This window comes from Streptomyces sp. x-19 (assembly GCF_046549115.1).
Lineage (GTDB): Bacteria > Actinomycetota > Actinomycetes > Streptomycetales > Streptomycetaceae > Streptomyces > Streptomyces albulus_C.
In genome coordinates this window covers 115,344-227,409 of the sequence record NZ_JAJPWK010000011.1, presented here as the reverse complement: position 1 = coordinate 227,409, position 112,066 = coordinate 115,344, and the positions used below count along the sequence as shown (strand labels likewise).

Sequence of the window (112,066 nt, the reverse complement as noted above, 5' to 3'; positions counted from 1 at the left end):
GGCGAGGGGTATGTGCGGCCCGTGGGACACGAGCACGACGCCGATCCGCGACGGCACCTGCGCTGGACCGAGGTGCTGCCCGCCACCGGCCTGACGGAAAGTCAGATCTGGGACGTGGTGCGGCGGCACCGGGCCGAGGACGCCGCGGCGTCGGTGGCACGACTGTTCGGTCGGGGCTTCGCGGACGAACTGTGGATCCACTGCCTGTTGTTGGGGCGGCAGGCCGAGGACGCCGCGCGCCGGCACGCGGCACGCCGGGCGGCGGCGGGGCCCGTGGACAACGCCGCGGCCCGGGTCCGGGCGGCGGCGTTGTCCACGGTCGGGCCGGCCGGGCTGCCCCCCGAGCGGCGGCCGGAACTGACTCCGGAGCACACCGCGCTGATGGCGGCTTACGCGGAGAGCGCGGTGCGGTGCGGCGGTCGACTGCTCGGGCCGGTGGAGGGGCAGCCGGCGGACGTCCGGTAGGCCGGGTGCGCACCGCCTGGCGCGGCCGGGCTCCAGGGAGGGACTCCGCGCGGCTTCGGACTCCGGACGGCGACGGTGGCGGCGGCGTCCAGGCACCGCCGTCACCACCGTTCTCGTCCTCGCACCCCGAGGGGAGGCGACCGGTCGGCCTTCAGGCGGCCGGTGCGGATCTCCCGGAGCCGCTGCGGTCGGCACCGTCGCGGACGTCGTGGGTGATCCACACGCAGGGCTCCCAGTAGGCGCCGCGGTCGCGGGAGCGGTCGATGTGGAGGGGGGCCAGGCCGCCCGGGAAGACGTACCGGCCGTCGTCGGGGAAGGCCATCCCGGTCCACGCCTCCCATTCGGCGACGGTGCCGGTGATGCGGGAGGACTCCGCCACCGCCGCGGAGACGGTCCCGCCCTGGCGCACCTGGGTGCGGATCCACGGGTCGAACGGGGCGCCGTCGGCCCGGGTCCAGGCGGCGTAGCGGTCGATGGGGACGAGCGGGTAGCGGTCCTTCCAGGTGGGGCGCACCGGGACGATCACGTGGGAGAGACCGGCGGTGCGGGCCATCTCGGCCATGTGGCCCAGGAGCCGGGTGGAGTACCCCTTGCCCTGGTGGGCCGGGGCGATCTCGATGCCCAGGGCGCACAGGGCATCGGGCCCGGCCCCGGCGTCGTGGTCCTCGAACGCCGCCGCGATGGAGGCGTCGAGGCCGGTCCCGAGGCCCTCGGGTGTGCCGTCCCAGGTGCGGGGCAGGGTCCGGCCGGCGCCGAGCACGGTGTCCGTCGCGGCGTCGTGGAGGAGGAACTGGTGGTCGGGAAAATCGCTGAACAGGCGGTCCCAGAATCCGGCGTTGATGTCGCCGTGCAGGTTGTACTCCGGGACCACGCCGGCGAATTCCCCGGTGAGGCGGTCCCACAATTCCGGACGCTCGGTGTGGTGGACGAACTGGAGGGTCATGCGGTGCGCTCCTGCGAATTTCCCGGCTTCTCCGCGGACCAGACGATGACCAGCGGGATGTCCTGCCAGGCGGCCCGGGCCGCGTCCGCGAAGGATTCCTCGTAACCTCCGGGGGCCAGCCGGCCGTTGAAGGCCGGTTCGTGGCATTCCCTAACGGTCAGTCCGGCGGCGTGGAACGCGTCGAGATAGCGGCCGGGCAGATGGACGTGGTTGCGGACGAAGGCCAGTTGGTCCGTGTCGTGGACGAACACGCACTGGCCCTGGAGGGAGATGACGAACGGGTGCATGTCGGAGAGGACGACGCGGCCGCCGGGACGGAGTACCCGGGCCAATTCGGCGATTCCCGGCGTGAGGTCCGGAAGGTGCGTCATCGCCAGCGAGCAGACCACGAGGTCGACGCTCTCGTCGTCCACCGGGAGGCTTTCCATTCGGCCGTGCCGGAATTCGGCGCCGGGCACCTTGCGGCGGGCGTGCGCCAGCATTTCCGGTGACTGGTCGACGCCGATGGTGCGGTAGCCGCGGGCGGCCAGCGCGGCGGTCTGGCGGCCCGTGCCGCAGGCCGCGTCCAGTGCGGTGCCCACCGGGCCGCGGTCCAGGAGCCGGTGCACCACCGGCTCCTCGACCTCGATGTACGAGCTGGGCAGCGAGTCGTAGCGGGTCGACCAGGAGGCGTAGCCGGCCGCCGCGTCCAGTTCGTCGACCGCCGCGCCGCCGTCCGGGAGCAGGCCGCCCTCGTCGTTGGCCACTGCCTGGATCTCCGCCACCCGGGCTTTGAGGAAATCCTCGTCCGCGTCCATGGCGTGACGGAGGAGCGCCAACCCCTGGATGCCCAGCACGAGTTCGCGTACCCGGAATTCTCGGTTCATTTCCTGCTGCCTTTCTTGGCCGGAATTTCCGTTGTCGGTGCCTCGTTCGCGCTTCTAGCATGACGCGCGTGATCGAGGGATATATGGAACGTGAGAGCGTGCCAGTCGGACGACGTCTCGAATTTCATGTTTCGACGGACGCCGAGGAATTCCGGGTCCGTTTCTACCGCCTGGGGAAGGAGTTGACCTTCCTGGCGGAAAGCGGACCGCATCCAGGGGTGCTGGCCGCCCCGCCGCCGCATCCGGACGGCGTCCCGGGGCACGCCTCGCCCGCCGTGGACTGGAATTGGCCGGCGTACCACCACGACCTGCCCGACGACTGGCCGTCGGGCCTCTACCTCGCGCATTTCATCGAGGGCCCGGAAGACCGGGCCCGACGGGTTCCGCTGCTCGACGACTTGGGGATCGAGGGTTTCGAGCGGGAGTTCTTCGTCGTCCGCCCGGCCCGTCCCGCGGCGAGCGGCGCCCGCATCCTCTACAAGAAGTCGACGTACACCCGGCACGCCTACAACCGCGGCGACCGGGCCGACGCGCAGCGGGCCGGCAGTCTCTACGACAATCCCGTCCACCAGCAGGCCGGTCCGGACGGGCCGTGTGGCCACCGGCTCAGCCTGCACCGGCCCGGCGGAGTCATCGACCTCGCCTACTGGGACGCGCCGTTCCTGGCCTGGCTGGAGCGCAGCGGCTACCACGTCGACTACTGCACCGACCTCGACCTGCACGAGGACCCCGAACTCCTCGCTTCCTACCGGCTGTTGCTCAGTGTCGGCCACGACGAGTACTGGAGCGCGGCGATGCGCGACCACGTCGCGGAGTTCGTCCGCGGTGGCGGCAACGTGGCGTTCCTCAGTGCCAACACCTGCTGGTGGCGGGTCCACCCGGTCGACGGGAACACCGCGTTCGTCTCCGACACCGACCACCACGTCGGCACGGAGTACCCGCACCTCCCGGCGACCGACCAGTGGTGGCCGGCCCCGCCGGACGGCGTCGGCGCACCCGAGAACGCGCTGACCGGCGTCAGCTTCCGCAACGGCGGGATGTGGCCGGGCGACTGGCCCGGCGACCGGCCGCGCGACGGCTACCGCGTGCAGCACGCCGACCACTGGGTGTACGAGGGCACCGGCCTGCGGGACGGCTCCGACGGCGGTCCTGCCGATGCCCTGGGCGCCGGAACGCCACTGATCGGCTACGAGTGCGATGGCGCGGCCTTCGCCCGGGACGCCGACGGCGTGGCGCACGCCACCGGGGTGGACGGCACGCCCGAGTCCTTCCTCATCCTGGGGATCTACCTCCTCGATCCGGTGCACGACGACTTCCACCACCTGAAATGGGGGCACTGGAACTGCCCGGCGCGCGAGCCGGCGATCACCAGCCCGCGCGCCGCCACCATGGGGCTCTACACCGCCGGCGGCACGGTGTTCACGGCCGGCACCACCGACTGGCCGGTGGTCTGCGGCCGGGAACTCGACGCCGGCGTCGTCCGGGTGACCCGCAACGTGCTGGACCGGCTCGCCGCCCCGACCCCGGTCACACCAGGGCGCTGAGCGCGCTCAACGAGGCGATGCGGGCGGCCCCGTCCGGGAGCGGCGGGGCCACCCCCGCCACCGCCCGGTCGGGGCGCCACAGGTGCACCGCCCGCATGCCCTGCGCGAGCGGCCCCGCGACGTCCACCTCCCACACGTCACCGACGAACACGGCCTGTTCGGGCCGGAGCCCGCACCGCTGCAACACCGTCCGGTAGATGAGCGGATGCGGTTTGCGGGCCCCGGCGCGGGCCGAGGTGACCGCGACGTCGACCAGGCCGGTCAGCCCCACGGCATCGAGGGCGCGGTCCAGGTCCCAGTACCAGTTGGAGCAGACCGCCACCGTCAGGCCGCGGGCGCGCAGCCCGGCCAGCGCCGCCGGCACGTCGTCGAACGGCGCCAGGCGCATGTCCTTCATGGCCCGGTCGATCTCGACGGCCAGCGGACCGGCCTCCGCCACCGGCACGCCGCAGGCCAGCGCCCGATGCCTCAACCTCTCCAACTCCCAGGCGTGGTAGGCCCGTTCGCTGGTGGAGTGCGCGGTGTGCTCCGCGCCGTCCGGCGGTCCGGCGGACCACCGGTCGCCCCACGCGTCGGCGGGCCCGATCAGGCCCCGACGGAGGAAGAACGGCCGGTGACTGGGCGGCAGGGGTTCGACCAGCCGCACCAGCGTGCCGTAGAAGTCGAGGATCACGCCCCGGACGGCGGCCCGGCCGGGCGGTGACGGTTCCGGCACCGGACTCAGTACCGGCCGTGGCGGCGCGGGAAGTAGTCCTCCAACGTCCCGTCCCGTTCGATGTCGAAGGTGGCGCAGTGCAGACCGCCGCCGAACGGGCCGACCGCACGGAACGGCACCGGCACGATCTCGAAGCCGTAGCCGGAGAGCTGGTCGGCGAGCGCCACCTCCTTCTCCTCGATGCACAGGGTGTTCTGGTCGAGGTTGAGCATGTTCCCGGCCAGCCACGGGCTGCAGTACGACAGCTTGGGCGGGTGGTCCCAACTGGCCGGCTGCACGGCCTCGACGATCTCCCAGTCGTTGAGCCGGAAGAACTCCATCAGCTCGGCGTCCGCCAGCCGTTCGCCGCAGTGCAGCACCAGGCCGGGGCGCAGCGGCACCCAGGTGGCGTCGATGTGCAGCGGGTGGGTGTTGGTGGAGGTCACCGCGTGCACCCGGTGGTCGGGGAAGTGGCGTTTGAGCCATTGGTGGCCGCTGCGGTTGGTGACGAACGACAGTTGGACGAAGAGGTCCTTGCCGAAGCGCGCGATGTCCGCCGCGTCGAACAGCGGCTCCTCCTCGGTCAGCACCAGGTCGTAGTCCCGAACCCGGGCCAACTGCACTTCGGTGGGCAGGGAGTTGTAGGTGTCCCAGAACCCCGGCTTGTACGTGGCGTCGGTCAGCCGCGGCTTGGGGGCCGCCTCCCAGCGCATCCGCGGGTCGGACCTGAACAGCTCCTGGAGCAGCGGCCGGTAGCAGAGGTACTCGAACCAGCGGCTGCGGTACGACATGGTGGCTTCGAGGATCTCGTTGCCGACGGTCAGCAACAGATCGCGCGGCGGCATACAGCCGGACATGGTCTCCTGCGACCAGTCCGGGGTGCTGACCTGCTGGTTGAAGTCGACCGGGGTGGGGCGGTCGACGCGGATGCCGCGACGGCTCAACATCGCGGCGAAGTCGTCGAGTTGCTGGTTGGCCTCGGCGGTCATCTCGGCCGGCATCGGACCGTAGGTGCCGAGCGGGAACCCGTCGTCGGGGAAGTCCCGTCGGACCGCCGGTTCCGGAGCCTGCACCACCGCGTTGTCGGCGCGTCCGACGACGACGTGCCGCAGGGGATCCCAGCCGTTCCAGGCGTTCACCTGCACGGGGCGGTTGGCCGGATCTGCGGCCGTCGTGCCGTAGTCAGTCACGTGCAAACCCTTCGATAGGGGACGTGGGAGACACCCGAGCAAAACTGAGGCAGCGGAGGTGGCGCCGTCAAGAGCCGATCATTCGGGCAGCGTTCCTTTTGCGTCAAAGCCACGATGGCTTTGCCACGGCTAACGCAAGATCGGCATATGGCCCGGCCTGCCCTACGGTCGAACGCGGAATATTTCGACGCTCAGTTCCGACCGCCGATTTTTCTGGCCGGAAAGAATCCCCGAGGTGCGAGACCGGACGCCCGGGGTAGATACAGCCGGTTCCGACAACCCGACGGAGGAGATCATGGCCGTACGTATCTCCCGTTTGGCGGCGGGCCTGGCGGCAATGGCCGTGCTGGGCACGGTGGCCGGCTGTGGTGGCGGAAAGCCGGTCGCCGCCGCGGACCGGACCGGCGAGCTCACGGTCTGGCTGACCGTGGACGCCCAGGAGAGCTGGCCGGATCTGGTGGCCGCGGTGAACGCCCGCTTCCGGAAGACCTATCCCAAGATCAAGGTGACCGTGCAGTACCAGCAGTGGACCACCAAGAACCAGAAGATCGACGCCGCGCTCGCCGGGCGGAATGTCCCCGACGTGGTGGAAATGGGCAACAGCGAAACCACCAATTACATCGTCAACGGCGCCTTCACGACCGTCGATCCCGCAAAATTCGATCACTCCGCGGAATGGCTTCCGGCGCTCCGCGACGCCTGCCGCGACAACGGCAAGACCTACTGCGTCCCCTATTACGTCGGCGCCCGAGTGGGCATCTACCGCACCGATCTGCTCGCCCAGGTCGGGGTGGACCGGGCCCCCCGCACCTTTCCCGAACTCCGCGCCGACCTGGACAAACTCAAGGCGAAGTTCGGCGCCGCCGACAAGAATTTCTCCGCCTTCTACATGCCCGGCCGCTATTGGTACGCGGCGATGGCCTTCGTCAAGGACGCCGGCGGCGAGATCGCGGTGCGCGAGAACGGCCGCTGGCACGGGGCACTGTCCTCCGCCCGCTCCGTGGCCGGGCTCACCGCCTGGAAGGACCTCCTCGACGCCTATTACACGGGCGACCGCTCCAAGGACAACGGTGACGAACCGGCCGTCGTCGGCCAGGGCAAGGTCGGCATGTTCTACGGCAACACCTGGGAGGCCAAGGCCGCCACCGACAGTAGGTCGGGCGGTGACCCGGCGCTGCGCGGGAAGTTCGCCACGTTCGCCCTCCCCGGCCCCTCCGGCAAGCTGCTGCCGCCGTTCCTGGGCGGCTCCACGCTGGCCATCCCCGCGAAGTCCGCCAACCAGGACCTGGCCCAGGACTGGATCCGGCTGTTCACCGACCGCACCTCACAACGCCGCCTGATAGCCGCCGACACCCTGCCCAACAACACCGCCCAGCTCAAGGAGGTGGCCGCCGGCGGCGTCAACGGCCCCGCCGCACAGGCCGCCGAACGCGGCTGGGTGACCCCGCTCGCCCCCGGCTGGGGCGCCGTCGAGAAGTCCAACGTCCTCCAGGAGATGCTCCAGGACATCGCGACCGGCAAACGATCGGTGGCGGACGCCACACGGGTCGCGGACCGCCACATCGACGCCGTGATCAACGAGCACTGACGGCGGTGGGAACCGTGGACCTGCCGGGGCCGCCGCGCGCCGCCCCGCCGCCGCACCGGCCGCGGACGGCCCGGGCGACCCGCCCGCGGCGCACCCTCCGCCGGCGGCTGCTGCCGTACCTGCTGATCGCCCCGACCGTCCTCGCCCTCGCCGCGGTCCTCGGCTACCCGCTCGTCGACCTGGTGGTGCTGTCCTTCCAGGACATGACCCGGCGCGAACTGTTCTCCGGGGCCCCGCCGCCCTACGCCGGGCTCGCCAACTACCGGTCGATCCTCACCGACGGCTTCTTCTGGACCGTCGTCGGCCGCACCGCCCTGTTCACCGTCGCCTGCGTCGCGGCCACCATGGTGCTGTCGCTCCTGGTGGCGCTGTTGATGCGTCGGGTCGCGCCGTGGGTGCGGACGGTCATGACCGGTGTCCTGGTCGCCGTCTGGGCCATGCCGGTGATGGTCGCCGCGTCCATCTTCCGCTGGCTCTCGGACGCCGACTACGGCGTCGTCAACTGGCTCCTCGGCCTGTTGCCGGGCCTCGACTTCAGCAAGCACAACTGGTTCGAGGACCCCTGGCAGGGCTTCGCCGTCATCACCGGCGTCGTGGTCTGGGGCGCCGTCCCGTTCGCCGCGCTGACCCTCCAGGCCGCGCTCAGCCAGGTCCCCGCCGAGTTGGAGGAGGCGGCGCTGGTCGACGGCGCCCGCCCCGGCCAACTGTTCCGGCACGTCACCTGGCCGGTGATCAAACCGTCCGCCATCCTCGTCACCTCACTCAGCGCCATCTGGGACTTCGGGGTCTTCAACCAGATCTGGCTGATGCGCGGCGGCCAGCCGGAGAAGGAGTACTACCTGCTCGGCGTCTACTCGTTCATCGAGTCCTTCGCCGTCAACCGCTACAGCGTCGGCGCGGCCATCGCCGTCGTCACCGTCCTGATGCTGCTGGCCGGCGCGGTCGTCTACGTCCGGCAGCTCGTCCACCTGGGAGCGGCCGAGTGACCACAGCCCCCGACACCGGACCCGCACCCGGCCGCCGGCGCCGGCCCCGGCGACGCGCCACGGCGAACGCCCTCGGGCTGGTCTTCAGCGCGCTGATGGCCTTCCCGCTGTACTGGATGCTGCTCACCGCCTTCCGCCCCGCCACCGAGATCCACGCCGACCCACCGCACTTCTGGCCCGACCACCTGACGCTGGAACACTTCCGCCGCGCCGTGGACACCCCGACGTTCTGGGCCAACGTCCGCTCCAGCGTGCTGATCGGCGTCGGCACCGTGCTGGTCTCCCTGCTGATCGGCACCCTCGCGGCCTTCGCCCTCGCCCGCTTCTCGTTCGCCGGCCGCAAGGCCCTCGTCCTGGTCATCCTCGGCGTCCAGATGGTCCCGTTGGCCGGTCTGATCATCCCGATCTACCTGCTGCTCAGCGACGCCGGACTCACCGACAGCCTGACCGGCGTGATCCTCACCTACCTCGTCTTCATGCTGCCGTTCACGGTCTGGCTGCTGCGCGGCTTCATCGCCGGCGTCCCGGTGGAGCTGGAGGAGGCCGCGATGACCGACGGCTGCACCCGCCTCGGCGCGTTCCGCCGGGTCGTCCTGCCGCTGCTGGCCCCGGGCCTGGTGGCGACCTCCATCTACGCGCTGGTCCAGGCGTGGAACGAGTACGTGCTGGCCTACGTGCTGCTGTCCAGCAACGACAAGCAGACCCTCAGCATCTGGCTGCTGTCCTTCCAGACCAGTTTCGGCACCGACTACGGCGGACTGATGGCCGGCGCCACCCTCACCGCCCTGCCCGTCGCGGTCTTCTTCGCCCTCGTCCAGCGGCGGATCGGCGCCGGCCTGACCGCCGGCGCGGTCAAGGGGTGAGCCGTCGAAGACCGGCCGCCCGCCCCGCGACGGCCGCCCGCCGCTGAGCCGGGCGACCGCAGCGGTCACCCGCCCCGACCACCACCCCGCCGGGCCCGCCGCCCCAGCGCCCCGCGGCACGCGCCCGGCCGGTGGCCCGACGCTCCACCGGTGTACGCAACCTCCGACCTGCAGGAGAACACGTGACGTTCGACCGTCTCGACCTGGTGTCCAAGCTGTACCAGCCGTCCGGCTGGCCCCGGATCCTCGAAGCGGCCACCGGGACCCGCTCCAGCGGCCCCTTGGTCGTGGACCTGGATCCGACGACCTTCTGCGACCTGGCCTGCCCCGAATGCATCAGCGGCAAGCTGCTGAACCAGGGGCGCTTCACCCCGGAGCGCCTCGCCGAACTCGCCGGTGAACTGGTCGAGATGGAGGTCCGGGGGGTGGTCCTGATAGGCGGCGGCGAGCCACTCGCCCACCGGGGGACCCGCCAGGTCCTCCGCGTCCTCGGCGAGGCCGGCATCGCCATCGGCGTCGTCACCAACGGCACCCTGATCCGACAGAACCTCGCCGAACTCGCCGCCTACGCCTCCTGGGTGCGGGTCTCCGTGGACGCCGGCACCAGCGAGACCTACCGGCGCTTCCGCCCCGACCGCAAGGGCCGCAGCGTCTTCGACAAGGTCATCGGCAACATGCGGCTGCTGGCCGAGGCCAAGCGCGGTGCCCTGGGCTACTCGTTCCTGGTCATGACCCGGCAGGAGTCCGACGGCACCGTCGTCACCAACCACCACGAGGTGCTCCAGGCCGCCGAACTCGCCCACGACATCGGCTGCGACTACTTCGAGACCAAGGCCATGTTCGACGACGGACACCACGTCATCCAGGTGCCCGACGAGATCCTCACCTCCGTGGACGAGCAGCTCGACAAGGCCGCGGTCCTCGCCGGCGACGGCTTCGAGGTCGTCAACTCCTCGACGCTGACCTCCCTGCGCAACCGGCTCGGGCCGGTCCAGGAGAAGGACTACCACCGCTGCCGCGTCGCCGAACTGCGCACCCTGGTCACCCCGTCCGGGGTGTACGTCTGCTCCTACCACCGCGGGAACGCCGGCGCCCGGATCGGCGACGCGGTGACCGAGAGCCTCCCGGAGATCTGGCGCACCTCGGACCGCGGCATCGTCGACCCGACCCGGGACTGCCGCTTCCACTGCGCCCGCCACCGCTCCAACCTCGAACTCGAACAGATCGGGATCGGAACGACGGCGGGCACCCTGGCCGCACCGGAACCCGGCACGGACTACGACCCGTTCATCTAGGGACGGGGCCCGGCACCCCGCCTAGGGGGCCGGTGCCGCGGCGATCTCCGGCGCGAGGCCCGCCGCGGCCCGGGCCGGGATCACCCGGGCCCGCGGGTGCGCCGGGCCGAGCGCCCGCCGCAGCCGCGCCACCACCTCGGCCTGCTCGGCGGCCGGACAGACCCCGACCAGTGCGCCCCCGCCGCCGGCCCCGCTGAGCTTCAGCGGGAGCCCGGCGGAGCGCCGGGCCACCGCCCGCAGTTCCTCCAACAGCGGCGTGGACATGCCCTGGAGGTCCCGCATCGCACCGTGCGCCCGGTCCATCGCCGCACCCAGTGCGGACAGTTCGCGGGACCGGACGGCGTCCCACACCTCGGCCGAGGCGGCGTCGGTCCGCTCCCGGTACTCGGCGAGCCGGGCGTCCCCGGCGGCGAGCTGGGCGCGCACCGAGCGGATGTGGTCGCTGGTGTCCTTCCGGGTCGCCGAGTCCAGCACCACCACCGCCCACTCGTCGGGGAAGGCGCTGCGGTGCACGATCTCCGGGAGGCCGGTGGTCCGCCCGTCGAGCAGCAGCAGGCCGCCCGCGATGACCGCGAGGTGGTCCATGCCGCCGCCGTTGAAGACGGCGAACTCGAACTCGTACGCCCACTGGGCCAGCGTCCGCACCGGGACCGGCCGGCCGCCGCACCCGGGCGCCGCCGCGGCCTCGGTGAACGCCCGGAACAGCGCCACGATCAGCGCGGTCGACGACGACAGGCCGCTGGCCGCCGGCGCGTCGCTGTGCGCGGTCACGGCCGGCGGCCGGACGCCGAGGCCGGGCAGCCGCCGGCGCAGGAACGCCCACACCTCGTCCGCCCAGGCACCGGCACCGGCACCGGCGCCGTCGTCCGTCGCCGCACCGGTCGGCGGCCGGGCCGCGGGCGGCCGCACGGTGACGGACGTGGTCAGGTCCAGCGCGAGGCTGACCGACCTGCCGCCCAGCCAGTCCAGGTCCTCCCCGGAGAGGCACGCCCGGCACGGCACCACCGCGCGCCCCGCCGCCGGGACGGCGCCGGCCTCCGCCGTCCCCTCGTCCGCTCCGGACACCGCCGTCGGTCGGTTCATCGGGCCTGGAACCTTCCGGTCGAGCCGAACTCCCGGAACATCTCCAGGACCACGGCGGTGGGCGGGTGCAGCGGCCGCGGCGGATCCGACAGCGCCCGGAACTGCGCCCGGGTCACCTCGTCCGCGCCGGGGGAGAGCTCCCCGGACCACCGGCGGGCCACGAAGCACAGCGCGAAGCAGTGCGTGACGTCCCCGTTGGGGTAGGTCAGGGTGTGGACCGCGGGATCGGACAACGAGCCGAACGCCTCCAGGTCGCCCCGCTCGACGTGCAGCCCGGTCTCCTCCGCCAGCTCCCGGCGGGCCGTTTCGACGAAGTCGCCGCCCTCCTCGCAGGCCCCGGCCGGCAGCTCCCACACGCCGTTGTCCGCGCGCTGCTGGAACAGCCCCCGGCCGGCCGCGTCCAACAGCAGGACCTGGGCACCGGGCACAAGGAGCGGCCGACTGCCCACCTTCTGCCGCAACTCCCAGAGGTACGAGCCGACATAACTCACCTGGACGTCACCTTCCATGCCGTTCTGTCCCGTTACGTGCTGGCAGGTTGTCATGCGACGGGCTCTGCCGCCAGCCACCCCGGCACCGCGTGCGGGGTGGCGGACAGCCAGCGCACGTACCGCTCGACGCCCGCCCGGACGTCGATCCGCGGGGTCCAGCGCAGCAGTTCGCGGCACTGCTCGGTGGCCGCGTAACCACCCAGCGGATCGCCCTCCGGCAGGGGAGTGGTGACGAAGTGCGATTGCGGGAAGTGCGGGGCGATCAGTTCGGCGACCTCGCGCACCGACGTCGGTACGCCGGTGCCGACGTTGACGGTCGCCCCGGCCATCCCGTCCTCCACCAGGGCGAGCGCGGTGGCCGCGGCCACGTCCTCGACGTGCACGAGGTCCCGCACCTGGACCCCGCCCCCGTTCAGCCGCATCGGACGGCCCAACCGGGCCTGCATGGACAGCCAGGCCACCATCCACGAGTGGCTGCCGGGCTTGGGGACCTGCGGATCGCCGTAGACCGAGAAGTACCGCAGCACCGCGTACTCCGGGGTCTGGGGTCCGTTCAGCATCAGCCGGGTCTGGTGCTCGGCCCAGAGCTTGGAGTTGGCGTACACCGACACCGGGAGCAGCCGCTGGTCCTCCTGGAAGACCTGCGGCCCCCGTATGGCGGGGTCGCCGTTCCCGTACACCGCGGCCGAGGACACCAGCACCAGGCGGCGCACGTCGGAGGCCGCGACCTCCTCCAACACCACCTGGGTGCCCTCGACGTTCGCCCGGAAGGCGATGTCCGGCCGGCGCGTGCACGCGGCCACGTCGGCGTACGCCGCGGCGTGCACCACGTAGTCGGCGCCGGTCAGCACGCGGCGTACCGCTTCGCGGTCGCAGATGTCACCGACCACCACGTCGGCGCCGAGCCGGTCGACGCCGAACAGCGTGGAGTGCACCGCGTCCGGATAGGCGTCCAGCCGGTCCAGCACCGTCACTTCCGCGTCCACCCGCCGCAACAGCCGGGCCAGTCGACTGCCGACCAGGCCGGCGCCACCGGTCACCACCACCCGGGAATCCCGGAGTTTCTCCAGTCGGGTCTCCACCGATTCCTCGAAGACACCGTGTGCCGGACTCCCCGTTCCGGCACCGTCATTACCGTTCGCATTGCCGTGCGGTGCGACGTTCTGCTTTCCGTTCACCGTTCCGGGCATGGGTCCCTCTCTTCCCGCATAACGGAGCATGAGCCGGCCCGGCGTGGGCCAGCGGTCAGCATGTCCGGCGCCGATTCCGGTGGCCAGAGCGCCATTTCGGCAGTCTTGCGGCGCGCATCCGGACCGCCGTACTGTCCGGATTCACCTGTGTCGGGATCGACCGGCACGGCACAAAAGCCCGGCGGGCCGGAAAAGCGGAGAACCGGAGGAATTGATGACGCCTTATCGGCTGAGCGGAGCCGTGATGACCCACCCCAAACGCCGTGCCGCGGCGGAACGGCTGGCGCGGTCCGCGCCACCGGGAGCGCTGCACGTCGTCATGGATCCCGACCCGGCCGGCAAACCGTCCGTATTGCGGACCGCACTGTGCGCCTGGGAGGCAATCGAGGACGGCGCGACCCATCAACTCGTCGTCCAGGACGACATGATCCTTTCCGATACGTTCTTCGAACGTGCCCGGCTGGCGATTGCCGAGATGCCGCACGCCGCACTCGCGCTTTTCGCGCTCTGGGACTCCCGGAACGGCGCCGCGGTGCGATTCGGTGCGCTGGCCGGGGCCCGGTGGGTGGGCGCCGTCAACGAGTACTTTCCGTGCGTCGCCATCATTCTCCCCAGGGAAGTCGCCGCCGGATTTGCGGCTTTCGGCCGACGCCATCTTGACAGTTGGCCCGACGACATCCTGATGAACCGCTACTTACGCGCGAACGGAATCCCGGCATATGTTTCGGTCCCCAGCCTCGCCGAGCACGAGGACCACGGCAGCATCTCCGGCAATGCGTTCCGCGGCCCGCGCCGTTCGGTCTGCTTCGTGCCCCGGGACGTTCCCGGACGCGAAGGTGCGCGCCTGACCGACCTGCGGGTGCTGCCGTTCTTCAAGCAGGGCGTGGCGCAGTGCGCGGTGCGCCTCGACGAGCCTGCCGGCGGGGCGGCCCCGCGCACGGCTCGGGACGCCGGCCGCTGGCTGCACCTCGACTGCGAGCAATATCTGGAGGGGGTGGGTGTCCGTCTGGGAAGGCAGCAATCGGCCATCGTGCGAATGGCCGAAGTCACCACCCCCGAGGCGGCCGAGGGGGCCTGGCTGACCGCCTTCACGATGGGCTTCGTCCAGCGGCGGGACGGACTCCGCCGCGATCCGGTGGCCGCTGGTCCCGACGACCCGGTAGGCCCGGGCCCCCAGGGCGACGCGGTTCCGGACGCGGCGACGGACGACGTCGCCCCTGATCCGGCGGTGCTCGCCGAAGCCCTCGCGACCGTGGGCCCCGGCGGGATCAGTTACGCGCAGTCGGAGGACCGGATCGCCGCGCAGCGGGAGGAGTTGACCCGGATCACCCTGGCCGGCCTGGCCGCCGGCCACGAGGCGGGCGAACGCGCCCGACGGGCCCGCCGCAACACGCCGCCCGTACCGCACCGCGGTGACCGTCCCGCGGCCGAACCTCACCGGCCCGCACCGCGTTCGACCGCGCCCGAACGGCTCGCCCCGCACCGGCCCGCAGCCGACCGCACGGCTTCCGGCCGGGCCCGAGCCGAGCGGGGCGAGCCCCCGCGTGTCGACGTACTCGGCGCCGACACCCCGCTCGGCGAACACCTCGTCCGCGGGCTGGCCGACGCCGGTCACCCCGTCACCACCCTGGCCCATCGCCCGTCCGGCCATCCCGCCCACGCACTGCTGGACCTGACGGGCCTGCCCCTCCCGCACGCCGAGCCCCCGGCCCGCGGGGCCACCCCCGTCCTCACCCTCCAACTTCCTACCCGCGCCACTGCGTTGACCCTGCACATCGGCGACCTCTACGGCCCCGGCTGCCCCCATGACTCCCGCATCGGCCGCCTGGTCTGGGACGCCCTGCGCAGCCAGCCCCTGACCCTCGACGACCCCGCCGGGACGCTGCGCCCCTTGCACACCCGTGACCTGGTCGGGGCCCTGTCGGTGCTGCTGCGTACCGCACCTGCGGAGCCCGTGCTCGGTCTGGCGGGCACCGTGGTGACCACCTCCGAGCTGGCCGAGGTGGTGCGTACGGCTGTCCGTCCCGTCCCCCTCGTCCCCTCCGGGCCGGCCCCGCGTCCCGCTCCCGAGGGCTCCGCCTGGCCCCCGCCCCCGCCCGGCTGGAAGCCGCTCACGGAGCTTCCCTACGGGCTCCACACCCACGCCCAGTGGCTCGCCTACGAAGGCATCCACTTCGTCTTGGAGGTGTGAACTCCGTGCCGACCGCCGCCCGTTCCACTCCCCGGCGGGGTGGGGCGGGCGGCTGCCCCCGCCCGCGCCACCCGGACCGTCCCGACGCCACCGTGCGTCCGACCGGAGGGTGGTGGGGATCGCTCCCCACCACCGTCGTCAGACCGCCGCGCGGACCGGCTGCCGCACCGCCATCGCGTTCAGCCGGATCGCGCACTGCGCGACGTCGTCCATCGTCAGCGCACCGGCCGCGTCGGCGCCCAGCGCGATCGTCACGTTCACGCAGAAGGCGAGGGCGTACACGTGCCCTTCGGTCTCCTCGTCCTGGAGCGCGAACAGCAGGTTGTAGTAGTAGCTGGTGGCGTCGGGCGAGTCGCCGTAGAACGACAGGTGGGTCCCCTCCTGGCGGCCCAGGCCGATGAACACGTCGGTGAGCGCGGCCTCGGCGCGCTCCCAGAAGGCGGGGTTGCCGAACGGCTCGTTGAGCGCCTGACGGACGGCCTCCCTGAGCGACATCACCATGACGCCGACGGGCGCGGTCTCCTGGAGTCCCCAGCCCCGCACGATCTTCACGGTGGAAGCCTCGGGGAGGGCGCCCGCGGCCCGGCTGATCTCACCGAAGTCGAAGTCCACGGTCGCCGGCGCGATCGCGTACTGGAACGTGTCGGCGATGGCCTGCGCCTGCTCCAGGACGGCGGGGCTCACCTCGAAGACGGTCTTGAACGTCGTCTTCTCGGCGGTGGGTCGGTCGGACATGACTGCTCCTCACATGCGAAAGATCGCGTCGCGCCGAGCGGCAAGTATGCCGCTGTCCCGGTCCGCGCCCGTCACCGCCCTCACCGTTGGGCCGTCACACCGCCCGGGTCGCCCCGGCCTTCCGGCGCACCGGAACCATCGGAGCCGCCCGGAAGGGAGGCGGCCGCCGGGCCGTCCGGGCGGTCCGACCCACCCGATTCACCCGTGCCACCGGAAGCGTCAGCATCGGCCGCACCGCCGGTACCCCGCCACAACTTCGGTGTTGCCGCCCCCACCAGCACCACCGCCACCACGCATAACACCCCACCGCTCACCAGCGCCGTCACCCCGGACGTCGCATCCGCCACGACCCCGCCCCGCAGGTTGCCGAGGTCCGGACCGGCCTGCCCCACGATCTGTTCCGCGGCGCCGACCCGACCCAACAACTCGTGCGGGGTGTGCGTCTGGACGACGGTGCTCCGGGAGATCACCGAAACCGTGTCCGCCGCGCCCGCCAGCACCAAACAGGCCAGCCCCGGCCACCGGCCGGGCGCCAGGCCGAACAGGGCGAGCGCCAGCCCCCACGTCGCCGACCCGCCGAGCACCAGCAGTCCGGGGCGGGGTAGCCGGGTGAACGTCCCGGAGAAGAGCGAAGCGACGAGCCCGCCGACCGCGAGGGCGGACAGGAACAGCCCGAGCGTGCGCGGATCGTCCCCGAACCGTTCGGCGTTGATCAGCGGGAACAGGCTGATCGGCATCGACAGCACGGTGGTCGCCAGATCCGTCAACAACGCCCCGCGGACGAGGGGCGTGCGCACCAGGAAGTCCACTCCGTCCCGGACGCCCCGCAGCCCGGAACGGGCCGCCGCCGCACCCGGCACGGTGATCGACGGCAGCTGGCACGCCCCGTACAGCGTCCCGGCGAAGCTCACCGCGTCGATCGCGTAGCAGGCACCGACCCCCAGCCACCCCAGTACGAGCCCGGCCAGCGCCGGCCCGGCCAGCAGCGCGCCCTGGAAGGAGATCCGCCGCAGCGCCAGCCCGGCCGCCAGTTGGTCCGGTGGGAGCAGAGCCGGCATGAACGTCTTCGACGCCGGACCGCCACCCGCCACGAAGCAGGACTGCACCGCCACCAGGAGCACCACGCCCACCACGGGCACGCCGCCGACGAACGCCTGCACCGCGAGCACCGCCGAGGAGGCGGCCTGTCCGGCCGTCATCGCCACGTAGAACGTCCGCCGGTCCACCCGGTCGACGACCGCGCCCGCGAACAGCCCGAGGACGATGAGCGGCACGGCCTGGGCCAGCGCCACCGCACCGGTCCAGGTGGTGCTGTGCGTCGACTGCCAGACCTGGAACATCACGGCGACCACCGTCATCTGGCCGCCGAACCCGGACAGCGTCTGCCCGACCCACAACCGCCGGAACGCCCGCGACGAGCGCAGCGGCGCGAGGTCGACCAGCGCGCGCCTCATTCCCACGCGGGGTCCTCGGCGAGCTTCGCGACGATCCGGTCGTGGAAGCTCCTGCGGTCCAGCGCCCGCTCGATGTCGACGACGACCCGGCTGAGCGGATACGGCACCTCGGCCTCGATCTCCGCGAGCGCGGCCTCGGTGGCCCGCCACTCCGCCGCCAGCCGCCCGATGACCTTCCGGCTCTTCGCCGTCAGCGTCACCCGCCTGCTCCGCGCGTCCGCGCCCGGCACGGTCCGGACCCAACCGGCCGTCCGCATGGCGGCCACCTTCTGGCTCAGCGCCGAGGGGGTGAGACCGACCGACGTCGCCAACGCGCCGATCGTCATCGGCCCGCAGGCGTCGAGCCGCAGCAACTCCCGCACGAAGCTCGGCTTCAGGCCCTCGATCCGCCGCTCCGCGTAGACCCGCGCGATCTCCGCGTCCACGGCCTCCTGGAGCTCCCGCAACGGTCGCCACAGGCTCTCCCGACTGGGATCGTCCGCCCCGTCGCCGCGGGGGTCCGTCGTCTCCTCCGTCATCCGCCCACCGTAACAGCAGTTGCATAAGCACTTACATAAGTGCTTACGCAAAACCTTCGGCGCGCCCCGACCCGATCCGGATCCTCGAACAGCCCGTCCTCCAGGGCCGTTCAGGAGTGGCGCAGCGTTTCGGTGGCGATCTCCAGGAAGTCGAGGAGCAGCTTCTCGCGCCGGTCGGCGGCGACGGCCAGACAGGTCTCCTGGGTCGGGGCGTCCGTGACGGGGAGGTACACGAGGTCGGGGCGGGAGTAGGACCGCGCGACGCCCAACGGAATGAGGGCGATGTTGCGTCCGGCGGCGATGAGCTCGAACTTCTCCTCCAGCGTCAGGGTCCGGCGCTTCGGGGTGTCGAGCATCCGCTCGCCTTCGAGGTCCGCCAGGGTGAGTCCCTGACGGCACGCCAGCGGATGCGCCGCGGGGATGCAGGCGACCCGGGGCTCGTGGCCGATGGGGACGACGCGCAAGCCCGTCTCGTCGAACGGCCTCCGCAGATAGCCGACTTGGGCGCGACCGTCGCGCAGCGGCCGGTCCTGCTCCCACCAGCGTGCCGGAACGACGTCGATCTCGACGTCCGCGTGGCGCGAGGCGAACGCCCGGATCGCGTCCGACACGTGCAGTCCCGGCGAGAAGGCGACCGCGAGGCGCTGGACGCCCTGCTCGACGTCGTGGACGCGCCGGACCGCCGCGGCGATCGAGGGGAGGAGTTGCTGTGCCTCCTCGTAGAGCTGTTTGCCGGCGGTGGTCAGCTCCACGCTGCGGGTGGTCCGCAGGAGCAGCGTGCACCCCAACTCCTGCTCCAGGGACTTGATTTGACGGCTGAGCACCGGCTGGGCGATGTAGAGCTGTTCCGCCGCCCGGCCGAAGTGCCGGTGCTCGGCCACCGAGGCGAAGTAGCGGAGTTTGCGGAGATCGAGATCCATACCCCGAAGGTATCAATTGTCGGGAAGGGTATTGGACGCGACGGATCGCCACACCGAGACTCGAAGCATGATCGTCATCACCACTCCCACCGGCCAGATCGGTGGCCGGCTCGTGGAGATCCTCCTCGCCGAAACCCGCACGCGCGGCGAACAGTTGCGCGTCATCGTGCGCGACCCCGGGAAGCTCCCCGACGCGGTCCGCGCCCACGTCGACGTCGTCACCGGCTCGCACGACGAGCCCGAGGTCGTCGACCGGGCGTTCGCCGGCGCGGACGCCGTCTTCTGGCTGGCGCCGTCGCACGGCCGGGCACCGAGCCTGGACGCCCTGTACTCGGGGTTCACCCAGGTCGCCGCGAAGGCGTTCACCACCCACGGGGTCGGGCACGTCGTCGGCGTCTCGGCGCTCGGCCGCGGCACCCCCGTCGCCGACCGCGCCGGGCACGTCACGGCGTCGCTGGCCATGGACGACCTCATCGCCTCCACGGGCGTGGCCTACCGCGCCCTCGCCAACCCGACGTTCTTCGACAACCTGCTGTGGCAGGTGGCCTCGATCCGCGACCACGGCGTGTTCACCGAGACCGTCGCCGCCGACCGCTCCGCACCGCGGGCCGCCACCCGCGACATCGCCGCGGCCGCCGCCGCCCTGCTGCTCGACCGCTCCTGGACGGGGACGGGCGAGGTTCCGGTGCTGGGCCCCGAGGACCTCTCGCCGAGCGACCTGGCGGAGATCATGTCCGACGTGCTCGGCCGCCCGATCCGCTACGAACGGCAACCGCTCGACGCGTTCCGCACCGAACTCGCCGGCCGCGGCATGCCGGCCCCCCTTGTGGACGGCTACGTCGACATGATGCGGGCCAAGGAAGACGGCCTCGACGACGGGGTGCGGCGCACCGCGCCGACCGCGAGCCCGACGACCTTCCGCGAGTGGTGCGAGCAGGTCCTCAAGCCGGCGGTACAGGCATGAGCGCCGGGACCGCCCTCATCGTCGGCGCCTCCCGAACCCTCGGGCTCGGCCTGGCCGCCGAATACGCACGCCGCGGGTGGGACGTCATCGGGACGGTCCGGGGCGAGGGACGCACCGGCCTGCACGACCTGGCCGACGCCTCCGACGGGCGCGTCACCGTCGAATCGCTCGACATGACGGAGCCGGACCAGATCGCCGCGCTGCGCGAACGCCTCGCCGGACGCACCCTCGACCTGCTCTTCGTCAACGCCGGCATCACGCGCGGCGACCTACCCGTCGGCGAGGTCCCGACGGAGATGTTCGTCGACGTCATGGTCACCAACGCGCTCAGTCCGATGCGCGTGGTGGAGTCCCTGCGCTCGCTGGTGGCGCCGACCGGGACCATCGGCGTGATGTCCTCGCGCCAGGGCAGCCTCACCTTCAACACCAACGGTGGTCACGACGTCTACCGCGCCAGCAAGTCCGCCCTGAACCAACTGATGCGCAGCTACGCCGCCCGGTACGCCGACTCCGCGCACACGCTGCTGCTCATGTGCCCCGGCCACGTCCGCACCGAACTCGGCGGACCCACCGCACCGTTGACCATCGAGCAGTCCGTCCCGGGGGTGGCGGACACCATCGACCGGCACCGTGGCGAGCCGGGCCTGCAGTACCTCAACTACACGGGCGAGCCCGTGCCCTGGTAGCCGCCGCAGGCGCCTGCCGGCCAGGTGGCGCGCACCGCACGGGCCGATCACGGACCGGTGGTTTCCGCGAGCCTGCGGGCGGGCCCGAGCCGCGGGCAGGAGGTGGTATCCGCCCAGCTCGCCGGCGGCGGTGAGCTGGGCGGCAGGACGAGGCCCGCCTCGGGGCCGTCGCGTATGGCCGGAGCCGTTGCCGCTCGGCGATCAGGTCGCCGCCGCGTCCCCGCCCCTGTATCCGGCAGATCATGCAGGTAAAACTGTACAGCTAAGCCTGTGGACACTACGGTGGGGGCATGAGCGAGAACCCGAGCCCGTCGCCCTCGGCGATCGAGGCGTCGCGCGACGTCCGTGCCGTCATCAGCCGGCTGCGGCGCCGCATCCTGAACGCCTCCCAGGCCGAGGACATCACCTTGGGCCAGGCCTCGGTGCTGGCCCGCCTGTCCGACCAGGGAGGCGTCACGGCCAGCGAGCTCGCCTCCGTCGAAGGGGTGCGGCACCAATCGATGACGGCCACCGTCGCCGCGCTCGCCACGCTGGGACTGGTCCAGCGCAACCCCGACCCCGACGACGGACGACGCCTGCTGATCACCCTGACCGCGGAGGGCCAGCGTCGGGTGGAGGAGGGGCGACAGGCCCGGACGGAATGGCTCGCCGGCCAGTTGCAGGCCAAGTGCACGGAGGACGAACGCCGGGCGGTGATCGCCGCCATGACCGTACTGGAGCGACTGACCCATGACTGAGGCGACGACGGGGGCCATACGAGGGACCGACAAGCCGGGGTTCGACCGGCGGCTGCTGCCGCCCATGATGCTCGGCTCGGTCCTGAACCCGATCAACTCCACGATCATCTCCGTCGCGCTCGTCCCCATCGGCGTCGCCCTGGGCGCACCGGCCTCGCAGACCGCCTGGCTGGTCTCCGCCCTCTACCTGGCCACCTCGCTCGGACAGCCGGTCGTGGGACGACTCATCGACCTCTTCGGACCGCGCCGGCTCTTCCTCCTCAGCACCGCGCTCGTCGGCCTCGCCGGCGTGGTCGGCACCCTGGCACCGAACCTCGGGGTGCTGATCGTCGCCCGCGTCCTCCTCGGGTTCGGCACCTGCGCCGGCTACCCCGCCGCGATGGCACTGCTGCGCAGCGAAGCCGAGCGCACCGGACGGGACAGCCCCGGCGGGGTGCTCACCGCCCTGGCGGTCGCCAACCAGACCGTCGCCGTCGTCGGTCCGCTGCTCGGCGGGGTGTTGATCGCGGTGGGCGGCTGGCGCGCCACCTTCGCCCTGAACGTCCCGCTGGCCGTCGCCGCCGTGCTGCTGGGGCTGCTCCGACTGCCCCGACCGGCCGGAACGGACCGGCCGGCGCCGCGCGGCCGCCTGGCCGCCCAACTCGACCTGCCCGGCATGGCCCTGTTCGCCGCGCTGCTCGTCTCGCTGCTGCTGTTCCTGATGAACCTGCACCTGCGCAACTGGTACCTGCTGGTGATCGCCGTCGCCGCGGGCGGCGCGTTCGCGGCCCGGGAACTGCGGGCCGCCACGCCCTTCATCGACCTGCGGGTACTCGGCGGCAACCGGCCGCTCCTGGCCACCTACGGACGCGCGCTCGTCGCCTACGTCGTCGCCTACGCCTTCCTCTACGGCTTCAGCCAGTGGACCGAAGAGGGCTTCGGACTGACCCCGTTCCACGCCGGACTGGTCCAGATCCCCATGTTCCTGATGGCGATCGGCGTCTCGGTCGTCAGCGGACGGCGCCCGGGCGTGCGCGGGAAGCTGCTCGTCGGCGCGGTCGGACAGATCGTCGCCTGCCTGGTGATGCTGACGCTGTCCGGACGGAGTCCGCTGTGGACGCTGCTCCTCGTCGCGCTGGTCTTCGGCGTCCCGCAGGGGCTGAACAACCTGGCCCTGCAGAACTCCGTCTACTTCCAGGCCGACCCCGAACGCACCGCCTCCTCGGCCGGACTGCTGCGCACCTTCGCGTACGTCGGCTCGATGGTCGCCTCCTCCGCGACCGCCGCGTCCTTCGGCCGACGCGTCGACACCGGCGGCATGCACCACCTCGCCTGGGTCATGCTCGGCGCCGGCGTGCTCTACCTCCTCCTGACCGTCTTCGACCGCACGCTCGGCCGCGCGACGACGCCGACCGCCCAGTGACCCCCGAAGACTCCGACCAGGTCGCCACGCCCCTGCCTCGCTCGCACCCCGCACCGCGAGACGTCCACGCCCACGCCCACCCATCGCCGTCCCCACGCAGAAGGAACTCCACGACTCCCCTGTCCCGTACCGCCCTGCTGCTCATGGACCTCCAGGCCGGCCACGTCGAGGAGTGGGGACGGGCCCTCGGCGCCGTCGCCTGAGCTAGCGCGGACGGCCCTCGGCTGACGACCGGCCGACCGCGTGCTGCGCCGCGGCGGTCGACAGGACCGCGTCGGCCAGCTCCTCGGGCGAGCGGCCGTCGCCGGAGTCGAGGTGGTCGAGGCCCAGGCGGTGCACCTCGGCCAGCATGAGCGACTGGTAACGCCCGGTCCGGGCAAGGAACTTGTCCATCAGGTGGCGTTCCCCGGCCGTCGCCTCCGCGTAGTGGCCGGCGCCGTGGACCCGGCCGCGCACGACGGTTTCCTCGGCGGTGAGCCAGACGGCCGCGGTGTGCGGAACGGTCAGCCCGGCGACCCGGGTGGGCCACAGCGCCGAACCCTCCAGGACCAGCCCCGTCGCGGCCTCCGCGCCGGACGCGTGCGCGGTGATCAGGTCCTCCACGCGGGGCCAGAGCCGCGCGTAGTGGTCGAGGACGGAAGCGATCAGCTCGTCCAGGGGGAGCGCGGCGTAGTGCTCGGCGACGTGCGGCGGGACGTCCCGTTCCGGCGTCCGCCACGGTCGCCCGGGGTGCCGGGCCAGCCGGTCCGTCGACCGGTACGCGAACCGCAGCCGCTCCGCGACCACATGGGCCACCGTCGACTTGCCGACGTTCGAGGTCCCTCCGATGAGCACCACCCGCAAACCGCCCATGCCGACGACCCTAGCCGGGCCGCCCGCCGCCGGTACCGCGATCCGGCCGGCGGCCCGCTTCCGCACACGGTCAGGGGCGCGCGGCGTCGGGCCGGACGCGCGGGGGGCCTTCCGGGCCGCAGACGGGAATGCGGTGCATGGGGACTTTTGTACCGCAGGTCCGCGTTCCCGTCAGGCGGTTCGTGGCGCTGCGTAGGGTGGACGGTTCGGGATCGGTTCGTTCGACGCGAGAAGAACCATGGGTGAGGGATGAACGACTTTCTGCACTACGACGAGGTGACGGCGGCGGCCGGCAGGATCGCCGGGCAGGTGCGGCCGCTGGTCGTCGCGCCGCTCGACGCGCCGGCGCCGGGCGGCGGATCGGTGTGGTGGGGGCTGGAGCACCTCCAGCACACCGGGTCGTTCAAGGCCCGTGGCGCCCAGAACTTCCTGCTGGCCCACCGGGCGGCCGGCACGCTGCCGGCCGCCGGCGTCACCATCGCCTCCGGCGGCAACGCGGGACTGGCCTGCGCCTGGGCCGCACGTCAGCAGGGCGTGCCCGCCACCGTCTTCCTGCCGGAGACGGCACCCGAGGTGAAGGTCGCGAGACTGGGTGTGTACGGGGCCGAGGTGCGGTTGGTGGGCAGCGAGTACGCGGAGGCGCAGGCGGCCTGCCAGGAGTTCGTCGCCACGACCGGTGCGCTCGCCTCGCACGCCTACGACGACGTCCTGATCGCCGCCGGTGCCGGAACGGTGCTGGAGGAGTTCCGGGCCCGGGTGCCGGAGCTGGACACGATCGTTGTCGCGGTCGGCGGCGGCGGACTCTTCGCCGGCGTGGCGGCCGCCGCGCAGCAGCACGGCATCCGCGTCCTCGCCGCCGAACCGGAGGAGTGCTGTGCTTTGACCGCCGCCGTGCGGGCCGGCCGGCCGGTCGACGTCACGGTGGATTCGGTGGCTGCCGACTCGCTGGGTGCCCGGCGCGCCTCCGCACGTGCCCTGCACGCCGCGCAGCAGGACGGCGTGCACTGCGTGACCGTGCCCGACTCCGCGATCGTCCGGGCCCGCCGCACGCTGTGGGCGGAGCACCGCATCGCGGTCGAGCACGCGGCGGCCACCGCGTTGGCGGCCTGGGACGCCTGGCGGCACCGCCCCGACGACGACCGCCGGGAGCGTGGCGGCGGGGCGACCGGCATCGTGCTGTGCGGCGCCAACACCGACGTCCGGACGTTGGTCGACTGACGGGCCCACGGGCCCACGGGCTCGCCGGTCGTCCGCCGGCTCAGCGATCGACCGTGATCTCGACGTGGACCGGGGGCGCGCCGGCCGCCGTGACGGCGAAGCTCGCCGTGCCGGCCGCGTCACCGGCGACGAGCGGAGGGGTCTCGGCGTACCCCTGCGGGTCGGTGAGCACGGTGACGGTCTCCTGCGCGCCCTCGAAGAGCGCCTGTTGGCTCATGGTGTCCCAGGCGAACGTCACCGGCAGCTCCGTCACCGGCGTCCGGTCCTCGCTGTCCACCACCCGGGCCTTCAGCGGGTGGGCGAAGGTGCCGTGGTGAACGGCGTGCTGCCCGGTCCCACCGGCCGGCAGGATCATGTACGTCCGACGGTGCACCTCTTCCCCCTTCATACCGTCCGTCTCCTGACCTGACTGCGCACTCCGCGCGGTTTCGACGACGCTCCGGAACATCGGCCGAAGCCGTTCCGGAGCCTGCTGGGGCGCGCTCGTACGTGACGGGCGTGGCGGCCGCGCCCGTCGCTACCAGTAGTGCCGGCGCCCGCCGACCGCGTGTCCCAACGTGCCCAGGAGCCACAGCACCGCCCCGATGACGAGCAGGATGATGCCGATCGTCCACAGGATGGAAATGCCGGTCAGGAAGCCGATGATGAGCAGGATGATGCCGAGAACGACCACGACGTGCTCCGATCTCGTGGGAATGTTCCCTTTCACTGTGTGCCTCGGCCGGAGCAACGGCAACTTCTCCGGCGCGTGCCGGGAGCGCACGGAAAACAGCAGGTCACGGGCGCTGTCGGCGGGGCCGGCCGGGCCGGGTCGCGCGCGACTTCGGCCGCGCCCCGCGGTACCCTCCGCGGCCCGGCGGCGCGCCGCCCACGGACCCAGCCCGGCCGGGTGCCTTCGAGGGAATACCGGCCGGTCGCGTTCGACGCCCGTCGCCCGCGGTTACCGGTCACTCCGGGGCCCGTGGCAGGAGGGCTCCCGAGGAGGTCCGTGGGCGGGAGGAGGTGGCGGCTCGAAGTGCCGAACGGAGCCCGCCGAGCCCGCCCGAGCCGCCGTTCGCGGGATGCCGCGACCACGGCGCGACGGGCTGTCCCGCACCGGAGACGGCCGCCGACCGGGCGGCCGGCCGACGGGACCCTGGGCCCGCGACTGCGCGAGGCCGTCGTCGTGCCCAGGCCGCTGCGGGTGGCCGCCGCCTACGGGTGGCGGCTGCTCGTCGTGGGTGCCGCGGTCTACGTGGTGTTCATGGCGTTGGGACGGTTCCACCTGGTCACCCTGGCGGTGTTCCTGGGCCTGGTGCTGACCGCGCTCCTGGAACCCCTGACCGATCTGCTGGACCGCTGGCTGCCGCGCGCCGCGGCCGTCACCGCCGGACTGCTGCTCGGCATCGTGCTCGTACTGGGCGTGCTCAGCCTGATCGGCGCCAACGTGGCCGACGAGTGGCCCGGCCTGCGGCAGGTGTTCACCGGCGGCGTGGCGCGGATCGAGCGGTGGCTCGAAGGCCCGCCCTTCCACCTCCAGCACGGTTCCCTCGCCCACTTCCAGGAGTGGGTCTCGCACTTCGTGTCCACCAACCGTGCCAATCTGATCAACACCGCGGTCAGCGGCGTGAGCCGCCTGGCGGAGGTCCTGACGGTCGGCGTGCTGGCCCTGTTCTGCTCGATCTTCTTCCTGCACTCCGGCGGCCCGATGTGGGTGTGGTTCGGCGGCCAGCTGCCGGAGCGCGGACGCGGCACCGTGCGCACGGCCGGGACCGCGGCGTGGACGACCTTCACCGGCTACACCCGCGGCATCGTGCTGATCGCCGCGACCAACGCCGTCCTCGTCGGCTGCGCCCTCTTCCTGCTGGGTGTGCCCCTGGTCCTGCCCCTGGCGGTGTTGGAGTTCTTCGCCGCGTTCGTGCCGCTCATCGGCTCGCCGGTCGCCCTGGCCGTGGCGGCGGTGGTGGCCCTGGCCGCCAAGGGCCCGGTGGTGGCCCTCGCCGTCGTCCTGCTCATCGTCGTCATCGGGCAGCTCGAAGGACACGTCCTGCACCCCCTGGTGATGAGCCGCGCGGTCAGCCTGCACCCGGTCGTGGTGGCCCTGGCCGTGATCTGCGGCGGCGTCACGGCAGGCGTGCTCGGGGCGGTGGTCGCCGTCCCGCTGGTGTCGGTGGTGTGGTCGGTGTACGGGGCACTGCGCCGCTAGCCCGTGAGCTCCGCACCCGCGCCGGCCCCTTGGCCGTTCCGCCGCCCCCTACGCTGTCCACCATGGACCCCGACCCGGACCGACAAGCGTTGACGCACGCGGTGCGCGCCGTCCTGGAGCGTGACTGTTCCGGCTCACGGACGCTGCTGCTGGGCTCGCTGGCGGCGGGCACCGCGGACCACTTCAGCGACATCGACGTCGAATGGGTGGTGCCGGACGAGGCGTTCGCGGCGTGCCTGGCGCGGGTGGCGGACGTGCTGGGGCGGGTCCGGCCGGTCGCGGCGGTGCGGTGCGATCCCGACTACCGGCACTCCGACCGGCGCCGACTGCTGTTCGTCCGCTTCGCCGAGCTGCCGTTGTTCTGGCGGCTCGACCTGTCCGTACGGGCCGAGTCCGTCGCGGACGACCCGGACTACGACCGGTACAACCCGCGGGCGCGGGCCCGCGACGACGCCTGGTCGCGGCCGGCCAGCGCCCTGGCCAACGCGGTGGGCGCGGTCAAGGCACTGGCCAGGCACCGCCCGGAGGACGCCCGTGGCCTGCTCGACCGCGGTTTCGCCCGCATCGGCGAACCACCCCCCGCGGGGGAGGCCGGCGCCCGCGACGCGGCGGGGGAGCCGGCCGCGGGGTGGGCCGCGGAGATCGCACGCCTCGCGCGGGCCGCGGCACGCCAGGAGTCGGAGCTGGGACCGCTGGCCGCACAGGCCGTCGAGCTGGCGACCCGCTACGTTCCCACCCGCCGTGCCGGGGGGCCGGAGGGCGGCTGAGCCGGTCGGGCACCACGGCCGGTCGGTGAAGCCCGGTGCGGCGCAGCGCGGTGTGCGGGGCCGTCCGACGGGGCGACCGCGGTCAGCGCGGCCACTTCTCCGGCGTGCTGCTGGTCGTCACCTGACACACGGCGGGGCGGCCGGGGCCGGGGGACTTCCCGTCGGCGACGACGCGGATGCCGTCGAGCAGAATCCGGCACGTCGCGACCGCGTCCCCTTCCGGCTGCACCTCTATCCGGGCCGGCTCCCCGGTGTTGACCAGCACGTTTCGGCTCCATGGGAGCGGTGTGCGGCCGAGCCGTTTGATGAGGTGGGCCGGTTCGAAGCGGTCCGGGTTGAACCGGTAGCGGACGGCGGCGGCGTGGCCCTGCCCGCCCACGACACCTGCCTGGTAGGTCAGCGACCAGGCATTGCCGCCCCGCATCCGTTTGAACCACACGGTGTGGTCCTTGATCCACAGCCCGCCACCGATCACGAGACAGGCCATGACGAGCCCGCCCAGTGTGAGGGACACGGTGCCGAGGGAACGGCGACGAACGTGCGGGGACATGTACTCCCGGTTTTCTCTCGGGCGCGGTGCGGGCCGGCGGCTACGGGGGAGGGGCCGTGTACGGGGAGAGGGACTGGGGGATGGGGGTTGCCGAGGGTTGCGGTGCGTAAGACGCGCTCGATGACCATATGGTTCAGCCGCACGACGCGCCCGCCCGGGGCCACGGCCCGGGGCCCGGTGAATCCGTCGACGGGCGGGTACGCGATCGCGACGGGCCGGTGGTTCCGCCGCCTGTGTACCCGCCGGGAGATCCGCGACGACGTCCACCACGCGTTCGTCGCCCTCGGCTGCGCCGCCGTCTGCCGGCGACGACTGCGCACCGCGCTTTGTCGAGAGCAGGGGCAGGCGATGCGCCCCGGGGGACGGCCTGCTCGATGCGTCGGGGCGCGTGCGTAGCGGTCGGGCCCGCGCAGCCTCACATCCGGGATCTCAGCACGTCGACCTCACAGCCCGGCGCGAACGGGTCGAAGCCGTGCTCGATCAGCCAGCGAACTGCCAGCAGGCTTCGCAACGACCACCATGCGTGGATCACGTCGAGGTCGATGTCGGTGCCGTAGCCGGCGAGGACGTCGTCGAGGTGCTCCTCGTGTCCGAGCGTGAAGGTGGCGAGGTCGTACAGGGCATCACCCTGGCCCGCCTCGGACCAGTCGATGATGCCCGTGACCTCGTCGCCGTCGACGAAGACGTGCGCGATCTGCAGGTCGCCGTGCGTGAACGCCGCAGTCCACGGCCGGAGTGCGGCCTCGGCGACCTGGCGGTTGTGGGTGACCAGGTCAGCGGGCAGGAGGTCGTTCGTCACGAGCAACTCGCACTCGTCGTCGAGTTCCGCCGCCAGTGCGACGATGCTCCGGCCGGCCCGGCCGGGCTGGGGCGGCAGCGGCGCGCCGTGCAGCTTCCGGATGGCGGCACCCGCCGCGGCCCACGCCGCCGGCGACCCGGTCGACGGCCCGCCGAGGCGCCCAAGCGTCGTCCCCGGGAGTGCGGCGACGGCGAGCACGGGCGGCTTGCGCCACAGGATCTCCGGGGTCGGGACCGGCGCGAGGGACATCGCCTCGACCTCGACGTCGATGCGCGCCTGATCGGCGTCCACCTTCAGGAACACGTCGCCGACGCGCAGGGTCGCGCGCTCGGAATGGGCGACAACGACTGTGACCTCGTCCATGGGCGACCAGTATCCCGGGGATGATCGCCGATGTCGCCGGGTTTATCGTGTGCGCTCACGCGGCTGACCGTGTTCCGATGCCCGGCGGCCCCGTGCGTGACACCGACCTCTGACTAGGTCAAGTCCGCCACGTCTGTGCGGAGTTCTTGGCCTTCGACCGTTGGCCCCGCCGCCGGGCCGCGCGCCAGCAGCCACCGACCGGTCACGCCCGCCACCAGCAGCCCGCCGACCATGCTGAGCAGCGCCGGTCCACCGCCGGAACCCCAGTGCACCCGGGTGGCATGGACGGCCAGTTCGACGGCGACCGCGAGTGCGACGCCGGGCAGGGCCAGCAACGCCGGCCGGGTCCGGTCGAGGTCGTCTTCGGCCAGGGAGCCCAGCACGCCGATGCCGAGTGCAAGGGCCCAGACGCCGAGTGCCTGGGCGTCGGCCCGGCCGACCGTCCAGGGGACGAAGTCGGCCCAGAAGCCGGGCAGCGCGAGCAACCCCGCCCCGATGCCGAACCAGGCCGAACCCAGGACGGCCAGGACGGGCTTGGACCAGCCGGGCAGCGGCACGCCCCGCTCTCCCCTCGGCCGGGCCGGCTTGAGGTACTGCCGCAGCAGACAGAGCAGCGCGCCGAGGCCGAGCAGCCCCAACACGGCCACCCAGCCCAGGCTGAACAGGACGAGGAAGAGTGGGCCGCCGCGCACCGCCTGGAGCTCACCGCCGTTGCGCACGCTGACCGCGAAGAGCCCGACGAGGACGACGACGAGGGGGAGGAGCAGCGTCCTGACCTCCTCCCAGGCACGTGCTCGGCCGACGGCGAACAGGCCGGGCGTGACGCCCAGCATGGCCGCCCCGATCAGCCCGGGGCTGAGGGACTCGGGCGACCGCCAGGCACCGAAGGTGTGCCCGGTGAGGTTGACGACGGCGAGCAGGGCCCCGGTGAGGGCGCTGACCACGCCCACGGTCGACGCCAACATCGCGGTGCCGACCGTGAGTTCGCGTCCGCCGGTGGGGTGCTCCACCGGCGCGCCCGCCGCGGGTGGGCGGACGACCGGCTCCTCCGCGGCCGTCGAGGCGTCCGTTGGCTCCGTCATGCGTACTCCGTTTCCCTGCTGTCGTCGCCACACGGTTTCCCCGTTGCCGTCTCCGCACCGCCGGCCGTCCCCTGCGCGGGCGTCCCACGGGCGCGATGCCGAGCGGGCGGTTCGGTCGGCCGGTTCACGCCACCGGGGACGGATCCCGGTCCGCCTGAGGGGAGACGGCCGCTCGTTCCCGCTTGCACACCTCGCGGGCGAACATGACCCGCAGACTGACCACGGCGGTCGCCACGAACGCCAACATCCCGCAGCCGATGGCGATCCCGGCGGCCAGCGCCGTGCGCCGGTCCAGCCCCACGTAGCGTTCGAAGAGCAGGCCCGCGGTGGCCGAGAAGAGGGGGGCCAGGCACAGTGCGACCAGGTGCAGCCGCCACTCCTCACGCGCCCAACTCCTGCCGTCCCGGCCCGCCCGCCGCTGGCGGACGACCATGACGAGATACGCCGCGAGGAGCGGGACCAGATAGGCGGCGAGCAGGCGGTGTCCGGCGGTGCCCCACCCCGCGCTCGACGCGACGATCCGGATGAGCCCGGCCACGCCGACCACATGGGCCGCGACGAGCACCGGCGTCGGCACCCACGTGCCGCCTACCCCGGGGACGGCGTCCCGCTTGTCCATCGCGCGCGAGGCGAGCAGCGCCCCGAAGACCACGACCGACCCGAGGTGCATGATCGCGACGCGATTGACGTCCTCCATGGAGAGCCCGGGCAGCAGCACCGGAAGCGCGCCCCACTCAAGGCGCAGCAGCGGCGCGGTCATCAGGTAGCCGTAGCACAGCAACATCCACCGCTGGTGCAGGTCGGGCAGGCCGCCGACGGCGGCGAGGATGCCGAACGTGACGCTCAGGACGGTGCCGACGAGGATCGTGGCGAGCACGATCCAGAACGCCGGACCGCTGAACGCCTCGCCCGGCGCGGTCCGCGCCAAGTAGACCGCGGCGCCCGCCATCGAGGCGTACACCGTCAGTGCGAAGACCACACCCAGGGCGCGGTGCAGCCGGATGCGCCGCCGGATCGCCGAGAGCAGCTGCACGGGGCCGAGCAGCATCAGCAGGCCGCCCAACACCGAGTGGAGGATCATCGCGGCCAGGCTGCGCCCGTACGGACCGATCCGGGTGGCCAGGGCGTCGGCGACGTACTGCGGCGACACCGCCCGGCCCAGCAGCCACCTGCCGAGGTCGGGTGCGCCCCGGTGCGCGTAGGGCCACAGCTCGGTCATCGCGATCGGCGCGTATCCCACGCAGACGACGACCACGGCGATGGTGGCCGTGCGGCGCCAAGTGGCCCCCCGCGGACGGTTCATGGCGACTCCCTGGATCGCGGCCCTGCCCCTGACTGGCCCGGCGGCCGATGATGGTCCTTACTGGATGGTCCCAAATGGACTGTCGTGAAGGTAGGGGGGATCGGTGCCGCGGTCAATGGGGAACGCGGCCCTTCTTTACGCGCCAGTAGGACACTTGTGACGTCGCGGGCGAAACGGGAGGTGCGGGGAGCGCCGTCGGAGTCGACGCTACTGGCTCTCCGCGTCCCGGAGTTCGGCCTCCCGGTGGTGCGGAGCGTCGGTGCCCCCGCGGGCCTCGGCGCCGCTGCCGCGGTCGGCGTCCCCCTCCCCCCGCTGCTCCACCCAGTGCCAGAAGTCGATCATCATCCGCTCGTAGCGGATGCCGAACTCCAGTGCCTCGCGCTGCCCGCGCGTCAGCAACTCCCCGATGCTCGCGGACATTTGCTCGTAGTCCGCGAGCGTGCCGCGGTGGGCGTCGAGCTGCACGGGGGAGTGGACCTCCGGCCGGCCGCCGAACCACAACTTGAGGATGCCGCGCTCCCGCGCCTCGACGGGGACGAAGGTCGAGTCGGCGAGCCACTCCGTCAGGGCCGCCTCGCCCGCCGCAGTCAGTTTCAGCAGCCGCCGGTTGCGTCCGCCCGCCTGTCGGGACTCCGACAGCAGGCCCGCCGCGACGAGCCGGTCGCACTGCGCGTAGACCTGCGCGTGCGGCATCGACCAGAAGGGGGCCACCGTGCGGGCGGCCTCGACCTTGACGTCGTACGGGCTGGCCTCGCCCAACTGGTGGACGAAGCCGAGTACGAGGAACGACGGCGTGGTCAGGCGGGGATCAGCCCTGCGGGAATCAGCCATGCCGTGACCGTATCGCGGTGCCGCGTCCGGACGGGGCGCGCCCAGGGGCGGCCCGGGTGCCGCCGCCTCACCCGCGTGCCGGCCGTCGCCCGGGCGACGGACGCCGCGCCCGCCGCGGTCGGCTGTTGTGCCAGACCGCCGCGACCACCAGGGCGCAGCCGGCGGCCTGGGTCAGGGTCGGGCGTTCCCCGATCGCCATGCCGAGGCCGAAGGCCATCACCGGTTGGAGCAGCAGCAGCGCGGCACCGACGTTCGGCGCCAGCCCGGGCAGCGCGGAGGTGATCAACAGCCAGGCCAGGACCTGCCCGACGAGGGCCAGGGTGATCAGCCAACCCCATGCCGGCCAGCCGGGGTTGAGGGTGATCCCGGTCCACGGTCCGCCCATCAGCGCCGCCGTCGCGGCGGCCGCCGCGGTCGAGACGCACACGGGCAGGAGGGTGTGTTCCCGCCCACCGCCCAGGCGCATCAGGAAGAGGTAGCCCGCGTACGCCACCCCCGCCGCCGCTCCGAACGCCACTCCGGCGACCGGGTCGCTGCCGGCCTGCGGGTGTCCGATCGCCCCGCTCGCCAGCGCCACCCCGGCCAACATCAGCGGGGCCATCAGCACGAACCGCCCCGACAGCCTGGTCCCCGACACCAGTCGGGCCAGCAAGGGGAAGACCACCACCTGGACGTTGAGCAGCACGGTGGCGACCGAGGCGCCGACGGTGAGCACGCTGGCCGCCCAGAACACCATGTCCACGCCGAGCAGCACCCCGGCGGCGAGGTCCATCAACTGGTGGCGCAGCGACCGCGGACCGATCCGCCGCACCTCCCGCCAGGCGAGTGGAACCAGGACGAACAGCGCCAGTGCGCAGCGCAGGAAGGCCGCCGTACCGGCGTTGGTCCCGGAGAGCTTCATGAACACGGCCGACGCGGAGATGCACGCCGACCCCGCGACGACGAGCACCACGGGACTCCCGGCCCGGCCGCCCGGTACCGGCCACCGCCGCGCGCCGCCGGACCCGATCCGGACGCGCGCCGACACCCCTCCCGGAACCGATACCGACGTCGCCGCGGACACCTCGTCTCCACTCGTCATGACATCCACTGTGCCGGCCCGAACCATAAACAAAAAGCAATGATTCAAGCCCAATAATCGGTAGCATCCGTACCGTGTTCAGCATTGACCGGCTCCGGGCGCTCGCCGCCGTCGCCACGCACGGATCGATCGCCCAAGCCGCTCGCACCCTGCACCTGACGCCCTCCGGCGTCTCCCAGCAGCTGGCCAAACTCGAACGCGAGGCGGGCCACCCGCTCCTCCAGCCGCACGGCCGCAGCGTCCGGCTGACCCACGCCGGCCGGGTCCTGGCCGCCCACGCCGACCGCCTGATCGCTCAACTCGCGGCCGCGCAGGCCGACTTGGCAGATCTCGACGACGAGGTGCTGGGGCCCCTGCGGATCGGCGGGGTGGGCAGTGCGGTGCGCGCCCTGTTGCCCGACGCGCTCGCCGCGCTGGCCGCCGCGCACCCCCGCCTCGTCCCCACGGTCGTCGACGGCGAGGCCGTCGAACTCCTGCCCCGCCTGGTCGACGGCGGCCTCGACCTGCTCCTGGTCGAGAGCTGGGCGCCCCGCCCGCTCGCCGTCCCCGAAGGCGTCGCGCTGCGCACCCTCGTCACCGAGGAGGTCTACGTCGCCCTGCCCGTGCGCCATCCGCTCGCCGACCGCGCCGTGCTCGACCTCACCGCCCGCGCCGACCTCGACGGGCTCGCCGCGACCGCCTGGGCGTGCTGCCCGCCAGGCACCGAAGCGTACGAGGCCCTCGTCCAGGCGCTCCGCACCCGCGGCGTCGAACCCGACGTCCGCTACGTCCTCGCCGATCACCTCACCCAACTCACCCTGGTGGCAAGTAACCTGACGGCCTGTCTCGTGCCTGCGACGTCCCGCCGACCGGCCCCGCCCGACGTCCGGTTCCTCCCCGTGCGGCCGGCCCTCCGCCGCGACATCCGCGTTGCCTGGCCCACCCGTGCGGAGAGCCCGCCGGTCCGCGCCTGCCTGGCCGCCCTCGCCGCCGTGCCGGGGACGACGCACGGCGAGGGCGGCACGGCGTAGCCGGCAGCGGGGCCGGCCGGGTCACGCCGGGACCGTCGCCGCCCAGTCGATCCGGTGGAAGTGCAGCGCCCGGAACATCTCCTCGGGCGCCGGGAACGCCGGCCCGGGCGCCGCGCTCTTGCCCGCCTTGACCTTGTTGACGGCCGCGGCGCTCTGCCCGATCGCCTCCACCCTCGGACGCCGCAGCGCCTCGTAGGCGGCGAACGCCTCGCCGTACGTGGGCCGGTCGCGCAGGCAACGGGCCAGTTCGACGGCGCTTTCGATGGCGAGCGAGGCGCCCTGTCCGGAGCTTGAGGACGGCGCGTGCACCGCATCACCCACCAGCACCATCCGCCCGCGGTGCCAGTGCGGCACGGACGGCATGCGCTCCATTCGGCCGACCACCATCAGCGCGTCGGGGGCGGTGTGCCGCAGGAGCCGTTCGCCCGGGACGTGGCCGGCGTACAGGGCGCGGAGCCGGTCCAGCCACTCGGCGGCGGGCACCCGCGCCAACTCCTCCTGGCTCGGCGGGTTGTCCGTGGGCAGCCCCGCGAACCAGATCAGCCGCCCGTCCGGGCCCCGCCAGTACCCCATGAAGGCCCGGCCGAACGCGAAGTACATGGTGCCCGGGGAGACCTCGACGTCGGCCTCGATGCCGCTGTCCGCCGCCGCGAAGCCGCCGAAGCTCAGTATCCCGCCGTACTCCGGCGCGGGCGCCGCGGGGTCGATGAGCGTGCGGACGGTGGAGCGGATGCCGTCGGCGCCGATCAGCAGGTCGGCGGTCGCGGTGGTCCCGTCGGCGAAGCGGGCGGTGACGCCGTCGGCCGTCTCCTCCGCACCGACCAGCCGCTTGCCGTACGCGAACCGGACGCCCTCGGCGACCGCGTGGTCGGTCAGCGCCCGGAACAGCCGGTCGCGCGGCATGGTCATCGTGGCGGGCAGTTCGGGGAAGCCGTCGAAGCGGGTGAGCTGACGGCCGGCGCCGTCCGCCATCACCACCCCGGGCACCGGCTGCCCCGCCGCCCGCACCGCCGCGTCGGCACCCACCGTCGCCAGCGCCGCCAGCCCGTTGGGCGCCAGGCCCAGCCAGGCCCCGATGCCGTCGGCGGCGGTCGGGTACGCCTCGTGGACCGTCGCCGTGATGCCCGCCTTGCGCAGTGCGAGGGCCACGACCGGGCCCGCCACCCCGCCCCCGATGACGAGTGCCGTCCGGATGCCCCCGCCGTGACCGACGCGGTCGCCGTTGTCGCGCAAAACCCCTCCCACAGGATGTGCCTGGTTCTGACTCATGCAGCACATAGTTGCAAAACAACTAGTATCAGTGCAACTAGTTCGTGTGATGACTACGATGACCCGCATGACCGCCCCCGTGAAGAGCTCCCCGCTCGGCCTGACCGTGCTGGTGCTGCTGCACCACCGCCCGCTGCACCCGTACGGCATCCAGCAACTGCTCAAGCAGTGGGGCAAGGAGCAGGTGGTCAACGTCGGACAGCGGGCCGGCCTGTACCGCACCATCGAGCGGCTGCAGAGCGGGGGACTGATCGCCGTCCGGCACACCGAGCGGGACCAGCAGTACCCCGAGCGGACCGTCTACGAGGTCACCGACGCGGGCCGGGCGACCACCCGCGAGTGGCTGGAGCAGATGCTGGCGGTGCCCAAGGCGGAGTTCCCGGTGTTCCCGGCGGCGCTGTCCAGCGCGCTGCTGCTCGCTCCCGACGAGGTGGCGCCGATCCTGGAGCGGCGGCTGGCCCGGATCACCGCCCAGCGCACCGCCCTGGAGCGCCAGACCGCCGACGTCCCGGCCGGCCTCCCGCGCATCACGCTGATCGAGAACGAGTACCTGCTCGCCGTCCTCGGCGCCGAGGAACGATGGCTGCGCGGGGTGGTCGACGACCTGCGCGACGGCAGCCTGACCTGGTCCCGCGAACTCCTCGCGGCGTTCGACGAGACCTCGGGACCGGACGCGGACACCGCCGAACGGAGCTGAGCCCCGACCCGGCGCAGCGGCTGAGCGGACCGCCGGCGTCCCGGGCCGGCGGTCCTCAGAAGGCGGCGGCCACCAGGCGCATGTAGCGCGCCCAGTCCCACAGCGGCCCGGGATCGGTGTGGTCGGCACCGGGCACCTCGTGGTGGCCGATGATGTGCCGGCGGTCGACGGGGATGCGGTAGCGGTGGCAGATCGCGGCGGTCAGGGCCGCGGACCGGGTGTAGAGCGCGTCGGTGAACCAGCGGGGCTCGTCGACCCTCCCCTCGTGCTCCACGCCGATGCTGCGCCAGTTGTACCGGGCGTTCCCGGCGTGCCAGGCCACGTCGTGCTCGCGCACGCACTGCGCGACGTGGCCGTCCTCGGAGCGCACCGTGTAGTGCGCGGAGGCACGGTAACCGGGGCGGCCGAAGAGCATCAGGGTGTCCGGGAAGGTCTCCTGCGTGACGTGCACGATCACCAACTGCACCGGGTGACTGCTCGGCCGGTTGGCGGGGGTGTAGTTGGTGATGTCGGCGGGGACCCACTGCGCTCCGGGATAGCCGGGCGGCTCGCTGCCGGTGTCCGGGGTCGGGGCGCCGGAGTCGGCACAGGCCGTGGTCGCCGCCAGTGCCGCCACCCCGGCCACGAGGCGCCGACGGGTGAACGCCCGCTCGTCGCCGGTCATCGCGGACCGGCCCCACGGGAAACGGAGCGGCACGGACGCATCGCGGGAAGCTCCCTCGGACCTCGACGTCTGACGGGCGGTCCGACGCGTCCGCGCACCTGCGACGCACGCGGAACGCCGGAGCGCCCACCGGCAAATTACCCGCGACCTGTGCTGCGTCCCGACTTCGACACGGCTCACCGTCGGCCGGGGACCGCGGCGCCCGGGGTTGGTGGCCCGCCGACCGCCGGGCCAGTCTCCACGGTCCGCGACGGGGGTGTCAGAGGGGGAGCACCACGCGCATGTCCAGGCCGCCGCCCTCGCGGGGTTGGGCGGTGATGGTGCCGTCGTGGGCGCGGGCCACGGAGCGGACGATGGACAGGCCCAGGCCGACGCCCTTGTCGCTGCCGGTCCGCTCGGTGCGCAGCCGGCGGAACGGCTCGAAGAGGTTCTCCACCTCATACGCCGGCACCACCGGACCCGTATTGGACACCACCAGCACCGCGCACCCCGGGTGCGGCTCGGTGGTCACCTCCACCCAGCCCCCCTCCGGCACGTTGTACCGCACCGCGTTCTGCACCAGATTCAACGCGATCCGCTCCAACAACACCCCGTTGCCCTGCACGAACACCTGCTGACGCACCCCCCGCAGCTCCACCCCCTTGGCCTGCGCCTCCTCCCGTGTCTGATCCACCGCCTGCGACGCCACCTCCGACAGATCCACCGGACGCTTGTCCACGATCTTGTTCTCACTGCGCGCCAGCAGCAGCAACCCCTCCACCAACTGCTCACTGCGCTCATTGGTCGCCAACAACGTCTTCCCCAGCTGCTGCACCTCCGCCGACGCCGCCGGATCGGCCAGCTGCACCTCCAACAACGTCCGATTGATCGCCAACGGCGTCCGCAACTCATGCGACGCGTTCGACACGAACCGCCGCTGCGACTCAAACGCCCGGTCCAACCGGTCCAACATCTCGTCGAAGGTGTCCGCCAACTCCTTCAACTCGTCATCCGGACCCCCCAACTCGATCCGCCGGTGCAGATCCGACCCCGCCACCCGCTGCGCGGTCCGCGTGATCCGCCCCAACGGCGACAACACCCGCCCCGCCATCGCATAACCGAACGCGAACGCCACGATCGTCAAACCCAACAGCAGCCCCATCGACCGGTTGAGGAGCTGCCCCAGCGCCAGGGAGCGCTGGTCCTGGATGCAGGTGCTGATCGCCTTGTTGATCTCGTCGACGGTGCCGGACATCGGGAGGATCGGGCAGTTGACGTTGCTGACCCGAAGGTCGGTGCCGAAGACCCGGAAGTCGGGAGTGCCCTCCTTCAGGGTGTCGGCCGCCAGGAAGGCGATGAGCGCGAGCAGCACCACGCCGGCCATCAGGAACATCCCGCCGTACAACAGCGTGAGCCGGATCCGGATGGTCGGCCGCAACCACGGTGCGGCACGACGGCGCGGTGCGGGCACCGGACGCCGGGAGGGCTTGGGGGAGACGGACGGGGGCGTCGCTGCGGTGGCGTGCGGAGAGGTCGTCACGGCGGTCAGCCCCGCTGTCCCAATGAAGCGACTGCAGGGACGGACAACGGGATGACGAGTGGGCGCACTGCTGGTCCTTTGATTCTTCCTCAGGTGTCCTGAGGCACACGAAAGTTGCCGAGACGTACCCATAGTGCTCAAAGAAGCCGTAAATCGGCAGTAAGGAAGGGGGTCTGCGGACCGGTCGGGGCAGTGCGCCCGACGGCGCCGTACAGACTGATGGACATGAGACGGCTTCAGGCACCGTTCGGCAACTGGGAACCGGCCTCGCTGAGCGAGGCCGTCGCGCTGTTCGTCGGACGGGACGTCCGGTGGTGGGTGGCGGGCGGCATCGCCGTGGAGTTGGCGGTGGGCCGGGTGCTCCGCCCGCACGGGGACCTCGACGTCCTGGTGCTGCGGCGGGACCAGTTGGCGGTGCAGCGGGCGCTGGCCGGTTGGGAGTGGTGGGCGGCCGATCCGCCGGGCAGTCTGCGCCCCTGGTCGCCGGGCGAGCTCCTGCCGTTCGGCGTGCACGACGTCTGGTGTCGGCCCGGCCCCGACCGTCCCTGGCGCGTCCAAGTCATGCTCGACGAGTCCCAGGGAACGGAGTGGGTGTCCCGGCGCGACGCCCGGGTGCGCAGGCCGATCGGCGCGTTGGGCGCGACCTCGGCGGCGGACGTGCCCTTCCTGGCTCCCGAGGTTCAGCTCTACTACAAGGCCAAGTCGCCACGCCCCAAGGACGAAGTGGACTTCGCGGCGGCGCTGCCGGTGCTCGACGGGGCGCAGCGACGGTGGTTGATCGAGGCCCTCACACGAACCTACGGCCGCCGGGCCGACGGACGTGCGTGTGTCCATCCATGGGTCGCGCGCTTGCAGGCGTGAGCGGCCGGCCGGGGACCAGGTGGCGGGGGCGGAGCCGGTCGTCGGGCTGCCTGCGGCCAGGCGAACGCCCCCGCGTCGACCGTCCCGCGCCGTGCCGTTACGCCCCGGACGCGCCGGTGCTGTCGACGCGTCACTTCCGGTTCACCGACGACTGGTGGGCTGTGGCGCGTCGGACCAGATGTCCGCCTCCCCGAACGTTTCAAGGAGACGCTCCATGCACAGACCCTCCCGCCGGCACGTCGTGACCGCCACCGCCCTGGTCGCCGCCACCGCGGCCGCCGTGGCCGTGACCACCGCGGCCGGCGCCTCCGACACCAAGCAGCAGGCCCAGCACGCCATCAAGGGCGGCAAGGCGAAGAACGTCATCCTGCTGATCGGTGACGGCATGGGGGACTCCGAGATCACCCTGGCCCGCGACTACGTGGTCGGCGCCAACGGCCGCCTGAACATGGACCAGTTCCCGCTCACCGGTGCCTACACCACGTACGCGGTCCACGCCGACGGCACCCCGGACTACGTGACCGACTCCGCCGCGAGCGGCTCCGGTTGGGCGACGGGCCGCAAGACCGTCAACGGTCGGATCTCCAAGACCCCGGACACCGACAAGGCCATCCCCACCATCCTCGAACTGGCACAGAAGAACGGCTACGCCACGGGCAGCGTCACCACCGCCGAACTCACCGACGCCACCCCGGCGGTGCTCGCCTCGCACGCCACCGACCGCTCCTGCCAGGGGCCGGGCGACATGGCCAAGTGCCCCACCGACACCCTCGCCAAGGGCGGCCCGGGCTCGATCGCCGAGCAGTCCGTCAACCACAAGGTCGACGTCCTCCTCGGCGGCGGCAAGCAGCGGTTCGACCAGCTGGTCACCGACGGCACCTACAAGGGCCTGACCGTCACCGAACAGGCCCGGAAGCTGGGCTACCAGGTCGTCACCGACAGCGCCGGCCTCAAAGGCGTCAAGGCGGGCAAGCCGGTCCTCGGCCTGTTCGCGCCCGGCAACGTGCCGACCGAGTGGACCGGCAAGCCGGCGGCGCGCGGCGGCACCGACCCGCAGCGGTGCGTGACCGGCAACGCCAACCGCCCGGCGGCCACCCCGACCCTGGCGGACTCGGCCACCAAGGCGATCGAGCTCCTGGAGGCCAAGCAGAAGCACGCCAAGCAGGGCTTCTTCCTCCAGATCGAGGGCGCGTCGATCGACAAGCAGGACCACGCCGCCGACCCCTGCGGCCAGATCGGGGAGACGGCCGCCTTCGACCGTGCTGTGAAGGTGGCCCGCGACTACGCGGCCAAGCACCCCGACACGCTCGTGGTCACCACCGCCGACCACGGCCACACCAGCCAGATCGTGCCGTTGGAGGCCACCCCTCCCGGCCTGTCCTCGACCCTCGTCACCAACGAGGGCCAGCAGCTGAAGGTCAACTACTCGACCAACACCCCGGGTCAGTCGCAGGAGCACACCGGCACCCAGGTGCGGATCGCCGCCCAGGGCCCGCAGGCGTACCGGGTCCTCGGCGTCACGAACCAGACGGACCTGTTCACCACCATCCGGTCGGCGCTCGGCCTGAAGTGACGGTTCGTTAGTCAGCTGCGGGGGAGGCCGGTCACCGGTCTCCCCCGTACGTTTGGATGCCTCCGCACCGGTGGAGAATGCTTCACGTCGGCACGGTCCGTGCCGTCCGCACCGCCCGTTCGCCACCGTCGCGGAGGTCCCCCGTGCGTCGCCTCACCGTGCCCGTCCTGTCCGTCCTGTTGTCCGTCGTCGTGGCGAGCGCACCGGCCGCGGCCGCACCGCAGCGGTCTCCCGCCGCGAACGACCGTCCGGTGATCTTCGTGCACGGCCGCAACGCCGGCCCCGGTGTCTGGGACGACATGATCAGGCGCTTCATCGCGGCCGGCAGGCCGGCGGACCGGCTCTTCGCCTGGGACTACGACACCACGCAGTCCGCCAACGAAACGCTCGCACCGCAGTTCCAGGCGTACGTCGACGAGGTACTGCGACGCACCGGCGCCGCGCAGGTCGACATCGTCGCGCACAGCCTGGGCAGCCTCACCACCCGCTGGTACGTCAGGTTCGGCGCCGGCGCGACCAAGGTCCACCACTGGGTGTCCCTGGCCGGCCCCAACCACGGCACCCAACTCGCCTGGCTCTGCGCCCTGTACGACCAGGGATGCCGCGACATGACACCCGGCTCCTACGTCGTGAAACGGCTCAACGACGGCGGCGAGACACCCGGAACGGTCCGCTACACCACCGTCCGCTCGCCCTGCGACGAACAGATCGTCCCGGTCACCAGCACGGTGCTCACCGGCGCCGACAACGTCGAGGCGCCCTGCCTGAAGCACAACGAGCTGTTGACCGACGAAACGGTCGCGACCGAGGTCCGCAAGGCGTTGGACACCGACTGACGGCACATCGGAACCGGTGCCGCTCAGTCCGCGGTCCGGCCGGGCAGCACCCGTTCCACCGCGTCCCAACTGACGTCCCGGGCGCGTTCGGCGGCCTCCACCCGGCCGCCGCCGCGCACCCCGAACAGCCGCTTGGCGACGAGGAGATAGACCACCACCGCGAGGTTGATGACCAGGGTGAGGACCTTGGTGACGGTCACCCGGGAGGTCAGTTCGTAGACCTCGGGGACCAGCAGGACCGTGGTGGCGACGAAGGTCAGGTACTCCGCCCACCGCTTGGCGAACCACAGCCCCACCGCCTCGACGCCCTCCAACAGCGCGTACGCGGCGATCACCAACCCGATCAGCCACAGTGTCGAGGACCGCACCGCGAACGCCTTCCCCACCTCGCCCAACAGTCCGCGCTCGGAGACCCCGCCGGTCCCGCCGAGGCCGTTCTGCAGCAGGTCCATGAACCGGTAGAACGGTGCCTGGAGACCGGCGCGCTTGTCCACGAAGATCAGGATGCCGGCGGCGAGCGCCCCGAGCACCAGGAAGTGCAGGAGCCGGTCGAGCGCGATCAGCCGCAGCACGTAGCGGTCGCGCAGCGGCTTGCCGCGCAACGGCAGGACGATCTCGTGCCGCTCGGGCGGATGCGGCCGGTCCGGCTGAGCCGGCGGGTCCACCGGGACCCAGGCGTCGCACCGCAGGCAGCGGTGCCACCGCAGGCCGTCGGGGTCCTCACGGGCCAACAGCGCATCGGCCGGCCGCACCCGCCGCGCCGTCACTCCTTCGAGACGGTGACCGTGCAGGGCGCAGCCCAACAACTCGTAGCGCAACCGCCGCCGATCGCCGTCCGTACCGGGCACCGGGGCCGGCGCCGCGCGCTCCTCCTCCGCCATGCGTTCCTCCGTCGCGACCGGTCGGGGACCTGCGGACCCGCGCGGCGAGTACCGCGAGGGGCGTCCGGGGCCCAGTCTCGGGCACGAGCGGCGGCGATTCCGGGAATGCCGTGGCGGCGGCGCGTACCCAGGGGCGTGGAGCGGTCGCGCGGCGGTGGGGCGCGGTCGTTCAGGTGTCCCACGCGAGGTGGTACTCGACGGCCCGCCGGGTCGTCGGTGCGAATCCGAGAGAGACGAGGGCCGCCTCGAAGACGTCGTCGCCGGGCGCCACGCACGTCTCGACCGCCCGGATGCCGGCGGACTCCGCCGTGACCCGCCGTACCGCCAACGACACCAGTGCCGCCAGCGCAGCGGCCGTGCCCTCCTCCTGCCGATCGTGCACCAGCACCGCGCGGTCGCCGACCACCTCCACATCGCACCAGGCACCGCCCATGCCGACCCGGAAGGACGCACCTTCCGCAGCCGGCAGCGCAGCGCCCCGGGCAGTCGGCGCGGCGGGCATCCCCTCGGTCACCTCGTGCCGCCACCACCGGTGGACCTCGTCGCCGGCGACCGCCCCCAACTCCTCCAGGGCGGCGGCGGCTCCGAGTGGCATCTCGCCGGTGTCCTCGACCCACCGGAGGCTCCGGCCACCGGTCTCCCGCACCACCTGCGCCGCGGCCTCCAGCAACGGCACCCGGGTGTCCACGGCCCCCTCCACGATGCCCACGAACCGGAGAGCGGGGTCGTCCGCCCCCAGGTCCAGCAGTACGACCGCGCCGATGCCCGCACCCTCCTCGCGTGCCACCACCACGGCGAAGGTCCGCGCATCGGACCAGTACTCAGGGACCGCCTCGCGCTCTCGATGAACCCGCACAGAAACCGACATGTCGCGATTATTTCACGCCCAAGGGCATGGTGGGGAACGGGTGTTCAGCGACAGACGCCGCGCCGCGACGGGGGCGTGGTGCGCGGGCGTCAGGCGGTCCCGGACGTCCTCAGTGGACGGTGATCGTGAGCGGGCGCGAGGTCGTGCGCGTCCGGGGGTGCTTGTCCTGCGGCGAGCGGCCCTCCAGCAGGACCGCGCGCAAGGACAGGTGGCCGTGGTGGTTGGCGCGGACGGTGGTGTTGAGCGCGCCGCCGGTGTGCCGCGCCGGCTTGGAGCACGCCGCGGTGCGCCAGGGGGCGGCTGTGCTCCACCGCTGCTGCACGCAGACCTTGTTGAAGGAGGAGTTGTCGTCGCTCGCCCTGACCTTGGTGTGGACGGCGCCGCCCAGGCCGACCGAGCGGGGGCCGGCGGTGAAGGAGAGCGAGGACTTCGCCGAGGCCGGTGCGGCGGTGACCCCCAGTGCGGTCACTGCGACGGCGCCGATGAGGGCGGAGTGGACGGTGCGGCGGTGGTGACGGGTCATCCTCTTCTCCTCCGTGGTCTGTCCGGACGGTGGGGCCGTGCGGCCCCGGACGTGGCGGGCCGACGGTCGCCGCATCACGCGACTACCCCGCTGATCACATCACCTTACGTCTGCTTTGCGATGCCGATGGCATCTTTTGGGTAATTCTTGAACGAGAGGGTGTACTGCGTGAAGTTGGCTCGTATATCGACCGTTGTTGCCGCTGCCGCGATGGCCCCGGCCGATTCAGCGCCGCGCGGGCCGTCGCCGCACCACCCGTGGGGCGACGGCCCCGCACACCGCGGGCCGCGGCCTGCGGACGGTCAGTCGGCCAACGCGGTCAATCCGGCGGGCAACGCACCGGTGTGCAGCACGCCCAACCGCTGCGTCGCGCGCGTGAGGGCGACGTACAGGTCACTGCTGCCGAACTCCGCCGGCTCCGCCACCAGCACGGTGTCGAACTCCAACCCCTTGGCCTGGCGCGGGCCCAGGACCACCACCGGCCGGGTCAGATCGGGGGCGGCGCCGACGGCGGCCCCCGGGAGGGCGGCCGCCAGGGCGGCGCAGCGCTCGCGCGGGGCGATGACCGCGAGCCGGCCCCGGCCGTCGCGCACCGTCTCGCGCGCCACCGCCTCCGCGACCGCCCGCGGCAGGTCGTCGGTGTGCTCGGCCCACGGACGGACACCGGTGGAACGGATCGACCTCGGCGGCACGAACGACGGGTCGGCGGCCCGGGGGACCTCCGCCGCCACCGTCATGATCTCGGTCGGCGTGCGGTAGTTGAGGCCGAGCCGGACGTGTTCCCACCGGTCCTCGACGTACGGCGCGAGCGCCGCCTCCCAGGCACCGCAGCCACCCGGCTCCGAGGTCTGCGCGGGATCGCCCACCAGCGTCATCGAGCGCGTCGGGCAGCGGCGCATCAGCAGCCGCCACAGCATCGGGGAGAGCTCCTGCGCCTCGTCGACGATGACGTGGCCGAAGGCCCAGGTGCGGTCGGCCGCGGCGCGTTCGGCGGCGCTGCGGTGGTCGGCCTCCTCCTGGCGCTCGGCGAGCCGGTCCGCGTCGATCAGGTCGTGCGCGGCCAGCACCTCCGACTCCTCGTCGTCCCGGTCCTCGAACTCCTGCGTGCGCGAACCGTAGGACAGGTCCAACACGCCCTGCGCGTAGGCGACGAGTTCCTGGCGTTCGGCCTCGGCGGCGGCCCGGGCGGCCGAGTCGTCCTCGCCGAGCAGTTCGGCCGCCTCGTCCAGCAGCGCGACGTCCGCCGGCGTCCAGGCACCGCCGCTGCGACGGATCGCCGCCGCGTCGGCCTCGGGGAGGTGGACCGGTTCGGTGAGGTAGTCGGCGACGAGCTCCTGCGCGGTGAGCCTGGGCCACAACTCCTCGATGGCGCCGTGCACGTCGTGGCTGGTGGCGATGGCCTTGCCGAGTTGGGCGACGTCGTCCGGGCCGAGGAGGTTGGGGCCTCCGTACGGGTCGGCGCCCAGGCGTTCCGTGAGTTGCGCGGTGAGCGCGTCGATCACGTGGAAAGCGAAGTGCGGACGGGCGAGGTTGTGCGGCAGCTTGGTGTCCCGGGCCCGCCGGCGGGCCTCGGCCACGAGCGCGGCGTCCAGGTGCAGTTCACCGTCCTCGTGGGCGATGACGACGACGGGGTCGGGCAGCGTCTGCTGGTCGGACACGAAGCGCGCGAGGGCCTCGGCCATCCTCACGTCGCCCTTGACCGCGGCCGCGCGGGGCGTGTCGGTGCCGGTCGCGGTCACCCCCGGGAACAGCTCGCCGGGCGTCGCCAGCAGCACACCGGTCTCGCCGAGCGACGGCAGGACCTGTCCGATGTAGCTGAGGAACGCCGGGTTGGGGCCGACGATCAGCACCGCGCGGCGGGCGAGCTGTTCGCGGTGCGCGTACAGCAGGTACGCGGCCCGGTGCAGGGCCACGACCGTCTTGCCGGTGCCCGGGCCGCCCTCCACGACGAGCACGCCGTGGTGCGGGGCGCGGATGATGCGGTCCTGGTCGGCCTGGATGGTCTGCACGATGTCGTGCATCCGGCCGGTGCGCGCCGCGTCCAGCGACGCCAGCAGGATGGCGTCCGCGTCCGCCTCTTCGTGGCCGGTGCGTTCGCGGTCGGTGAGGTCCAGGATCTCGTCGTGCAGAGCGGTGACCCGGCGGCCCTCCGTGGTGAGGTGGCGCCGGCGCCGCAGGCCCATCGGGGTGTGCCCGGTGGCGAGGTAGAACGGCCGGGCGACATCGGCCCGCCAGTCGATGACCAGGGGAGTGTGCTCGGCGTCGTCACGTCGGATGCCGATCCGGCCGATGTGGTGGTCGCGGCCGTCCCGGAACGCCAGTCGGCCGAAGCACAGCCCGTGTTCCCCGGCGTCGAAACCGGCCAGCAGCTCGGCCTGTTCGGCGACCAGCACGTCCCGCTCCAGCCGTGCCTGGAACGTTCCGGAGGGCTGCGGGAGGGCTTGTTCCATGGCCGTCCGAGCCCCGGATCGCAGGGCGTCGAGGCGTTCGTGGAGCAGGTCCACGAATTCCTGCTCCTTACGCAATTCCTCGTTTGACAATTCGACTCCGCTCGAATAGACTGTGCAGTAACAAGTTTATTTGGGTTGCTTTTTCGCGATATGCAAACGTTCAATATACGCGGAGAAATGACCCGGTTGTCAAACCCCGATCGCAGGTAATGCGTCGGGGTTTTTTGTTTTCCCGATGGTCGATGGTCGATGGCCGGTTTCGGAGCGGAGGGCGGTCCGCGGGGCGACCACGGATCAGTTCGCGAGCCCCCGCGCGGCCGCGTGACTGAGCGGGCGGTCGCCGCTGGGCCGGGACCACCACAGGGCCTCACCCCGGGTCAGGCCCGGCAGCCGGTGTTCGGCGGACCGCACCCGACTGGCCGGAATCGTGCCCTTGACCAGCCACGACGTCAGCCCGCCCGCGGTCTCCTCGATGTCCGCTCCCAGCGCGGCGAGGCACGAGGCGACCGCCGGCAGCGCGTCGAGCGGGACGTCCACGTCGAAGACGTGACAGGGCTCGTAGACCCGGGTGCCGGCGCGTTCCAGGGCGCGGCCGAGGACCACCGGGGTCAGGCCCCGGAAGTCGCCGGCCGTGCTCACGGGGCTGGCGAAGCCCGAGCGGATGAGGGTGACGGTGCAGTCGGTGACCGCCCAGCCGTGGGGGCCGGAGCGGAGGGCGTCGTGCACGGTCTCCTCGATCGCGGTGTGAAAGGCGTGCGGAAGGGCACCCAGTTCGGTCTCGTACCGGAAGACGACCCCGGCGTCGCGGGGCGCGGGCTCGACGCGCAGCCCGACGGTGGCCACGAAGCCGCTGGGGCCGGCCGCCTGCCGCCCCATCTCCTCGGACGCCTCACCGACGCCCGCGGGGCGTTCCAGGCAGACCGTCCGGCTGGGCTCGAAGACCGCTTCGATCCCGAAGTCGTGGGCCAGCGTCGCGGCGAGGATCTCCTTCTGGATCTCGCCGTAGAGGAGCACCGACGTGGCGCCGAAGGGCCCGGGGCAGGCGTGGAGAAGCGGATCCTGCTCGGCGAGGCGTTGCAGCGCCGCGTGCAGGCGGCCCGCCGCGCCGGGCGCCCGGTGCCGCGGGCGGACCAGCGTGCGCAGGGTCGGGGCGGGGAAACGGGGCGGGCGCGGACCGTCGTCCCGGCCGGCGGGGTCGGTGAGCCGGTCCCCGACCCGGACCTCCGCCAGGCCGCTGACCTGCCCGATGCCGCCGGCCGTCAACTGCCGGGCGCCGTCGTGCCCGGCTCGTCCGACGACCTGTAGGGCGGTGATCTGGCCGGGGTGCGCCTGGGGCGCGCCGTCCGGGCCGTGCCGGTGCAGGGTCACCCGTTGCCGGGCCGTCAGCGTGCCGGAGAACAGGCGCACGTAGGCGGTCTTCTTCCCGGCCGTCCCGCGCTCGACGGCGAACACGGTGCCGCGGGGCGGCGTCGCACCGGACGGGCCCGCACTCCCATCGGCGGACGGCCGTCGCAGCAGGCCGGTGAGCCCGTCGACGAGCGCCCCGACGCCCTGACCGCTGCGCGCCGAGCCGAAGAAGACGGGATGCACCCGGCCCTGCCGGGTCTGTTCGGCGAACGCCGTGCGCAGTTCGGCCGGGTCCGGGAACGGGCCGTCCACGACGCGGGCGAGCACCGTCGCGTCGACCTCGGCGAGGGTTTCGGCGACACGGGTGCGGAACTCCGCCTCGTCGTCGAGGACGTGGGGGAGCGCCCGGGCCGACGGCGTGCCGAGGTCCCGCACCGCCGTCATGGCGAGCGGGTGCGGGACGAGCTTGTGCCGCACGTCGCGGAGGAGCGCCTCCGCGCGGGCGCCCGAGCGATCGATCTTGTTGACGAAGAGCAGCACCGGGAGCCCCACCTCCCGCAACGTCCGCATCAGGACGCGGGTGTGGGCCTGGACCCCCTCGACCGCGGAGAGCACCAGCACGGCGCCGTCCAGGACGCCGAGGACGCGCTCCACCTCGGCGACGAAGTCGGAGTGCCCCGGGGTGTCGATCAGGTTGACCTGGGTGCCGCCGGTCGTGAAGGAGGTCACCGCCGAGCGCACGGTGATGCCGCGCTGCCGCTCGATGACGCCGGTGTCGGTCTGGGTGTCACCGGCGTCGACGCTGCCGAGCCGGTCGATGGTGCCGGTGTCGAACAGCAGTCGCTCGGTCAGGCTGGTCTTACCCGCGTCGACGTGCGCGAGGATGCCGATGTTCAGGGTGTGCTGGATCTGCATGGATGCCGTGGTCCTCGAAATTCACCGTCCGGAAAGGGCGCTGGGGGTTTTCGAGGACTCGGCGCATGGGGGGCTCCTGCTCTGCTGACGGGCGGTCGGCGCCCACCTTGCTGGCCCGGGCGCGGCATCCGCAACCGATTTATCCCGTGCGGTGGGGGCCGGAAGACGTATGTCCTCCGGCCCCCACCGGTCGTCGGGCCGCGCCCCGTCGGGCGGGCGGTCAGTGTTGGCGGTTGCGCCCCAAGGTGAAGCGGTAGAGGACCAGGACGATGAGGGAGCCGACGATGGCGGCGATCCACGTGGACAGGTGGAAGAAGCCGTTGATCGAGTGCACTCCGAAGATGACCTTGCCGAGCCAGCCACCCAACAGGCCGCCGACGATGCCGATCAGCATGGTGATCAAGCAGCCGCCGGGGTCCTTGCCAGGCATCAGGGCCTTCGCGATGGCACCGGCGATCAGCCCGATCAAAGCCCAGGCGATGATTCCCATGTCCGCACCCTCTCCTCAAGACCGGTCAATGCGTAAAGACTGGTTCCCCCTTTCGGGGCCGTCACGCGGGCCTAGTTCAAACGGGTGATGTCTGTGGGTGCGCGCCGCACGGCGATGCGCCCCGCGGGAGGGGAGCGCCGGTGTGCGGACGGCGGTCGGCGCCGGTTGATCGGTCGAGTTGATCAACCTAGGCTTATCACCATGACTCGCAGCTCGGACGTCGACGACCTGGCCGGTGTGCTCTACGGAAGCATCGGCCTGCTGGCCCGGCGGCTCCGGCAGGTCCAGGCGCCCGGTGCGCTCTCGTTGCCCGAGCGCGCGGCGCTGGCACGACTGGACCGGGGCGGCCCGGCGACGGCGGCCGAACTCGCCCGGGCCGAGCAGATCACGTCCCAGGCGATGGGGACCACGTTGGGCGTGCTGGAGGCGCGCGGCCTCGTCGACCGTCGTCGCGACCCGCACGACGGCCGACGCATCATCATGTCGTTGACCGACACCGGCGTCGAGGTGCTGCGGCACAAGCGCGACGCCCGGGCCCAGCAGTTGGCGACGGCCCTGGGCGAGCGCTTCACGGACGCGGAGCTGGCGACGTTGCAGGCGGCGGCCCCGTTGATCGAGCGGCTGGGCGACAGCTTCTGACGCCGGCCGCGTCGACGCGGGCGAGCACCGGGGCGCTGTGCGGGCCGGCTGGTCACGGGCCGGGCCGGCGTCCGGCAGGCCACCCCCGTTGCGGACTGCCGGCGAACCCGCCGGCGGCTCCCCACCCGACAGCTCTCCACCCGGCGGTGGAGCGGACGGGTGGAGAGTCGTGCCGACCGGTCCGACCTCGGGGCCGACGCCTCTCCACCCGTCCGGCTCCTAGCGTCGACGGCAGGTCGACGTCGTACCGGAAGGACCGGTGCCGGACCGCTGGAGGCCGTCGTGGGAGCCGAGGGAACCGCACGTGCGCGAGGGGCGCAGCGGTGGCGCGCCGTGGGCGTGCCGCTGGCCGTCAACATCGTGCTGCCGATGGTCCTGTACTACGTGCTGCGCGCGCAGGACGTGGCCCAGTGGCAGGCCCTGTTGCTGAGCGGCGTGGCACCGGCGGCGCACGCCCTGGGCACGGCGCTGGTGCGGCGTCGCATCGAGGTGTTCGACCTCCTCGTGGTCGTGCTGCTGGCGGTGTCGGCGGGCCTTTCGGCGTTCAGCGGCAGCCCCCGGGTGCTGCTGCTGAAGGACGCCGGCATCCCCGCCGTCCTGGGGCTGTGGATCCTGGGCACCCGGTTCGCGGCCCGGCCCTTCGCGTTCCACTTCGCGGCCCGGCTGCGCGGCCCGTCCGGTACCGAGGCAGCCGAGCGTGCCTGGGCTCAACTGCCGGAATTCCGGAGCGCATTGCGCGGGCTGACGCTCCTGTGGGGCGGCGCGCAGCTGCTCGATGCCGCGCTGAGCACGATGGCGGCGCTGGCCCTGCCGGTCGATCTGGTGCCGGTGCTCGGCAAGATCGAGTCCTTCACGATCCTCGGCGTGCTGGTGGCGCTGACCGTCCGCCGCAGCCGGGCCTTCCGCGGCCGGTACGGCATCGGGCTGTTCGGCGCGCCGGCCGTGGCGGGTGCCTCGGGTGCGGCCCCGATCCGCACCGCCGGTGACGCGATGCGGACGTGACGGCCGGCGCGGACGGTCCGACGGGGTAGCGGGGCGGGGTAGCGGGGGAGTTCGGCGTGGGCGGCGTCACGGGTCGGCCGGTCCGTCGTTGGACCGGTCGACAATCCGCTCTCCCCTCATCTGGAGCCCATATGAACTCCCTTGTACGTGGACGTCGTCGGGAACGCGTCCGTGCGGTCGCGGCCCTGGCGCTCGCCGTCGGCGCGGTCCTGTTGCCGGTGGCCACCGCGGACGCCGCCGACCTCGGCATGATCACCTACACCACGCCGGCCGGTCGGGCCGCCACCCTCAAGCAGCCCGAACCCGGCCGTTGTTACGCCATCGCGGGGGCCGGCACGACCTCCAACCTCTCCCTGGTCGGGAAGACCGCCCACTTCTACGCCCGACCGAACTGCGCCGGACGTCCGGTCGCCGACCTCGGCCCGGGCAAGCACCGGAACCTGCGCTTCGCCTCGTTGCGCGTGGACGCCGACTGAGCCGGACCGGCACCGGGCGACGCCGGCGGGGTCCGCGCCCCGCCGGCTTCCGGGCGCCCGGCTACGGCTGCGCCGGCCCGTCCCCGACGGGCATACGGGCGAGCGGGGCCGGCTCCTGGAAGAAGTCCTTGGCGCGGACCATGGCGCGGTCGTCGTTCCGCACCTGGCCGGGGCGGGAGCCGTTGCCGAGCAGCACCCCGCCGAAGTGCATCCGCAGGTACGCCGCGGTGTGGTGGAGCGTGGTCACCAGGCCGTCGGCGCGGACCTCGTCGCTGCGGGACGTCGGCGGGGAGTTGGGCGGCGGCGGTGCGGGCGAGGATCTCGGTGTTCCCGTCGGAGCGGGAACTGGCGAGGACGAAGAGGAACGAACGGTCCGCACTGGTGGGTGCGGCGTCGGGCGTGGCTCTGTGCGTGGTCATGGCTGCTCCGGTCTCGGGTCCCCGGGTGCGGCTGCCTCGGCGGAACGGGCCGATCGCCGCCCAAAGAACGGGGTCGCTGACTTTCTTCGGTTCGCCGTCTCCAACTCCCGTGCGCCGGCGCCTATTCCACGGTCGCGGCAGAGCGTCCGCACTGTGGACGGTCAGTGCCCCGCCGGCTAGTGGGCGGCGAACTGGTCGAGGAGCCGGGCCAGGGCGTCCTCGCCGAACATCAGCCGCAGGCTGGCGTCCGATGCGGGGGCGGAGGCGGTGCCGCGCGGGAAGAGGGCCTCCTCGTACGCGGTGAGGGCGGCCTCGCGGTCGCCGGGGTGGGCGGCCAGCGCCCGGCCGGGTTCGGCGCCGTCCAACATGGCGAGGTTGGCCCCCTCGCCGGCGAAGGGCGACATCAGGTGTGCGGCGTCGCCCAACAGCGTCACACCAGGGGTGCGGGCGGTCGGCGAGTCCTCCAGCTCGAAGACGGTCGCCTCGATGCCGTGCACGTGCAGGACGCGGGCCAGCGTCAGGCCGCCGAGGCCGCCGCCGAGGCCGCCGCTGAGGATGGCGAGGGGGTGGTGGGTGGTCATGGGGGTGTGGGCTCCTTGGGGTGGGTGGGTGCGCCGGGGGAGGAGTGCCCGGGGCGCTCAGGCGGGGTCGGGTCGATCCGGCCGCGCGGTTTCCGACATTCCGTTGATCAGTACGTGGAAACCCCAGGTCAGGCGGTCTTCGCCGGCACCGGAGAAGAGGTCGGTGCCGAGGGCGGCTAGCCGCGGGAAGGTCTGCGGGGAGGCGTGGCGCACCGCGGCCGTCAGGGCGTCGTGCTCGTCCTGGGCGTGCGGGGCGGCGTCCCGGGCGGACTGTTCGGCCGCGGTGGCGGTGCCGAACTGCAGGAGGGCGTCCACGCCCCAGGCGGCGCGGTCGTCCGGGACGCCGCCTTCGGCCAGCAGGGCCAGCAGGGTTTCCAGCAGCTCCAGGTAGTGCGGTCCCGAGGGGCGGGTCACCAGGGCCGAGCGGGCCGGTTCCGGGTGTGCGAACAGCACCGAGGTGTAGGACGACATGACGCGGGCCAGGCGGTCGCGCCAGGCGCCCGTGGAGCGGGCCGGTCGGAGGTCGACCTCACCCAGCAGCTTGTCCAGGACGGCCGCGTGCAGGGCGGCGGTGTTGGCCACGTACACGTAGAGCGAGGCCGGGCCGGTGTCCTCGCGGGGCGCTCGCGGCGGCTGCGTGGGGCAGCGGGCTCGGCTGGGGTTCCCGGGGTGGTGGGCATGACACGACGGTAACGAACGCGTACGTCACGAACAAGGTCGTTCGCGGCGATCTCGGGCGGTGGGGGTACCGAACCGGAACGGAGTGACATGCCTGGCTGGCGGCGGCCCGGGACGTGTCTGGCGGGTGTCGGAAGGTTGCCAGGCATCGGTCGGGCGGAAATGGGCAGGTGGTCCTCATCCACCACGGTTACCGTTGGCGCTGCCGCGCGCCGGCAGCAGCCGGGTGCAGTACCGCACGAAGGATGAGGAATGGACCTGACCGCACGCACGCCCGCCGAACTGTCCGACCAGCTCACCGCGCTCCGCGCCGAGCACCAGCGGCTCAAGGACCGCGGTCTGCGCCTGGACCTGACCCGCGGCAAGCCCGCCGCCGAACAGTTGGCGCTGTCGTCGGCCCTGTTGGGTCTGCCGGGCCTCGACGACCACACCGCCGCGGACGGCACCGACTGCCGCAACTACGGCGGTCTGCGCGGTCTGCCCGAACTGCGCGCGACCTTCGCCGAACTGCTCCAGGTGCCGGCGGAACAGTTGGTGGCCCTCGGCAACTCCAGCCTGGAGTTGATGTACGAGTGCCTGGTGGACGCCGTGCTGTTCGGTGTGGTGGGCGGCGACGCGCCCTGGCCGCGGGAGGGGCGGACGGCCGTGTTGTGCCCGGTGCCCGGCTACGACCGGCACTTCGCGATCTGCGAGAAGCTGGGCATCGACATGCTTCCCGTGCCGATGACGGAAACCGGCCCGGACATGGACGAGGTGGAACGCCTCGTGGCCGACGAGCGGGTCAAGGGCATCTGGTGCGTGCCCAAGTACAGCAACCCCACGGCCGTCACCTTCTCCGCCGAAACGGTGCGCCGCCTGGCCGCCATGGAGACCGCCGCCCCTGATTTCCGCATCTTCTGGGACAACGCCTACGCGGTGCACCAGGTGGCCGGGGCGGACGAGCCGCTGGCGGACGTGCTGGGCCTGAGCGTCGAACACGGCCATCCCGACCGGGTCTTCGTCTTCGGATCGACCTCGAAGATCACCGCGGCCGGCAGCGGCGTCGCCTTCTTCGGGTCCTCGCCGGCCAACGTCGCCTGGCTCCTCGGCCACCTCGCCAAGCGGACGATCGGACCCGACAAGGTCAACCAGCTCCGCCACGCCCGCCTCCTGCCCGACGCACCGGCCGTGCACGCCCACATGGCCCGCCACGCCGCCGTGCTGCAACCCAAGTTCGAGCTGGTCGACGCCCTCCTGGAGAAGCGGCTCGGAGACACCGGCGTGGCCTGGTGGACCCGCCCCCGGGGCGGCTACTTCGTGAGCCTGGACGTGCTGGACGGCTGCGCGGCCCGCGTGGTGGAACTGGCCGCCGACGCCGGCGTCGCCCTGACCCCCGCGGGTGCCACCTTCCCCTACGGCAAGGATCCCCGGGACCGCAACATCCGCCTCGCGCCGAGCTACCCCGCCCCCGACGAACTCCGCGACGCGGTCGAAGCCCTGACGCTCTGCGTCGAACTCGCCTCGGTGGAGCGCCTGTTGGCGGCATCCGACACGCCCGCCTGAGCGCGGCGCGCGGCCCGCTCCGCGGCGGCACGGCTCCCGGGACGCCCCCTGACCTCGTGTGAGAGGATCCCGGCCCGAGCGGTGCGGAGCGCGCCGCGCGAGCGGCAGCCGGCTCCGGCCGGTCGAGGAGGGTGACGGTGTTCGCGACATCCCTGGGGGCGGACGGCGCGGAGCTGCGGCCGCTGGAGCCTTGGCAGGCCGAGGAGTTCCTGGCCCACATCGACCGCGGCCGGGAGTTCATCGGCCGCCACAACGGGCTGCCGGACGTCATCACCGACCTGGCGTCGAGCCGCGCGTACCTGACGTCGTACGCCGAGAAGACCGCGGCCGACACCGGGCGGATCTACGGCATCCGCTCGGCCGGTCAACTGGTCGGGGCGATCCTGCTGCGGACGATGGACACCGCACAGGGCGTGGCCGAGGCCGGCTGCTGGCTGGAGCCGTCGGCGGTCGGCAAGGGGCTGGTGACCCGGGCGGTGCGGGCGGTCGTCGACTGGGCGGTCGAAGAACGGGGGATCCATCGCGTCGAGTGGTGGGTCGCCTCGGCGAACGCGCCCAGCATCGCGGTGGCCCGGCGGCTCGGCATGACGCGCGAGGGCGTGCTGCGCGAGAGCTACGCGTACCGCGGCGAGCGGCACGACATGGAGATCTGGTCGGTGCTCGCGCCGGAGTGGCGGGCGCACCGCCCCTCGTCCTGACGCCGGGCGGCGCCTCGCCGCCGGGACACGTTCCGTGTTCCCCGAGCCACGCTGCGGAGCACCGGCAGGTCGTCGGCCGTCCGGGTGGCGCCGCCGGGTGCGACGGTCGTAGCCTGCTCCGCAGAGAGGCAGCGACCGCCCCGCGGGGACGCGTTCGGGCCGTGACGGCAACCGCACCCTGCGTCGCAGCCGGTGTCCGAGGCGTTCATCCGTGCGAAGTGGCTGAGGAGCGGATATGCGATTTCACAGGGCAACGGCAGCACTCATGGTCTGTGCGGGGGCGGCACTGGCGACGGCCACCATGCCGGCGTCCGCCTCCGCCGCCACCACACCGCCCACCGGCAACCGCGTGGCGGTCATCGACTGCACCGGCAACGCACAGCACAGTCCCGGCACCTTCATGCTCGCCTGCGGGGACGGCAACAACGTCCTGACGTCGCTGCGCTGGTCGCAGTGGCACTCCCGGTCCGCGGTGGCGGAGGGCACGGACATGGTCAACGACTGCCAGCCCTACTGTGCGGCCGGCCACTTCCACGGCTATCCGGTGCGGGTGCGCCTGGACACCCCGCAGGCCAGGACCGGTCACGACGGGCAGCGGCACTTCACCCGCGTCACGCTGACGTACCCCGCGGGCCGGCCCGCCGACACTCCGCGCGTGGTCACCCTGAACCTCTGGAGCTGACGGCACCGCCCCGCGTCGGGGCAGGGGTGGCCCCGCCCCGACGCGCCACCGGTCACTTCAACCGGCCCGTCTTGACGAGCTGTTCGCTGCCGAGACCGGTCGCCCCGAAGTTGGCGAGGTCCTTGCGGACCGCGAGGATCTGCGGCCGCTGGTAGAGCGGGAGCGAGTGGCCGAGCTCCCAGACCGCGGCGTCCGCCTGGTTGTACAGGGCGATCTGCTTCTTCACGTCGGTGGTCCGGGACGCCGCCAGCAGCAGGCGGTCGACCTCGGGGGAGGAGACCCCGCCGTAGTTGCTGAAGGTGTTGCCGCCCTGCGGCATGCGGTAGCCGCTGTACGCCTGGGAACGGAAGACCTGGTCGACCTGGCGGAACTGGCTGAGGTCGTAGTTGCTGCGGTGGACGTACTTGTCGAAATAGTCGTTGGACGGCACCTTGCGCAACTGGGCGTCCACGCCGATCTCGCCGAGCATCTGCTGCGTGAGCTTCGCCTGGTCCATCGCCAGGCCCGCGGTGTCCGACGGCAGCACGTAGTCCAGGGTCAGTCGGGCACCGTCCTTGGTGCGCGGCTTGCCGGGGCCGGCGTCCCGCCAACCGGCCGCGTCCAGCAGCTTCCTGGCCCGGGTGACGTCCCGCTTGCCGAACGACCCCGCGTTGTCCTGGTAACCCTCCTGGTTGGGCATGAAGAAGTGGTTGCCGAGCACCTTCGGCTGGAAGGGCAGGTCCTTGCCCGCCACCTTCGCCAGCGCCGTGCGGTCGACCCCCAACATCACTGCCTGCCGGACCCGGAGGTCCCGGAGCGGGCCGCGCCGGCCGTTCAGGCTGAGGGTCACCTGGTCCCAGCGCGCGCCGATGCGGATGTCGGTCCCCTTGTCGCCCTTCAGCCGCTGGTACGCCTCGGGACTGGCGGCGCTGGTGTAGTCGATCTCCTTGTTGAGGTAGGCGTCGACGTAGCTGGAACCGTCCAGCGCCCAGAAGATCACCTTGTCCAGTTTCGGCTTCTCGCCCCACCACTTGGGGTCGGGCACCGCGGTGATGGTCTGTGCGGTCCGGTCGTAGGCGCCGATCTTGAAGGCGTTGGCGGTCACCGGGACGGTGCCGGCCCACGCCTTGGCGAAGCTCTCCGGGGTGGCGTTCAGCGAGGCCGGCAGCAGCGGGTTGAACAGGTTCTGCCAGTCCGCGTACGGAGTGCCGAAGGTGACCGTGACCTCCTGGTCGTCGGCGCCCCGGGCGACGTCGGAGATCTGCGCGTAGCCGCTGGTGTCCGCGGCGGCGAACCGCTTGTCCCTCCCGTTCAACGCCTTCCACTGGGCCGCGAAGTCCCGCCAGCTCAGCGGCTTCCCGTCGGACCACTTCGCCTTCGGGTTGAGGCGGTATCTGACCACCTGCGGGGCGGTGGAGACGACCTCGGCGGAGGCGAGGAAATCGGGGTTGCGGTGCGGAACCCCCTTGGCGTCCAGCCGGAACAGCTCCGGTTCGACCAGTTCCGTGATGGCGGAGGCGTCGCCCTGGGTCCCGTCGATCTGGTTGGGGTTGTACTGGCTGATCCACTGCTCGATCGCCATCTTGAGCGTGCCGCCCTGTTTCAAGTCCGCGACCGGGTGCGGATTGAGGTCCTGGGCGCCGGTGGCCGGCGCCGAACCGCCCCGCGACGCATCGTCCGACGCGCCCCCGGAACCACCACAGGCTGTGATCACCGCGGCGGTGGACAGGGTCACGACGGCCAACGCCATTTTTCTGCGGGACCGGTTCATGCTGCGCTTCCTCTCGGTGGACGAGCGCCGCACAACTACGGCGCACAGGCACCGTAAGCCGGTCCGGACCATTTTAAATCCCCAGGTCAGAGCATTTATCAAGGCTGCAATGAAGGGTTCATGCAACTGCCTGGCCGGGCCACATCGGTGCGATAGCGTCTGGCGGCACCGCCCCCTGCGAAGGATGCCCACCCGTGTTCGTCCACCTCGCCAAACGCCTCGGCTATTACGCTCTGTTGCTGGCGCTCGCCGTCGTCATCTCGTACGTCCTGTCCTCGCTGGCCCTGTCACCACGCGGCTACTTCGAAGGCAGACAGCCGGCACCGCCGCCCGAAGCCATCGACACCCAACTCACCGCGCTCGGCATCAACGACCGCACCCCGCTGTGGGAACGGTTCGGTGACTGGCTCGGCCACGCGCTCCGCGGCGACCTCGGCCGCACCCTCGACTCCTCGGACGTCGGCGCCGAGTTCGGCCGCCGGATCGGCGTCAGCCTGCGGCTGCTGCTGGCCGGCACGGTCCTCGGCACCGTCGGCGGCGTGCTCCTCGGAACCTGGGGAGCGGTGCGCCAGTACCGGTTCTCCGACCGCGCCGTGACCCTCTTCGCGTTCCTGCTGCTCGCCACCCCGACGTTCCTGCTCGCCGTCCTCCTCAAGACCGGCGCCATCCACGCCAACGAGGCGGCCGGCCGTGAACTCATCAGCTTCACCGGCGAGAAGACGCCCGGCCTGACCGGGAGCTTCGCCACCCTGTTCGGCGACCGCGCGGTGCACCTCCTGCTGCCGACGCTCGCCATCGCGCTCGGCACCGCGGCCGCCTACAGCCGCTATCAGCGCGGCACCATGCTCGACGTGCTCGGCTCGGACTTCCTGCGGACCGCCCGCGCCAAGGGCCTGCGCCGCCGCACCGCGGTCCTCAAGCACGGCCTGCGCACCGCCCTCGTCCCGATGTCGACGTTCTTCGCCTACGGCTTCCTGGCCCTGTTCACCGGCGCCGCCTTCACCGAGAAGGTCTTCGGCTGGCACGGCATGGGCGCCTGGTTCATCGACGCGGTCGGCAAGGGCGACGTCAACTCCGTCGTCGCCGTCAACGTGTTCGCCGCCGTGGTGGTGCTGCTCGCCGGCTTCCTCGCCGACGTCCTGCACGCCGCGCTCGACCCGCGCGTCCGGACCAGCTGAGGAGCCGCCCCCATGAACCGCATCGCGCTGCGCCGCTTCGTCCGCAACACCAACGCCGTCCTCGGCGCCGGCCTCCTGCTGCTGCTCTTCCTGCTGGCCTTCGCGGGCCCCTCCCTCACGCACTGGAGCCACACCGACATCGACTACACCGCCCTGCGCCAACCTCCCTCCACCACACACTGGTTCGGCACCAACAGCATCGGCCAGGACGTCTACGCACAGGTGCTGCGCGGACTGCAGAAATCCCTGCTGATCGGCCTGCTGGTGGCCTTCCTCGCGACCGTCCTGGCCTCGTTCGCCGGTGCCTGCGCCGGCTACTTCGGGGGCTGGACCGACCGGCTGACCACCCTGCTCATCGACCTGCTGCTGGTCTTCCCGGCCTTCCTGATCATCGCGATCGTCTCGCCCCGCCTGCGCTCGGCGAACTGGCTCGCCTTCGTCGGCCTGCTGGCCGCCTTCGGCTGGATGCTGACCGCCCGCGTGGTCCGCTCGATGACCCGCTCCCTCACCGAACGCGACTTCGTCCGCGCCGCCCGCCTCATGGGCGTCCACCCGCTGCGCATCATCGTCCGCCACGTCCTCCCCAACATCGCCTCCTTCCTCATCGTCGACGCCACCATCGCGGTCGGCGGCGCGGTGATGAGCGAAACCGGCCTGTCCTACTTCGGCTTCGGCGTCCAACCACCCGACGTCTCCCTGGGCACCCTGATCGCCGACGGCACCGGCGCCGCCCTCACCTACCCCTGGATGTTCTTCTTCGCCGCCGGACTGCTGGTGGTGTTCGTCCTCGCCGTCAACTTCCTCGGCGACGGGCTGCGCGACGCCCTGGACCCGACCTCGGACCGGGCCCGCGGGCGGCGCGCGCCACGGGCCTCCCGCCGCCCCACCGCGCCGCCCGCCGCGCGCACGTCCCACCGCACCGAGCACCGCGCCCCGGAAAGGACCGCAGGAGCATGACCGCACCGCACCCGGACACCCGACGGCGGACCGTCCCCCGCCGCGCCGGCAGCCGTCCCGCCGCCGACCGCCCCGCCGACGCCGTACTGCGCGTCCGCGACCTGCACGTCGCGTTCGACGGCCCCCAAGGCCCGGCCCCCGCCGTGCGGGGCGTGGACCTCATCCTGCACCGGGGCGAAGTCCTCGGCCTGGTCGGGGAGTCCGGCTCCGGCAAGTCCACCGTCGCCCTCGCCGCCCTGGGCCTGCTGCCCGAGACCGCCCGGGTCAGCGGCTCGGTGACCGTCGCCGACACCGAACTCGTCGGCGCGAGCGACGCGGCCCTCTCCCGGCTGCGCGGACGCCGCATCGCCATGGTCTTCCAGGACCCGCTGTCCGCACTCACCCCCGTGCACCGGGTCGGCGACCAGATCGCCGAGGCCATCCGCGTCCACCACGACGTCTCCCGGGCCCACGCCCGCCGGCGGGCCGTGGAACTCCTCGACCTGGTCGGCATCCCCGACCCCGCCGTCCGCGCCGCGGCCCACCCCCACGAGTTCTCCGGCGGGATGCGGCAGCGCGCACTGATCGCCATGGCCATCGCCAACGAACCCGAGGTCCTGCTCGCCGACGAACCCACCACCGCCCTCGACGTCACCGTCCAGGCCCAGGTCCTCGACGTGCTGCGCACCGCACAGCGCACCACCGGGGCGGCCCTGCTGCTGGTCAGTCACGACCTCGGCGTCATCGCCGGGATGGCGGACCGGGTGGCGGTCATGTACGCCGGCCGGATCGTGGAGTCCGGCCCGGCCGCCGAGCTGTTCGCGACGCCCCGGATGCCGTACACCATGGGCCTGCTGGGCGCCGTGCCCCGGCTCGACGAGCCGGTGGCGGACCCCGAAGCCGGCGCACCGGCCGATGCGACCGCGCCCCGCCCCCGGACGCCCCTCATCCCCATCCCCGGCGCCCCGCCCGAGCCGCACGACCTGCCCGCCGGCTGCGCCTTCGCCCCGCGCTGCCCGCTGGCCGACGACGCCTGCCGGACCGCGGAGCCGGTGCTGCTGCCGCTCGGCGCGGCCGGGCGGACCGGGGCGTACGCGGCCTGCCGGCACGCGGACCGGATCGCCGCCGACGGGCTGACCGCCACCGACGTCTACCCCGCACCGCCCGCCCCCGCCCGCCGCACCGTCGGGTCCGACGGCGCCCCGGGCCGCGACGGCCGCGCACCCGTCCTGAAGGTCACCGGCCTCACCAAGACCTTCCCCGTCCGCAAGGGAGCGGTCTTCCCGCGCCGGGTCGGCAGCGTCCACGCGGTGGACGGCGTCGACCTCGACGTCCGGCACGGCGAAACGCTGGGCCTGGTCGGCGAATCCGGCTCCGGCAAGACCACCGCGCTGATGGAGGTCCTGGGCCTGACCGCGCCCGAGGGCGGCACCGTGGAGGTGCTCGGCCACGACACCCGCACCCTGGACCGGGCCGTGCGCAAGGAACTGCGCGGCCAGGTGCAGATCGTCTTCCAGGACCCGCTGTCCAGCCTGGACCCCCGGCTGCCGGTCGGCGAGATCATCACCGAGCCGTTGCGCGCCCAGGGCGCCGATCGGGCCCAGGCGGCCGCCCGCGTCCCCGAGTTGCTGCGCCTGGTCGGACTCTCCCCGGACCACGCGGACCGCGCCCCGCACGCCTTCTCCGGCGGCCAGCGCCAACGCATCGGCATCGCCCGCGCCCTGTCCGTCCGACCGCGGCTGCTGGTCCTGGACGAACCGGTCTCCGCCCTCGACGTCTCCGTCCAGGCCGGCGTCCTCAACCTGCTCACCGACCTGCGCGCCGAACTCGGCCTGTCGTACCTCTTCGTCTCCCACGACCTGTCCGTGGTCCGGCACATCGCCGACCGGGTGAGCGTGATGTACCTGGGGCGCACCGTCGAACACGGGCCGGTGGCCGAGGTGTTCGGCGCGCCCCGACACCCCTACACCCGTGCCCTGCTGTCGGCAGTGCCCCTGCCGGACCCGCTGCGCGAGCGCGGACGCGAACGGATCCTGCTCCCCGGAGACCCGCCGAGCCCCACCCGCCGCACCACCGGCTGCGGCTTCCGCAGCCGCTGCCCGCTGTACGCCGCACTGTCCGCGACGCACGACGCCGACCGGCGCAGCCGCTGCGAACGGCAGGCCCCGGCCCTGACCGCACCCGGCCCCGACCGTTCCGCGGCCGCCTGCCACCACGCCGAACGGCCCTGACCGGCCCGGCGCCACGACCACCCGACCCGGGGAGCCGCCGCTCCACAAGAGCCCGGTGCCCCACACCCACACCCCATCACCCTAGGGAACGCACACCATGCACCACACCGCCCCGCACCCCGCCGCACGGCGCCCCGAGAGCGGACGGCCCGCCGCGCCGCGCCGCCGCGCCCTCCTGGCGACCGCCGCCGCAACCGCCCTCACCCTCCTCGTCGCCGGCTGCGGCACCGCCGGCTCCCAGGCGCACCGCATCCGGGTCGGCGTCAGCGGCGACTCCACCGAATGGGACGTGCTCGCCGAGGAGGCGAAGAAGCAGGGTCTCGACGTCGAGGTGGTGCCGTTCGACGACTACTCGCTGCCCAACAAGGCGCTGGCCGCCGGCGACATCGAACTGAACGCCTTCCAACACCTGGTGTTCCTCGCCCAGTCCAACACCGAGAACGGCACCGACATCGTGCCGCTGGCGCCGACCAGCGTCGTTCCCATGGGCCTGTACTCCAAGAAGGTCAAGCGGCTGGCCGACCTCCCGGACGGCGCCCGGATCGCCCACCCCAACGACCCGGCCAACGAGGGACGGGCCCTGCGGCTGCTGGCCCGGGCCAAGCTCATCGAGCTGAAGAAGGGCACCGGGCTCTACGCCACCGCGGACGACATCGCCGCCAACCCCCACCACCTGCGCTTCACCCCCGTCAACGCCCAGCAGACCCCCCGGCTGCTCGCCGACGTGGACGCCGCGGTCATCAACGACGGCGTCGCCTCGCTGTCCGGCATCCGCGCGCAGACCGCACTGTTCAAGGACGACCCGCAGAGCCCGGACATCCGCCCCTACCTCAACGTCATCGCGGCCCGCGCCAAGGACCGGGACAACCCCGACTACGCCAAGGTCGTCAAGCTCTACGCCAGCAAGCCGGTGCAGGACGAGGCGCGCCGGACCTCCAACGGCACGGCCGTCCACCTCAACCTCTCCGCGGCCGAACTGGCCGCGGAACTCGCCCGGGTCGACCGCCAGCTCAAGGGGGCGTCGTGACCACCCCACAGCCCACCGCGCAACCCCGTCACGTCATCCAACTCGACGCTGTCAGCAAGGAGTTTGCCGGCGGGACGCTCGCCGTCGACCGGGTGTCGCTGGCCGTCGCCCCGGGCAGCGTCTTCGGTATCGTCGGCCACAGCGGCGCCGGCAAGTCCACCCTGCTGCGGCTGATCAACCTGCTGGAGACCCCCACCACCGGCACCGTCACGGTGGCCGGCCAGGAGCTCACCGCCCTCGGCAGTCGCCAACTGCGTGCCGCCCGGCGGGACATCGGCATGGTCTTCCAACAGTTCAACCTCTTCCGCTCCCGCACCGTCCTCGGCAACGTCGCCTACCCGCTGCGACAGGCCGGCGCCACCCGTGCCGAAGCCAGGGAACGCGCCGCGGAAGCCCTGCGCTTCGTCGGCCTCGCCGACCAGGCCAAGCGCTACCCCGAGCAGCTCTCCGGCGGCCAGCGGCAACGCGTCGGCATCGCCCGCGCCCTGGCGACCGAACCCCGGGTGCTGCTCTGCGACGAGGCGACCTCGGCGCTCGACCCGCAGACCACCCAGGAGGTGCTGGCGCTCCTGCGGCGGGTCAACGACGAACTGGGCGTCACGATCGTGCTGATCACCCACGAGATGGAGGTGGTGCGGGCGGTCTGCGACCGGATGGCGGTGCTGGACGCCGGGCGGATCGTGGAGACCGGCCCGGTCCGGGAGCTGTTCGCGGCGCCTCAACACCCCACCACCCGGGCGTTCGTCCGCAGCGCCGTGCAGGCGTCACCGCTTCTCGACCTGCTGCCCGCGGCCTTGCGGAAGCACGGTGTGGACGAGGCCGTGACCGCTTCCGTGCTGGCGGAGGTGGGCGCATGATCCAGCAGGATTGGAGCCTGCTCTGGCCCAAGATCACCGAAGCCACCGGCCAGACGCTCTACATGGTGCTGGCCACCCTCGCCCTCTCCGGCCTGCTCGGCCTGGTCGTGGGACTGGCCCTCTACGCCACCCGCAAGGGCGGCATCCTCCAGCAACGGGCCGTCTTCGTCGTCCTCAGCACGGTGGTCAACGTCGTCCGCCCGGTGCCCGCGCTGATCGCGATCGTCGTCCTCTCCCCGGTGACGCGGGAGTTGATCGGGACGGCGGTGGGCACCGACGCGGTCGTCTTCCCCATGACGGTGATCGCCACGTTCGGCGTGGCCCGCATCGTGGAGAGCAACCTGCTCGCCGTCGAACCCGGCGTCATCGAGGCGGCCCGGGCGATGGGCACCCCTCCGGTGCGGATCCTGCTGACGGTCCTGGTACCGGAAGCACTGGGACCGCTGATCCTCGGCATGACGTTCATGCTGGTCGCGCTCATCGACTTCTCGGTGATCGCCGGCACGGTGGGCGGCGGGGGAGTCGGCAACCTCGCGATCACCCACGGCTATCTGCGGTTCGACACCCGGGTGATGGTGGTGACCGTCGTCATCCTCATCGTCCTGGTGCAGGCCGCCCAACTGTTGGGCAACGTCCTCTCGCGCAAGGTCCTCAGGCGCTGACGCGTACCCACGGGCGTCCGCCAACGCCCCGGCCACGGCCCCGCACAGGCACTCGGATAGCCTGACCGCTGCCGCAGCGCGGGCGGTGCCCGGCCACCGGAGGAGAGACCGGCGGCCACCGGTGCCGGCACCTGCGGGAGCCTGGCCGGGGCGGCGGCGGAACCACCCACCAACCGCAGAGGACGACATGCGCAACAAGCACCGACTGGTACGGGCCGGAATGGTGGTGCTGCTCGTGGGCGGCCTGGGCGCGTGCAGCGGTGGCACGAACGGCGCCGCGTCCGGGCCGGGCAGCGGCGGCCACGGCACCGCGACCGGCACCCAGGGCACTCCGCCGCACCCGGACGGCGTCTCGGGACTGCGCGCCGGTGTCCGGCACCTCACCAGGCAGACGACCGCGGCCACCCGACCGCACCGGGTCACCACCTGCACGCCCGCCACCCGGCAGGTCAAGCACACCAAGCGCAGCGGCCGCACCAAGAAGACCTGGTACACCACCGAGCACTACCAGGACTGCCACCAGACCACCCGCGGCACCGAGTCCTACCGCCGGGTGATCCGCCCGGAGCGCTGGTGCGTGAGGCTGGACGACGTCAACGGCGACCCGAAGAAGGACGCCGTCTGGTACCGCGTCACCTCCGCCACCTACCACCAGGCACTCGGCGCGGACGACCACGCCCGGCTGCGGTTCACTCCGACCGGCACCGGCTGCTGAACCGCGACGGCGCCGGCCGCGGCATCCACCGCGCCCGGCCCGGGCCCGGCGAGCGGGGCGCCCCGCCCGGCCGCCGGGCCCGTTCGTCTGCTGTCTCAGAGCGTCCGGCCGAAGAGGTCCACCAGCGCCCGCCAGTGACGTTCGTTCGCCTCGGCGTCGTACATGGCGGTGTCGACCTGGGTGTACCCGTGCTGGGCCCCTTCGTACAGTTCGCTGCGGTACCGGAGCCCCGCGGCGTCCAACGCCCGCTCCAGCTGCTCGATCTGCTCGGCCGACATCGAGTGGTCCTGGTCGGCGTGGCCGAAGTACAGCTCCGCCGTGATGCGGTCGAGGAGCAGGTGCGGACTGTCCGCCGCGTCGGTGATGAGGTTGCCGGCGTGGAACGCGCCCACGGCCGCGATCCGGTCGGGGAAGGCCGCTGCCGTGCGGAGCGCGAGGACGCCGCCCATGCAGTAACCGGTGGTTCCCACGGGGCCGTCGGCGACCTGTGGCGAGTCGGCCAGCCAGTCGAGGTACGTCCCGGCGTCCCGCATCGCCAGTTCGGGGGTCAGCGCGCGGATCAGGGGGAAGAGCTGGGTGAAGATCTCGGGCCGGTCGGCGGGGGAGACGTGTTCGGGAAGCTCCACGAGGGGAGCGCGCCCGGCGCGGTAGAGGACGTTGGGCACCAGCACCGCGTAGCCGTGCCCGGCCAGTCGCCTGGCCATCGCCTCCAACGAGGGCCGGAGCCCGAAGGCGTCCATGTAGAGCAGGACTCCGGGGTGCGGAGCGCCGTCGTCGGGGTGGGCGAAGTAGGCGTCGGCGGTCCCGTCCGGAGTGGGGAGGTCGAGTGATGCACCGTGCACAGGGGTCATGCCCACACGGTAACCCCTTGGCCGCTACAGCTTCCGACCGCGCGGCGGGGAGTCGCTCCCAAGCCGCGCGAAGGCGTGGGAACGAGCGAGAACGCGGGGTAACGCCCGAAGACCCGGGGAGGCCAGTGGGGCCGAGGCCGGCGCGACCCCCATCCCTCGTGGTGGGCGCGGCAGTTGGATGGGCGCTGTGCCGTCGTGCCGGGGCCGGCGCGCGGACGGCCGTGCGGGCCCGCTGGGGACGGGCCCGCAATCGCACTGCGTGCGGGGGCCGGGTCAGGCCGCCGCGTACGTGCCCCGCCCGGGGCGGGTGACCAGGTCCGTCTTCTTCACGGCCCGGTCGAGGGTGTTGCGCACGGACTCGATCTGTCCCGGGGTGGCTTCCCGGCCCAGCGCCTCGTTGATGTCCCGCGGACGCATCGGCGCGCCCGAGCCCTTCAACACGTCCAGCGCGGCGTCCAACAGGCTGCCGGAGTCCTTTTCCTTGGTGGCCGGGTGCTTGGCGACCGCGGCCCGCTTGGGCGCCGCCTTCTTCGCCTTGGGCTTCGCCGGTGCGGCCTTCTTGGCGGCCGGCTTCTTCGCCGTGCGGCGCTTGGCGCGCGGCGACGTCGCGGCCCGCGGCTGGGGCACGACGGACGCCGCGCCCTCGGGCTCGGCCGCCGGCTCGTCGGCGACCGGCGCCGCGGTGGTGTCCGCGGCCCGGCCCTCGTCGGACGCTTCCTGGCCGGCGACATCCGCATCCGCGGGCGCCACCACGGTGACCGAACCAACCGCCACCGACTGCCTGTCGGGGACGGCGGCACCGGTCAACACCCGCAGGTGCTCCAGTGCGCTGCGGGCGGACGTCGCCCGCTGCACCACGGCGTCGAGCTGGCCGCGCAGGTGCCGTTCCTGCTCTTCGAGCTCGGGCAGTACGCCTTCGAGATTCTGGATCGTCTGATGGAGAACGGACTCAGTCATGTGTTTCCTAACCTCACGGGGGAATGAGATTCCAGTCACCATACGCCCAACGACCGTGCTGCGGGAGAGGGGACGGCCTTGGCGGGATGATCTGACGGAAGTGCACCGGGTCCGGATGAGCCAGTTCGTGCCTGCGCAACACGCCCCGGGCGCCGCCCGGTCAGCTGTCTGGAACCCCTCCGGCCTGGGCGGATGTCCACTGCGGCGGTGTGCGGCCGATGCCTTGCTCCAGGGTGGTGTTGGCGCGCGCGGAGGGGTGGGACAGGCGCCAGGCGGGGCGGTTCGGTGGGCGCTCAGGCGTGCGAGGCGTACGTCCACGGTGTTCGGCGCCGCCCCGGTGCAGTCGGCTGCGGTCTGCGCCGGCCACCAGGCGCGTTGTCCTGAACACGCTCCAACAGGCTCTGCAATGCGCCATGTTCAGCCACCAGGGAGCCGGCGACCAGGGCGTCCGTTCCCCATACCGGCAGGCCGCGCGGTGCGTCGACGTCCCGCCTGCCCGCACGGTGAACGGGGCAGACCGGCGGGCCGTCCGCGGTGCCGGGACGACGCGCCCGGCCGCACCCGGACCACGGCCGGGGTGGTCGCGGCGGTGCTCGGTCGTCCCGGCCCCGGTCAGCGTCGTCCGGTGTGTGCGGCCAGTCCGCGGGTGGTGAGCAAGTCGGCCAACTGGCGTGTGGGAGCAACGGGGTTGGCGGGGTGCACGAGTTCGGTGCGGTGGACCAGCCGGGGGGCGCTCACCGGGACGGCAACGACGCCGGGCAGCGCGGCCGCCACCGGCAGGGGGAGCGCCGTCAGACCGTGGCCGGCGGCGGTCAGCGCGGCCAGGCCGTGCAGGTCGGTGCCGCGGTGGCGGATCCGCGGACGGAAGCCCTCGGCGCGGCAGACGGCACGCAACCGATCGAGCGGGACCGCGGTGTCGGACGCGTCGATCCACTGTGCCTGGGCGAGGTCGGACAACCGCACCGCACGGCGCCCCGCCAGCGGATGGTCGCGCGGGAAGAGGACCGCCAACGTCTCCTCGGCCGCCGCGAGGGTGGTCATCGGCCCGAGGTCGGGCATCGGCAACGGGTCGCTGGGGGCGGCCGCACCGTCCACGAATCCGAGGTCGGCGCGCCCGGCCAGCACCTCCGCGAGCACCGCGTCCCGGCCCATGACCCGGACCTCCACGTCCAGCGCATGGGTCGCGGCGCGCAGGTCGGCCAGGGAGCGGGCCACCGTGGCGCCCAGCGCGGCCGGCGAGCAGGCGACCGTCAACCGGGTGGGACGTGCCTGGTGCAGGCGCGCGATGTCGGCCCGGGCCGCGTCCAGGCGCAGCAGGAGGGCGGGAGCGTGCTCCAACAGGCGTGCGCCGGCCGGCGTGGGCGCGACCGGCCGCCGCTCGACCAGGCGACTGCCCAAGTCGGCTTCCAGGGCGGCGATGTGCTGGGAGACCGCGGACTGGGTGTAGCCGAGCGCCGCGGCGGCGCCGGAGAAGGAGCGGTGGTCGAGGACCGCGACGAAGGTGCGCAGCAGATGCGGGTCCATGCGCCCGAGTATCGCACGCCGATCAGAATCACTTATCCGCAATGCACGAATCATCGTTGGACCTGATCCAGGCGCGCGCACCAGGATGACGTGCATGAACCGCACCACACCCGCCGGCCGAGGCCCGGCAGCCGCCCGCATCGCCCTGGTCGGCGACCGCTCCGAAGCCGTCCGCTCGCACGCCCGCATCCCCGCCCTCCTCGACGCGCTCCGGCTGCGCGACGGACTGGACCTGGACGCCTACTGGATCCCGTCCGCCGACGCGCACGAGGACCTGACGGGATTCGACGCGGTCTGGGTGCTGCCCGGCAGCCCCTACCGCAGCGAGTCCGGCATCCTGACGGCGATCCGCTCGGCCCGCGAGTCCGGCATCCCGTTCCTGGGCACCTGCGGCGGGTTCCAACACGCCCTGTTGGAGTTCGCCCGCAACGTCTGCGGACGGGACCGCGCCGGCCACGCCGAGAACACCCCGGACCTCGCGGACGAGGACGCGGTGGTCGTCCCGTTGGCCTGCTCACTGGTCGGCCACGAGGGCACCGTCGACGTCACCCCCGGCTCCCGCGCCGCCCAACTGCTGGGTGCCGACCGGACACCGGCCCGCTACCACTGCAACTACGCCCCCAACCCCCGGCACCTGGACCTGCTGCGCGCACACGGGCTGGCCTTCACCGGCACCGACGACGCCGGTGAGGTCCGCATCGCCGAACTGCCCGACCACCCCTTCTTCCTGGCCACCCTCTTCCAACCCGAACTGGACGGCGACGGCACCCGCGCCCACCTGCTGATCACCGGCCTGGCCCGCGCCGCCGTCGACCACGCCCGGGCCCGATGAACCGGGCCCCCGCCTGGCCGCGCGACCTGCTGCGTGCCTGGCTCCGCGCGTGCACCGTCCCCCACGCGCACGCCGCCAGCCCGCTGGCGCCCGCCCCGGACGCCGCCCTCGCCGCCGTACGCCTGGACGCCACCACCCACCACCGGCGCCCGCACCGCTCGTGAGCGAGCGCGTCCCGCCGCCGGGACGCGCTCGACCATCGTGCTCCCGAGCCCCAGGCGGCTACCGCCTGGACCGACCCCCCTTGTCAGTGCCTCGTGGAACACTCGCACTCGCCGTTCGGTCAGGTGCCCGAACAAGCGGTCCGCACACAGGAGTCGTCCGCACGGCCCGTGCGGGCGAGTCGATCAAGTCAGTGCAGCAAACGGGTCGGTCAGCCGACCGCAGAGGGGGAGCAGCGCCATGGGCGTGAGCATCGGATTCATCAGCGCGACGACGAAGGAACTGGACAGGGCCGAGAAGGACCCGGAATGGGCCAACGCGTTCGTCTACGAGCTGTACACCAGCGAGGACTTCCCGATGCCGGACCGCCCTTACGGGGGCCCGGACAAGGCGTGGGCCGGCCTGCAGTTCCTGATCGACGCGACGGACGTGCAGTTCGACTTCCTGATGGACGGCGACCAGATCGTGGACGACGGCACCCTGTTTGGGTGGTCCGCGGAGCAGGTCGCGAGCGTCGCCCGGGAACTGCGGGCGACCCCGTGGGAGCAGCTGGCAGCCCACTACGCCCCGGAGAAGATGACGTCGGAGGGGGTGTACCCCAACGTCTGGCGGTTCGACGCCGAAGGCGAACTGGCCTGGCTGGCGAGCGCCTACGACGACCTCGTCGCCTTCTTCACCCAGGCCGCCGGGGCCGGGTACGGGGCGCTCATGACCTTCAGCTTCTAGTCCTGGCCGCGGTCCGTGGTCCGGGTGCCGGCCGCCGGTACCCGGACCCCCGCGCGACTACTGCGGCGAGTGCTGCAAACGGTACGAGGCGGCCAGGTCCCGCACCTCCACCGACGACACCACCTCGTGCGCGTCGTCCCCCGGCAGGTGCTTGTCGAGCAGCGCCAGCACGTCCCGCGACAGCCGGGCCTTCAGTTCCTCCGAGCGCCCCGGCAGCAGCCCGACCTCGACGTGCACGAAGGCCACCCGCGCCGCGCCGCTCTCGCCCACGTAGGTGTCCGCGGCCGGCCGGAAGAACGTCTTGCACACACCCGCCGAGCCGGCCTCGTCGCGCACCATCGGGTGCAGCTCCCGCACGAACGCCTGCCGGTCGAAGGCGCCGGCCAGCCGTGCGGTGTAGTCGACGGTGATGTGGGGCATGGCTGAGGGACCTCTCACGTACGCGTTCGCTATGCACCTATCTTCGTCCATGCCGTCCGCACGCCGCACCGAGCCCCGGCGGCCGGCCCCGGGGATCGGCTGATACGGGTCCGCGGGGGCGTCGGGGCACCACGCGTGGTGACGGGGCGTGGACGCCGTGCGACGGGCCCCGGCGCGCCGCGGTGCGGCAAATATCCGACAGCCGGTCCGTCGCCCGGGCCGCGGCATGAGTAGGGTGCATCCATGCAGACCAGCGGGGAGGAACAGCGCGGCCACGTGCTGCTGATCGCGGGGGCCAGGGCCACCCACCGTCGCACCGTCCAGGTGATACCCAGCGCCAATCTGGCCGCGCTGACGGCCGTCCCCGTACCCGTGCTGCTCGGCAGCACCCGGCCGGCGGACCTCGTCCACCTCGACGGGGCGCCGGACCAGAACACCATGTTGATCAGGTTGCGCACGGCCGCCGCGGCGTCCGGCCCCCTGCTCGTCTACCTCGCCGGGCAGTTGACCGTGGACCGCAAGAACCACCGGCTGCACCTCGCCGCCGCCGGTTCGAGCCCCGCCACGACGCGTTACACGGCGCTGCCCTGGGAGTGGGTGCACAACGAGCTGCGCCAGCGGCGCGGTCCCACGACCGTGCTGGTGGACATGGCCGCCGACAAGGGCGCCTGGACCGTCCTCCACGAGCTCGGCGGCCTGCCCGAGGTGAACGCCGAGGTCTACGGCGTCATCACGCCGCCCGGCCTCTCCGGCACTGCCGACGGGATCAGCGTGTACACCCAGCACGTGATCGACCTGCTGCGTTCCCAGCCGGACCGGCCCTCGAACGCCCGGCTGCACGCGCTGGCCGCGTCCGCCGCCCCCCTTCCGCCCGGGACGCTCGTCCTGCCGAACACCGCGGAATCCACCGCCCCTTACCCGCACGACACCGCAGAAACCCAGCCAAAGGCACCGATCAAGCGGCTGCTCTCCGGTGACCGGGCGTTGCTCCCCACCCTGCGGCGGCGGGACCCCGAGCCGGTGCCCACCCCCGTGGACCCCGACCCGTTCCCGCCGCTCGCGACGTCCGTGCCGTACGAGGCCCGGCCCTACGCCGACGAGCAGCCCCAGGGGCCTCAGGAGCCGTGGCAGGCCGCGCCGGGTCCCTTCCCCGGATCCACCGCACCCGGACAGCCCCCCGGACAACTGCCCGGCCCGTTCATGGAGCAGGCGGCCCACCCCGCGCCGCTGCCGCCCGCCGCCGGTCCCGCGCCGGTGCCGGCCCAGAGCGCCGCGCCCGTGCCCACTGCCGCGTTCCTCACCGGCCCGGCCCTCCCGGCCACTCCGGAGCACCCGTACGCGCCCCCGACGCCCGCCGAGCAACAGCCCGCGCCGCACGCGCCCCCACCTCCTGCGGCACAGCCGGCACCCCCGTCACCTCCCGCGCTCCCGCAGCAACTTCCCCCGGCAGCGCCCCCATCGGCCCCCGCCCCCGCCCCCGCGCCGGCCGCCGCGGCGCCCGCCGAGCCGTCGCCCGCACCGGCCGCCGTCCCGACCACCGCCCCGGACCCCCGGCCGCTCATCTGGCAGGCGGCGCAGGCCGGGCGGCACGACCAGGCCGCGGAGATGGCCGCGTCGTGGGAGCAGCAGGCGCTCCAGCGGTACGGGTACGACTCGCCGCAGGCCACGCAGTGGGCCGAGATCCGGGCCGACCTCGCCCGGATCGCCGGGCGTTGGCCGCTCGCCACGCAGCTGTGGGTGGCGGCCGCCCGGACCCGGCTGGCCCATCAGTCGTCCGACTCCGCCGAAGTCCTCAACGCGGCTCGCGGCGCCCACTACTGCTGGAACCAGATCGCCGACACCGAGCAGGCCATCGAGAACGGCCCCGAGCTGATCAACCTGTTGCGGCAGTTGCCCGCGCTCGATCCGCGGCACGTGTCCACGGCTCAGACCCGGCTCCAGTACCTGCACCAGCACCCGTCCGGGCGCGCATAGCGACCGCGACCGGGCGCGTACGCCGGTCGCCACCCCGCCCGAGCCATCCCGGCCGATCGCGGCGCACCCGTTTCCGTAGGGCGGCGTTCATGCGGGCGTCACGGAGAATCCGGATCCGCGGTCGGCGCCTCACGTAGGGATGGGGGCTGGCCCGGTCGGGTCGTTGCCGGTCGGTCCCGACCGGCCGGCGGCACGGGCCAGTTGTCGTGGACGAGCCGTTCGCAGCCCGAGGAGCAACCAGTGCATCGCAGATCCCTGCTCACCGCAGCCACCGGGGCGGTGGCCACCGTCGCCGTCGCCCCGACTCCGGCGAGTGCCCTGCCCCGGCCGGGCCGCCCGGTCACCGCGTTCAACGTCATCAGCGACATCCAGGGCGACCTCAACGACCTGGGCGTGGCCCTGCGGGACATGCGGGCCACCAATCCGGGCAGTTCGGGGCTCGCGATCGCCGGCGACATCACGCCGCGCGGCTACGACGCCGAATACGCCGCGGTCCGGGCGGTGTTCGACCGGAACGCCCACCCAGGCACCGTTGCCTGGGCCATCGGCAACCACGAGTTCTACGTGCCGAAGTGGCGCGACCCGGACACCCTCGCGCAGGCGACCTGGCCCAACGGCACCACCGAGGGCTCGCTGTTCCGCAGCTTCTACACGTTCGCCGGCCGCAACACCGTCTTCGCCGAGCACTCCTTCGGCGGCATACCCGTGCTGAGCCTGGGCACCGAGCGGTACATGCACTACCACGAACCGCAGTTGTGGGACGAGGTCTGGTTCAGCGAGGCGCAGTTCACCTGGCTGACGGAACGACTGGCGTATTGGGCGCGACGGCGCAAGCCGGTCATGGTGATCACGCACCACCCGCTGCCCGACACCGTCTCCGGCAGTCGCAACAAGCTCTACCTGCGCGACTACCTCCAGGCGGAGCGGCTGTTGGGAATCCTGGGCCGGTACCAGGACGTCTTCGTGTTCTGCGGACACACGCACTGGGACCTGCGGCTGTCCGACTGGTACGTGCGCCGGGTCGTCAGCGGCACGGCCAACCTGTCGGGCTTCTCGGTGATCAACACGGGCGCGGTGCAGACCGGTTACACCGACAACGGCCAGGGCGGTGAGGTCGCCGTGTCCGGCGCGTTCAACCAGGGGCTCCAGGTCGAGGTGTACGCGGACCGGGTCGTCGTCAGGGCCCGGGACTTCGCGACCGGCACCTGGTTGAAGGAGATCACGGTGCCGCTGTCGACCCGGGGAACCGACGGCTGATCCCGGAGGGCGTGGCCGTCCGGGAGTTGGTCGCCGCCACCGTCCACCGCCGCCGACCACCGCGCCACGGGGCGCCGGGGAGCGTCAGGCGTGCTGCTCTCCGACCTGGGCGAGGCGCGCGGCGACGCGGGTGCGGTGGACCATCTCGTCGCCGTACAGGGCGTGCAGCCAACTCGCGTGGTAGATGGTGTCGAGATAGCGTTCGCCGAGGTCGGGGGCGATGGCGACGGCGGTGAGGTTCTGGCCGGGGCGCTGGGCCAGCCACTCCACGGCGCCGCTGACGACGGTGCCGGTGGAGCCGCCGAAGAGGAAGCCGTGCCGGGCCAGGCGGTGGCAGGCCCGGATGGTGTCGACCTCTCGGACGTGGATGACGTCGTCGACGAACGACTCGTCGAGCAGCGCCGGTTTCACGCTGGTGCCGAGGCCGGGGATCATCCGGCAGCCCGGCTGGCCGCCGAAGGTGACCGAGCCGACGCTGTCCACCGCGACGACCCGTACGTGCCGGTGCAGTTTGCGGAAGTAGCGGGCGCAGCCCATCAGCGTGCCGGTGGTGCCGGTGCCGACGAACAGGACGTTCAGACGCGGGAAGTGCCGGGCGATGGCCGGCGCGGTGGTGCGGTAGTGCGCCCGCCAGTTCGCCGCGTTGGCGTACTGGTTGAGCCACACGTACCGCTTGTCGGAGGCGCACAGCCGCTGCACGAGGGCGATGCGGGCGCCGAGCAGGCCGCCGCTGGCCGCCGGTTCGGACACGATGTGGACCTGGCCGCCCATGGCCTCCATGAACCGTTGTGCGGAGCGGTTGCAGCGGGCGTCGGTCACGCACAGGAAGTCGTAGCCCTTGCTGGCGGCGATGATGCTGAGGGCGACGCCCAGGTTGCCGGAGGAGGATTCGATGAGGACGGACCCCGGTCGCAGGGCCCCGGACTCCTCGGCGGCTTCCACCATCTCGGTCGCGGCCTTGAGCTTGATGGAGCCGGCGAAGTTGAAGCCCTCGCACTTGAGGAACAGTTGGTGCCCCACGATCGACCGCAGGTCGACGTAGAGGTCCTCGGCGTTGTAGTCCGTGGGAACGGAGATGACTGGCATGACGTCTCCTTCCTCATCAGGAGTGCGGTCAGGAGCATGGAGGTCGGCCGGTTCGCCGGGCTGTCAGCCGTAGCGGCGCAGCTCGTGGAAGAAGTCGTCGACGACGTGCAGTTCGCCGGAGCGGGCCACCTCGTCGTAGACGTGTTTGCCGACCGCGAGGTCGAGGACCCCGAGGCCGAAGGGCGAGAACACCACGGTCCGGTCGGCCGGCACGGTCACCCGTTCCGTCAGTACGTCGTCGAGCGTACCCAGGATGAAGTCCCTGGTGCCGGTGAGCTGTTCGGCAAGGTGGGGGGAGGTGTTGGCCTTCAGGCAGTGTTCGACGTCGTCGACGATGTTGGTGGCGGAGAGCAGGATCTCGGGGGCGAGGTCGCGCAGCGAGATGTGGAGCACGAGGGGGTGGTGGTCGAACCATGCGGGGTCGGTGAGGTGCGGTTCGCCGGCGATGGTGGCGAAGACGATGAGGTCGTGGTTGCGGATGAGCTGTTCGGGGCTGTCGTGGAGGGTGATCCAGGACGGGGTGCCGGTCTGTTCGAGGTAGAGGCGGAAGCCGGCGGCGCTGTCCGGGGACAGGTCGTGGATGCCGATCTGGTCGAATTCCCAGCCGGTTTGGGTGAGGAAGGTGTGGATGTAGCGGGCGATGAGGCCGGTGCCGAAGAAGCCGATGGTGCGGGGGCGGGGTCGGTTGTGGGTGAGTCGGTCGGCGGCGAGTGTGGCGGAGGCTGCGGTCCTGGTGGCGCTGATGATGGAGCTTTCCAGGCAGGCGAAGGGGTAGCCGGTGTCGTGGTCGTTGAGGATGAGGACGGCGGAGGCGCGGGGGATTCCGTTGGCCACGTTGGTGGGGAAGCTGGAGATCCATTTGAGGCCGTCGACGGGGGTGGGTCCGCCGAGGGAGGCGGGGAGGGCGATGATGCGGGAGGTGGGGCGGTCGGGGAAGCGTAGGAAGTAGGAGGGTGGGTTGATGGTGTCGCCGGTGCCGTGCAGGCGGTAGGTGGCCTCGATCAGGTCCACGATCTGACGGGACCTGCCCTGCAGGGCGTGCTGGACCTGCGCCCCGGAGATCACCGCGAACGGCGGTACGGCACGGGGCGTGGCGGTCGCGGGCCCGTCGGCCGCGGAGTGCAGGGTCGTCATGGCGTGGTCACCTCGATGGTGGGCGAGCAGTCGGCCAGGGACGTGGGAGCGCCCATGCCGACGAGGACGTCGCGGGGGCCGTCGAACGGCTCCCGGCTGTGTGCGGTGCGGACGTTGTCGACGAGCAGGAGGTCACCGGCGCGCCAGGGCTCGCGGACGGTGTGGTCCTGGTAGACGGCGTTGAGGAGTTCGATGACGTCGGGCTCGATGGGGTCGCCGTTGCCGTAGCGGGTGTTGAAGGGGAGTCCGTCGGCGCCGTAGGTGTCGACCAGGTACTCCCGGATCTCCGGGGCGATCGTCCATGCGTTGAGGAAGGCGATCTGGTTGAACCAGCAGCGGCGTCCGGAGACCGGGTGGCGCACGACGGCGCTGCGGCGTTGGCGGGTGTGGAGGGTGCCGTCGGGTTGCCAGTCGAAGGCGATGGCGTTGGCGCGGCAGTAGCGTTCGACGGCCTCGCGGTCGTCGGTGCCGAACGCCTGGGCGACGGAGGCCCCGATCTCGTCGTTGTAGCTGCGGGTCAGCAACCAGCCCTGCCGTTCGAAGCGCTTGACCAGCTTCTTGGGGAGGGCGTCGAGGACGGCGCTCGCGTCCGCGACCGCGGTGGCTCCCCCGTCGGTGGGCGCGGTGCGGCAGGCGAAGAGCATCAGGCCCGGGAAGCGGAGCGTGTAGCTGAGTTCGTGGTGCATGCACATCGGCTGGTTCTGCGGCCACGGGGAGGAGGAGTACACGCCCTGCCCGTGGTCGTCCCGCGGCGCGAAGCTCTCGCGCTCCACCATCAGGTCGGACGACAGCGCGTGGAAGGTCGTGGCGATCCGGTCGACGTCGGCCAGCCCCAGCCCGCGGACCAGCACCGCGCCGTGCTCCGCGAGGACGGCGCGCAGGGCGTCCCGGTTCCGGACCGTCCACGGCGCGGGGTCCGTGCCCGCGTCGGCGGTGAGGATCGGGGGCCGGCCCGGCTGGCGGTCCAGGTCGAGCGCGATCGTTGACTGCGGCAGTGACATGTCGGTGCCTCTCCTGTCCGCGGCTGCTCCGCGTTCCCCACGAGGGGTGCGGGGCGGCCGTGCCGTGTGCGGCCTCATCGGGATCGTCGGGACGTCGGTGCGCGCGGCGGTCTGCGCCGCGCGCGGGCGAGGTGCGCGCGCAGGCGCGCCGATGCCCGGTGCGTGGATCACGGTGGCGGTGCGGGGACGGCGCGCGGATCGCCCGCGCGCTCCTCGTGCCCGTCGAGCAGGCCGGCCAGGTCGGCGAGGACCGGGTGACTGGCCAGGTCCTTGAGGGAGACGGCCCGGTCGAGCGCGATCACGAGTTTCAGCGCCGAGAGCGAGGTGCCGCCCCGGCGGAAGAAGTGGTCCAGCCGACCCACCTCGTCCTCCCGGATGCCGAGGACCTCCGCCCAGGCACGGGCCAGTCGCACCTCGGTGGGGGTGCGCGGAGCGCGGTCGGCGGCCTCGGGCTCCTGCGGCTGGGCGACGAGACGGGCCAACTCCTGGTTGTCGACCTTCCCGTTGACGGTCAGCGGGAGCCGCTCCAGCCACTCGAAGGCGCTGGGGAGCATGTAGGGGGGCAGCGCCTTCCCGAGGTGTCCGCGCAGGTCGTCCGCCTCCAGGGGCCGCGGGCCGCTGTAGAAGGCCACCAGGTGTTGTGCCTGGCTCTCACCGCCGACGGCCAGCACCGCACCGTCACTGACCCCGGGCACCCGCAACAGGGCGTTGGCCACGTCACCGATCTCGATGCGGAAGCCGCGGATCTTGACCTGGGCGTCGCGTCGCCCGAGGAAGTCCAGTTTCCCGCCGGGCAGCCACCGGCCGTAGTCGCCGCCCTTGTACAGGCGTTGTCCGATGCGGTGGGGGTCGTCGAGGAAGGCCGCGCAGGTGCGTTCGGGGTCGTTGACGTAGCCGCGGCCTACGCAGACCCCGGAGAAGACGATCTGCCCGGGGGCGCCCAGCGGCACGGGCTGGAGGTCGTCGTCGACGACGTAGACGCGGACGTTGGGCACGCACGGCCCGAGCGGGACCCGGCCGTCGGTGGGGGCCCGGTCCATGACCTCGTGGTTGGTGTCGTCGGAGGTCTCGGTCAGGCCGTAGGCGTTGACGAGCCGGACGCCCGGCTGCACCGCGAACCAGCGGTGCGCAAGGGTGATCTTGAGCGCCTCCCCGGTGACGGAGACGCAGCGGAGGTCCGGCAGCGGGTGCGGGTGGAGTTCGAGGTGGGACAGGACGGCTTCGAGGTAGGAGGGGACGACTTGCAGGACGGTGACGCGGCCGTCGGCGAGGGTGTCGACGAAGCGTGGGACGTCCATGATTGTCTGCTGGTCGACGAGGTGGGTGCGGCCGCCGACGAGGAGGGCGGCGACCAGTTGCCACAGGGAGATGTCGAAGCATTGGGGGGCGGTCTGGGCGACGACCTGTCCTTCGGTGATGCCGAGGTCGGTGATCTTGGCGTGCAGGTGGTTGAGGAATCCGGCGTGCTCGCACATCGCGCCTTTGGGCTCCCCGGTGGAGCCGCTGGTGAAGTAGACGTACGCGAGTTGGTCCGCCGCCACCTTGACGCCCAGGTCCTCCGCGGGCTGGGTCCGGTCGTGCGCGGCGTCGACGCTGAGCGTACGGACGTCCGGCACGGCGCTGAGCGCCTGGACCAGCGTGGCCGTGTTCCCGGACTCGGTCAGGACGAGGTGGCATGCGGCGCGCGCGAGCATGGTCGCGATCCGGTCGGCGGGGAAGCCCGGCTCGATGGGGAGGTAGACGCCGCCGGCCTTGAAGACGGCCAGGACGGCGGCCAGCCAGTCCAGATTGCGTTCCGTGACGACCGCCACGACGTCCTCGTGCCCCAACCCCCGCTCCAACAGGGCCCGTCCCAGGCGGTTGGCCCGCTCGTTGAGTTCCCGGTAGGTACACCGTCGGGTGCCGTGGACCGCGGCGACGGCCTCCGGATGGACCCGCACGCGCTCCTCGAACAGTTCGTGGAAGCGCCGATCGGGCAGCTCCCGGTGCGGCCCGGCCAGGCCCTCCAACTGCAGACGACGCTCCGCGGCCGACAGCAGCGCCGACGGCACCGGCGCGGCCTGCGGATCGGCGGCGAACTGGGTCAGCGCGGCGCGGTGGTAGCCGGCTATCCGGGCGGCGGCCGCCGCGTCCAGCGCCGCGGTCCGGTACCGCACGCCCAGCGTGAACCCGTCGCCCTCCCGAGACGCCGTCACCCGCAGCACGGTGCCCGCAGCCAGTTCGTCCACGGCCCCCGCCAGATCCAGTTCGGCCTCGAACAGGACGTGGTCCAGGCCCAGTTGGTTCGCAAGCTCGGCGGCGGTGACCCCGCGGTGGGGGAGCAGTGCGGCCACCGCACGGGTGGACCGCTCCACCAGTTCGCACCAACTGACACCGGTGGTGGACACCCGGCACGGCAACGGCGCGCCGCCGTCGGGCGCACGGTACCCGGTGGTGACGTCCGGTTCCCCCGACAGCGCGGCGAGCACCGTGGCGTGGGCGGCCAACAGCACCGCTTCCACCGGGCTGCCGAGCGCGGCGGCCTGGCGGACCAGGGCCGCCCCCGTCTCCGCGGGCAGCGCCAACTCGTACCCGGCCAGGTCGGTCCCCGACTCGGTGGACCAGCGCGGCACCGCGGTGAAACCCCCTGCGGCCAGGGCCTGTTCCCAGTAGTCGCGATCGGCTTCCGTCAGCTTCGTCATCGTCAGTGCTCCCTCTACTGCCTCGTGCCGCGGTGCCGCTGGCCCGCTCGCGGGCTGCGGCGGTGGTGGCTCGTACCGTGCTGGGTGGGCGGCCGGTCACGGTGGCCCGGGGTCAGCCGGGCGCCCGCTTGGCGACGGTCGTGCCGTGGTGCGGGGAGCGACTTGGCGGTGTCTGGCGGTCCACCAGGGATGCGGGTTCCCGCTCGCCGTCTGCGGGGGAGACCACGGCACGGCGGACGTGCGTCTCGGTGGCGGGGTTGCCCGCCCAGAGGGCGTGGGGTGGTACGTCCTCGCCCTTCATGAGGAAGGAGTCGGCGGCGAGGGTGGCGCCGTCGCCCAGGGTGACGCCGTAGTGGACCAGTGAGCCGACGCCGAGGGTGCAGCCGGCGCCGAGGGTGCTGCGGTCGGACTTGAAGGTGCCGTCTTCCTGGGAGTGGCATTGGATGCGGCTGCCGGTGTTGAGGGTGCAGTCGTCGCCGATGGCGGTGAGGGTCCGCTCGGTGAGGTAGCAGCCGTCGTCGAAGACCCGGCGTCCCAGGCGGACGCCGTGCAGGCGCCACACGAGGTTCTTGAAGGGGGTGCCGTTGAACGCGTTGAGGTGGGTGTCGGGGACCTTCCACAGCCGCTCGTGGTGCCAGAAGTACGGGTCGTAGATGGACCGCACCTGGGGTTGCAACGGGCGGAACCGCTGGGTGTACCGCTCCACGAAGGCGAAGTACACGGCGGTGAACGCCATCACGAACACCAGGAACCCGGCGTCCAAGAGGTGCCCGACCACGTCGTCCCGGGTGGTGGTCACCAGGCTCAACAGCACCAACCCGAGGAAGTGCAGCCAGCGGACGAGCAGGATCAGGGCGATGGTGCGGAGGTTGTAGCGGTTCTTGGCGGCCAGGCGCCGGTGCAGTTCGTCGCCGCTGCGCAGGTGGTCGAAGCGGCTGTCGCGCTCCACCGACCGGGGGATCTCGAAGCTCGGCGAACCCAGCAGGCCCACGCCCTCCCGGACCTCCCCGTCGAGCGGCACCATCACCTTGGTCGCCAGCAGGCAGTTGTCGCCGGTGCGCCCGCCCGCCGGATAGGCGATGTGGTTGCCGAGGAAGTTGTGCTTGCCGATCGCCGTGCGGGCGACGCTGAAGGACGTGCTGGAGAACTCCGCGTTGACCAGCGACAGGCCGTCGGCGACCATCGTGCCGCTCCCGACGGAACTCAGGAACGGCGATTCGTGCTGCACGCCGCTGCCGAAGTTCGAACCGGTCTGCTCGACGGGGGCGAGGTCGTACCCCAACCGTTGCAGGTAGTGGACGATGTAGGAACTGTCACCGAACAGCCAGGTGAAGAACTTGACGTTGGTCAGCCGCGCGATCGAACGGTGCGTGGCGTAGTGGAAGCCGTACAGCGGGTAGACCACCCCGGGTTCGACCGCTCGGCGCATCAGTCGCGGTGCGGTGAACACCACGGCCAGTCCCACGACGACGAAGCCGAAGAACAGCACCAGGGAGAGGACCAGCGCGTTCAGGTAGAACGTCGCCGACGACAGCTCCAGTCCGCTCAGCTTCCCCTCGTCGCCCAACACCGGGACCTTGGCCCACAGGACGGCGAAGACCAAGACGGTCAACGGCAGGACGACGAGCAGCGACCTGGCGAGGCCGGCCGCGGCGAAGACCGCACGCCGTCCCGTTCCGCATCGGGCCGGTGCCACCCGCAGGTACTCCACCTCCGTCGGCTGGGCGGGAGAGCCGTGCCAGTGCTGGCCGGCCGGCACCGCCTCGCCGGGTTGCAGGGCGGAGGCGTGTCCGAGTTGCGCGCCGTCCCCCATGGCGGTGTGCACGTCGAGGACGGTGTGCTCGCCGACGAACACGTCCCGGCCGAGGGTGACCGGCCCGGTCTGGACCCGCCCGGCGTGGGCCCGGTAGCAGAGCAGGAACGCGTCCTTGCGGATCACCGACCCGGCGCCGACGGTCAGCAGGTCGGTGCAGACGGGGACGGAGCGGGAGAGGATCGTGACGTGCCTGCCGATCCGGGCGCCCAGGGCCCGCAGGTAGAGCACGTACACCGGACTGCCGACGAACAGCACGATGGGGTTGGCGTGCACCAACACCTTCACGATCCAGAAGCGCAGGTAGGTCAGCCCCCAGACCGGGAACTCGCGGGCCGTCCACCGTCCGATGAGGAGCCACTTGGCCACGATCGGAAAGGCGCACAGGCCGAAGAATTCGGCGGCGCCGAAGACGACCGCCCGTCCGTAGAGGGCCAGGGGACCGGATCCACGGGAGACCCACTGGTATCCGCGGGTGGTGGCGAGCACGAGGACGTAGGAGTAGCCGAAGAAGAACAGCAACTGCAGGGCTCCGCACAGCACGTAGCGCGCGGTGCTGCCCGGCAGCGGCGCTTCGGTCGGTACCGGGGCGGTGCGCGGCGCGGGAGCCGAGGTCACGGGAGCGTCCGCACCCAGTGCCGCCGCCAGGCTCCGGACGGTCGGATGCTGGTAGACGTCCTTCATCGACACCGACGGCAGGTCCGCCCGCTTCCTGACCCGGGCGCAGAAATGGGCCATCACCATGGAGTCCGCGCCGAGATCGGCGAAGAAATGACCGTCGGCCGGAATTGGTTCGGTGCGCGTCATCACCTTTGCCAGCAATTCCGCGAAGGCCCGCTCCAGGCTGGCCACGGATTCCCCGCCGCCCGTCAGGGGTATGTCGTTTTCACCGGTTCCGCCGGACGGGCCGTCGGTAGATTCGTTCACCATGTGAGCTCCTTGAGCGCCTCATGCCTGCTTTTGCCGGCGGAAACCGACTCACCAGGAGTGCGGTCGGCAACGACCCATGAGGTGCCGCAGCGCCGGGGAAGCTTCGGCGTGCTCGGACCGGGTGCTTCCGGCGGCGATGAGTGTGTCGACCGAGCTGTTCCAGCAGCCTGAGCTGCTTCGATCGAGACCGGAGGACGACGGACCTTCCTTGCGTCCGTGGGAAGGAAGCGCGCGGAGAACCGTGCCCCGACGCGTGTTGCTGAGCCAATCCGATGGTGACCGACGCATCAGGCACGTCGGACCGGAAGGATTTCGGCTCCTCCCTTCGCGCCGACCGCGGGTGGGACGGGAAATTCGGGTTCTCGGTTCGGCGTCCCCTCGTAGGGGAATCGCCCGACCCTCAAATCCTCCGGCTTGAACAGCTCTTTATTCACCTATGACCGCAACGCTACCCGAGGCCCTCGGGGGCCACCATCGAATGCCGCCCGCCCAAGTGGTACACAGAGGGCCGTTCGGCGCTCTGTTTCGGGGCCTGTGCAGCGGACTCGACGGGCGCTGCGAGCACCGGGGACCCTGGCCCGGTCGAGTGACGCCGAACGGTGGCGCGGGGCACCGCACTCCGGGCACGGGGGGGCGAACAAGGGGAGAGCCGGGCAAGAAGCCGGCCCGGTCACCGTCGGCGCCGAACCGTGTCCGGCGGCATACTGGAACGACGCTCGAACGCGTGGCGTGCCCGCCTGAACCCCGCAGACCCGGGATGTGAGGGAACGAGATTGAGCATCCGACACCTCGACCACACGGCGTGGGACGTTGTCGTGGTGGGCGCCGGGCCCGCCGGGTTGGCCTGCGCCGCGGACCTGTGCGCGGCCGGGCTGCGGGTGCGGGTGGTGGAAGCCGGAGACCGGCCCGGCGGCCGGATGCGCACCGACCTCGTGGCGGGGTGCACCGTCGATCGCGGTTTCCAGGTCTTCAACACGGCCTATCCGCAAGTGCGGCGCCGGGTGCGACTGGATCGCCTGCGGCTACGCCCGTTCACGCCCGGCTTCCTGGTGTGCGACGACGGCCGGCGCCTGCGGTTCGCCGACCCCACGCGCGCGCCCCGGCAGGCCCTGGAAGGGTTGGCGTGCGGACTGGCCGGGCCGCGCGACCTGGCCGCCCTGGCCGCGCTGACCGGCCGGGACGTGCTCGCCCCCGCGACGCTGCTGCGGCGCGGGAAGGACACCACGACGCGCCGGGCGCTGGCCAGGGCGGGCTTCACCGACGACTTCGTGGCGCGGTTCTTCCGGCCGTTCCTGTCGGGGGTGTTCCTGGAGGACCAGTTGGCGACCTCCGGCCGCTTCTTCCACCTGGTCTGGCGGAGCATGGTCCGCGGCACCCTCTGCCTGCCGGCCGGCGGCATCGGGGCCGTTCCCCAGGTGTTGGCCGCCCAACTTCCGCACGGCACTGTGTCGTTGGGGTCGCCCGTCACGGAACTGACCGACGACGGTGTCCTCGTGGACGGGGACCGGGCAGTGACGGCACGGGCCGTCGTCGTCGCGGTCGGGCCGGCGGCGGCCGCCCGCCTGCTCCCACGCCTGGCCGTACCGCCCTACCGCACGGTCACCACCTACCACCACCTCGCCCCCCGCTCCCCGTTGCGCGAGCCGACGTTGATGACGGACGTACGGGGACGCTTCGTGAACACCTGCGTGCTGAGCGAGGTCCACCCTGGCCACGCCCCGCGCGGCCACGCACTGGTGGCGACCTCCGCGTTGGGCGGCGACCTCGCGGGCCGGGAGCAGGCACTACGTTCCGCCCTCGCGGAGTGCTACGAGACCGACACCGGTGACTGGGACCTGATCGCGACGCGCACGGTGGACGAAGCGTTGCCCGCGATGCCACCGGGACTGCCCCTCAGCCGCCGCACCCGGGTGGGTGCGGGCCGCTACGTGTGCGGTGACCACCGCGCGACGGGTTCGGTGCAGGGGGCGATGGCCTCCGGCGCCCGGGCCGCCCGCGAGGTGCTGGCGGACCTGACGGTCGGGTGACCGCAGGCACCCGAACGGGTCACCCGCGCACCGGGCTCACGGCGGCCCCGCGTCCCACCGGCGGTCGGTGCGCAACACCTCGTCCAGGTCCCCCAGGCGATCCAGGCCGCGGACCGCCCGCGCGGTGCGCTGGTTGCCGGCGAGCAGCGCGCGGTGCCGGTCGGCGAAGGACCAGTAGCCGGTGGTGAACGGGCAGGCCCGCGGTCCGGCGCGGTCCGAAGGACGGTACGCGCAGTCCGCGCACAGGTCGCTCATGCGGTGGATGTAGGCGCCGCCGGAGGTGTAGGGCTTGGTCGTCATCCGGCCGCCGTCGGCGTACTGGGACATGCCGATGACGTTGGGCAGCATCACCCAGTCGTAGCCGTCGACGAAGCAGCGGTGGAACCAGTCGGTCACCGCACGCGGGTCCCAGCCGCGCTGCAGGGCGAAGTCGCCGAGGACCATCAGCCGCGGGATGTGGTGCGTCCAGCCGGTGTCACGCACTTGGGCGAGGACGGTGGCCAGGCAGCGGGCGGTGACGGCGTCCGCGTCGAGCTCGCGGAACCAGTCGGGGAGGGGCGCGTGGGGAAGTGCGGACCGAGCTGGTCGCCGAACAGCCAGTGTGGGGTACTCATCGCGGCCATCCTGCTGCGGCCGTCTGCCGCCGGCCCGCCGGAACGCGCCGAACCCGACGGCGGCGCCGCGGCGGACGAGCGAGCCGGCGCAGCCAAGGGCGCTGAGGGTCGGTCAGCGGGACCGCGGACCTCGCGGCAGCCACGGCGGGCGGTCCTCGTTGCAGGGGCAGCCCTCGTACGGTCCGCCCAGGAGTTCCACGCAATGGGGTTCCCGGAACCACTGGGGGCAGCGCAGCGGTCCGTGGTCCGCTCGCGCTTCGGTCCTGCTGTCGGGCGGGGCGGGGGCGGCGTGACCGGCGCCGACGGCGGTACCGGCGGTCAGTGCCGCCAGGGCGAGTGCCGCGAGGAAACGAGAGGTTCGCACACCCACAGCAACGAAGTGACGGCGGTTGGGTAACCGTCGGCCGGCCGGCGGCCGTCCAGGCCGTCGCCACCAGACCGTCGCCGTCATCGCCGTCTAGGACCTGCCTGGTAGGTCGACGCACCTCGGCCCGCCACCTGCCGCCGCGCGCATCGGACGCCGCGTCACGGCACGAGGAGCACGGTCAGCCGCCGCGGACCGTGCACGCCGCGGACGCGGATCATCTCGATGTCGGCGGTCGCGGAGGGCCCGCTGATCCACGTCAGGGGGCGCGCCGGCGCCAGCCGGCCGATGGCCTCGGGCATGGCGGAGTGCACCTGCGCGCCGCGGACGACGCAGACGTGCAGGTCGGGCAGGAGGGTGGGGGCGCGTCTGCCCTGACCGGGCCCGCCGTCCAGGACGAGGGTGCCGGACTCCGCGACGGCTGCCGCACAGGTGGTCAGCACGGCGTCGGTGGCGTCGAGTTCGGCGTGCGTGAGCGGCGGGGCGTCGCGACGGACGACTCCGCACCAGCGGGCGAGCCAGGCGTCGGGCAGCCCGGCGGGGACGACGGCGGAGCCCGCTGCGGCGAGGGCGCCGGCGACCGCTGCCGGGAGGTCCGCCTCGGCGCTGCGGTGGACCTCGGCCCCGTACTCCGTCAGCCGCTCCACCAGCAGTGCGACGGCTGCCGACCGGTCGCCGGGAACCACCGTGGGGGCGTGGCGAAGGTAGGAGCGGGGGACGGGGACGGGGTCTTTGGGCAGGTCGGCGGTGGCCTGGCGGATGCGGCGCAGCACGGCCTCGCGGGAACTCACTTGGTGCCTCCTTCGGTCCGCTTCCACCAACTGCGGAAGGACTCCTCGGGGATGTCGGGGAGCGCCCGACTGTCGGTCCAGCCGCGCAACGGGCCGGGCAGGTGCGCGTTCTTGGGTACCAGGCGCCCGGCGGTGCCCGCGGCCTTCACGGCGGCGTTCCACAGCGCGCCGTGCCCCATGGCGCCCGCGACGGCCTTCAGGGCGACCCGTTCCGCGGGGTGCTTGACCTTCGCGTCGCCCTCGGCGATGTCGTGGCGGAGTTCGAGGAGGACGTCGGTGAAGCGGATCTTGACCGGGCAGACCTCGTTGCACGCGCCGCAGAGCGAGGAGGCGTAGGGCAGTGAGGCGGTCTGCGGATCGTCCGCCCCCTTGAGCAGCGGGTTGAGGATCGCGCCGATCGGGCCCGGGTACACCGAGCCGTACGCCTGGCCGCCGGTGCGCTCGTAGACGGGGCAGATGTTCATGCAGGCACCGCAGCGGATGCAGCGCAGGGCCTGGCGGCCGACCGGGTCGGCGAGCGCGCGGGTGCGGCCGTTGTCGACGAGCACCAGGTGGAAGGCGCGCGGGCCGTCGCCGTCGGTGACGCCGGTCCAGGTGCTGGTGTAGGGGGCCATCCGTTCGCCGGTGGCGCTGCGGGCCAGCAGTTGGAGGTAGACCTCCAGGTCCTGCCAGGTGGGGACGACCTTCTCGATGCCGACGACGGATATCAGGGTGTCCGCGAGGGTGAGGCACATGCGGCCGTTGCCCTCGGATTCCACGATGCACAGGGTGCCGGTCTCGGCGACCATGAAGTTCGCGCCGGAGACGGCGACCCGCGAGGTGAGGAACTTCTCGCGCATGTGCAGTCGGGCGGCCTCGGCGAGTTCCTCGGGGTCGTCGGAGAGTCCCTCGGGTGCCGGCCGACCGTACTTCCCCATCTCCCGGACGAACACGTCGCGGATCTCGCTGCGGTTGCGGTGCAGCGCCGGGACCACGACGTGGGACGGCAGGTCGTCGCCGAGTTGCACGATGGCCGCGGCGAGGTCGGTCTCGCGGGCGCTGATCCCGGCCGCCGCCAGGGCCCCGTCGAGCCCGATCTCCTCCGTCAGCATCGACTTGACCTTGACGATCTCGGTTTCGCCGGTGTCCTGGGCGAGGCGGGTGACGATGCGGTTGGCCTCCTCGGCGTCGCCGGCCCAGTGGACCGTCCCGCCCGCCGCGGTGACCTTCTCCTCGATCTGCTCCAGATAGGTGTCGAGGTGGGCGAGGACGTCGTCCTTGAGTGCGGCCGCGGCGTCCCGCAGGTCCTGCCAGTCGGGGCGCTCGTCGACCAACGCGGCGCGCTTGGTGCGGATGGTGTGCGTGGCGCGGCGGACGTTCGCGCGCAGTTGTCCGTCGGTGGTGGCGGTCTCGGCGGCCTTGGGGAAGGCGGGCCAGCCCATGAAGGTCTTGCTCATCGCAGTGCTCCGTTCCGTGCCACCGGCACGTCCGCGAGCGGCCCGTCGGCCCGGGTGCGGGCCAGGATCTCGACCAGGTGCAGGGTGCGGACGGCGTGGCCGTCCTTGGTGAGTCGGCCGCCGATGTTCATCAGGCACGAGTTGTCGACCGCGGCCAGCACGTGGGCGCCGGTCTCCCGCACGTGCCGGGCCTTGTCGCCGTTCATCGCGCCGGAGACGGCCCCGTTCTTGACCGAGAAGGTGCCGCCGAACCCGCAGCACTCTTCTTCGGCGGGCAGTTCGACGAAGTCGATGCCGTCGACCGCGCGCAACAAGCGGTAGGGACGGTCCCCCAGCCCCGTGGCCCGCAGACTGTGGCAGGTGGGGTGGTAGGTGACGCGATGGGGGAAGTGGGCGCCCACGTCCTCCACGCCGAGGACGTCGGTGAGGTAGCGCGTCAACTCGTGGACGCGCGGGGCGATGGCGCGCACGTCGCGCAGCAGGCCGGCGTCCCCGGACGCCTGGGCCGCGCGCTCGTACGCCTCGGAGGGCAGCCCGCCGCAGGAGGCCGAGGGCACGACGATCTCGTCGTACGCGTCGAAGACGTCCACGAAGTGGCGGGCGAGCTTGGCGGTCTCCTTGCGGTAGCCGGTGTTGTAGTGCATCTGCCCGCAGCAGCTCTGCCGCGGGGGGAAGTCCACGCTCACGCCGAGCCGTCGCAGGAGGCTGACGGTGGCTCGGCCGGTCTGCGGATGGAGCGCGTCATTGAGGCAGGTCACGAAGAGGGCGGTGCGCATCGTGTCTCCTTGGTCGCGGGAAGGGGGAATCGGTCGCTCCGGCCACCGCTCGCCGGGCACCGGCCACCGGTCGTGACGGGGCGGGGAAGCGGGCCTCACCATGATAGACGTAAGCATAGACGGAAGATTAGGTGGATGTCTGCGGCGAGCAGGCACAATGGGTGCCATGACACCGTCGAAGCCGACCGCCGACCGCGCGTACGCCCACGTCCGGGAGCGCCTCCTGGACGGCCGCTATCCCGGCGGCGAACTGCTCTCCGAGCGCGCCGTGGCCACCGAGCTCGGCCTGTCCAACACTCCCGTGCGCGAGGCGTTCCTGCGCCTGCAGGCGGAGGGCTTCCTGCGCCTCTACCCCAAGCGCGGCGCCCTGGTCGTGCCGGTGACGCCGGGCGAGGCGCACGCCGTCCTCCAGGCGCGGCTGCTGATGGAGCTGTTCGCGCTGGACGCCCTCGCGGCGCGCGGGCCGGAGGCGATGCGCCAGGCCGCCGAGGCGCTGCCGCAGGCCGCGAACGACGCACCGGACGGAGCCTCGTCCCGGCGGGCGCTGGACGTAGCCCGCGCCTTCCACACCCAGCTCATGCGGGCCGGTGGCAACCCCGTCCTGGCGCGGCTCCACGAGAACCTCTGGGACCAGCAGATCCGCATCGCGGCGGCCTCGACGGCGGGTCCCGGCCATGCCGCCGACGATCTCGACGAGCACGCCGCCATCACCGAGGCCATTCGCCGCGGCGACGGCGCCGCCGCCCGCGCACTCCTCACCCGCCACGTGGCGGCGGTCCTGCATCGGATCGGCCTCGCGGGCGACTCGGCCCTGCTGCCTCCCGTGGCGTGACCGCCGCGTTCGCGGCCCGGACGATGCCCGCGAATCATTAGGTGAGGCTAACCTAATGACCGTCGGTTAGGGTGGGTGCGGCAACCCCCTCCGGCGGTGTCCCAGTCGTCGTTGGAGCATCACGTACGACCTGAGGAGCCGGCCTTGCCGCACGTCACGCACGCCCTGGAACCCCGCACAGCCCAAGGGCGCGGCGATGGACTGGTGGAGCTGCGTTCCCCGGAGCGGCTGCGCGAGATCCTCGGCGAGCCGCACCCCGCGGTGATCGACAAGGTGCACGACCAACTGGACGACCGGGACCGGGAGTTGCTCGCCCGTTCGCCGTTCTGCCTGCTCGCCACCGCGGACGCCCACGGCAACTGCGACGTGTCGCCGCGCGGCGACGGCCCCGGCTTCGCGCACGTCGTCGACGCCCGCACGGTGGCCCTGCCTGACTGGCCGGGCAACCGCCGTGGGGACAGCTTCCACAACGTCCTGGCGAACCGGCGTGCCGGCCTGTTGTTCCTCATACCGGGCGCCAAGGACGTGCTCCGCGTCAACGGCCGCGCGCGCATCCTCACCGACGCCCCCTTCTTCGCCGACATGGCGGTCAAGGGGCAGCGGCCGAGGCTCGCCCTGCTCCTCGATGTCGAGGAGGTCTACCTGCACTGCCCGCAGTCGCTGAACCGCTCGGGGCTGTGGAGCCCGAACACCTGGGGGCGGCCCGCCGGGCAGCCGGCCTAGCCGGTCCGCGCCCGCCGGGCTACGCGGCGTCCGCCGGGAGCGCGACCGGGTACTCAGCGCCGAAGTCGGCGGAGACGGAGACGGTCCGCCAGGCTTCGGCCTCGGCGCTCTGCCGGCGCGCGTGGTCGACCGCCATCCGGGCCGCGTTCGAGCCCAGCGGCAGGTGGGTGGGGAGGTGGTCGCGCTTGACCACACGCACCAGGATCTCGGCGGCGCGGTCCGGGTCGCCGGCGGACCGGCTCCCGCGGGCCCGCTCGGTGAAGGCGCCCACGGTCTCCTGGTACTCCGGCGGGACGTCCTGGACGTCCATGGAGGAACCGGCCCAGTCGGTGGCGAAGCCGCTGGGTTCGACGACCAGGTAGCGGATCCCGAACGGCGCGGTCTCGGTGGCGAGCACCCGGGTGAGGCCGTCGATGGCGAACTTGGCCGCCTGGTAGGAGCCCAGGCCGGCGCTGCCGCCCACCCGGCCGCCGATCGAGGAGAACTGCACGACGATGCCGCCGCCCTGTGCTTTGAGGAGGGGGAGCGCCGCCTTGGAGACGTTGTACACGCCCCAGAAGTTCGTCTCGAACTGGCGGCGGAAGTCGTCCTCCGGCGCCGTTTCGACCGGGGCGACGTTCGCGTAGCCGGCGTTGTTGACGAGCACGTCGATGCGGCCGAAGCGGTCGCGGGCGGCGTCGAGCGCGGCCGCGGCAGCGGCGGCATCGGTCACGTCGAGCGCGACCGGGAGGACCCGGTCGCCGTACCGCTCGGTCAGGTCGGAGAGCTGTTCCGGCTTGCGGGCGGTGGCGACGACCCGGTCGCCCGCTTCCAGGGCGGTCACGGCGAGGGAGCGGCCGAAGCCGCGGGAGGAACCGGTGAGGAACCACGTTTGAGTTGCCATGGAGATAGCGAAACATGGTTGCGTTAATAGTGCAACCGTGTTGCGTTACGATGGCGCCATGGCCAGTCGCAGTCAGCCCACCAGAGCCCGCAGCTCCGAGGCCAAGCTCGCCCGCGAGGCCGCGATCCTCGACGCGGCGGCCCGCCTGGCCACCGCGCACGGCATCCGCACGGTGACCTTGACCGACATCGCCGCCGAGGTCGGCATGCACAAGTCGGGAATGCTCCGCTACTTCGAGACCCGGGAAGAGATCTTCCTGCGCCTGGCTGCCGCCGGGTGGGTGGAGTGGTCGCGGGCGGTGCGCGAGCGGCTCGTCGACGCGGCGCCGGACACGGGCGACGCGCGCGCCGCCCGATCCGCCGACGGCGTGCGCCACGAGCCCCGCTCGCGCGCGGTGGCCGGCCTGTTGGCGGAGTCGCTGGTGGCGCGGCCGCTGTTCTGCGATCTGCTCGCCCACACGCCGATGAACCTGGAGCGCAACGTGTCGCTGGAGAGCGTCCGTTGCTTCAAGGTCACCGCCCTCGCCGAGGTCGCGGCGGTGGGCGAGGCGCTGTGCCGGGTGGCCGCGCTGAGCCCGGCGCAGGCCGGCAACGTCGTCGCCACCGCCACGTCCATGGCCGGCGCGCTGTGGCAGATGGCCGCCCCGGGCACCGAACTGCGCCGCCTGTACGAGACGGACCCGGACCTCGGCCACGCCGTCGTCGACGTCGTCCCCCGGCTGACCGACATCCTCGGCGCCATGCTCCGGGGGTACCGCGCCGGCGACGACGCCGAGTAGGCGAGGGCGCGCCGCGCACCTCCCCCTGAAAGGGCCGGCCCTTCCTCCCCGTCACGGCGCCCCCGGCGTCCCCCGTTGCGGGGAGGTGAGGAACCGCCGCGCCTGAGAACTTTCGCGCACACCCCGCCCGGCGGACCTCCGCGCAGCCCCTGCGCGGAGGTCCACCGCGCACCCCGGTCCGCGAAGGGAAGCCATGACCTCATCATCCGCTCCGCACGACTGCGCGCCGTGACGTTGACCCTGGCCGCCGCCGTGCTCGCGGCGTGGTCGTTCTTCGGTCAGCACGATCCCGGAACGGGCCTCGGCACCCTGGAGCGCATGGCGGCCTTCGCGGTCGACGCGTGGATCGTCGTCAGCGGCCTCGCCGCACTCCGCGCGCACCGAGCGGACGTCGCGGGAGGGCCGCGACCGTCGGTGCGCCGCGACTGGGCAGCCCGGCGCCGCCATGGATCCGCGGGCCAAGGCGTAGGTGGGGGCCGCGCTCGACCGGCTGGGCGTGACCGTGCGGTTCGGCGTCGAGGTGGCGAAGGTGCTGCCCGACGCGCTGGAACTGGCCGGCGGTGAGCGGATCGCCGCCGATGCGGTCCTGTGGACCGGCGGCACGCGCGTAGCGCCGCTGGCGGCCGCCGCCGGACTGGTCGTCGACGAGCGCGGGCGGATCGTGAGCGACGCCGCGTTGTGGTCGGTGTCCCATCCGGAGGTGTACGCGGCCGGCGACGCGGCCGCGATCCGGCAGGGCTACGGTGTCATGCACGGCACCCGCCAGGGCGGCATGCCGAGCGTGAAAATGACGGCGTGTCAGGCCGGTGCGGCGGGGCGCCGGGCGTCGGCGGTGCGGAGGGGGTGCGCGGCCCGGTCCGACGCCTATCGCGTACGCACCCCGGCGCGCAGTCGGCCCTTCGTGATCTCCGCATCAATTTCTCCTCGTTCGCCGAATCTCATTGCCGCGGGGCGCACCACGGCACAGAATGCGCATGACAAATCCGGAGGCGGTGGACAGGACCCCGCGTCATGCCGCGCCGGTACACAGAGTTGAGAGGACCCCCACATGCATCGACCTCTCGTCGGCACCCTGGCCACCGCCGTCATGGGAGCCGCCGCCCTGCTGGCCACCGCCGGTCCGGCGGGCGCCGCCCCGTCCGGCGCCCCCGCGCACCACAAGCCGAAGCCCCCGCGCACCAAGGCCGTTGACTTCGCCGGCACGGTGGCGCTGGACAATTGCTCGGGATCGATCGTCAAGATGCCCGCCTCGCAGCCGAATGACCCCGCGTTGGTGATGACCAACGGGCACTGCCTGGAGAGCGGGATGCCGTCGGCGGGGGAGGTGATAGTCGACCAGCCCTCCAGTCGCAGCTTCACCGTCCTGGATAAGTCCGCCGGCGACCTGGGCACGATCCAGGCCACCAAGGTCGCCTACTCGACGATGACCGACACCGATGTAACGCTGTATCAGACCAGTTCGACCTACGCGCAGATCGAGCAGAAGTACGGCATCAAGGCGCTGGAGCTGTCCGCCGACCACCCGACCAAGGGTGCCGGGATCACCGTCGTCTCCGGCTACTGGAAGAAGACCTACAGCTGTAGCGTCGACGGGTTCGCGCCCACCGTCAAGGAGGGCGACTGGACCTGGAAGGACTCGGTCCGTTACACCCCGGAGTGCAAGGTGATCGGTGGCACGTCCGGTTCGCCGGTAGTCGACAACACCACCGGCAAGGTCACCGCCATCAACAACACCATCAACGAGAACGGCGAGCGGTGCACCCTCAACAACCCGTGCGAGGTCGATGAGAACGGCAACGTCACCGTCCACGACGGCATCGGCTACGCGCAGGAGACCTACTTCATCACCAAGTGCTTCGGCGCCGGCAACAAGCTGGACCTGAACGCCTCGGGCTGCATCCTGCCCAAGCCCTCGGGCGTGCGGCACTGACCCGTACGACGCGGAACCGGTCCCCGTGCACCCGTGTGCACGGGGACCGGTCGTTGGAGCGGCCGGACTCGGCCTTCACGACGCGTGGGCCGTCGGCGCCCTGCGCCACCAGCACGGCGTGCGGATGTGCTCTCGAAGCCTTGCCTGGCTGGCTCACGGTGCAGGTGGCGATGGCGATGGCGCCGGCGAGCGCTCCGCTCCGCAGGGGCTCAGGGGAAACGTCGTCGCGGCAGCAAGGCCAAGCGCCGTGGCGCATGTCAGTATTTTGACATGGCGGCGTCGGCGCCCTAGCCTCGATGGCGTCAAAGTTTTGACATAGGGGGGATCCCCATGTCCGTCACCATCGCCGACCCCGACCCCGACTCCGTGGCCCTGCAAGTCCGCGACGTGGACGCCGGGAGTACGATCCGCACCTCGATCACGGACCGTCCCTTCGGGGCGACGTTCACCTTCGAGGGCCCGGAGGGCCACCCGCTCACCGCACACGGAGGCTGACCGTGACCGCCGTCTCCTTCACCCCGGCCGGGCCCTTCTCGCTCGCCGCCAGCATCCGATTCCTGGAGGGCTTCACCCCCGCGAGTTACCACGACGCCGCGGACGGGATCCTGCGCCTGGCGTTCCCCGCCGACGACGGCACCTCCGTGGTCGCGGCCACCGTCCGGCAGGACCCGGCAACAGGCGGCGGCACCGGCACGGTGCGGGCCGAATTCACCGTGCACCCCGGCACTCCCGCCCCGGCGGAGGCGGCGCCCACCGGGGCCGCGGCCGACGAGGCCGTACGGGCGCAACTCGCCCGCATCCTCTCCCTCGACGTCGACGGCACCGGATTCCCGGCCCTTGCCGCGGATCCGCTGGTGGCGGGCCTTATGGTGGACTATCCGGGGCTGCGCCCGGTGTGCTTCCACTCGCCCTACGAAGCCGCTGCCTGGGCCGTCATCGGCAACCGCATTCGCATGGCCCAGGCATCCGCCATCAAGGCCCGCATCGCGAGCCGGCACGGACTCCGCGTCCACATCGCAGGCCAGACCCTGCACGCATTCCCCACCCCCGCCGTGCTGCGCACCATCAGCCACGTGCCCGGTCTGACCGACGTCAAGATCCAACGGTTGCACTCGTTGGCCGAAGCCGCCCTCGACGGGCAACTCGACGCCGCCCGCCTGCGCGCCCTGCCCGCCGACTACGCCCTCGCCGACCTGCGGGCGCTGCCCGGCATCGGCCCTTTCTCCGCGGAGCTCGTCCTCATTCGGGGAGCGGGACACCCCGACGTCTTTCCCCGTCACGAACCGCGCGTCCACCGTGCCCTCGCCGCCGCGTACGGGCTCGGCGCCCCGGCCGCCGCCGACGCCGCGCGACTGGCCGCCGTCGCCGACCGGTGGCGGCCGTACCGCAGTTGGGTCGCCACCCTGCTCCGTATCCGCGCCCAGGACACGCCCGGGCCGGGTTCCGCGTGCCAGGGCGCGCCGCCACCCGTCACATCTCGCGCGCGCGGAGGCGAACAGTGCTGAGCTGTTGCGGGTGCCTTCCGCACGCGGTGCGGAGGCGCCCTGGGGTGTGGCGGGGTCGCCGGACTGGCGCCGGGCCCACGGCTGTCAGGTGCGACGACGCCCGCCGCGGGTCAGGGCCGCGGTTGCTGCTGGGTGACGCAGTGGATGCCGCCGCCGCCCGCGCCGAGGCTGTCGATGTCGAGTTGTTCGACGACCCGGTCCGGGAAGAGTTGCCGGAGTGTCGTCTTGGCCGCGGCGTCGGCCCGGGCGTCGCCGAACTGGGCGGAGATCACGGCGCCGTTGCACACGTAGTAGTTGGCGTACGCCGCGACGAACGTGGGGCTGGTGGACCGGATGCGTTGGTAGTCGGGGCCCTGGAGCGGGGTGACCGTGATCGGGTTGCCCCGGGCGTCGGTGGCCGTGGAGAGGATCCGGTACTGCTCGCGCGCGTCCTGTGACCAGGCGTCGGTGTCCGTGGCGAGCGGCATCTGGACCAGACCGGAGGCGGCGGCCAGGAACCTGGAGGTCGCGTCGACGTGGTCGTCGGTGATGTCGCGCCCGGTCACGCCGTCGAACCAGATCACCTTGGTGGCCCCGTACGCCTCACACAGCGCGCTTTCGACCTGTGCCTGGCTCAGGTCCGGATTGCGGTTGGTGTTGAGGAGACTGCTCCTGGTGGCCATGAGCGTGCCGTCGCCGTCGGTCTCCACCGCGCCGCCCTCGCCGACGAAGCCGGCGGCGGTGAACGGCACTCCGAGGTGGGCCGCGATCCGTTCGGCGACCAGGGCGTCCTGGGCGTGGCGCTGCTTGCCGCCCCAGCCGTTGAAGTTCGTGCCGACGGCGTCCAGGCCGCCGGCGCCGTCGGTACGGAAGACGGGGCCGCTGTCGCGCATCCAGCAGTCGTCGACCGGGATCGTGTCGAGGACGGTCACGGAGGGTCCGCAGGCGTTCCTGGCTGCCTGCGCGCTGGCGGGGTTGGCACACAGGGTGACGGGTTCGTACTTCGCGATCGTGCGGGCTATCAGGGCGATGTTCGCCTGGACGCCGGGGAGTTTCGGCCCCCAGACACCGGTGCTGTCGGGCCAGGCCATCCAGGTCCTGCTGTGGGCGACGGTGTCGACCGGTACGGCGAAGCCCTGTGCCGTGGCGGGTGCCGAGCCGGTGGCCAGGGCCTTGCCGGTGCCGGTCATCGACCAGGCGGCGCCGGCCGCGGCGAGGCCGGTGGCGACCAGGAAGCTCCTTCTGGCGAGGGCGCGGCTGACGCGGGTCTGTCGTGCGGAGTGGTCGTCCATCTCTGCTCTCCGATCGGTCGGGTGGATCAGTGGTGTACGGATCCGTTCCGGGGCCGGTGCGGCTACGGGGTCCGTCGGGCCGTGGCGATGGCCCGGGGATCCCACCCGGGGCGGGGGACGGAGTCCAACAGCAGTTGGGTGTAGGGGTGTTGGGGGGAGTCGAGAACCTGCGTCGTACCGCCGGATTCGACGATCCGTCCTTGGCGCATGACGACGACGTCGTCCGTGACGCAGCGCACCACCCCGAGGTCATGGGTGATGAACAGGTAACTGATGCCGGTCTGCGCGCGGATGTCGGCGAGCAGGTTCAGGATCTGTGCCTGCACCGAGACGTCGAGTGCGGCGACGGCCTCATCGAGGACGAGGACGGCGGGTTCCACCGCCAACGCCCGTGCGATGGCGACCCGTTGCCGCTGGCCGCCCGAGAGCTGCCGGGGCAGTGCCCCCGCGGCCCGGGTGCCGAGCCCCACCTGGTCGAGGAGTTCTGCCGTGCGGCGGGAGCGGTCGACCCGGGGGAAGTGGAGCCGCAGGGTCTCCCGCAACAGCGCGTCGACGCTGACCCTCGGATCGAGGGAGAGGTAGGGGTCCTGGAAGACCATCTGCACCTCGCGGGCGCGCGCCAGGCGGGCGGCCCGTCCGCGGGCCCGGTCGCCGCGCCGCCGGCCGCGCACCACGACCTCGCCGGCGTCCGCGTGTTCCAGGCCGACGACGATCCTGGCGGTGGTCGTCTTGCCCGAGCCGGACGCGCCGACGATGCCGAGCGACCCGCCGGAGGGGAGGGTGAACGTCACGTCGTCCACCGCGCGGACGGTGCCGTAGGAGCGGGACAGTCCGGTGACGGCCAGGGCGGGCTCAGACATGGCCGGTGCTCCCTTCGAGCCGGTCGCCGTGGTGGCAGGAGACAAGGTGGGCGGGGTCGCCGGGCACCGCGTCCGCGGCGGGTGTTCGTTCGAAGCACACGTCGGTCGCGGAAGCGCAACGCGGCGCGAACGGGCAGCCGGTCAACTCCGTGCGCAGGTCCGGGGGTTGGCCCTCGATGGCGTCGAGCCGACCCCGCGGTGCGTCGAGCCGTGGGGTGGCGGCGAGCAGCGCGGCCGTGTACGGATGCCGCGGCCGGGCGAACAGGGCCCCGGCGGGGGCCGATTCGACGATCCGGCCGGCGTACATGACGCACACCCGGTCGCTGAGGGCCGCCGCCAGGCCGAGGTCATGGGTGACGAAGAGCAGCCCGGTGCCGAACCGGGTGCGCAGGTCCGTGAGCAGGGCGACGATCTCCGCCTGGCTGATGACGTCGAGGGCGGTGGTGGCCTCGTCGGCCAGGAGCAGGGCGGGTTCCCCCATCAACGCCGCCGCGATCATGACGCGTTGGAGCATGCCACCGGAGACCTGACTCGGGTAGCGCCGCAGCAGTGCCGGAGGCAGGCCGACGGCTTCGAGCATCGCGCCGGCGCGTTCTTCGGCCGCGGCGGTGGGCGTCTTGGTGTTCAGGCGCAGGCTCTCGGTGAGGAAGTCGCCGATGCGGCGCAGCGGGTTGATGGCGGCCCGGGGGTCCTGGAAGATCATCGCCGCGGTGCCGGCGCGCAGCGTCCGGAGCTGCCGGGGCGTCAGCGTGAGCACGTCCGCGCCGGCGACGGCGATCCGGCCCTCCGCGACGGCCCCTGGTGGCAGCAGGCGCAGGACGCTGCGCGAGGTGAGGGTCTTGCCGGAGCCGGACTCGCCGACCAGGGCGACGGTCTCGCCGGCGGAGACGGTCAGGTCCACGCCGTCCAGCACCGGCCGGGCGGTGCGGGGCAGCCGCAGCCGCAGCCCCCTGATGTCGAGGACGGGTGCGGTGTCGAGCAGGGCGGGGGAAACGAGGGTGCTCATCAGCGGTCCCTCCTGGCAACCCGGTCGGCCCAGTGTTCGCCGACGACGTTGAAGGCGACGACGGTCAACACGATCGCGGCGCAGGGCAGGATGGCCGAGAGGGGATAGCCCTCTTGAACGGCGGTCTGGCCGTCGAAGACCATCCGGCCCCAGTCGGGAGTGAGCGCCGGGACGCCCAGACCGAGGAACGACAGGCCGGCCAGGTCGATGAGGGCGTAGCCGAAGTTGATGGTGGACTGGGCGAGGACGACGGGGGCGATGTTCGGCAGGACGTGTCGCAGGCAGACCTGGAGGCCCGACTGTCCCTGGACCAAGGAGGCGCTGACGTAGGGGCGTTCACGCTCGGCGAGCACCAGGGACCGGGTGAGCCTGCTGACGTAGGGGAGGTAGGCGACGGCGAGGGCGAGGACGGGCGCCATGAGCCCCTCGCCGTACACGGAGACGATCAGGATCGCGAGCAGCATCCCGGGGAAGGCGAAGACCAGTTCCGTACTGCGGGAGAGGACCGAGTCCAACCAACCGCCCCGCCATCCCGCCAGCGCGCCGACGACGACACCGGTCAGCGTGGAGAAGGCGACCACCCCGAGCGGGCCCAGCAGTGAGGTGCGGGCGCCGACGAGCAGGCGGGAGAGGGTGTCGCGGCCGGATGCGTCGATGCCGAACGGGTGGCCCACCGAGGGGCCGGCGAGCGCGTTGCCCAGGTCGACCGCGTTGGGATCGGCCGGCACGAGCCAGGGCGCGAGCAGCGCCGCCAGGACGAGCAGGGTGACGGCCGCGAGGCAGAGCAGGTACAGCGGTGCGCCCGCGGTGCGGATCCGGGCGAAACCGGGTCTGCGCAGGGGGACGACGGCGGTCATCCGATCGACCTCCCCGGGCCGTAGGTGACGCGCGGGTCGACCAGCGGATGGAGGAGGTCGACCACGAGGTTCACCGCCATGAAGAGCCCGACCATGATCAGGGAGATGGCCTGCACCGTGGGGAAGTCCTTGGTGGTGATGGACAGTTCGAGGAGCTGGCCGATGCCGCCGACGCCGAAGGCGGACTCGACCAGGACGGTGCACACCAGCAGGGTGGAGACGATCAGGCCGCCGGTGGTGAGCACCGTGCCCAGCGCGTTGCGGAACACGTGGCGACCGATGACCCGGCGCTTCGGCACCCCGCGGCTGAGCGCCACGGTGACGTGTTCCTGGCCCAGGACGTCGAGCATGGCGCCGCGGGTGACGCGCGCCAGCATGCCGATCAGGTACAGCGCGAGGGCGAGCGCGGGCAGCGTCAGGTGCCAGAGCAGCTGCCCGAGGCCGTCCCCGGTACCGCCGGCGGGGAACCAGTGCAGCCGCAGCGCGAACAGCCCCTGGAGCAGGACCGCGGCGACGAAGGAGGGGGTGCCCACGGCGAGCGCGGTGGTGATGAGGATCGTGGAGTCCACGGCGCCGCCGCGGACCGCACCGATCCGGCCCAGTACGAGCCCTCCCACCAGCACCAGGACGAGCGCCATGAAGACCAGCAGCAGGGTCGCCGGCAACCGGTCCGCGAGGAGCCGGGACACGTCGGTGCGGTAGGTGATCGAGCGGCCGAAGTCGCCGTGCAGCAACTGCCCGAGCCAGCGGGCGTACCGGACGACGAACGGGGCGTCGAGGTGGTACTGGGCGTTGAGGGCGCGCAGGGTCTCCGGCGAGGCGGAGCGTCCCGACAACAGGAAACTCGCGGGGTTGCCGGGCGCCAGGTACATCGCGCTGAAGATCACGAAGGAGGCGCCGAGCAGGGTGGCGGCCATCTCCGCGACGCGTCGCAGGGCGAATCGCACGAAGTTCATCGCGCGGCCCCGACGTCGGCGGCCCAGGGGTAGTAGAGGTAGCAGATGGTGGTGGGTGCGCCGGTGATCCGGTTGTTGAGGAACACGGCGGTGGGCCATTCGGCGACGGGGATCCACAGGACCTGCTCGGCCGCCTTGTGCTGGAGCCGGGCCTCGACGGCGAGGCGTCGGGCCGGGTCGTCGGTCGCCCGGGCCTGGTCGACCAGGGCGTCGTAGGCCCGGTCGTGGTAGCCGGCGTAGTTCTGGTAGGCGCCGGTCTGGAAGTTGCTCAGCAGGTCCAGCGGATCGGTGATGGAGTCGTAGTACGTCTCCGGGAACATGTCGATCCCCTTGCGCGCCTCGGGGTCGGTGAACAGCGCCGAGAAGGCGTTGGGGGCGATGGTCTTCAGGCGGACGTCGAGTCCGATCCGGGTGCCGGCCGCCTGCACCGCGGTGGCCAGCAGGGACACGTCCTGGCCGATGGAGCTGGTGGCGAGGGTGACCGTCTTGCCGGTGGCGCCCGCCTCCTCGACGAGCCTGCGGGCCGCGGCGATGTTCCGGTCGGTCGGCGGCAGTGGGTCGAAGGCGGCGCGTTTGACCGGTGCGGGGGCGGCGGCCCAGGCGGCCTTGGCGGTGAGGGCGCCGGTGGCCGCTCCGGCCCCGCTCAGACCGGTCGTGACGAAACCGCGTCGGTCCAGCGCCAGGGACAGCGCGCGACGAACCCGGACGTCGCCGAGCGGACCGTGCATGTTCGTCACGTTGACGTTGACGGTGCTCAGCCCCTCACCGAAGGAGAGGGAGCCGACACCGCTGGAGCGCAGTGCGGCGTAGCTCTCGGTGGGGATGAGGTATCCGCCGTCCACCTCGCCGCCGAGCATCGCCTTGGTCCGCGCGGAGGCGTCGGGGAGGAAGCGGAACACCACCTTCGCCGACTTGGCCCGTCGGCCCCAGTAGCCGTCGAAGCGGCGCAGTTCGACGGACTGGCCCTTGTCCCACGTCCCGAGCCGGAACGGGCCGGTGCAGTCCAGGCTGCCGGAGGTGCCGTAGTCCCGGCCCGCCGCCCGTATCCCGGAGCGGCTCGCCACCACCCCGGCCGCGGTCGCCATGTACTGCGGGAACTGCGAGTCGGGCCGGGCCAGCCGCACGGTCACCTGGAGCGGGCCGGTCTTGGTCAGGGCGGCGACGTTCTTGAACACCGAGGCCCACGCCGACCCGTTGGCCGGGTCCCGCTGCCGGTTGAGGCTGAAGACCACGTCGTCGGCGCTCAGCACGCCGCCGTCGTGGAAGCGCACGCCAGGCCGTAGGTCGTAGACCCAGGTCAACGGGTCGGGATGGGACGCCTTCCGGGCCAGGCCGGGGGCCATGGTGAGCCCGGGCGTCCACCGCATCAGACTCTCGCAGACGTTGGAGAGGATCATGTTCTGCGGGTAGTCGAAGGCGGAGACGTAGTCGAGCGTGGACGGCTCCGCGTACAGGGCCCAACTGAAGGAGTCGATCTCTCCCTTGGCGGCCGGGGTGCGCGCGGACAGCCGGAAGTCGGTGCGCGTGCCGGAGGAGCCGGTACGAGGCGGCCCCGCGCAGGCGGACGTCAGGAGGAGGGCGGACAGCGCCCCGGCTGCGAGGGCTCGCCACCGGGGAGGGCGGCTCCTCGGGCGGGGTGGAGGTGCGGGCATCGATGCGGTTCCTCTCCTTGCACGGCGGGTCGGGCGAGGGTGGCCGCCCTGGGCCGTCCGGGCGACGGACGGCCCGGGGCCGGCGCGGGCGCGGTGCGCTCAGGCCCCGGGCGCCACGGCGGGAACCTGCTGGGTGATGCAGTGGACTCCGCCCCCGCCGTGGGCGATCACCCGGGCCGGTACGCCCACCACCGTGCGATCGGGGCAGGCCGCGGCGATGACGGCCAGCGCCTCGGCGTCCTGTGGCAGGCCGGCGACCGGGACGACGACGCCCCCGTTGGCCAGATAGAAGTTGAGGTACCCGACCTCCACCTGTGCACCGGCGACCTCGACGAACGCGCTCTGCGCAAGCTCGACGACCTCCAGGTGGCGTCCGCGGGCGTCCGTGGCGGCGGCCAGCACCGCGCGGTTGGCCCGCATCCGTGCGTGGTCCGGGTGCGCGGGGTCGTCGGGCAGCTGCACCACGACCTTGCCGGGGGCGACGAAGGCGCAGACGCCGTCCACGTGGCCGTCGGTCTCGGTGTCCAGCAGACCGCCGTACGGCAGCCAGATGACCTTGCTGACGCCGAGCCGGGCCTTCAGCTCGGCCTCGATCTCCGTGCGGCTCATTCCCGGGTTGCGGTTCGGGTGGAGCAGGCACTGCTCGGTGGTGATGAGTGTGCCCTCGCCGTCCACGGTGATGGCGCCGCCCTCCAGGGCCATCTCGGAGCGCACGGACGGGTCACCGAGCACGCCGAGCAGCAGGCCGCTGACCCGGTCGTCGGCGTCGAACGGTCGGTGCTTGCCGCCCCAGGCGTTGAAGCGGAAGTCCACGCCGGCCCGTCGGCCGTCGGGGCCGAGCACGAAGAGCGGTGCGGAGTCCCTGAACCACGAGTCGTCCATGGGCAGTTCGAGCACCTCGATCCCCGGACCGCACAGGGCGCGGGCCTCGTCGCCGTGGCCGGGCGGCGCGACCATGGTCACCGGCTCGAACCGGGCGACGGCACGCGCCACGTCGGCGTACTCCTGCTGGGCCGCGTCCAGGACGCTGCCCCACAGGTCGGGCCGGGTGGGCCAGGCCATCAGACAGCGCTCGTGTGCGGTCCACTCAGCGGGCATGCGGAAGCTCATGGGAACTCTCTTCTCCGGTTTTTCCGGACGGGAGGAGGGGAGGCCGGGTGTGCGAGACGGCGGGCGCCAGGGCGGCAGAAGCAAGGCGATTGCCGATGATCCAGGGCGCGTTGAGAGGTCCAGTGCGGGGTGGACCTTCGATGTGCGGGAATCTTGCCCCGAACTGAAAATTCAGTCAAGAAGTTCGACGAAGAATCCTGCGGCGTCAGAGGGGATGGGGGTGCAGGCTGGGCCCAGGGGGCGCCGGGCAGGCCGGAGCGGGCGACGTGGCGCCGCCGGAGGGCGCCGTCGAGACCGTCGCCGCACGGGTGCCACGGGTGGGCTCCGGCCCGGCACCCGGCGCCCCTCAGGGGAAGTGGAGCCTGGACAGGGAGGCGGTGTCGGCGGGTTCGGAGCACACGGGGGCGCCGTCGAGGGTGACCAGTCCGCTGCGTTCGTCTCTGTGCATCATTGCGTCGCTTTCTGTGGCAGGTGAGCGGCGTCGTTCCGCGTGAAGATTGACACTGACTGAAAATTCAGTCAAGAAGACAGGCGGCAGAGGTCAGGGGGCTGCTCGATTTCGAAACGGCGCGTGCCAGGCACCCGCCGTTTCGCGGGGGAGGGGCGCGGCGGGCTCAGCCGTCCTTGCGGTACTGGCTGAGGGAGACCGACACCTCACCGCCGCCGGGGGCGACCTCGACCAGCCGCACGATCGCGACCTCCCGGCCGTTGGGGCTGCGGACACAGAAGGGGTGCTGGTCTTCGAGCGCGTCGAACTTCAAGGAGGACGCGGGGGCGGTGTCGATGCCGGCGAGGCAGTCGCCGAGCGTGAGGCTGTCTCCGGGGGCGACGAACGCGTCGCTGTCCGCGGGAACCGCGAACTCGGTGGCCGAACGCGACAGGTACCAGTCGACGCTGGACTCCGGAACGACCTTGCCGTCGTGCAGGTCGAACTCGTAGCCCGGATCCGGGGAGGTCAGTTCCACGCCGGCGTATCCCGGGCCGTACGCGTCTTCGGGCGCGCCCCGCGACTCCTCGGATCCGGCGGACGACGCGGTGTCCTCGGGCGGGTAGTCGAAGTAGTAGACCGCACCGCCGCCGAGCAGCAGCGCGGCGACCACCGCCGGCACGACCCAACGGACGGTGCGCCGCCCGCGCCGCGCCGGGGCCGGCGCTGACGGGCCGGGCCGCTCGACCGGTGGCAGGGGCGGGGAGGTGGCGGTGACGGTGGGCTGTGCGTGGGGCGCCGGGGCCGGCGGGGACGGTTCGCCGTGGCGCACGAGCTCGGTGTGGACGGCCGTCGGCAGCCACGCCTCGGTGAACCGCACCTGGGCGCCCACGGCGGGGTGGGCCCGCACGGCCTCGATCACCGCGCTGGTGGTGGGGCGGTCGGCGGGGTCCTTCGCCAGGCACCGCCCCAGCAGGTCGTGCAGTCCGACCGGCACGCGGGCGAGGTCGGGCGGCTCGTGGACCGCCCGGTACAGGGCCACGGATTCGGGGCAGTCACCGAAGGGCGGCGTGCCGCTCGCGGCGTACACGGCCAGCGCGCCGAGCGCGAAGACGTCAGTGGCGGCGGTGGCGACGCGCCCCAGGGCCTGCTCGGGGGCCATGAAGGAGGGCGTGCCGATCCGCAGGCCGGCGCTGGTGAGCGCGACGGCGTCGGCGGCCCGCGCGATGCCGAAGTCGATGACCCGGGGGCCGTCGGCGGCGACGAGCACGTTGGCCGGCTTGAGGTCGCGGTGGACCACGCCGGCGTCGTGGATCGACTGCAGCGCCTCCGCGATGCCCGCCATGAGGAGGAGCACGGTCTGCACCGGGAGCGGACCGTGCCGGCGGAGCACCTCGTGCAGGGACGGGGCGGGCACGTAGGCCGTCGCCAGCCACGGCGTCACGGCGTCGACGCCGGCGTCCACGACCTGCGCGGTGTACAGGCCGTGGATCCGCCGGGCGTTGGCCACCTCCTGGACGAAGCGGTGGCGGAACTCGGGGTCGCCGGCGAGTTCCGGCCGCACCGCCTTGAGTGCCACCGGCCGGCCGCCCGGTGTGTACGCCAGGTACACGTGCCCCATGCCGCCCGAGCCGAGCCGGGCGTGCAGCCGGTACCCGCCGATCTCCTCCGGATCGTCGGCGGCCAGGGCCGCGGGGCGGGGCAGCGCGCCGGGACGGTGGGTCGTCATGGTGTGGCTCTTTCGGAAGGAGCGGCGGAGGTGAGCCGCCGAGGACCGATCGGGAGTGAGGGACCGGATCGACGGCCGCGCGGCTGATGCTAACTGAAGTTTCAGTCAATCTGGATTCCAGGGCGGAAGAGCGGGGGAGTGGAACTAAGGTGGGTAACCGTGAGTGACCGTAAAACAGCGATCATGGAGGCGGCCGCGCGGGTCATCGCCCGGCGCGGGGTGCGCGGACTGCGGGTCGAGGAGCTGGCGGCGGAGGCCGGTGTGTCCACCGCCCTCATCTACTACCACTTCAAGGACCGGGCCGGCATCCTGCGCCGGACCTTGGAGTTCATCAATGACCGGGCCGCCGGCTACACCACCGGGCGCGCCCCGGACGCCCCCGCCCTCAGCCCCCGGCAGGAACTCGAACAGGCCCTGCTCCTGGAGCTCCAGGACGACGAGGAGGTGCGGGAGAACAGCACGGCGTGGGGCGAGCTGCGCGCCAGCGCCATCTTCGAGCCCCAGCTGCGGGAGGACCTGGCCAGGGCCACGCTGATCTGGGTCCAGGAGGTCGCCGAACTGCTCGGCCGGATGCGCCCCCTGGCCACCGCCGCCGGCCTGACCGTCGCCGCCGAGCGGCTGACGGGCCTGGTGGAAGGGCTCAGCATGCGGTGGCTCGGCGGCGTCCTGCCCCTGGAGCACGCCCGCGCGCTCGTACGGGACGCCGTAGAGGCGGAGTTGGAACGGCTGGGGCGTCGGTAGGGGCGGGGCGAGTCCGCCGCCGCGGGGCCCGCCCCGGGGCACCCCGGTGGTTACTGTACGCACGTGACTACCCGACGAGCCAAGCTGCTGGAAGCAACCTGCCGAGTGATAGCCCTGCGCGGGGTCCGCGGGCTGCGCGTGGAGGACGTCGCCGCCGAGGCGGGTGTCTCCAAGACCCTGATCTACTACCACTTCCGCGACCGTGCCGGACTGGTCACCAGCGCCCTCGACTACGTCAACGACCGGGCCGAGAGCTATGCCGACGTCGCGGCGGTTGGCGGTGCCCCGATCCGTGAGCTGCTGCTCTCCCTCCTGGCCGCGGAGTTCCAGGACGACACCACCGTGCGGGAGAACTCCGCAGTCTGGGGCGAGGTCCGGGCCGCCGCGACGTTCGAGGACGGGCTGCGACCGACGCTCGCGTCGCTGACCGAGCGCTGGCTCGTGGACGTCGCGGAGCTGATCGAGGACGGGCAGGACGACGGAAGCATTCCCCCGACGGTCGACTCGCGGGCCGTCGCGGTCCGACTGACCTCCCTGGTGGAGGGGCTGAGCGGACGCTGGCTGGCCGGCTTGCTCAGCACCGCCGAGGCCCGGGCGCACGTCGCCGCCGCGCTGGAGCGCGAGCTTGCCGGGAGCCCTCAGGGCTGACTCCCGGGTGGGCGCGAAACGGGGACGCGCCTGGCGAGCGAGTTGACTGAAAATCCAGTCAGTGTCACAGTGGGGGCATGGTGATACCGGGTCTCTGACGCGCCCGGACTCACGCGCTACGCCCCGCCGCCACGGCATCCCGGGTGTAGGTGGTGCGGCCGCACCCGATCCCGCCGTGCGCGTCGTCGACGCGCTCGCTTTTGGACGGCGGCGACGGGACCGCTTCGCCCACGGTCCGCACAGGACCCGCGGCCGACGATCGCCCGCACTCACGGATTCGATGTGGAGCCCCCCATGAACGACCTCCCCGTAGGCAAGTGGCTGCTCGACACCCTCCTCGGGCCGCGTCCCTCGCGCGGGGCCCAGGCCGGTGGCGCCGGAGCGCACGACTGGCGCGTGCCGGCGGACGACGTTCCCCACGCGCGGACCTGGATGTCGTGGCCGTCGCGGAGATCCATCTGGGGGCGCCACCTGGCGGGCGTCCAGCAGGACATCGCCCTGGTCGCCCGCACGGTGGCGGCGTACGAGCCCGTGATCATGTGTGCGCCGGACGACGTCACCGCCGAGGACGCGACGGCCGCCTGCGGCCCAGGCGTCACCGTCGTCGACTCGATCCCCACGGACGACCTCTGGATGCGCGACACCTGTGCCGTCTTCCGGCGCGACGGCCGTGGCAACCTCGACGCCGTCGGCCTCAACTTCAACGGATGGGGACGCAAGCAGACGCATCACGACGACGCGGAAGTGGCCTGGTCCGTCGCCGAATTCAACGGAATCGCCTTCAGCGAGGCCGAATTCGTCGGAGAGGGCGGTTCGATCGAGACCGACGGTGACGGCACGGTGCTGGCGACCGAAAGCAGCCTGGTGAACAAGAACCGCAATCGCGGCATGAGCCGGGAGGACATCGAAAGGGCGGTCCTGGCGGCGTACGGCGCCGAGAAGATGATCTGGGTTCCCGGGGTGCGCGGCCGGGACATCACCGACAACCACATCGACGTCACCTCCCGCTTCGTCCGCCCCGGTGTCGTCCTCGTGCAGGTCCCGCCGGACGACCGGAACGACGTCTGGGCCAGGGACGCGCGCGAGCAGTACGCCATTCTCTCCGCCGCGACCGACGCCAGGGGGCGTCGCCTCCAGGTGATCCGCGTGGACGGGCCCGACAGCGTGCGCCCGCGCAGCTCGACGTTCGTGGATTCGTACCTCAACTTCCACCTCGTCAACGGTGCGGTGATCACCGCGCAGTTCGGCGACGTGAGGGCGGACGCCGCGGCCCGCCGGACGCTGGCCGAGGCATTTCCCGGCCGCGAGGTGGTCCAACTGGACGTCGACCGCCTCATGGGCGGCGGCGGTGGAATTCACTGTTCCACGATGCACCAACCCGTCCCGTAGGCAGCCACGCCCCCAGACCTGCCCGAATTCGCCAGGGCCGTCGAATACCCTTAACCCGCAGCAGCCGACATTCAGGCCGAATTTCTCCTGAATGCAGGCTCGCACGTTGAATGCCGGAGTTCTCTGTGTCTTTTCCCCCCATGTCCCGCCGCAAGGTCCTGCGTTCCTTCGCCGGCGTCGGCGCCCTCGCCCTCGGTGCGGCGGCCTGCGGTCCGCGCGCGACTCCCAGCGGCCCCGCCTCCCCCTCCTCGAAGGCGTCGGGACGACGGTTCGGCGCCGAGTGGGACAGCCACACCCGCACCTTCATGTCCTGGCCGGCCCTGGAGTCGGTCTGGGGCGACCAACTACCGTCCGTCCGGGAGGACATCGCGCGCGTGGCCCGTGCCGTCGCGGAGTACGAGCCGGTGGTGCTGATGGCCCGCCCCGAGCAGCAGGACGCGGCCCAGCGGGCCTGTGGGTCCCAGGTCGAGGTGATCCCCCTGATGGTGGACGACCTTTGGGCGCGCGACACCGTCCCGCTGTTCGTCGAGGACTCCGGCCGCCTCCTGGGCGTCGACCTCAACTTCAGCGGCTGGGGCAACAAACAGGAGCACCGCAACGACGCCCAGGTCGGCCGCCTCCTGCTGGACAAGTACGACATCCCGCGCACCAAGGCCCCGCTGGTCGCCGAGGGCGGTTCCTTCGAGACCGACGGCGAGGGCACGTTGTTGATCACCGAGAGCTCGGTGGTCAACAAGAACCGCAACCCGGGCAAGAGCCGCGACCAGATCGAGGCCGACATCAAGAGCAGCCTCGGCATCGAGAAGGTGCTCTGGCTGGCCGGGGTGCGCGGCAAGGACATCACCGACGCGCACGTCGACAGCATCGCCCGGTTCACCGCGCCCGGTGTCGTCCTGGTGGACCGCGCCTTCCCGGACAGCCCTCCGGACGTCTGGTCGCGCGCGGCCGACCAGGCCCGGACGGTGCTCAAGGACGCCACGGACGCCCGCGGCAAGTCGCTGGAGGTCGTCGACCTGCCCCAGCCGGACCTCGACAAGATCACCGGCCGGGGCGACGCCTTCGTCTCCACCTACGCGAACTTCTACGTCGCCAACGGTGCCGTGTTCATGCCGCGCTTCGGCGACACCGAGGCCGACGACCGGGCGAAGGGCATCCTCCAGGACCACTTCCCCCAGCGCGACATCGTCCAGGTGAAGATCGACACCATCGCCTCGGGCGGCGGCGGCATCCACTGCTCGACCCACGACCAGCCGGGCAAGCCGGCCAAGTAGCGGATTCGATGGGGGCGTGGCGTCTGCTGCGTCGGGTGCGGGCCGGCGAATGTCCGGCCCGCCCGACCGTCCCCGTGCGGCAGTTCCACGCCCTTCCGCACCCGAGGTCGGGGCCCTGCTGACCAGGGAGGGCGGGGAAGTCAGCGACGGGGGGCCACGGGCCGAGCCGTCGTCGTGGTGCACGACTGCCACCCCGTGGCCCGTGCCCAGGGCTCGGCGACGGCGACCACGAGATCGACCACGGGATCCTTGACGTCGGCGTAGGTGGCGAGATCCGGAACGGCCTGCGCCAGTACCTGCTTGAAGCGGGCGTAGGCCGGTACCGCCTCGGGGTGCGCCCGCAGCCAGTCGCGGAACAGCAGCGCCAGCCGCTCGTTCGGCGAACCGGACCTCCGGACATGGAGGTTGACGTCCAGCCCCCGATGGCCCTGACGGATCCACAGCCGCTTCGTCCAGCGCGCTGGATCGTCGTCACTGCCGGCGGGAACGTGGTCCTGCCGATACGGCGCGAGGGCGAAGCCCCGCTCGGCCAGCGGCCGGCGAACGTGGCCTCCGCCTCCGCCAGATCCTGCACGCTCACCTGGAGATCGAGGACCGGTTTGGCCGCGTTCCTCGCCATGGTGTCAACACGGCGTGGGACGCGCAGCCTGGCCGCCTTGGCCGCCGTTCCGCACGCCGACAACTTCCCCTTCCTTGACAAATTTTTTTGTCGGTACGATTCTGGAGCGGTGCTGGATGTCGCCGTGATCGAAGAACCCGCCGCCGCCGAGGCGTCCCTGGCCCCCATACGGTCAGGGATCCTCGCCGCCCTCGCCGAGCCCGGTTCGGCCGCCATGTTGGCGGCTCGGCTGGGGCTGCCCCGGCAGAAGATCAACTACCACCTGAAGGAACTGGAGCGCCACGGGCTGGTCGAGCTCGCCGAGGAGCGCCGTAAGGGGAACGTCACCGAGCGGATCTACCAGGCCACCGCCGCCTCCTACGTGATCTCCCCGAGCGCCCTGAGCGCCGTCAGTCCGGACCCGTCCCGCGCGCCGGACCAGCTTTCCGCCCGCTGGCTGCTGGCGCTGGGGGCGCGGCTGGTGCAGGAGGTCGGCGCCCTGGTGAGCGGTGCCTCCCGGGCCCGGAAGCGGGTCGCCACCTTCGGCATCGACACCGAGGTGCGGTTCGCCTCCGCGGCCGACCGGGCGGCGTTCGCCGACGAACTGACCCGCACGGTGGCGGACCTCGTCGGCCGCTACCACGACGAGTCCGCCCCGCGGGGCCGCAGTCACCGCGTGGTGGTCGGGCTCCACCAGATCCCCGCCGTGCAGCCCACGGATCCGAGCGGGCAGACGGATCCGCAGCCGTCCGGAGAGACCGCAACGACGCACACCACAGCAGGACAGGACGCGTGAAGATGACCCATCCGTTCGAGATCGAGCTGGCGACGACCCTGCCGGCGACCCCGGAAGAGGTCTGGGAGGCCATCGCCACGGGGCCGGGGATCGACTCCTGGTTCATGGGGCGCAACGACGTCGAACCGCGCGAGGGCGGTGTCGCCGGGATGGAAACCGGCGGCCACCGCGAAGAGGCCGTGGTCACCGCCTACGAGCCGGGCCGACGCTTCGCCACCCGCACGGGCACCGCCGACGACGGCCGCTTCATGGCGTTCGAGTACCTCATCGAGGGCCGGGAGGAGGGCAGTACCGTGCTCCGCGTCGTCCACAGCGGCCTGCTCGGCGACGACTGGGAGGACGAGTACGACGCACTGCGCCGCGGCTGGCCCTTCCACCTCCACACCCTGGGCCAGTACCTCGGCCACTTCCGCGGCCGGACCGGCGTTCCGGTCTTCGCCGTGGCGATGCCGGGTGACCGGCCGGCGGAGGAGGTGCGGGCGGCCCTCTACCGGGCCCTGTCGCTGCCGGCCTCGCTCGTCGACGGCACGCGGGTGCACGCGGAGCCGGCGGGCCTGCCGCCCCTGGACGGCGAGGTCGTCTGGGCGGACGACGAGCGCTTCGAGGTCCGGACCGGTGACGGGCTCTACACCTTCCACCACGGCGTCGGCGGCCCGGTGCTGATGTTCCACCACCTCTTCGGCCCGCACGCGCACGGAGCCGAGGTCGCCTGGCAGGAGTGGCTGACCGCGGCCCTCGCCTGACACCGCCGGCACGGCGGGTCCGCGCCGTCCGGCCCTCCGTGATCCATCACCGCCAGGCACTGTCGCCAGGCACTGTTGGCAACCCCGCTCCGTGCGGGGCTCCCAGCCGTATCACCGTCGGCCCGCACCGGCCCGCCGACCGGCCGCAACGCACGCCGGGCACGCATGAGAAATCGCCCGCACCCGAGAAACC

The 112,066-nt window shown here is 72.5% G+C and carries 106 protein-coding genes and 2 pseudogenes (1 of these 108 running past the window's edge); 52 read left to right on the top strand and 56 right to left on the bottom strand.

Annotated elements, in window-relative coordinates:
* On the top strand, positions 1–465 hold the 3' portion of the coding sequence (locus tag ACLJT4_RS24720; RefSeq protein ID WP_411125282.1) for a hypothetical protein. Its footprint begins 669 nt before the window's first position; the window shows 465 of its 1,134 coding nt (coding positions 670–1,134); its start codon lies beyond the left edge, outside the window; the stop codon is at positions 463–465.
* 151 nt (positions 466–616) lie between these two features.
* Here the strand turns inward: ACLJT4_RS24720 and ACLJT4_RS24715 are convergent, their stop codons facing one another.
* Positions 617–1,408, bottom strand: a complete 792-nt coding sequence (locus ACLJT4_RS24715) for a GNAT family N-acetyltransferase (protein WP_411125280.1) — start codon at positions 1,406–1,408, stop codon at positions 617–619.
* Positions 1,405–2,274 (bottom strand): class I SAM-dependent methyltransferase, encoded by an 870-nt coding sequence (locus ACLJT4_RS24710; protein ID WP_411125278.1) that lies wholly within the window; start codon positions 2,272–2,274, stop codon positions 1,405–1,407. Before ACLJT4_RS24710 ends, ACLJT4_RS24715 begins: the two co-directional genes overlap by 4 nt.
* Before the next feature lie 98 nt (positions 2,275–2,372).
* On the opposite strand from ACLJT4_RS24710, the gene ACLJT4_RS24705 reads away from it, so the two are divergent.
* A complete protein-coding gene (locus ACLJT4_RS24705) occupies positions 2,373–3,818 on the top strand; it encodes a N,N-dimethylformamidase beta subunit family domain-containing protein (protein WP_411125276.1) in 1,446 nt (481 codons plus the stop codon).
* On the opposite strand, the gene ACLJT4_RS24700 is transcribed toward ACLJT4_RS24705, so the two are convergent.
* Together ACLJT4_RS24700 and ACLJT4_RS24695 are read right to left on the bottom strand one after the other, a co-directional pair.
* Entirely contained in the window at positions 3,802–4,533 is a 732-nt protein-coding gene (locus ACLJT4_RS24700) for an HAD family hydrolase (protein ID WP_411125274.1), read from the bottom strand. The genes ACLJT4_RS24705 and ACLJT4_RS24700 overlap by 17 nt on opposite strands.
* Before the next feature lie 5 nt (positions 4,534–4,538).
* Complete coding sequence (locus tag ACLJT4_RS24695) at positions 4,539–5,702, bottom strand: serine/threonine protein kinase (protein ID WP_411125272.1); 1,164 nt, start codon at positions 5,700–5,702, stop codon at positions 4,539–4,541.
* A gap of 295 nt (positions 5,703–5,997) precedes the next feature.
* Here ACLJT4_RS24695 and ACLJT4_RS24690 point away from each other — a divergent pair, with 295 nt between their 5' ends.
* The 4 genes from ACLJT4_RS24690 to ACLJT4_RS24675 all read left to right on the top strand — a co-directional run bounded on the left by ACLJT4_RS24690 (position 5,998) and on the right by ACLJT4_RS24675 (position 10,434).
* Positions 5,998–7,290, top strand: coding sequence for an extracellular solute-binding protein (locus tag ACLJT4_RS24690; protein WP_411125270.1), 1,293 nt, complete (start codon positions 5,998–6,000; stop codon positions 7,288–7,290).
* Between the two features lie 5 nt (positions 7,291–7,295).
* Entirely contained in the window at positions 7,296–8,276 is a 981-nt protein-coding gene (locus ACLJT4_RS24685; RefSeq protein WP_411125268.1) for a carbohydrate ABC transporter permease, read from the top strand.
* The gene (locus tag ACLJT4_RS24680) at positions 8,273–9,139 is read left to right on the top strand and encodes a carbohydrate ABC transporter permease (protein ID WP_411125266.1); all 867 of its coding nucleotides are present in this window, start codon (positions 8,273–8,275) and stop codon (positions 9,137–9,139) included. The genes ACLJT4_RS24685 and ACLJT4_RS24680 overlap by 4 nt, the downstream gene beginning before the upstream one ends.
* A 182-nt stretch (positions 9,140–9,321) precedes the next feature.
* On the top strand, positions 9,322–10,434 hold the full coding sequence (locus ACLJT4_RS24675; RefSeq protein ID WP_411125264.1) for a radical SAM protein: 1,113 nt from the start codon (positions 9,322–9,324) through the stop codon (positions 10,432–10,434).
* Between the two features lie 21 nt (positions 10,435–10,455).
* On the opposite strand, the gene ACLJT4_RS24670 is transcribed toward ACLJT4_RS24675, so the two are convergent.
* From ACLJT4_RS24670 to ACLJT4_RS24660, 3 genes are read right to left on the bottom strand one after another with little or no spacing between them, the layout of a single operon-like run.
* Positions 10,456–11,517, bottom strand: a complete 1,062-nt coding sequence (locus ACLJT4_RS24670; RefSeq protein WP_411125262.1) for a mevalonate kinase — start codon at positions 11,515–11,517, stop codon at positions 10,456–10,458.
* Entirely contained in the window at positions 11,514–12,008 is a 495-nt protein-coding gene (locus ACLJT4_RS24665; protein WP_411125259.1) for an NUDIX domain-containing protein, read from the bottom strand. The genes ACLJT4_RS24670 and ACLJT4_RS24665 overlap by 4 nt, the downstream gene beginning before the upstream one ends.
* 50 nt (positions 12,009–12,058) lie before the next feature.
* Complete coding sequence (locus ACLJT4_RS24660) at positions 12,059–13,198, bottom strand: NAD-dependent epimerase/dehydratase family protein (RefSeq protein WP_411125257.1); 1,140 nt, start codon at positions 13,196–13,198, stop codon at positions 12,059–12,061.
* 244 nt (positions 13,199–13,442) lie between these two features.
* Here ACLJT4_RS24660 and ACLJT4_RS24655 point away from each other — a divergent pair, with 244 nt between their 5' ends.
* The gene (locus ACLJT4_RS24655; protein ID WP_411125254.1) at positions 13,443–15,389 is read left to right on the top strand and encodes a hypothetical protein; all 1,947 of its coding nucleotides are present in this window, start codon (positions 13,443–13,445) and stop codon (positions 15,387–15,389) included.
* A 138-nt stretch (positions 15,390–15,527) separates the two neighbouring features.
* Here the strand turns inward: ACLJT4_RS24655 and ACLJT4_RS24650 are convergent, their stop codons facing one another.
* The 4 genes from ACLJT4_RS24650 to ACLJT4_RS24635 form a co-directional block, all read right to left on the bottom strand.
* Positions 15,528–16,124 carry a Type-2Aa cytolytic delta-endotoxin gene (locus tag ACLJT4_RS24650; protein WP_233661217.1) on the bottom strand — a complete coding sequence of 199 codons (597 nt, stop codon included), beginning with the start codon at positions 16,122–16,124 and terminating at the stop codon, positions 15,528–15,530.
* A gap of 80 nt (positions 16,125–16,204) precedes the next feature.
* Positions 16,205–17,578: an MFS transporter gene (locus ACLJT4_RS24645; RefSeq protein ID WP_411125316.1), complete on the bottom strand. Its 1,374-nt coding sequence runs from the start codon at positions 17,576–17,578 to the stop codon at positions 16,205–16,207.
* Positions 17,575–18,096 carry a MarR family winged helix-turn-helix transcriptional regulator gene (locus ACLJT4_RS24640; RefSeq protein WP_411125252.1) on the bottom strand — a complete coding sequence of 174 codons (522 nt, stop codon included), beginning with the start codon at positions 18,094–18,096 and terminating at the stop codon, positions 17,575–17,577. The genes ACLJT4_RS24645 and ACLJT4_RS24640 overlap by 4 nt, the downstream gene beginning before the upstream one ends.
* A gap of 110 nt (positions 18,097–18,206) precedes the next feature.
* Positions 18,207–19,016: a LysR family transcriptional regulator gene (locus ACLJT4_RS24635; protein ID WP_411125250.1), complete on the bottom strand. Its 810-nt coding sequence runs from the start codon at positions 19,014–19,016 to the stop codon at positions 18,207–18,209.
* A gap of 67 nt (positions 19,017–19,083) precedes the next feature.
* Between ACLJT4_RS24635 and ACLJT4_RS24630 the strand changes: the two genes are divergently transcribed.
* The 5 genes from ACLJT4_RS24630 (at position 19,084) to ACLJT4_RS24610 (ending at position 23,008) form a co-directional block, all read left to right on the top strand.
* The gene (locus ACLJT4_RS24630; RefSeq protein ID WP_411125248.1) at positions 19,084–19,980 is read left to right on the top strand and encodes an NAD(P)H-binding protein; all 897 of its coding nucleotides are present in this window, start codon (positions 19,084–19,086) and stop codon (positions 19,978–19,980) included.
* Entirely contained in the window at positions 19,977–20,666 is a 690-nt protein-coding gene (locus tag ACLJT4_RS24625; protein ID WP_411125246.1) for an SDR family NAD(P)-dependent oxidoreductase, read from the top strand. Before ACLJT4_RS24630 ends, ACLJT4_RS24625 begins: the two co-directional genes overlap by 4 nt.
* A 290-nt stretch (positions 20,667–20,956) precedes the next feature.
* Positions 20,957–21,403, top strand: a complete 447-nt coding sequence (locus ACLJT4_RS24620; RefSeq protein ID WP_411125244.1) for a MarR family winged helix-turn-helix transcriptional regulator — start codon at positions 20,957–20,959, stop codon at positions 21,401–21,403.
* A complete protein-coding gene (locus tag ACLJT4_RS24615) occupies positions 21,396–22,805 on the top strand; it encodes an MFS transporter (RefSeq protein ID WP_411125242.1) in 1,410 nt (469 codons plus the stop codon). The genes ACLJT4_RS24620 and ACLJT4_RS24615 overlap by 8 nt, the downstream gene beginning before the upstream one ends.
* Positions 22,802–23,008, top strand: coding sequence for a hypothetical protein (locus ACLJT4_RS24610; RefSeq protein ID WP_411125240.1), 207 nt, complete (start codon positions 22,802–22,804; stop codon positions 23,006–23,008). The genes ACLJT4_RS24615 and ACLJT4_RS24610 overlap by 4 nt, the downstream gene beginning before the upstream one ends.
* A gap of 1 nt (position 23,009) precedes the next feature.
* Here the strand turns inward: ACLJT4_RS24610 and ACLJT4_RS24605 are convergent, their stop codons facing one another.
* On the bottom strand, positions 23,010–23,657 hold the full coding sequence (locus tag ACLJT4_RS24605; protein ID WP_411125238.1) for a hypothetical protein: 648 nt from the start codon (positions 23,655–23,657) through the stop codon (positions 23,010–23,012).
* A gap of 249 nt (positions 23,658–23,906) precedes the next feature.
* Here ACLJT4_RS24605 and ACLJT4_RS24600 point away from each other — a divergent pair, with 249 nt between their 5' ends.
* Positions 23,907–24,875 (top strand): serine/threonine dehydratase, encoded by a 969-nt coding sequence (locus ACLJT4_RS24600; protein ID WP_411125236.1) that lies wholly within the window; start codon positions 23,907–23,909, stop codon positions 24,873–24,875.
* Between the two features lie 40 nt (positions 24,876–24,915).
* Here ACLJT4_RS24600 and ACLJT4_RS24595 read toward each other — a convergent pair whose 3' ends face one another.
* On the bottom strand, positions 24,916–25,263 hold the full coding sequence (locus ACLJT4_RS24595) for an Ig domain-containing protein (protein WP_233661226.1): 348 nt from the start codon (positions 25,261–25,263) through the stop codon (positions 24,916–24,918).
* A gap of 129 nt (positions 25,264–25,392) precedes the next feature.
* On the bottom strand, positions 25,393–25,548 hold the full coding sequence (locus ACLJT4_RS24590) for a DUF6131 family protein (protein WP_016573617.1): 156 nt from the start codon (positions 25,546–25,548) through the stop codon (positions 25,393–25,395).
* Positions 25,549–26,040: 492 nt separating this feature from the next.
* Here ACLJT4_RS24590 and ACLJT4_RS24585 point away from each other — a divergent pair, with 492 nt between their 5' ends.
* Both ACLJT4_RS24585 and ACLJT4_RS24580 read left to right on the top strand, forming a co-directional pair.
* Entirely contained in the window at positions 26,041–27,060 is a 1,020-nt protein-coding gene (locus tag ACLJT4_RS24585; protein WP_411125234.1) for an AI-2E family transporter, read from the top strand.
* A gap of 62 nt (positions 27,061–27,122) precedes the next feature.
* Positions 27,123–27,827, top strand: coding sequence for a hypothetical protein (locus ACLJT4_RS24580; RefSeq protein WP_411125232.1), 705 nt, complete (start codon positions 27,123–27,125; stop codon positions 27,825–27,827).
* Positions 27,828–27,909: 82 nt separating this feature from the next.
* On the opposite strand, the gene ACLJT4_RS24575 is transcribed toward ACLJT4_RS24580, so the two are convergent.
* The 6 genes from ACLJT4_RS24575 to ACLJT4_RS24550 all read right to left on the bottom strand — a co-directional run bounded on the left by ACLJT4_RS24575 (position 27,910) and on the right by ACLJT4_RS24550 (position 33,836).
* Entirely contained in the window at positions 27,910–28,341 is a 432-nt protein-coding gene (locus ACLJT4_RS24575) for a hypothetical protein (RefSeq protein ID WP_411125230.1), read from the bottom strand.
* Positions 28,342–28,792: 451 nt separating this feature from the next.
* Positions 28,793–29,539 (bottom strand): phosphotransferase family protein, encoded by a 747-nt coding sequence (locus ACLJT4_RS24570; protein WP_411125228.1) that lies wholly within the window; start codon positions 29,537–29,539, stop codon positions 28,793–28,795.
* Positions 29,540–29,652: 113 nt separating this feature from the next.
* On the bottom strand, positions 29,653–30,621 hold the full coding sequence (locus ACLJT4_RS24565; RefSeq protein ID WP_411125226.1) for a hypothetical protein: 969 nt from the start codon (positions 30,619–30,621) through the stop codon (positions 29,653–29,655).
* A 124-nt stretch (positions 30,622–30,745) separates the two neighbouring features.
* Positions 30,746–31,924, bottom strand: coding sequence for a DUF2306 domain-containing protein (locus tag ACLJT4_RS24560; protein ID WP_411125224.1), 1,179 nt, complete (start codon positions 31,922–31,924; stop codon positions 30,746–30,748).
* 207 nt (positions 31,925–32,131) lie between these two features.
* Entirely contained in the window at positions 32,132–32,755 is a 624-nt protein-coding gene (locus ACLJT4_RS24555) for a helix-turn-helix transcriptional regulator (RefSeq protein ID WP_411125222.1), read from the bottom strand.
* Between the two features lie 67 nt (positions 32,756–32,822).
* The gene (locus ACLJT4_RS24550) at positions 32,823–33,836 is read right to left on the bottom strand and encodes a DMT family transporter (RefSeq protein WP_411125220.1); all 1,014 of its coding nucleotides are present in this window, start codon (positions 33,834–33,836) and stop codon (positions 32,823–32,825) included.
* Between the two features lie 74 nt (positions 33,837–33,910).
* Between ACLJT4_RS24550 and ACLJT4_RS24545 the strand changes: the two genes are divergently transcribed.
* The gene (locus ACLJT4_RS24545; protein ID WP_411125218.1) at positions 33,911–34,846 is read left to right on the top strand and encodes a LysR family transcriptional regulator; all 936 of its coding nucleotides are present in this window, start codon (positions 33,911–33,913) and stop codon (positions 34,844–34,846) included.
* 21 nt (positions 34,847–34,867) lie between these two features.
* On the opposite strand, the gene ACLJT4_RS24540 is transcribed toward ACLJT4_RS24545, so the two are convergent.
* Complete coding sequence (locus ACLJT4_RS24540; RefSeq protein ID WP_411125216.1) at positions 34,868–36,079, bottom strand: FAD-dependent monooxygenase; 1,212 nt, start codon at positions 36,077–36,079, stop codon at positions 34,868–34,870.
* 103 nt (positions 36,080–36,182) lie between these two features.
* Between ACLJT4_RS24540 and ACLJT4_RS24535 the strand changes: the two genes are divergently transcribed.
* Positions 36,183–36,812 (top strand): PadR family transcriptional regulator, encoded by a 630-nt coding sequence (locus ACLJT4_RS24535; RefSeq protein ID WP_411125214.1) that lies wholly within the window; start codon positions 36,183–36,185, stop codon positions 36,810–36,812.
* Between the two features lie 55 nt (positions 36,813–36,867).
* Here ACLJT4_RS24535 and ACLJT4_RS24530 read toward each other — a convergent pair whose 3' ends face one another.
* On the bottom strand, positions 36,868–37,476 hold the full coding sequence (locus ACLJT4_RS24530; protein WP_411125314.1) for an N-acetylmuramoyl-L-alanine amidase: 609 nt from the start codon (positions 37,474–37,476) through the stop codon (positions 36,868–36,870).
* A 259-nt stretch (positions 37,477–37,735) separates the two neighbouring features.
* Positions 37,736–38,995: a sensor histidine kinase gene (locus tag ACLJT4_RS24525; RefSeq protein ID WP_411125212.1), complete on the bottom strand. Its 1,260-nt coding sequence runs from the start codon at positions 38,993–38,995 to the stop codon at positions 37,736–37,738.
* A gap of 225 nt (positions 38,996–39,220) precedes the next feature.
* Between ACLJT4_RS24525 and ACLJT4_RS24520 the strand changes: the two genes are divergently transcribed.
* The 3 genes from ACLJT4_RS24520 to ACLJT4_RS24510 all read left to right on the top strand — a co-directional run bounded on the left by ACLJT4_RS24520 (position 39,221) and on the right by ACLJT4_RS24510 (position 42,265).
* The gene (locus ACLJT4_RS24520) at positions 39,221–39,856 is read left to right on the top strand and encodes a nucleotidyltransferase domain-containing protein (RefSeq protein ID WP_411125210.1); all 636 of its coding nucleotides are present in this window, start codon (positions 39,221–39,223) and stop codon (positions 39,854–39,856) included.
* A 214-nt stretch (positions 39,857–40,070) separates the two neighbouring features.
* A complete protein-coding gene (locus ACLJT4_RS24515; RefSeq protein WP_411125208.1) occupies positions 40,071–41,429 on the top strand; it encodes an alkaline phosphatase in 1,359 nt (452 codons plus the stop codon).
* 143 nt (positions 41,430–41,572) lie between these two features.
* A complete protein-coding gene (locus tag ACLJT4_RS24510) occupies positions 41,573–42,265 on the top strand; it encodes an esterase/lipase family protein (RefSeq protein WP_411125206.1) in 693 nt (230 codons plus the stop codon).
* A 23-nt stretch (positions 42,266–42,288) separates the two neighbouring features.
* Here ACLJT4_RS24510 and ACLJT4_RS24505 read toward each other — a convergent pair whose 3' ends face one another.
* The 6 genes from ACLJT4_RS24505 to ACLJT4_RS24480 form a co-directional block, all read right to left on the bottom strand.
* Positions 42,289–43,146: a DUF2127 domain-containing protein gene (locus ACLJT4_RS24505; protein WP_411125204.1), complete on the bottom strand. Its 858-nt coding sequence runs from the start codon at positions 43,144–43,146 to the stop codon at positions 42,289–42,291.
* 169 nt (positions 43,147–43,315) lie between these two features.
* On the bottom strand, positions 43,316–44,014 hold the full coding sequence (locus tag ACLJT4_RS24500; RefSeq protein WP_411125202.1) for a hypothetical protein: 699 nt from the start codon (positions 44,012–44,014) through the stop codon (positions 43,316–43,318).
* A 109-nt stretch (positions 44,015–44,123) separates the two neighbouring features.
* On the bottom strand, positions 44,124–44,537 hold the full coding sequence (locus ACLJT4_RS24495; RefSeq protein ID WP_411125200.1) for a hypothetical protein: 414 nt from the start codon (positions 44,535–44,537) through the stop codon (positions 44,124–44,126).
* A 302-nt stretch (positions 44,538–44,839) separates the two neighbouring features.
* Positions 44,840–47,062 carry a HelD family protein gene (locus ACLJT4_RS24490; protein WP_411125312.1) on the bottom strand — a complete coding sequence of 741 codons (2,223 nt, stop codon included), beginning with the start codon at positions 47,060–47,062 and terminating at the stop codon, positions 44,840–44,842.
* Positions 47,063–47,281: 219 nt separating this feature from the next.
* On the bottom strand, positions 47,282–49,249 hold the full coding sequence (locus ACLJT4_RS24485; RefSeq protein WP_411125198.1) for a GTP-binding protein: 1,968 nt from the start codon (positions 49,247–49,249) through the stop codon (positions 47,282–47,284).
* A gap of 220 nt (positions 49,250–49,469) precedes the next feature.
* On the bottom strand, positions 49,470–49,739 hold the full coding sequence (locus ACLJT4_RS24480) for a GlsB/YeaQ/YmgE family stress response membrane protein (RefSeq protein WP_411125196.1): 270 nt from the start codon (positions 49,737–49,739) through the stop codon (positions 49,470–49,472).
* Between the two features lie 201 nt (positions 49,740–49,940).
* On the opposite strand from ACLJT4_RS24480, the gene ACLJT4_RS24475 reads away from it, so the two are divergent.
* The 3 genes from ACLJT4_RS24475 (at position 49,941) to ACLJT4_RS24465 (ending at position 51,856) form a co-directional block, all read left to right on the top strand.
* Positions 49,941–50,378 (top strand): MarR family winged helix-turn-helix transcriptional regulator, encoded by a 438-nt coding sequence (locus tag ACLJT4_RS24475; RefSeq protein ID WP_411125194.1) that lies wholly within the window; start codon positions 49,941–49,943, stop codon positions 50,376–50,378.
* Between the two features lie 282 nt (positions 50,379–50,660).
* Positions 50,661–51,380, top strand: a complete 720-nt coding sequence (locus ACLJT4_RS24470) for a VC0807 family protein (protein WP_411125192.1) — start codon at positions 50,661–50,663, stop codon at positions 51,378–51,380.
* 131 nt (positions 51,381–51,511) lie between these two features.
* Positions 51,512–51,856 carry a hypothetical protein gene (locus ACLJT4_RS24465; protein WP_016578421.1) on the top strand — a complete coding sequence of 115 codons (345 nt, stop codon included), beginning with the start codon at positions 51,512–51,514 and terminating at the stop codon, positions 51,854–51,856.
* Positions 51,857–51,917: 61 nt separating this feature from the next.
* On the opposite strand, the gene ACLJT4_RS24460 is transcribed toward ACLJT4_RS24465, so the two are convergent.
* From ACLJT4_RS24460 to ACLJT4_RS24450, 3 genes and pseudogenes are all read right to left on the bottom strand, one after another.
* Positions 51,918–52,103, bottom strand: a complete 186-nt coding sequence (locus ACLJT4_RS24460; protein ID WP_411125189.1) for a hypothetical protein — start codon at positions 52,101–52,103, stop codon at positions 51,918–51,920.
* Positions 52,104–52,451: 348 nt separating this feature from the next.
* Positions 52,452–52,721: pseudogene (locus ACLJT4_RS24455) on the bottom strand (FAD-dependent oxidoreductase); the annotation flags it as partial.
* Between the two features lie 192 nt (positions 52,722–52,913).
* On the bottom strand, positions 52,914–53,438 hold the full coding sequence (locus ACLJT4_RS24450; RefSeq protein ID WP_411125187.1) for a TetR/AcrR family transcriptional regulator C-terminal domain-containing protein: 525 nt from the start codon (positions 53,436–53,438) through the stop codon (positions 52,914–52,916).
* A 348-nt stretch (positions 53,439–53,786) separates the two neighbouring features.
* Between ACLJT4_RS24450 and ACLJT4_RS24445 the strand changes: the two genes are divergently transcribed.
* The 3 genes from ACLJT4_RS24445 (at position 53,787) to ACLJT4_RS24435 (ending at position 56,456) form a co-directional block, all read left to right on the top strand.
* Positions 53,787–55,076: an aminotransferase class I/II-fold pyridoxal phosphate-dependent enzyme gene (locus ACLJT4_RS24445; RefSeq protein ID WP_411125185.1), complete on the top strand. Its 1,290-nt coding sequence runs from the start codon at positions 53,787–53,789 to the stop codon at positions 55,074–55,076.
* 137 nt (positions 55,077–55,213) lie between these two features.
* Positions 55,214–55,774 carry a GNAT family N-acetyltransferase gene (locus tag ACLJT4_RS24440; protein ID WP_411125183.1) on the top strand — a complete coding sequence of 187 codons (561 nt, stop codon included), beginning with the start codon at positions 55,214–55,216 and terminating at the stop codon, positions 55,772–55,774.
* 235 nt (positions 55,775–56,009) lie between these two features.
* Positions 56,010–56,456 carry a hypothetical protein gene (locus ACLJT4_RS24435; RefSeq protein ID WP_411125181.1) on the top strand — a complete coding sequence of 149 codons (447 nt, stop codon included), beginning with the start codon at positions 56,010–56,012 and terminating at the stop codon, positions 56,454–56,456.
* 52 nt (positions 56,457–56,508) lie between these two features.
* Here the strand turns inward: ACLJT4_RS24435 and ACLJT4_RS24430 are convergent, their stop codons facing one another.
* Positions 56,509–58,206: an ABC transporter family substrate-binding protein gene (locus ACLJT4_RS24430; protein WP_411125179.1), complete on the bottom strand. Its 1,698-nt coding sequence runs from the start codon at positions 58,204–58,206 to the stop codon at positions 56,509–56,511.
* A gap of 194 nt (positions 58,207–58,400) precedes the next feature.
* Between ACLJT4_RS24430 and ACLJT4_RS24425 the strand changes: the two genes are divergently transcribed.
* The 7 genes from ACLJT4_RS24425 (at position 58,401) to ACLJT4_RS24395 (ending at position 65,812) form a co-directional block, all read left to right on the top strand.
* Positions 58,401–59,384 (top strand): ABC transporter permease, encoded by a 984-nt coding sequence (locus tag ACLJT4_RS24425; protein WP_411125177.1) that lies wholly within the window; start codon positions 58,401–58,403, stop codon positions 59,382–59,384.
* Positions 59,385–59,396: 12 nt separating this feature from the next.
* Positions 59,397–60,341, top strand: coding sequence for an ABC transporter permease (locus ACLJT4_RS24420; RefSeq protein WP_411125175.1), 945 nt, complete (start codon positions 59,397–59,399; stop codon positions 60,339–60,341).
* Entirely contained in the window at positions 60,338–62,551 is a 2,214-nt protein-coding gene (locus ACLJT4_RS24415; protein WP_411125173.1) for a dipeptide ABC transporter ATP-binding protein, read from the top strand. Before ACLJT4_RS24420 ends, ACLJT4_RS24415 begins: the two co-directional genes overlap by 4 nt.
* A gap of 97 nt (positions 62,552–62,648) precedes the next feature.
* Entirely contained in the window at positions 62,649–63,578 is a 930-nt protein-coding gene (locus ACLJT4_RS24410; protein ID WP_411125171.1) for a MetQ/NlpA family ABC transporter substrate-binding protein, read from the top strand.
* Positions 63,575–64,435: a methionine ABC transporter ATP-binding protein gene (locus ACLJT4_RS24405; protein WP_411125169.1), complete on the top strand. Its 861-nt coding sequence runs from the start codon at positions 63,575–63,577 to the stop codon at positions 64,433–64,435. Before ACLJT4_RS24410 ends, ACLJT4_RS24405 begins: the two co-directional genes overlap by 4 nt.
* On the top strand, positions 64,432–65,097 hold the full coding sequence (locus ACLJT4_RS24400) for a methionine ABC transporter permease (RefSeq protein WP_016576102.1): 666 nt from the start codon (positions 64,432–64,434) through the stop codon (positions 65,095–65,097). Before ACLJT4_RS24405 ends, ACLJT4_RS24400 begins: the two co-directional genes overlap by 4 nt.
* A gap of 187 nt (positions 65,098–65,284) precedes the next feature.
* Entirely contained in the window at positions 65,285–65,812 is a 528-nt protein-coding gene (locus ACLJT4_RS24395; RefSeq protein WP_411125167.1) for a hypothetical protein, read from the top strand.
* A gap of 95 nt (positions 65,813–65,907) precedes the next feature.
* Here the strand turns inward: ACLJT4_RS24395 and ACLJT4_RS24390 are convergent, their stop codons facing one another.
* The 3 genes from ACLJT4_RS24390 to ACLJT4_RS24380 form a co-directional block, all read right to left on the bottom strand.
* A complete protein-coding gene (locus ACLJT4_RS24390) occupies positions 65,908–66,663 on the bottom strand; it encodes a dienelactone hydrolase family protein (RefSeq protein ID WP_411125165.1) in 756 nt (251 codons plus the stop codon).
* A 273-nt stretch (positions 66,664–66,936) separates the two neighbouring features.
* Complete coding sequence (locus ACLJT4_RS24385; RefSeq protein ID WP_411125163.1) at positions 66,937–67,620, bottom strand: hypothetical protein; 684 nt, start codon at positions 67,618–67,620, stop codon at positions 66,937–66,939.
* 612 nt (positions 67,621–68,232) lie between these two features.
* On the bottom strand, positions 68,233–69,144 hold the full coding sequence (locus ACLJT4_RS24380; protein ID WP_411125161.1) for a LysR family transcriptional regulator: 912 nt from the start codon (positions 69,142–69,144) through the stop codon (positions 68,233–68,235).
* Positions 69,145–69,238: 94 nt separating this feature from the next.
* Between ACLJT4_RS24380 and ACLJT4_RS24375 the strand changes: the two genes are divergently transcribed.
* The 3 genes from ACLJT4_RS24375 (at position 69,239) to ACLJT4_RS24365 (ending at position 70,864) form a co-directional block, all read left to right on the top strand.
* Positions 69,239–69,976: a glutamine amidotransferase-related protein gene (locus ACLJT4_RS24375; protein ID WP_411125159.1), complete on the top strand. Its 738-nt coding sequence runs from the start codon at positions 69,239–69,241 to the stop codon at positions 69,974–69,976.
* Entirely contained in the window at positions 69,973–70,140 is a 168-nt protein-coding gene (locus ACLJT4_RS24370; protein WP_411125157.1) for a hypothetical protein, read from the top strand. The genes ACLJT4_RS24375 and ACLJT4_RS24370 overlap by 4 nt, the downstream gene beginning before the upstream one ends.
* Positions 70,141–70,378: 238 nt before the next feature.
* Positions 70,379–70,864 carry a YfbM family protein gene (locus ACLJT4_RS24365; RefSeq protein WP_411125155.1) on the top strand — a complete coding sequence of 162 codons (486 nt, stop codon included), beginning with the start codon at positions 70,379–70,381 and terminating at the stop codon, positions 70,862–70,864.
* Positions 70,865–70,921: 57 nt separating this feature from the next.
* Here ACLJT4_RS24365 and ACLJT4_RS24360 read toward each other — a convergent pair whose 3' ends face one another.
* A complete protein-coding gene (locus ACLJT4_RS24360) occupies positions 70,922–71,284 on the bottom strand; it encodes a 5-carboxymethyl-2-hydroxymuconate Delta-isomerase (protein ID WP_411125153.1) in 363 nt (120 codons plus the stop codon).
* A gap of 243 nt (positions 71,285–71,527) precedes the next feature.
* On the opposite strand from ACLJT4_RS24360, the gene ACLJT4_RS24355 reads away from it, so the two are divergent.
* Both ACLJT4_RS24355 and ACLJT4_RS24350 read left to right on the top strand, forming a co-directional pair.
* Complete coding sequence (locus ACLJT4_RS24355; protein ID WP_411125152.1) at positions 71,528–73,258, top strand: hypothetical protein; 1,731 nt, start codon at positions 71,528–71,530, stop codon at positions 73,256–73,258.
* Between the two features lie 240 nt (positions 73,259–73,498).
* The gene (locus ACLJT4_RS24350) at positions 73,499–74,515 is read left to right on the top strand and encodes a metallophosphoesterase family protein (RefSeq protein WP_411125150.1); all 1,017 of its coding nucleotides are present in this window, start codon (positions 73,499–73,501) and stop codon (positions 74,513–74,515) included.
* A gap of 84 nt (positions 74,516–74,599) precedes the next feature.
* On the opposite strand, the gene sbnA is transcribed toward ACLJT4_RS24350, so the two are convergent.
* The 5 genes from sbnA to ACLJT4_RS24325 form a co-directional block, all read right to left on the bottom strand.
* Positions 74,600–75,601, bottom strand: coding sequence for a 2,3-diaminopropionate biosynthesis protein SbnA (sbnA, locus tag ACLJT4_RS24345; protein ID WP_411125148.1), 1,002 nt, complete (start codon positions 75,599–75,601; stop codon positions 74,600–74,602).
* Between the two features lie 63 nt (positions 75,602–75,664).
* Complete coding sequence (gene sbnB / locus ACLJT4_RS24340) at positions 75,665–76,735, bottom strand: 2,3-diaminopropionate biosynthesis protein SbnB (RefSeq protein WP_411125146.1); 1,071 nt, start codon at positions 76,733–76,735, stop codon at positions 75,665–75,667.
* Positions 76,732–77,736 carry a TauD/TfdA family dioxygenase gene (locus ACLJT4_RS24335; RefSeq protein WP_411125144.1) on the bottom strand — a complete coding sequence of 335 codons (1,005 nt, stop codon included), beginning with the start codon at positions 77,734–77,736 and terminating at the stop codon, positions 76,732–76,734. Before ACLJT4_RS24335 ends, sbnB begins: the two co-directional genes overlap by 4 nt.
* Before the next feature lie 167 nt (positions 77,737–77,903).
* Positions 77,904–80,417: a non-ribosomal peptide synthetase gene (locus ACLJT4_RS24330; RefSeq protein ID WP_411125142.1), complete on the bottom strand. Its 2,514-nt coding sequence runs from the start codon at positions 80,415–80,417 to the stop codon at positions 77,904–77,906.
* A 112-nt stretch (positions 80,418–80,529) separates the two neighbouring features.
* Positions 80,530–83,160: a Pls/PosA family non-ribosomal peptide synthetase gene (locus ACLJT4_RS24325; RefSeq protein ID WP_411125140.1), complete on the bottom strand. Its 2,631-nt coding sequence runs from the start codon at positions 83,158–83,160 to the stop codon at positions 80,530–80,532.
* Positions 83,161–83,933: 773 nt separating this feature from the next.
* On the opposite strand from ACLJT4_RS24325, the gene ACLJT4_RS24320 reads away from it, so the two are divergent.
* A complete protein-coding gene (locus ACLJT4_RS24320) occupies positions 83,934–85,187 on the top strand; it encodes an FAD-dependent oxidoreductase (RefSeq protein WP_411125138.1) in 1,254 nt (417 codons plus the stop codon).
* Positions 85,188–85,223: 36 nt separating this feature from the next.
* Here ACLJT4_RS24320 and ACLJT4_RS24315 read toward each other — a convergent pair.
* The 4 genes and pseudogenes from ACLJT4_RS24315 to ACLJT4_RS24300 all read right to left on the bottom strand — a co-directional run.
* Positions 85,224–85,763 (bottom strand): annotated as a pseudogene (locus tag ACLJT4_RS24315) (cryptochrome/photolyase family protein); the annotation flags it as partial.
* 563 nt (positions 85,764–86,326) lie between these two features.
* Complete coding sequence (locus ACLJT4_RS24310; RefSeq protein WP_411125136.1) at positions 86,327–86,956, bottom strand: LutC/YkgG family protein; 630 nt, start codon at positions 86,954–86,956, stop codon at positions 86,327–86,329.
* Positions 86,953–88,392 (bottom strand): LutB/LldF family L-lactate oxidation iron-sulfur protein, encoded by a 1,440-nt coding sequence (locus ACLJT4_RS24305; RefSeq protein WP_411125134.1) that lies wholly within the window; start codon positions 88,390–88,392, stop codon positions 86,953–86,955. Before ACLJT4_RS24305 ends, ACLJT4_RS24310 begins: the two co-directional genes overlap by 4 nt.
* Positions 88,389–89,168: a (Fe-S)-binding protein gene (locus tag ACLJT4_RS24300; RefSeq protein ID WP_411125132.1), complete on the bottom strand. Its 780-nt coding sequence runs from the start codon at positions 89,166–89,168 to the stop codon at positions 88,389–88,391. Before ACLJT4_RS24300 ends, ACLJT4_RS24305 begins: the two co-directional genes overlap by 4 nt.
* A gap of 166 nt (positions 89,169–89,334) precedes the next feature.
* Between ACLJT4_RS24300 and ACLJT4_RS24295 the strand changes: the two genes are divergently transcribed.
* Positions 89,335–90,000 (top strand): GntR family transcriptional regulator, encoded by a 666-nt coding sequence (locus tag ACLJT4_RS24295; protein ID WP_411125130.1) that lies wholly within the window; start codon positions 89,335–89,337, stop codon positions 89,998–90,000.
* A gap of 144 nt (positions 90,001–90,144) precedes the next feature.
* Complete coding sequence (locus ACLJT4_RS24290) at positions 90,145–90,723, top strand: MSMEG_1061 family FMN-dependent PPOX-type flavoprotein (protein WP_411125128.1); 579 nt, start codon at positions 90,145–90,147, stop codon at positions 90,721–90,723.
* A 19-nt stretch (positions 90,724–90,742) separates the two neighbouring features.
* On the opposite strand, the gene ACLJT4_RS24285 is transcribed toward ACLJT4_RS24290, so the two are convergent.
* Positions 90,743–91,606, bottom strand: coding sequence for an SDR family NAD(P)-dependent oxidoreductase (locus ACLJT4_RS24285; protein ID WP_411125126.1), 864 nt, complete (start codon positions 91,604–91,606; stop codon positions 90,743–90,745).
* A gap of 58 nt (positions 91,607–91,664) precedes the next feature.
* Here ACLJT4_RS24285 and ACLJT4_RS24280 point away from each other — a divergent pair, with 58 nt between their 5' ends.
* The 5 genes from ACLJT4_RS24280 (at position 91,665) to ACLJT4_RS24260 (ending at position 95,819) form a co-directional block, all read left to right on the top strand.
* Positions 91,665–92,384, top strand: a complete 720-nt coding sequence (locus tag ACLJT4_RS24280) for a TetR/AcrR family transcriptional regulator (protein ID WP_411125124.1) — start codon at positions 91,665–91,667, stop codon at positions 92,382–92,384.
* A gap of 469 nt (positions 92,385–92,853) precedes the next feature.
* The gene (locus tag ACLJT4_RS24275; RefSeq protein WP_411125122.1) at positions 92,854–93,420 is read left to right on the top strand and encodes an FAD-dependent oxidoreductase; all 567 of its coding nucleotides are present in this window, start codon (positions 92,854–92,856) and stop codon (positions 93,418–93,420) included.
* A gap of 12 nt (positions 93,421–93,432) precedes the next feature.
* Positions 93,433–94,314, top strand: a complete 882-nt coding sequence (locus ACLJT4_RS24270; protein ID WP_411125120.1) for a serine protease — start codon at positions 93,433–93,435, stop codon at positions 94,312–94,314.
* 330 nt (positions 94,315–94,644) lie between these two features.
* Complete coding sequence (locus ACLJT4_RS24265; RefSeq protein WP_411125118.1) at positions 94,645–94,809, top strand: hypothetical protein; 165 nt, start codon at positions 94,645–94,647, stop codon at positions 94,807–94,809.
* Positions 94,810–94,811: 2 nt separating this feature from the next.
* Entirely contained in the window at positions 94,812–95,819 is a 1,008-nt protein-coding gene (locus ACLJT4_RS24260; protein WP_411125116.1) for a DNA-3-methyladenine glycosylase family protein, read from the top strand.
* A 110-nt stretch (positions 95,820–95,929) separates the two neighbouring features.
* Here the strand turns inward: ACLJT4_RS24260 and ACLJT4_RS24255 are convergent, their stop codons facing one another.
* The 8 genes from ACLJT4_RS24255 to ACLJT4_RS24220 form a co-directional block, all read right to left on the bottom strand.
* Complete coding sequence (locus tag ACLJT4_RS24255; RefSeq protein ID WP_411125114.1) at positions 95,930–97,090, bottom strand: agmatine/peptidylarginine deiminase; 1,161 nt, start codon at positions 97,088–97,090, stop codon at positions 95,930–95,932.
* A gap of 62 nt (positions 97,091–97,152) precedes the next feature.
* Positions 97,153–97,950: an ABC transporter ATP-binding protein gene (locus tag ACLJT4_RS24250; protein ID WP_411125112.1), complete on the bottom strand. Its 798-nt coding sequence runs from the start codon at positions 97,948–97,950 to the stop codon at positions 97,153–97,155.
* Positions 97,943–98,956, bottom strand: coding sequence for an ABC transporter ATP-binding protein (locus ACLJT4_RS24245; RefSeq protein ID WP_411125110.1), 1,014 nt, complete (start codon positions 98,954–98,956; stop codon positions 97,943–97,945). The genes ACLJT4_RS24250 and ACLJT4_RS24245 overlap by 8 nt, the downstream gene beginning before the upstream one ends.
* Positions 98,956–99,813 carry an ABC transporter permease gene (locus tag ACLJT4_RS24240; protein ID WP_331248935.1) on the bottom strand — a complete coding sequence of 286 codons (858 nt, stop codon included), beginning with the start codon at positions 99,811–99,813 and terminating at the stop codon, positions 98,956–98,958. The genes ACLJT4_RS24245 and ACLJT4_RS24240 overlap by 1 nt, the downstream gene beginning before the upstream one ends.
* A complete protein-coding gene (locus tag ACLJT4_RS24235; RefSeq protein ID WP_411125107.1) occupies positions 99,810–100,769 on the bottom strand; it encodes an ABC transporter permease in 960 nt (319 codons plus the stop codon). Before ACLJT4_RS24235 ends, ACLJT4_RS24240 begins: the two co-directional genes overlap by 4 nt.
* Entirely contained in the window at positions 100,766–102,421 is a 1,656-nt protein-coding gene (locus tag ACLJT4_RS24230) for an ABC transporter substrate-binding protein (RefSeq protein ID WP_411125105.1), read from the bottom strand. The genes ACLJT4_RS24235 and ACLJT4_RS24230 overlap by 4 nt, the downstream gene beginning before the upstream one ends.
* Before the next feature lie 99 nt (positions 102,422–102,520).
* Positions 102,521–103,531: an agmatine/peptidylarginine deiminase gene (locus ACLJT4_RS24225; RefSeq protein ID WP_411125103.1), complete on the bottom strand. Its 1,011-nt coding sequence runs from the start codon at positions 103,529–103,531 to the stop codon at positions 102,521–102,523.
* A 614-nt stretch (positions 103,532–104,145) separates the two neighbouring features.
* The gene (locus ACLJT4_RS24220) at positions 104,146–105,687 is read right to left on the bottom strand and encodes a serine/threonine-protein kinase (RefSeq protein ID WP_411125101.1); all 1,542 of its coding nucleotides are present in this window, start codon (positions 105,685–105,687) and stop codon (positions 104,146–104,148) included.
* Positions 105,688–105,870: 183 nt separating this feature from the next.
* Here ACLJT4_RS24220 and ACLJT4_RS24215 point away from each other — a divergent pair, with 183 nt between their 5' ends.
* The 4 genes from ACLJT4_RS24215 to ACLJT4_RS24200 all read left to right on the top strand — a co-directional run bounded on the left by ACLJT4_RS24215 (position 105,871) and on the right by ACLJT4_RS24200 (position 109,736).
* The gene (locus tag ACLJT4_RS24215; RefSeq protein WP_411125310.1) at positions 105,871–106,428 is read left to right on the top strand and encodes a TetR/AcrR family transcriptional regulator; all 558 of its coding nucleotides are present in this window, start codon (positions 105,871–105,873) and stop codon (positions 106,426–106,428) included.
* 63 nt (positions 106,429–106,491) lie between these two features.
* Positions 106,492–107,076, top strand: coding sequence for a TetR/AcrR family transcriptional regulator (locus ACLJT4_RS24210; protein WP_037635980.1), 585 nt, complete (start codon positions 106,492–106,494; stop codon positions 107,074–107,076).
* A gap of 294 nt (positions 107,077–107,370) precedes the next feature.
* Positions 107,371–108,465 carry an agmatine/peptidylarginine deiminase gene (locus tag ACLJT4_RS24205; RefSeq protein ID WP_411125099.1) on the top strand — a complete coding sequence of 365 codons (1,095 nt, stop codon included), beginning with the start codon at positions 107,371–107,373 and terminating at the stop codon, positions 108,463–108,465.
* A 140-nt stretch (positions 108,466–108,605) separates the two neighbouring features.
* Positions 108,606–109,736: an agmatine deiminase family protein gene (locus ACLJT4_RS24200; protein WP_411125097.1), complete on the top strand. Its 1,131-nt coding sequence runs from the start codon at positions 108,606–108,608 to the stop codon at positions 109,734–109,736.
* Positions 109,737–109,876: 140 nt separating this feature from the next.
* On the opposite strand, the gene ACLJT4_RS24195 is transcribed toward ACLJT4_RS24200, so the two are convergent.
* The gene (locus tag ACLJT4_RS24195) at positions 109,877–110,269 is read right to left on the bottom strand and encodes a GrpB family protein (RefSeq protein ID WP_411125308.1); all 393 of its coding nucleotides are present in this window, start codon (positions 110,267–110,269) and stop codon (positions 109,877–109,879) included.
* 195 nt (positions 110,270–110,464) lie between these two features.
* Between ACLJT4_RS24195 and ACLJT4_RS24190 the strand changes: the two genes are divergently transcribed.
* Positions 110,465–111,130: an ArsR/SmtB family transcription factor gene (locus ACLJT4_RS24190; RefSeq protein WP_411125095.1), complete on the top strand. Its 666-nt coding sequence runs from the start codon at positions 110,465–110,467 to the stop codon at positions 111,128–111,130.
* 2 nt (positions 111,131–111,132) lie between these two features.
* Positions 111,133–111,873, top strand: coding sequence for an SRPBCC family protein (locus ACLJT4_RS24185; RefSeq protein ID WP_411125093.1), 741 nt, complete (start codon positions 111,133–111,135; stop codon positions 111,871–111,873).
* Positions 111,874–112,066: the final 193 nt, after the last annotated feature.

Bases quoted from the DNA above. Each gene is read 5' to 3' on its own strand.
- ACLJT4_RS24560 (WP_411125224.1), bottom strand. From the start codon at position 31,924: ATGAACCGTCCGCGGGGGGCCACTTGGCGCCGCACGGCCACCATCGCC.
- ACLJT4_RS24565 (WP_411125226.1), bottom strand. From the start codon at position 30,621: ATGACGGAGCCAACGGACGCCTCGACGGCCGCGGAGGAGCCGGTCGTC.
- ACLJT4_RS24365 (WP_411125155.1), top strand. From the start codon at position 70,379: ATGGGCGTGAGCATCGGATTCATCAGCGCGACGACGAAGGAACTGGAC.
- ACLJT4_RS24500 (WP_411125202.1), bottom strand. From the start codon at position 44,014: ATGTCGGTTTCTGTGCGGGTTCATCGAGAGCGCGAGGCGGTCCCTGAG.
- sbnA (WP_411125148.1), bottom strand. From the start codon at position 75,601: ATGCCAGTCATCTCCGTTCCCACGGACTACAACGCCGAGGACCTCTAC.
- ACLJT4_RS24620 (WP_411125244.1), top strand. From the start codon at position 20,957: ATGAGCGAGAACCCGAGCCCGTCGCCCTCGGCGATCGAGGCGTCGCGC.
- ACLJT4_RS24430 (WP_411125179.1), bottom strand. From the start codon at position 58,206: ATGAACCGGTCCCGCAGAAAAATGGCGTTGGCCGTCGTGACCCTGTCC.
- ACLJT4_RS24265 (WP_411125118.1), top strand. From the start codon at position 94,645: ATGTCCGTCACCATCGCCGACCCCGACCCCGACTCCGTGGCCCTGCAA.
- ACLJT4_RS24200 (WP_411125097.1), top strand. From the start codon at position 108,606: ATGTCCCGCCGCAAGGTCCTGCGTTCCTTCGCCGGCGTCGGCGCCCTC.
- ACLJT4_RS24445 (WP_411125185.1), top strand. From the start codon at position 53,787: ATGGACCTGACCGCACGCACGCCCGCCGAACTGTCCGACCAGCTCACC.
- ACLJT4_RS24330 (WP_411125142.1), bottom strand. From the start codon at position 80,417: ATGACGAAGCTGACGGAAGCCGATCGCGACTACTGGGAACAGGCCCTG.
- ACLJT4_RS24690 (WP_411125270.1), top strand. From the start codon at position 5,998: ATGGCCGTACGTATCTCCCGTTTGGCGGCGGGCCTGGCGGCAATGGCC.
- ACLJT4_RS24595 (WP_233661226.1), bottom strand. From the start codon at position 25,263: ATGAAGGGGGAAGAGGTGCACCGTCGGACGTACATGATCCTGCCGGCC.
- ACLJT4_RS24360 (WP_411125153.1), bottom strand. From the start codon at position 71,284: ATGCCCCACATCACCGTCGACTACACCGCACGGCTGGCCGGCGCCTTC.
- ACLJT4_RS24205 (WP_411125099.1), top strand. From the start codon at position 107,371: ATGAACGACCTCCCCGTAGGCAAGTGGCTGCTCGACACCCTCCTCGGG.
- ACLJT4_RS24285 (WP_411125126.1), bottom strand. From the start codon at position 91,606: ATGGCAACTCAAACGTGGTTCCTCACCGGTTCCTCCCGCGGCTTCGGC.
- ACLJT4_RS24335 (WP_411125144.1), bottom strand. From the start codon at position 77,736: ATGTCACTGCCGCAGTCAACGATCGCGCTCGACCTGGACCGCCAGCCG.
- ACLJT4_RS24655 (WP_411125254.1), top strand. From the start codon at position 13,443: ATGACCCACCCCAAACGCCGTGCCGCGGCGGAACGGCTGGCGCGGTCC.
- ACLJT4_RS24270 (WP_411125120.1), top strand. From the start codon at position 93,433: ATGCATCGACCTCTCGTCGGCACCCTGGCCACCGCCGTCATGGGAGCC.
- ACLJT4_RS24255 (WP_411125114.1), bottom strand. From the start codon at position 97,090: ATGGACGACCACTCCGCACGACAGACCCGCGTCAGCCGCGCCCTCGCC.
- ACLJT4_RS24220 (WP_411125101.1), bottom strand. From the start codon at position 105,687: ATGACGACCCACCGTCCCGGCGCGCTGCCCCGCCCCGCGGCCCTGGCC.
- sbnB (WP_411125146.1), bottom strand. From the start codon at position 76,735: ATGACGACCCTGCACTCCGCGGCCGACGGGCCCGCGACCGCCACGCCC.
- ACLJT4_RS24625 (WP_411125246.1), top strand. From the start codon at position 19,977: ATGAGCGCCGGGACCGCCCTCATCGTCGGCGCCTCCCGAACCCTCGGG.
- ACLJT4_RS24660 (WP_411125257.1), bottom strand. From the start codon at position 13,198: ATGCCCGGAACGGTGAACGGAAAGCAGAACGTCGCACCGCACGGCAAT.
- ACLJT4_RS24505 (WP_411125204.1), bottom strand. From the start codon at position 43,146: ATGGCGGAGGAGGAGCGCGCGGCGCCGGCCCCGGTGCCCGGTACGGAC.
- ACLJT4_RS24435 (WP_411125181.1), top strand. From the start codon at position 56,010: ATGCGATTTCACAGGGCAACGGCAGCACTCATGGTCTGTGCGGGGGCG.
- ACLJT4_RS24245 (WP_411125110.1), bottom strand. From the start codon at position 98,956: ATGAGCACCCTCGTTTCCCCCGCCCTGCTCGACACCGCACCCGTCCTC.
- ACLJT4_RS24495 (WP_411125200.1), bottom strand. From the start codon at position 44,537: ATGACCCGTCACCACCGCCGCACCGTCCACTCCGCCCTCATCGGCGCC.
- ACLJT4_RS24605 (WP_411125238.1), bottom strand. From the start codon at position 23,657: ATGGGCGGTTTGCGGGTGGTGCTCATCGGAGGGACCTCGAACGTCGGC.
- ACLJT4_RS24390 (WP_411125165.1), bottom strand. From the start codon at position 66,663: ATGACCCCTGTGCACGGTGCATCACTCGACCTCCCCACTCCGGACGGG.
- ACLJT4_RS24375 (WP_411125159.1), top strand. From the start codon at position 69,239: ATGAACCGCACCACACCCGCCGGCCGAGGCCCGGCAGCCGCCCGCATC.
- ACLJT4_RS24215 (WP_411125310.1), top strand. From the start codon at position 105,871: ATGGAGGCGGCCGCGCGGGTCATCGCCCGGCGCGGGGTGCGCGGACTG.
- ACLJT4_RS24645 (WP_411125316.1), bottom strand. From the start codon at position 17,578: ATGAGGCGCGCGCTGGTCGACCTCGCGCCGCTGCGCTCGTCGCGGGCG.
- ACLJT4_RS24520 (WP_411125210.1), top strand. From the start codon at position 39,221: ATGAGACGGCTTCAGGCACCGTTCGGCAACTGGGAACCGGCCTCGCTG.
- ACLJT4_RS24400 (WP_016576102.1), top strand. From the start codon at position 64,432: ATGATCCAGCAGGATTGGAGCCTGCTCTGGCCCAAGATCACCGAAGCC.
- ACLJT4_RS24385 (WP_411125163.1), bottom strand. From the start codon at position 67,620: ATGACTGAGTCCGTTCTCCATCAGACGATCCAGAATCTCGAAGGCGTA.
- ACLJT4_RS24550 (WP_411125220.1), bottom strand. From the start codon at position 33,836: ATGACGAGTGGAGACGAGGTGTCCGCGGCGACGTCGGTATCGGTTCCG.
- ACLJT4_RS24325 (WP_411125140.1), bottom strand. From the start codon at position 83,160: ATGGTGAACGAATCTACCGACGGCCCGTCCGGCGGAACCGGTGAAAAC.
- ACLJT4_RS24230 (WP_411125105.1), bottom strand. From the start codon at position 102,421: ATGCCCGCACCTCCACCCCGCCCGAGGAGCCGCCCTCCCCGGTGGCGA.
- ACLJT4_RS24615 (WP_411125242.1), top strand. From the start codon at position 21,396: ATGACTGAGGCGACGACGGGGGCCATACGAGGGACCGACAAGCCGGGG.
- ACLJT4_RS24535 (WP_411125214.1), top strand. From the start codon at position 36,183: ATGACCGCCCCCGTGAAGAGCTCCCCGCTCGGCCTGACCGTGCTGGTG.
- ACLJT4_RS24235 (WP_411125107.1), bottom strand. From the start codon at position 100,769: ATGAACTTCGTGCGATTCGCCCTGCGACGCGTCGCGGAGATGGCCGCC.
- ACLJT4_RS24715 (WP_411125280.1), bottom strand. From the start codon at position 1,408: ATGACCCTCCAGTTCGTCCACCACACCGAGCGTCCGGAATTGTGGGAC.
- ACLJT4_RS24515 (WP_411125208.1), top strand. From the start codon at position 40,071: ATGCACAGACCCTCCCGCCGGCACGTCGTGACCGCCACCGCCCTGGTC.
- ACLJT4_RS24250 (WP_411125112.1), bottom strand. From the start codon at position 97,950: ATGTCTGAGCCCGCCCTGGCCGTCACCGGACTGTCCCGCTCCTACGGC.
- ACLJT4_RS24280 (WP_411125124.1), top strand. From the start codon at position 91,665: ATGGCCAGTCGCAGTCAGCCCACCAGAGCCCGCAGCTCCGAGGCCAAG.
- ACLJT4_RS24185 (WP_411125093.1), top strand. From the start codon at position 111,133: ATGACCCATCCGTTCGAGATCGAGCTGGCGACGACCCTGCCGGCGACC.
- ACLJT4_RS24670 (WP_411125262.1), bottom strand. From the start codon at position 11,517: ATGAACCGACCGACGGCGGTGTCCGGAGCGGACGAGGGGACGGCGGAG.
- ACLJT4_RS24580 (WP_411125232.1), top strand. From the start codon at position 27,123: ATGGACCCCGACCCGGACCGACAAGCGTTGACGCACGCGGTGCGCGCC.
- ACLJT4_RS24225 (WP_411125103.1), bottom strand. From the start codon at position 103,531: ATGAGCTTCCGCATGCCCGCTGAGTGGACCGCACACGAGCGCTGTCTG.
- ACLJT4_RS24395 (WP_411125167.1), top strand. From the start codon at position 65,285: ATGCGCAACAAGCACCGACTGGTACGGGCCGGAATGGTGGTGCTGCTC.
- ACLJT4_RS24295 (WP_411125130.1), top strand. From the start codon at position 89,335: ATGACACCGTCGAAGCCGACCGCCGACCGCGCGTACGCCCACGTCCGG.
- ACLJT4_RS24410 (WP_411125171.1), top strand. From the start codon at position 62,649: ATGCACCACACCGCCCCGCACCCCGCCGCACGGCGCCCCGAGAGCGGA.
- ACLJT4_RS24305 (WP_411125134.1), bottom strand. From the start codon at position 88,392: ATGAGCAAGACCTTCATGGGCTGGCCCGCCTTCCCCAAGGCCGCCGAG.
- ACLJT4_RS24415 (WP_411125173.1), top strand. From the start codon at position 60,338: ATGACCGCACCGCACCCGGACACCCGACGGCGGACCGTCCCCCGCCGC.
- ACLJT4_RS24465 (WP_016578421.1), top strand. From the start codon at position 51,512: ATGAACTCCCTTGTACGTGGACGTCGTCGGGAACGCGTCCGTGCGGTC.
- ACLJT4_RS24555 (WP_411125222.1), bottom strand. From the start codon at position 32,755: ATGGCTGATTCCCGCAGGGCTGATCCCCGCCTGACCACGCCGTCGTTC.
- ACLJT4_RS24570 (WP_411125228.1), bottom strand. From the start codon at position 29,539: ATGGACGAGGTCACAGTCGTTGTCGCCCATTCCGAGCGCGCGACCCTG.
- ACLJT4_RS24485 (WP_411125198.1), bottom strand. From the start codon at position 49,249: ATGCAGATCCAGCACACCCTGAACATCGGCATCCTCGCGCACGTCGAC.
- ACLJT4_RS24630 (WP_411125248.1), top strand. From the start codon at position 19,084: ATGATCGTCATCACCACTCCCACCGGCCAGATCGGTGGCCGGCTCGTG.
- ACLJT4_RS24370 (WP_411125157.1), top strand. From the start codon at position 69,973: ATGAACCGGGCCCCCGCCTGGCCGCGCGACCTGCTGCGTGCCTGGCTC.
- ACLJT4_RS24710 (WP_411125278.1), bottom strand. From the start codon at position 2,274: ATGAACCGAGAATTCCGGGTACGCGAACTCGTGCTGGGCATCCAGGGG.
- ACLJT4_RS24380 (WP_411125161.1), bottom strand. From the start codon at position 69,144: ATGGACCCGCATCTGCTGCGCACCTTCGTCGCGGTCCTCGACCACCGC.
- ACLJT4_RS24480 (WP_411125196.1), bottom strand. From the start codon at position 49,739: ATGGGAATCATCGCCTGGGCTTTGATCGGGCTGATCGCCGGTGCCATC.
- ACLJT4_RS24600 (WP_411125236.1), top strand. From the start codon at position 23,907: ATGAACGACTTTCTGCACTACGACGAGGTGACGGCGGCGGCCGGCAGG.
- ACLJT4_RS24240 (WP_331248935.1), bottom strand. From the start codon at position 99,813: ATGACCGCCGTCGTCCCCCTGCGCAGACCCGGTTTCGCCCGGATCCGC.
- ACLJT4_RS24530 (WP_411125314.1), bottom strand. From the start codon at position 37,476: ATGACCGGCGACGAGCGGGCGTTCACCCGTCGGCGCCTCGTGGCCGGG.
- ACLJT4_RS24300 (WP_411125132.1), bottom strand. From the start codon at position 89,168: ATGCGCACCGCCCTCTTCGTGACCTGCCTCAATGACGCGCTCCATCCG.
- ACLJT4_RS24635 (WP_411125250.1), bottom strand. From the start codon at position 19,016: ATGGATCTCGATCTCCGCAAACTCCGCTACTTCGCCTCGGTGGCCGAG.
- ACLJT4_RS24640 (WP_411125252.1), bottom strand. From the start codon at position 18,096: ATGACGGAGGAGACGACGGACCCCCGCGGCGACGGGGCGGACGATCCC.
- ACLJT4_RS24475 (WP_411125194.1), top strand. From the start codon at position 49,941: ATGACTCGCAGCTCGGACGTCGACGACCTGGCCGGTGTGCTCTACGGA.
- ACLJT4_RS24355 (WP_411125152.1), top strand. From the start codon at position 71,528: ATGCAGACCAGCGGGGAGGAACAGCGCGGCCACGTGCTGCTGATCGCG.
- ACLJT4_RS24420 (WP_411125175.1), top strand. From the start codon at position 59,397: ATGAACCGCATCGCGCTGCGCCGCTTCGTCCGCAACACCAACGCCGTC.
- ACLJT4_RS24650 (WP_233661217.1), bottom strand. From the start codon at position 16,124: ATGTCCGACCGACCCACCGCCGAGAAGACGACGTTCAAGACCGTCTTC.